Origin of the sequence: Bradyrhizobium macuxiense (genome assembly GCF_007993935.1) — a bacterium.
GTDB classification, from domain to species: Bacteria; Pseudomonadota; Alphaproteobacteria; order Rhizobiales; family Xanthobacteraceae; genus Bradyrhizobium; species Bradyrhizobium macuxiense_A.
In genome coordinates, this window is the sequence record NZ_VITY01000019.1 from 1 (window position 1) to 113,864 (window position 113,864).

Consider the following 113,864-nt stretch of genomic DNA (forward strand, 5'->3'; position numbering starts at 1 on the left):
ATTGCCGTCGCTCGAAAGCTGCTCACCATCCTCAACGCGATGATGCGCGACCGAAAACCCTATCGGGCGGCTCCTTCAACATAACAGTTGCCGGCTTTCGCCGGGACGACGCGTGGAGAGGGTCTTGTCCCGCGCCAGCGCCGGTCATCGCCGCGCAGCAATCTCGCGCACCCGGTCTACGACCGAAACTGGCGGCGATAGAGTCCGGTCTCGCGGGACATCCTGTTGGACAGTTCCTGCGCGCGCGATGTTTCATCCGGCGTCATCGCGGCGGTCTGTGCGACCCAGTTTTCGCGCTTCACCGGGAAGCATTGCGCAACCGGCGTGCCCTTGGGCAAGACGCCGTTGAAATTGGTGTCGTGCCAGCGTGCCGGGAAATGAACCCAGCCGTCGCGAAACAGGTCGCAATCGACAAGGCCGGTCAGTGTGGTGAACGGCAGGTCGAACCGATTGACCGGATGCGTGAAGAACAGCGAATAGCCCGCCGGCGCCTCGATGGTCCACAGATTGACGAACTTGATGACGAAGCGGTCCGGCTCGAACAGCGGCGAGCCGGCCACCTGGCTTTCGTCGTGGAATCCGACCGGCGAGCGCGGGAATTCGAGCGCGCCCCCCGCCGGAAGGTCGTTGTCCCACGTCATCTCGCCATTCTCGACCTTGAGATCGCAGACCAGCGGCAGCAGGAAACCTGACGTCATCGCATCCACGAATGGCGGGCAGCGCTTGACGGTATCCTCCTCGCGATTGCTCATCGCATTGAAGGCTTGCGTCGGCATCGCCTTGAGCCATCCGGGAAGACCCATCGACGCCGGCACCGGCTCCGGAATCTTGCCCTCGAGCTCCGCCGGGCAGCGGAATCTGATGGTGATCGCTTCATTGTTGTTGGACACGGTTTTGGTCCCTGGTTCGTTCAATGTCGGCAGCGCCATCGCGCCAGTCGGTGCTGATCTAGCACGCGATGACGGGGCGGAGAAAGCAACCGCGCCCGTCGCGACGCGCCTCGCGGTCTGGAGCTATAAGTTGTTGTTATCATGACGGATAAGGTAAGTCCTCGATTCCCGGTGCGGCGCGCATTCCGATCCGGCTTTTCCGCGTTTTTCCGTTCGCCAGTGTGCAAGACTTTGCCGATAGGCATTGGCTTTCGAAGTCTGTCGAGCGCATCATGGCTGGTGTCGCTGACGACAGGATTTTCAGCAGGTAACGGAGGGACCAATGGCCGAATCGAAGGTTGAGACCGCCACCACTGCAGGCGCCGCGCCACCCTCCGGCGAGAGCAGCGGTCCCAGTCATCTCGCGGTCGCGACCGTCCGCACCGTGCCGATCGAGCAGGCGCAGTCCCGCAGCGAGCACGATTTGCTCGGCGAGGATGACGTGCCGGTCAACGCGCTGTGGGGGATTCATACCAAGCGCGCGGTGATGAACTTTCCGATCACCGGCGTGCCGGTCGGCCACTTTCCGCAGTTCGTCCGCGCACTGGCGCTGGTCAAGCAGGCTGCCGCGCGGGCCAACAAACGGCTCGGCTATCTCGCACCCGAGAAGGCGGATGCAATCGAGGCGGCCTGCGTCCAGGTTGCAACCGAGAAGGTCTATGCGGAATCCTTCGTGGTTGACGCGATCCAGGGCGGCGCCGGCACCTCGACCAACATGAACGCCAACGAGGTGATCGCCAATGTCGCGCTGCGGCTGATGGGCCGCAAGCCCGGCGACTATCACGTGCTGCATCCGAACGACGACGTCAACATGGCGCAGTCGACCAACGACGCCTATCCGACCGCGCTGCGGCTCGCGGTGATCTTCGCCACCCAGCCGCTGGTGCGCGCGCTGGACGATCTCGCCTACGCCTTGAAGGGCAAGGCGGTCGAGTTCGCCGACGTGTTGAAGATGGGGCGTACCCAGCTTCAGGATGCGGTGCCGATGACGCTCGGCCAGGAGTTCGATGCCTTTCACGTGACCGTAAAGGAGGACATCGCGCGGCTGAACGAGATCTCCGCGCTGTTCCGCGAGGTCAATCTCGGCGCCACCGCAATCGGGACCGGAATCAACGCGGACCCGCGCTATGCCGCGCTCGCCGTCGAGGAATTGTCGCGGCTTTCGGGGCAGCCGATGGTGCTGGCCTCGAACCTGATCGAGGCGACGTCCGATCTCGGCGCCTTTGTGCTGTTCTCCGGCGTGCTGAAGCGCGTCGCGGTCAAGCTGTCGAAGATCTGCAACGACCTGCGCCTGCTGTCGTCGGGGCCGCGTACCGGCATCGGCGAGATCAGGCTGCCTGCGGTGCAGGCCGGCTCGTCGATCATGCCCGGCAAGGTCAACCCGGTGATTCCGGAAGTCGTCAACCAGGTCGCCTTCCTCGTGATCGGGCACGATCTCACGGTGACGATGTGCGCCGAAGGCGGCCAGCTCCAGCTCAATGCGTTCGAGCCGACCATCGGCTATTGCGTGCTGAGCTCGCTGCGCATGCTGACGGCGGCGATCGATACGCTGACCAAGCGCTGCGTCGAAGGCATCGAGGCCGATCGTGAGCGCTGCCGCAGCCTGGTGCAGGGCTCGATCGGCCTGATTACGGCGCTGGCGCCGGCGCTCGGCTACGAGGCAAGCTCGCGTGTGGCGCGCCGCGCGCTGAAGGAGAACCGCTCGGTCGCCGACATCGTGCTGGAGGAGAAGCTGCTGACCGAGGAGCAGCTCAACCAGCTGCTCGAGCTCGAAGCCATGACCCGCCCGGCGCGCCGGCAGCCCGTGCCGAAGTTGAAGGACAGTTGAGAGCAAGCGTTACGGAGCGCAAGGCTGGACACACGAACCCGCCATTCGTCGTGCTCGGGCTTGTCGCGGGCGTCCACGCCTTCAATGTCGCCCGCGCAGAAGACGTGGATGGCCGGGCCAAGCCCGGCCATGACGGCAGGTGTGTTGACCGGCGACGGCTACAGCGTCTTGATGAACTCGATCAAGGCACGCCGCTCGTCTTCCTTCAGCTCCGGCCCGATCACACCGTTACGCTTGTCGTTCGAGAATTCGTGGCCGGCATTGCTGTTGCCGCGTTTGGTGGTATCGAGCGCGAAGACGTTCTTGATCTTGTCGTTCGACACATAGCCGAGATCCTTGGGATCATATTCTCGGCCGCCGAGATAAACGATCGGAGGACGTTCCTTCGCCGGCGACAGCAGCGCGTAGATGGTCGGGACCGAGCCGTTGTGCAGATAGGGCGGGGTCGCCCAGATGCCGTTGAGCGGCCGGACCTTGTAGGCAAGCGGCGCCTGGATATCGTTCGGCCGGTAGCCGTTGATGCGCTTGCGATCCTCGGCCGGGATCTTGTTCTGGTCGTACCAGTAGTCGACGGTCTTCTCGACCAGTTCGCCGAGCGCCGGCCCGAAGCCGCCGTCCTTGATGTTCAGATCGGCCGGCGTCTCGACGGTGCGGCTTGCAAGGCCTTCGGCCTGCGCGCTGTCGGTGCCGATATGGCTGATCGGGATCATCTCGACGTCGAGCAGCGGCTGGCCGGCGTCGTTCTTGATCCAGCGCTTCTTGTCCTTGAACAGCGCAAAGGCTTCGCCTGCGGGCAGCGCCTTGCTGTCGATCGCGGGGCCATGGCAGCCCTGGCAGTGCGTCTTGTAGAGCTCGCCGCCCTTCTTCGCGAGATCCATGTTGATCTGCCCCAGGATGTTCTCCGGCCATTTCGGCGATGCCAGGCCGCCAAAGCCCTTGTCTTCGCTGGGCGGCTCGCCGGCGATCATCCGCTCCATCTCATGCAGCACGTCGATCCGCGCGCTCGATTTGAACAGGCCCCTGGATTCATCGAGCAGATTGAGTTCGGCGCTGACGCCGAGCGCTTCGCCGGCATTGCGCACCATCGGCTGCATGATCGAGCCGTCATACTGCACCCAGCTGAACCAGGGCGCGTTCCAGATCCGTGGGAAATGCACCGGCGCCGAATGCGAGGCGTAGTTGTTGGGATTGTTCAGGTCGATCGAGAACACCTGGTTGCCGATCCGGTTCAGCGCGTCGAGCCGCGCATAGCCTTCCTCGACGCTGTTGGCGGCAACCTTGCCCTCCAGTGCGTTGATGTTTGCGTATTGCTTGAGCACGAGATCGAGCTGGCCGCGCAGCGCCATGCGCTCATCGAGGCTGGCCTCCTTGCCGAGGATCGCCTCGGCAAAGCGCGAGAAGCGGCCAGGCCAGAACCGGGTCAGCAGCAGCGAGACGCCGACGCTCTTCTGGAATTCGAACAGATTGGTGTTGGCCGGCCCGCCATCGATCACGATCTCGGTGCCGCGATAGCTGAAGCTGCCGGTGTGGCAGGCGGAGCAAGTCAGCCCGACCCCGTGCATGTCCACCTTCGTGTGCGGGTTGCGCCAGGGCGCGCCGTTGGCATCGGCCATCGGGCCGCTTGGCGCGAAGCCGATCGGCAGCGGATCGGGGCTGCCTGGGATCACGGTGTCGGGAATAAAGCCGAAGCGGCCGAGATAATTGGTCTCGCCGAGCTTCGGCGCCGCCGTGAACAGCGGCCACACCGTCGGTTGCTCCAGCGCCATGAACCATTCAAGGGGAATGCCGAAGGTCCGCGTGCCCTGGTCGGCGTGATAGAACCAGCGCAGCCGTTCGGCGCTGACATTCTGATCCAGCCATACGGTCTTTGCCGGCGGCTGGTAGTCGACGACCTTGACGCGGAAGCCGCTCGTCACCGTCTCGATATCGTCCTTGAAGTAGAGCACGCCGGCGACAATCAACAGTCCGATGAAAAAGATCGTCTTGCGAGGCATGCCCCGTCCCCCGATTCGCGGTACCCGCGCGTCATATTGCTGAGATGTTAAAAATCGCCGAAATAGGTTCGCGTTAAGCGTGTGTCGCGTCGTGCACTATCCTATAGCGGCGCTGCTTGGTCTACCAACGGAAATGTTGCAAAGGAAAATTTGATTGGCTGTGAGCCGGTTCACTTGCGGCGTGCTCTCCTCGGCGGCATTTGCGCGCGTCGGCGCCGGCGGCTAGAAATGCCGGAGCAACAATTCTTCGAGATGTCATCTTGAACGCGCCAGGCGCACAACCGCTCACGATCACGGTCTCGGACGACAGCGCGGTGTCCGCGCTGCTGCTGCGCCCGGAAAAGGCGCGCGCGGCCTATGTGTTCGCCCATGGCGCCGGCGCCGGCATGGCGCATCCGTCGATGGCCGTGATCTCAGAGGGGTTGGCGGCGCGCGGCATCGCGACGCTGCGCTATCAGTTTCCCTACATGGAGAAGGGCAGCAAGCGGCCTGATCCGCCCGCCGTCGCGCAGGCGACAGTGCGTGCCGCGGTTCGGGAAGCCGCACGCCGTTGCGGCGAACTGCCGCTGTTCGCCGGCGGCAAGTCGTTCGGCGGGCGCATGACGTCGCAGGCACAGGCCAAGGCGCCGCTCGAAGGCGTCCGCGGGTTGGTGTTCCTCGGCTTTCCGCTGCACCCCGCCGGCAAGCCGTCGCGCGAGCGGGCCAAGCATCTCGCCGAGGTCAAGGTGCCAATGCTGTTCCTGCAGGGCACGCGCGACGCGCTGGCCGAGCTCGATCTGCTCGAGCCTGTGGTGAAGGAGTTGGGCAGCCGGGCGACCCTGCATCTCGTGCAGGAGGCCGACCATTCCTTCCACGTCCTCAAGCGCTCCGGCCGCGACGACCGCGAGGTGATGGCCGAGGTGCTCGATTCGTTCGCGGCGTGGGTCGTGAAGCATTCGTAGATTTCTGTGGGCCGGATGAAGCCAACGGGTCGCGCGAACGCGCGCCCGATGACAGGCTCCGCGCAATCCTGGGTGTGGTTCCTTTCCATGTGTACCACTGTCCCCGGATTACGCTGCGCTTCATCCGGGCTACGAATCTCGAGCCATCAGCTCCAAAGTAGCGACTTGGTCATTGCGAGGAGCGAAGCGACGATGCAATCCACTTCTCCGCAAGCGGCGGTATGGATTGCTTCGCGGAGCCTGTCATCCGGCGGCGCTTTGCGCCGACCGGGTGGCTCGCAATGACGATGGAGCCGTCACGACGCCGCGCCGCCATAGATGCGGTCGCGCAGGCGGCGCATGCCGGACAGCCAGCGCTCGCGATTGGTGGCCTTGCGCTGCATGTATTCCTGCACCTGGGGATGCGAGAGAATCAAAAAGCGCTCCTCCGCCATCGCCTCGATCACCATCCGCGCCACCTCGCCCGGCTGCAGCACCCCGTCGACCCGCGCCGCGCTCGGGCCCGGCGTCGTCATCCCGGTCTGCACCGATTGCGGACAAAGCACGGAGACGCGAATGCCGCGATCGCCATACCGGATGGCGAGATGTTCGGCGAGCGCGACCGCGGCGTTCTTGGTCACGCCGTAGGGCATCGAGTTCAGCGAGGCGAGCAGCCCCGCGGCCGATGCTGTGTTGAGCAAATAGCCGGAACCGCGTGCGAGCATGCCGGGCACCAGCGCGCGCGCGGCGAAGACGTGGCTCATCACATGCACGCGCCAACTCACGTCCCAGTCGGCATCGGATGCGGTTTCCTGTCCCTTGCGCGACAGCCCGGCATTGGAGAAGAACACGTCGACCGGGCCATATTTGTCCTCGGCGGCGGCGATCAGCGCCTTGATGTCCTCTTCCAGCCCGACATCGGCGGTGACCGCGAGGGCGTCGATATCGCCGGCGACGCTGGCGAGCCGGTCGCGCGAGGTCTTGAGGTCGGCGACCACGACGCCGCGCGCGCCGGCCTCCGCATAGGCCCGCGCCACCGCTTCGCCGATCCCGCTGGCGCCGCCGGTGACGACGCAGACCTTGTCTTTCACGTGCATGGTTCGATGTCCCTGCTTGTTATCGTGCTGTCCGGATTGTCAGCCCTGATACAGCCCCTTGTCACGCGCCTTCTGGATTGCGAGCGCGGCCATCAAGTCGAGCATCGGGGTCGCGATGCCGGCTGTGCGGGCAAACGCCGCCGGTGCGCGCAACAGCACGTCGATCTCCATGGCGCGGCCGAGCTCATAATCCTGCAGGATCGACGGCTTGTGGTCCGGCGCGGGCCCTGAGCGGGTGACGCGCTTGACCTCGGGGATATAGCGTGTCGCCACCGCATTGGCCTCGTCGAGCAGGCGCGGGATCACGTCCTGCATGTCAGGATCGTCGCGGACGCCGCGTGCGGTCAGCCCGGTCAGCAGGCAGAACACCGACATCGACATGTTGGTCAATAGCTTCGACCAGATCGTCTCGCGGATCTCCTTGACCTCGGGCGACTCGATCGCGGCGTCATTGAGCGCCGCACGCAGCCGGGCGATGCGCTCGCTCTGCCGGTCGTCGCATTCGCCGATCAGCAGGCGGTTGCGATCCGGCGACAGATTCGCCACCACGCCGGGCGCGATCACCTGGTTGGAGGAGAAGATCACGCCGCCGATGATTCGTTGCTTCGGGATGGCGCCGTGCAAGCGCCCGCCGGGATCGAGGAAGCCGAGATCGGGAATCGCGGGATGCTGCGGCGGCAGGCCGAGATCGTACCACCAGGGAATGCCGTTCTGCGCGAACACGATTGCCGTCTCGCGCTGAAGCAGCGGCATCAGCCCGGCTGCGAGCGCACTGACGCCGGTGGCCTTCAACGTGCTGATGACGACGTCCTGCGGCCCCAGCTCGGCAGGATCGGCCGATGCCTTTACTTTCGCTGTGACGCTGGTGTCGCCGACCCTTAGCGTCAGTCCATTGGTCCTGACCGCGTCGAGATGCGGCCCGCGCATCACGCAGGACACATCGTGGCCGGCGCGTGCCAAGCGGACCGCGAAATGGCTGCCGACGGCGCCCGCGCCGAAAATGCAAATACGCATCAGTGGAACTGGTCCTTGCAACGTGCCGCGTCAGTTTCCACAAGCGCGGGGCATCGCGCAACCCGTCATGCGCGGGGCGCGGCCGCGCGCGCTCGAAAGTGATGGATCAAGGCAACTCCTGTCGCCATAGTGCGGGCAATAGCAATGCCGAACGAGGGAGATACGTCATGTCGGCCAGCCCAGTCCTGTGGAGCCTCGATGCGCGCGGGGTCGCGACCGTCACGCTGAACAGGCCCGAGGTCAACAATGCCTATGACGGCGCGCTGATTGCGGGCGTGCTGGCCGCGATCGACGATCTCTCGACCAAGCCGGTCCGTGTCGTGGTGCTCAAGGGCAATGGCAAGCATTTCCAGGCCGGCGCCGATTTGAAATGGATCAACGGCGTGCGGCCGAAATCGTCGGAGGAGAACGAGGTGGCGTCGCGCGCCACCTTCGAGGCGGTGCAGCGCCTCAACACGCTGCCGGTGCCGACGGTGGCGCTGGTGCAGGGCGGCTGCTTCGGCGGCGGGACCGGCGTGATCTCGGCCTGCGATATCGTCATCGCGGCCGACAACGCGCTGTTCTCGATCACCGAGGTGCGTTGGGGCCTGACCGCTGCGATCATCATCCCGCAGCTCTGCGACGCCATCGGCGTGCGCCAGGTGCGGCGCTACGCGCTGACCGGCGAACGTTTCGGCGCGGAGGATGCGCGCCGTATCGGCCTCGTCCACGAGGTGGTGCCATTAGCCGATCTCGAAAGCGCCGGCGCCAAGGTCGTGGAGCAGCTGCTCGGCAATGCCCCGGATGCGCTGGCCGAGACCAAGAAGCTCGCGATGGAGAGCTCGTTCGGCGGCATGGCCGTCGACGATGCTGCCTACAAGCGCCTCGTCCATCTGCACTCGGCCAAGCGGCAGACTGCGGAAGCGGCTGAAGGGCTCGCGTCCTTTGCCGAGAAGCGCGCCGGTCGGTGGGGCGGCGGCAATTCGTAGGGCGGGTTAGCCGGCCACGTCCTCCGTAGCTCAACGAGCGAAGGCGGAAGGCGTAACCCGCCGCTGTTCTCGGCCACTCAGCTCAGCAGCCGTTGCAGATGCCGCGAATGCTGCGATAGACCTCTGCGTCGTCGCGGCGCATCTGTTCCAGGGACTCGAATGTCTTCGCTTCGCCTGACTGCGTGATCGTCGGCGCGGGCTTGCGCTTGGCCGCCAGTTCCTGCTCCTGGCGATGGTAGCAGGCCTCGCGCTCCGCCTTGGGCTCGATGAAGCGGCAGGTCTCGAGCGCCGCCGCTTGTGTCGCTGCGATGATGAGGCCAAGCGAAGCTGATAGCAGGAGTTTCAAGCGGGCGTTCCTTTCGCGTCCTTGTCTCAGGTCGGCGTGCGCCGGGCAAGGCTGCCGTCGCATCAAAGCGACTGCGACAGCGACTTTTTCAATGTCTTCAGCAGCGCCTGCACCGCGGCGGCATTGATGCGGCGTTCCGGAACGGCGGCCTTCACCCACAGTTCGGAGATCGGAAACTCGGCGAGGATCGGCTGCAGCGCGCCGTCGCGCAGCGCGTCCGCGACGAGATAATGCGAGAGCAGCGCAATGCCGTTGCCGGCGATCGCGCTTTGTGTCAGCACGCGGCCCTCGTTCGAGGAGAGAATCGGGCGGACCTGGACATTGATGCGGCCGCGCGGCCCCTCGAACGGCCATTCCGGCCCCGTGGGCAGGAAACTGAGGCAGCGATGATCGACCAGGTCGCGTGGATGCTTCGGCGTGCCGTGCTTTTTCAAATATGCCGATGAGGCGCACAACAGCCGCGGCAAGCGACACAGCGGCTCGTCGACGACGCCGCCGAAGGAATGCGGGAAGGCACCGATCGCGATGTCGAAGCCTTCGGTCACCGGATCGACCGGGCGGTCGATCATCACGATCTCGAGCTTCACGCTCGGATTGTGCCGCTGGAAGATGGTGAAGGCATCGGCGAGCCGTGCCACCGTCAGCGAGGTCGGCGCCTTGACGCGCAGATGATCGGTGAGATCGCGCTGCTTCTCGCCCATCCGCGACAGCAGATCGCCGACATCGGCAACCACGCCGCGGGCGCGGTGCACATATTGCTGCCCGGCCTCGGTCAGCCGCAATTGGCGGGTCGAACGGTGGAACAGCGCGGTGCCGATCCGCTCCTCGAGCTGGGTGACGCGCTTGGCGACGACCGATGTCGCGACGTTGAGCTTGCGCGCCGCGGCCGAGAAGCCGCCGGCATCGGCGGTGGCAAGGAAGGCTTCGAGGTTGACCAGCGTATCCATCTGCCTTCCCGGACTTTTCTCGATTCGCGAAAGCTGATTACATAATTTGGTGGATTGTACTGCAATTCGCATCAATTCATAGTTGGCCCAATCAACTTTGTTCAGGGCGGAAATGATGCGAGCGAGCACGATCGAAGAACCTGCGCGGCAGGTGCCGGTCTATGGCGAGTATGACGTGGTGGTGCTCGGCGGTGGACCGGCCGGCATCGCAGCCGCGGTCGGCGCGGCACGTGCGGGGCGGCGGACGCTGTTGATCGAGCGCTACGGATTTCTCGGCGGCATGGGCACCGCGGCCGGCGTGACCAATTTCTGCGGCCTGCACGCCAACATCTTCGGCGAGATGCATCGGGTGGTGCAAGGCATCGCCTCCGACCTGCTGGCGCGGATCGATCGGCTCGGCGGGCTGAACGCGCCGCATCTGATCCTCGGCAAGATCTTCGCGCAGGCCTATGACACCGCGGCCTACAAGATCGCCGCCGACGACCTGCTGGCGCATCACAAGGTCGATATCCTGTTCCACGCGCTCGGGGCCGGTGTCGTCATGGATGGCACGCATATCCGGGCGCTGATGGTGGAAACCAAGGCCGGCCGCCAGGCCGTGCGCGCCGGCATCTTCATCGACTGCTCCGGCGACGGCGACCTCGCGGTGTGGGCCGGCGCGCCCTATGAAGTCGGCGATAACGAAGGCGGCATGCTCTACCCCTCGATGATGTTCCGCCTCAACGGCATCGATCCGGCGAAGGCAGGCGATGCGTGGCGGACGATTCCGGAGCGGATGGCGCAGGCCGAGGCTGCCGGCACTCACAAATTCCCGCGCAAGTCCGCGATCGTACGGCCGCAGAAATCGCAGATCGAATGGCGGGTGAATTTCACGCAGGTGACGCGGAGCGACGGCGGCGCCATTTCCGGGATTGATCCCGACGACATGACGCGCGGCGAGATCGAGGGCCGTCGCCAGGCGGTCGAGGCGTTCAAGTTCCTGCGCACGGTGCCGGGCTTTGAAAACTCCTACATCGTTGATCTGCCGCCGCAGCTCGGCATTCGCGAGACGCGACGCGTGATCGGCGGCTACATGCTAACAGGCGAGGACGTGCTGGGCTGCGCCTCGTTCGAGGATTCGATCGGCGTCAATGGCTGGCCGATGGAAAAGCACGTGCCCGGCGATGTGACCTTCGAGTTTCCGCCGATCCCGGAGAGCCGCGGCTACAACGAGTTGCCGTATCGCATGCTGGTGCCTGATGGCGTCGACAATCTCCTCGTCGCCGGCCGTTGCGCCTCGATGACCCATGAGGGGCAATCGGCGGCGCGTGTTTCCGGTGCCTGTTTCGTGATGGGCGAGGCGGCGGGAACCGCGGCTGCGCTCGCACTTTCGGGCAACACGATTCCGCGCGACATTTCCGTCGAAAAGTTGCAACAACAGCTCGCGGCGCAGGGCGCGTTCATCGGGCGCGGCCAAGCCGTGCCTGAGGGGCTATAGGTGGAGACGGCAATGAAGGGTTGGGCGCGGCTCGCACTCGCGGGTCTCATGGTGTGGGCCGCGAGCGGCATCGCGCGGGCCGACGATCTCTTGAAGGCGAAGATCGGCGTGTTGCGGCTGTCGTCCTCGGCGCCGGTGTTCATCGCGCAGGACAAGGGCTACTTCCGCGACGCCGGCCTCGATGTCGAACTGAAGTTCTTTGATGCGGCGCAGCCGATCGCGGTCGCGACTACATCGGGCGATGTCGATTTCGGTATCACCGCCTTCACCGCGGGGCTCTACAACCTCGCCGGCAAGGGGACGCTGAAGGTGATAGGCGGCATGAGCCGCGAGAAGGCCGGCTATCCCTTGATCGGCTATTTCGCCAGCAACAACGCCTATGCCGCCGGGCTGAAGACGCCGAAGGATCTCGCCGGCAAGCGCGTCGCGGTGACCCAGGTCGGCTCCAGCTTCCATTATTCGCTCGGCCTGCTCGCCGACAAATACGGTTTCAAGCTGTCGGACGTGAAGATCGTGCCGCTGCAGTCACTGTCGAATGCGGCCGCGGCGCTGAAGGGGGAAACCGTCGACGCCGCGCTGCTGCCGGTCTCGACCGCGCGGACGCTGATGGATTCCAACGGCGCGAAATTCCTCGGCTGGGTCGGCGACGAGACGCCGTGGCAGCTCGGCGCCATCTTCGCGTCGCCGAAGACGCTGACCAACGCACAATTGGTGACCAGGCTGCTCACCGCGCTGACCCGCGCCGACCACGAATATCACGACGTGATCCTGACCGCGATCAAGGACGGCGTGGCGCCGATCAACGAGAAAACAAAACCGCTGCTCGAGATCATCGCCAAATACACCAACCTGCCGGTCGAGCAGGTGGTCGGCAATTGCGCCTATATCGACCCCGACGGCAAGCTCGACGTGAAGAACGTCGACAACCAGATCAAATGGCTGCAGGAGCAGGGTTTTGCCGACAAGGGCTTTGATGCGAATGCGATCATCGCCAAGGATTATGTGAAGGCGGATTGATGATGAGCCGCGCGCGCCACTCTATCCCCGTCACCCTGAGGAGCCGCGCAGCGGCGTCTCGAAGGGTCAACGGCCCGGATGCAGCTCGGCCGTTCACCCTTCGAGACGCGCGCGACTGCGCGCTCCTCAGGATGACGGGACTGGAAGCGGGGTCGCGGTGAGATGGACCTGATCGCCGACCATATCAGCCATCGCTTCGGCGCGCTCGACGTGCTCGATGATGTCTCCTTCACGGTCCGCGCCGGCGAGGTCGTCGCGATCGTCGGTCCGTCCGGTTGCGGTAAGAGCACGTTGCTATCCATTCTCGGAGGCCTGCTGCGGCCGAGCAAGGGCGCCGCCGAGCTGCGCGGCGCGCCGCCGGCCGGCAGCCTCAATCCGTTGACCTTCGTGTTCCAGGATTTTGCGTTGCTGCCGTGGAATACGGTCGAGGAGAACGTCGCGTTTCCGCTGCTGCACACGGGCCTCAGCGCCGGCGAGCGCCGCGCCGTGATCGACGACGCGCTGCGTCGCACGGGCTTAACGGATTTCCGCGCTGCTTACCCGAAGCAGCTCTCCGGCGGCATGCGCCAGCGCGTCGGCATCGCACGCGCACTCGCGGTTCGTCCGGCGATCCTGTTGATGGACGAGCCGCTGTCGGCACTGGACTCGCAGACCCGCGAGCTGCTGATGGAGGATTTCGTGGGCCTGCTCGCCGACGGCGCGATGGGCGCGGTCTATGTCACGCATAATCTCGAGGAAGCGGTGCGGCTCGCCGACCGCGTGGTTGTGCTGTCGCGCCGTCCTGGCCGCATCCGGGAAATCGTGACCATTCCGATGACGCGCGCCGAGCGTGGCACGGCGGATGCCCGCGGGCCGATGGCCGCGCTACAAGGTGAGTTGTGGTCGCTGATCCGGAAAGAGGCGATCGATGCCGAGCGCGAGGTCCAGCATGCTTGACCGCGCGCCGCCAGAGACGAAAGACCAATCGGCGGAAGCGACGCGGCCGGTCGCGTTTCGCGGCGCCGGCTTCACATCAGGCGGCAGCCGTTACTCCGGCTGGATCGCGCTCGCGCTGGTCATCGCGGTCTGGCAGCTCGCCGGCAGCGCGGGGTGGGTCAATCCGTTGTTCCTGCCGGCGCCGTCGGCGATCGCGGTCGCGATCGCTAAGCTCGCGACGTCGGGAGCGCTGTGGCAGCATCTGTCGTGGTCGATTATGCGGATCGGCACCGGCTGGATCATCGGCACGGCCGCCGGCGTCGTCGTCGGCTTTGCGATCGGGCTGTCGACCATGGCGCGCGGCGTCGGCATCACCTTCATCTCGGCGCTGTTCCCGATCCCGAAGATCGCGCTGCTGCCGCTGCTGATCCTGTGGCTCGGGATCGGCGAGGAGCCGAAGATCGCGACTATTGCGCTCGGCGTGTTCTTCTCGACCGCGATCTCGGTCTATAGCGGCGTCGATGCGGTGCCGCGCAACCTGATCCGGATGGCGCAGAGCTTCAACGTGCCGTTTCATGCCATCGTGCGCCGCGTGATCTGGCCGGGCGCGCTGCCCTCGATCCTCGCCGGCTTCCGCATCACCGCATCCGTCGCGCTGCTGCTCGTGGTCAGCGCCGAGATGATCGGCGCGCAATACGGCATCGGCGCCTTCGTGCTGCAGGCCGGCAATCTGATGCAGACCGACCAGCTGCTCGCCGGCGTCGTGATCCTGTCGCTGTTCGGGCTTGTGGTGGGGAAGCTGATCAATCTGCTGGAGACGCGGCTGCTGCACTGGCGGTGAAGGGCGGTGCCGTTCGCCACAACCACTGCTGTCGTCCCTGCGAAAGCAGGGACCCATAACCACAGGGCCTTGTTGTTAAGGAGGGCTGGGGCCCCAGCCGTCGCGCCACATACATTTGTGGTTATGGGTCCCGGCTTTCGCCGGGACGACGGCGACTACACGTTTCGGCTTACGCGTTCCCCCGATCCTCGCGAAACAGATCCAGCTTCTGCTGCACCGGGCGGTCGGAGAACGAGAACAGCACGGAGTCGGTATCAGCCTCGTGGGTGACCCAGTGCCAGCTCGGCACCACGAACAGGTCGCGCGGGCCCCATTCGAAGGTTTGGTCGCCGACCCTGGTGCGGCCCTTGCCCTCGATCGCAGCAAACACCGTGGCATCGGTTGAGCGATAGCGTGCGGTCTTGAAACCCTTCGGCAGCAGCTGGATGAAGGTGCCGATGGTCGGCATTGCGAAATCGCCGGTCTCGGGGTTGGAGAATTTCAGCTTGAGGCCGTGGCAGGCATCCCACTCGTCGCTGGCCTTGGCCTTCTCCAGCGCCTCGCGGGTGTATTCATAGGGATAGTTGAAGATCGGCGAGGTCTTCGAGGTCCGCTTCTGGTCGATCGGCAGCAGGTTGTGGCCGTAGCGCGCGAAGCTCGCGCCGGCGGGTTTCGAGATCGATTGCTGGTCTTCCTTGGCGCCTTCGGCAAACGAGCAATCGAAGAACTGCACCATCGGGATGTCGAGCCCGTCGAGCCAGAACATCGGCTCGTTGGTTTCGTTGGAATGGTCGTGCCAGGTCATCGACGGCGTGATGACGAAATCGCCCGGCGACATCGCGGTGCGCTCGCCGTCAACCGCGGTGAAGGCGCCCTTGCCCTCGAGCACGAAGCGCAGCGCCGATTGGGCGTGGCGATGGGCGGGGGCGATGTCGCCCGGAACCACCATCTGCACGCCGGCAAAGAGCGAGGTCGTGATCTTGGACTGGCCGCGCAGCCCGGGATTTTCCAGCACCAGCACGCGGCGCTCGGCTTCCTTGGCCGTGATCAGCTTGCCGGCCTCGTTCATGTAGTCGCGGATCTGGTCGAACTTCCATAGATGAGGGCGGCAGGCGCTTTTCGGCTCGGGCGTGATCAGATCGTTCATCACGTTCCACAGCGCCGAGAGGTTTTGGCCGTCGATCTTCTTGTAGAACGCCTCGCGCTCCGGGGTCTTCTGCACGGCTTCCATGGCAAGCCTCCCATCGTTCTTGTTTGGTGCAATTTAATTGACAGTATACTCACAATATGGCTAGCGTCAATCAACGAGACCAATGACGAAAATGCAAGGGAGGTTCCGATGAAGCTGCATGGCTATTTCCGGAGCAGCGCGTCCTATCGGGTTCGGATCGCCCTCAATCTGAAGGGGCTGACTTCAGAGCACCTGCCGCATCATCTGCGCAAGGGCGAGCAATGCGCGCCCGCCTATCTCGCGATCAATCCGCAGGGGCTGGTGCCGACGCTTGAGAGCGACGCCGGCGCGATCCTCACCCAGTCGCTCGCGATCATCGAATGGCTCGACGAGACCAATCCCAATCCGCCGCTGCTGCCGAACGACCCGCTGCGGCGCGCCAAGGTGCGGGCGTTCGCGCAGGCGATCGCCTGCGACACCCACCCGGTGCAGAATTTGAAAGTGCTGGCGCGGTTGCGCAAGCTCGGCCTGCCCGAAGAGCAGGTGACGGAGTGGGCGGCCTGGGCCAATCGCGAGGGCCTAGCGGCCTGCGAAACCCTGATCGCTGACGAGGCCGGGCCGTTCTGCTTCGGCGATGTGCCGACGCTCGCCGATCTTTGCCTGGTGCCGCAGCTCGCCAATGCGCGGCGGTTCGGGGTCGACGTCTCGGCCTATCCGCGCCTGCTCAAGGCCGAAGCGGCGGCGAAGCAAGTCAAGGCGTTCGCCGACGCCGCCCCGGACAAGCAGCCCGATGCCGAGTAGCAAGCCCACGCCCGTCACCATGGACGCGGTTTACACCGCGCCCGGCTATCTGTTTCGGCGGATGCAGCAGATCGCGGTCGCGCTGTTCATCGAGGAATGCAAGGCGTTCGATCTGACGCCGGTGCAATACGCCGCGCTGGTCACGATCTCGACCCATCCCGGGATCGACGCCACAAGGCTCTCGGCGGTGATCGCGTTCGACCGCTCCACGCTCGGCAATGTGATCGAGCGGCTGCAGGCCAAGGACTACATCGTGCGCAAGCCGGCGGCGGAGGACAAGCGCGTCAAGCTGCTCTACCTCACCAAGGCCGGCGCCGGCGTGCTGAACGAGATCATGCCCTCGGTCGACAAGGCGCAGGCGCGGATGCTGCAGCCGCTGAAGCCGGCCGACCGCAAGACGCTTCTCTCGCTCCTGACCCAACTTGTCGACCTCAACAACGAGGCCTCGCGGGTGCCTTTGCGCGCCGAGGACGCGCTCGAACATCTGGGGAGATCGGGCTGATGGCGGACGGCAAGCCGGTCCTGATCGCGGGCGGCGGCATCGGCGGCCTCGCCGTGGCGCTGGGCCTCGCCCAGAAAGGCATCCGCTCGATCCTGCTGGAGAAGGCGGCCACACTCGGCGAGATCGGCGCCGGCATCCAGCTCGGGCCGAACGCATTCCACGCCTTCGACTATCTCGGCGTCGGCGAGGCCGCGCGCAACATGGCGGTCTATATCGATCAGCTGCGGCTGATGGATGCGCTGACCGCCGATGAGATCACGCACATCGATCTCGGCGAGACGTTTCGCACGCGGTTCGGCAACCCCTATGCCGTGGTGCATCGCGGCGATTTGCATGGCGTGTTCCTGCGCGCCTGCCAGAATCATGAGCTGATCGAGCTGCGCGTATCGAGCGAAGTGACGGGCTACGAGCAGGATGGTTCGTCCGTGACCGCAAAGCTCGCCAGTGGCGAGCGCGTCACCGGGCGCCTCCTGATCGGCGCCGACGGGTTGTGGTCGAACATCCGCAAGCAGGTGACCGCGGATGGCGCGCCTCGCGTCTCCGGCCACACCACCTATCGCTCGGTGATTCCGACCGAGCAGATGCCGGAGGATCTGCGCTGGAACGCGGCGACGCTGTGGGCCGGCCCGAAATGCCACATCGTGCATTACCCGCTGTCGGGCTGGAAGGTGTTCAACCTCGTCGTCACCTATCACAATGATGCGCCGGAGCCGGTCGCCGGCAAGCCGGTCTCCGAGCAAGAGGTGATGAAGGGCTTCACCCACGTCCACGAGCGGGCGCAGAACATCATCCGCCACGGCACCAACTGGAAGCTCTGGGTGCTGTGCGACCGCGATCCCACCGAGCGCTGGATCGACGGCCGTGTGGTGCTGCTCGGCGACGCCGCGCATCCGATGCTGCAATATTTTGCGCAAGGCGCCTGCCAGGCGATGGAGGATGCGGTCTGCCTGTCGCACATGCTGGCCAGTCACGATGATCAGTCGGCGGCGCTCGATGCCTATCGCGCCCAGCGTTTCCCGCGCACCGCGAAGGTCCAGCTGATGTCGCGCGCCATCGGCGAGCACGTCTATCATCCCGCCGGCGACCACGCCCGCATCCGCAATGCGATCATGAGCGCGAAGTCGCAGAACGAATGGTGCGACGATATCTCGTGGCTGTATGGCGGCTCGGGGTTGAAGGCCTGATCCTGTCGCATGAATGGATGCGGAGAGAGCACCCGCGCGGCACCCCTCTCCCTAACCCTCCCCCGCAAGGGGGGAGGGAACCCTGCCGCCGGCGCGTCCCTTGCGTCGGTGCTGAATCGCATCGATCGCTGGCGGCAAATTATGCATCGGATGGGTAGGTGTGAGGTGAGCACGCTAGTCGGGCTCCCTCCCCCCTTGCGGGCAGGGCTATCGCATATGGCTGAGAACCTGCATGAGGAAGGTCTCGTCCCAACCTGCGCGTCTGATCTTGAGGTTGATGGACTTGCGGTCGGGGTGGGCTCGCAGGATGTTGAGGGCGAGGCGTCGAAGAATGGCGAGATTCTCCGGTGCGTCGTCCTTGCGGGCGCGGTTGCGATCCTCGGCAAAATGGACGTCGAGCACCCAATGCAGCCGGTTCTCAACGGCCCAGTGACTGCGGGTAACGTCGAGCAGCCGCTTGGCGGAGATATATCTGGACAGCAGATAGTAGCGTACGACCACCGGGTCGGCGCGCTGGTCACGCAGCCGCCTGCGCAAGGTGACGCGGCCCACGGCCGCTACGCCAGGGAAGCGTTCGGCCAGTGTGGTGTTGCGCATCACGGTGGCACGTCGTGCCTCGCTGCGATCATGAGCCGGGCGGTTGGTCTGCTGGACGGTGCTGCGCTGCCCCGATCGCGCAAACTGCTGCGTCACCGCCTTGAACAAGGGGCCGCGGTTCGCCTTGATCGTCAGAACATAATGTCCGCCCCGATCAAGTACTGGTGGCAATGCAGGGCATCGGCTGTCACCGTGCAGTCTTCGAGCGAGAGAAGATCCAGCACCTCCAAGGCACCCGCCGTCTCGTTGCGTCCCGGCGCTTTTTGTTGCGCCAAAGCCATGCGCGCTTCGACCGCGAAGACGTTGACAAGATGCAGTGGCGTTGCCCGTCCGCCGCGTTCGTAGGCGCGCCGCAGAGCCTTGCCATCGACCGCAATGACGCCGGTAAGCTTGAGTCCATTGGCCTTGGCGAACGCCGCCATGAAACGGCGGAAGGCGAGCTCAAAGGCCTGCGGTTTGAGCAGACGGAACACCCGGCTGAATGTATCGTGGCTGGGGATGCCGTGCTCCAACTTCAGGAAGAGGCGCAACAAGCCTTCCTTGGACTGTCCAAACTCCTCCATCTCGGCGCAGCTGCCGGCTCCGCACAGAACCGCCGCCAGCGCGATGAACAGAACTTCCAGCAGTTCGTGACTTGCATTGCCTGCGCGCGGGTCCGGCAAGCGCCCAAACGCTCTCCTGAACTTCTGCATCCGACTCCCTCCAGAATCCGGGAGTCGTCTTCAGAATCCTTCTTGCCCGCCAATGCAATAGCTAGCCAAAACCCATATGCGATTCCCCTGCCCTTGCGGGGGAGGGTGGGGAGAGGGTGGCCCCGGGCGAGACGGTTGAGACTTCGGCCCGAAAGCAGCTCGTGGCGCGTTATCCCCGCGCCGCCGCTACATCCGCATCACCGCCTGACGGTCGATCTTCCCCGTTCCGGTCTTCGGCAGCTCGTCGGTGAACTGCACCTCGCGCGGATATTTGTACGGCAAGAGCTTCGTCTTGACGTAATCCTGCAACCGCCGCGTTGCTTCGGCCGCGTCGAAGCCGCCTTTGTTCATCACCACGACGGCGCGCAGCGTCATGCGGCGGTCCGGCAGTTCGGCGGCGTAGACCGCGCATTCGCGGACGTCGGGGTGGTCGGCGAGGCAGAGCTCGACCTCCAGCGGATAGACCCACTGGCCGGAGATCTTGATCAGGTCGTCGGCCCGGCCACGGAAGAAGTGGAAGCCGTCGCTGTCGCGCATGAAGCGGTCGCCGGTGTAGATCCAGCCGTCCTCGCGCACGGTCTCGGCGGTCTTGTCCGGCCGGTTCCAGTACAGCGGTGTCGCGGAATCGCCGCGCACCCACAAAATGCCTTCCTCATTGTCGCCGACCTCGCGGCCGTCGCTGTCGCGCAGCATGATCTCGTAGCCGGGCACGCGCAGGCCCGCGGCGCCGAGCTTCTTCTGCTCCGCGCGGTTGCTGAGATAGACGTGCAGCACCTCGGTCGAGCCGAGCCCTTCGATGATCTCGAGCCCGGTCAGCCGCTTCCAGCCGTTGAACACATCGGCGGACAGCACCTCGGCGGCGGAGACCGCCATCCGCAGCGAGGAGAAGTCGGCAGCGTCGGCGCCTTCGGCCTTGGTCAGGGTGATGTAGAGCGTCGGCAGCCCGAAGAACACGGTCGGCCGGTACTGCCCGATCGCCGCGAAGATCGCGGCCGGCTTCGGCTGGCCCGGCAGCAGCAGCGTGGCGGCGCCGACCGAGAACGGAAACGTGATCGAATTGCCGAAGCCGTAGGCGAAGAAGATCTTCGGCACCGAGAAGCAGATGTCGCCGGGCGAAAGCCTCAAGACGTTGCGGGCAAAGGCGCGCTCGCTATAGGCCATGTCGTGCTGCAAATGCACGATGCCCTTGGGACGGCCGGTCGAGCCCGACGAATACATCCAGAACGCCATCTCGTTGCGGTGCGTGTCGGCCGCGTCGAGCTCGGTCGGAAACGCATGCAGCCAGTCGCTCGCCTCGCGCTTTTCCGCTACCGCGTGGTCGCCCGCGGGGCCGTTGACCACCACCAGCGTGCGCAGCGGCGTGTCCTTGCAGGCTTCGGCGTTGAAGCGCGAACAGAACTCCGCATCGGTGACGGCGACCTGCGCGCCGGCGTCGGACAAATAGAATTGCAGCAGCTCCGGCGTCGTCAGCGTGTTGATCAGGAGCGGCACGAATCCGGCGCGCACCGCGCCGAAGAACGCTGCCGGATAGGCCGGGGTGTCGTCGAGGAACAGGAGCACGCGGTCGCCGCGCTTAAGTCCAAGCGACTGGAAGGCGTGGCCCCAGCGTGCAGCGTCAGCGCAGAGCTCGCGATAGGTCCGCGTGCCGGCCGGGCCGGTCAGCGCCAGGCGCTCGGCATTCCCATTGCCGAGATTGTCGAACAGGATGCGGCTCGCATTGTAGCGCTCGGGGATCGTAAAGCCGATCTCGCGCGCACCGGGATTATCGGGCGGAACCTGGTCGGCGATCCCAGTCATGAGCGTCCCTTTGCGGCTTCGTAACGGGCCATGAAGGCGGGCGACATCGCGCGCAGCCGCGCGTCGTCGATCCGGCCGGAGCGGGTGATGTAGCTGTAGGCGAAATCCATCAGATCGTGCTTCATGTGCGCGGGGAAATGCTCGTACCAGTCGGCGCTGGTGCGCGCCGCGGTGACGAGCTTCTTCACGATCGGCTTGCGCTCGACCTCATAGCGGGCCAGCGCGGCGGCAATGCCGTTCTCGGTCTCCAGCGCCTTGGTCAGCGCGATCGCGTCCTCGATCGCCAGCCGCGTGCCCGAGCCGATCGAGAAATGCGCCGAATGCAGCGCATCGCCGATCAGCACCATGTTGCCGTGCGACCAGCGCTCGTTCCAGATCCACGGGAAATTGCGCCACACCGATTTGTTCGAGATCAGCCGGTGGCCGTCCAGCGTCGCGGCGAACACGTCCTCGCAGATCGCCTGCGACTCCTCGATGCTCTTGTCGGCGAAGCCGTAAGCCGCCCAGGTCGCCGCGTCGCACTCGACCAGGAAGGTGCTCATGTCCTTTGCATAGCGGTAGTGATGGGCATTGAAGCTGCCGCGGTCGGTCGCCACGAAGGTCTGCGACAGCGTCGCGAAGGGCTTGGTGGTGCCGTACCAGGCGAACTTGTTGGAGGACTGCGACACCGACGCGCCGAAAGCGGCCTCGTGGCCGCGGCGAACCATCGAGTTCAGTCCGTCGGCGGCGACGATCAGGTCGTAACCCCTGAGCTCATCGACCGATTGAACTGATGTGTCGAACCGCGGCGTGATGCCCGTGCTGCGCACGCGCTCCTGCAGGATCGTCAGCAGCGCCAGCCGGCCGATCGACGAGAAGCCGACGCCGTCGATCTCGACGCTCTCGCCGCGCAGATTGAGGGTGATGTTCTTCCAGCTCTCCATCCGCGGGGTGATGGCGTCGACCGTCTCGGGGTCGTCGGCGCGCAGGAAGTCCAGCGCCTGCTCGGAGAACACCACGCCGAAGCCCCAGGTGGCGCCGGCGGCGTTCTGCTCGAACAGATCGATCTCGGCGTCGGGATGACGCTTCTTCCACAGATAGGCGAAATAGAGCCCGCCGGGCCCTCCGCCAATCACGGCGATCCGCAACGTCTGCCTCCCAGATTGACAGTGTACTTACAATTTGGGTCCAGACTAATCGCCCTCTGGCGGGAACGCCAGAGGGAAAATGCGCGCGGTGGCCAAAGCGCGATGGGTTAAACCCTCATCGCGCTCTAGATTCCTGTTCGGCATGAACTTTTCGGAAAGCCGCTTCGCACTTTTCCGGATCATGCTTATCCGCGTGGAGCCGAAAAGTTCAGTAGCAGCGGCGGACCTTGACCCCGTCGACCCATACCCAGCGGCAGCCGGCGACGACGGGCTTGCGGACGACGACCGCGCCGCGTGTGCTGGCGCATCCGGCACGATACGGGCCGCGCCCGCACACCACGGCGTTGGCGTCGGAGGACTCGAAGGTCATGGTCGCGGCAAAGGACAGCAGGGCCGCAGCGATCAGCAATAATGAGCGCATGATATTCCCTCTCCCGGAGTGAGGTATGGTTGGCCTTTGGATGACAACAAGGTGCTGCGGCTTCGTGCCCGGCACTCGCCGGGCACATGTCGCCTCCGCTTGTGCGGTTATTTCTTTTCCGCTTCCGCCAGCACCTTCTTGCAGGCGGGCGTCAGCTTGTCGCTTTCCTTGGCGAGACAGGCGATGATGCGCCCGCCGCCGGGCGTCACGCTTTTGCAGAACTTCTGGTAGTCGCCCATGCAGGCGTCGCGTTGCGCCGTCGTGAGCTCCTGGGCGTAGACGGCGGACGTGCCGCACAGCAAGGCGGCGGTCAGGACAATACGCAGCATTGATCGCTTCCTTTGGTCAGTCGCGTGACAGCAGGATTACCGCGCCGCGAACGGCGCCAGTACCTCGCGGCATGCCGGCGAGAGCGAGCCGGCATTGGTCGCCAGACATTGCACAATCCGTCCGCCGCCGGGCTGGACACCGCCGCAAACCGAGCGGACGTCGGCGCCGCAGGCCGAGCGCAGCACGAACAGCTCTTCGCGCGGTCGCAGCGGCCGCAACATGATCACCGCCGGCGCGGCCGCCGGTGCCGCCGCCGTCGCCGCGCCCTCGGCCGGTGCGGCGCCACCGCCGCCCGCGGCAGCGACCGCCTTCTCGCAGGCCGGCGACAGCTTCGCCTTGTTCTTTTCGAGGCACTGCAGCGCCGGTGCGCCGCCGGTCGGCACGCCCGCGCAGACCTTGGGATAATCGGAGCGGCATGCGCTGCGGATCGCCGAGATCTGCGCGCTGGACGGCGCCCCGGCCGTCTTCGGCGCCGCGGCCTCCGCAGCGGGCTTGGCGGTCGCCGCCGCGGGAGCAGCGTCGGTCTTGGCTGCCGCCGGCGCCGCGGCCGGCGCCTCCACGGCCTTCACGGCGCTGGCGCAGCCGGGGCCGAGGCTTGCCATGTTCTTCTGCAAGCACTGCAGCGACGCTTCGCCGCCGGGCGGAACGCTGGAGCAATGCGCGATGTAGTCGTTGCGGCATTGCGACTTGATGGCGTCGCGCTGCGCCTGGGTCGGCGCCTGCGACAAGGCCGGCGCGGTGCTCACGAATGCCGCGAGCGCGAGCCATGCGGAAAGCTTCGTTGCACGTGTCAACGCATTGATCATTTGAATAAATCCTCTCGTCGCGCCGGAAGCTACCGGCTCAACTGAACTGCGTTCTGAAAATTCTTGCTGTGACAACCTTCGCGAGCGGCATCATTTTCGCTTTCGAGTTCCGCTGCAAGCGGATTGTTGCTATGGAAGACGCAGGTTGATTTTTTTGCCGCCTACCACGTTTGAGTTAAGTCATTTGAACTGAGGCTCGGAAATGAGGCACGCGCGCGCGTCGGCACATTTCGATCGGAGCAATTTTTTGCGGCTGCGAAATGCGCCGCTGACGCGCATCATCTGCGTCGTATCGGCCTCCGTCAGTTTAAGTGCCTGCGAGCAAAACAGTTTTGTTGCGCCGCCACCACCGAAGGTCGAGGTCGCGCCGCCGGTGCAGCGCGCCATCACGCGCTATCTGGACGCCACCGGAAATACCGCGCCGATCCAGACCGTCGATCTGGTCGCGCGCGTGCAGGGCTTTCTGCAGTCGATCAACTATCAGGATGGCTCCTTCGTGAAGCAGGGGACCACTCTGTTCACGATCGAGCCGGAGACCTACAAGCTGAAGCTGGAGCAGGCGCAGGCCGCCGAGGTCGGCGCGCAGGCGACGGTGAAGCAGGCTGACCAGGACTTCAAGCGGCAGCAGGATCTGGTGCAGCGCCAGGCGGTGTCGCAGGCGACGCTGGAAACCTCGACATCGACGCGGGACAACGCCCAGGCCAATCTGCAGCAGGCTCAGGTCAACACCAAGATCGCCGCGGTCAATTACGGCTACACCAACGTGGCCGCACCGTTCGATGGCATCGTCAGCACCCATCTTGTCTCGGTCGGCGAACTGGTCGGCGTGGCTTCGCCCACCCAGCTTGCCACCATCGTGCAGCTCGACCCGATCTATGTGAATTTCAACGTCAATGAGCAGGACGTGCAGCGGGTCCGGGACGAGGCGCGCCGCCGTGGCATGACCGCGAACGACCTCAAGTCGTTGCCGGTCGAGGTCGGCCTGCAGACCGAGACCGGCTATCCGCACAAAGGCAATCTCGATTATGCGTCTCCGACGCTCAACCAGTCGACCGGAACACTGGCGGTTCGTGGCTTGATACCCAATCCCGATCGCGTCCTGTTGCCCGGCTTCTACGTTCGCGTTCGCGTGCCCTTCACCAAGCAGGACGTCGCGCTGCTGGTGCCAGACGTTGCGATCGGCAGCGACCAGAGCGGCCGCTACGTGCTGGTCGTCAATGCCGACAATTTGGTCGAGCAGCGCAAGGTGACGACCGGTCAGCTCGACGAGGGGCTGCGCGTCATCGAGAGCGGACTGAAGGCCGACGACCGCGTCGTAACCGCCGGGCTGCTGCGTGCGATCCCCGGCCAGAAGGTCGATCCGCAGATGCAGAAGGGCGACGCGACGCCGGCACCGGCCAAGTGAGGGGCGCGCTATGATCTCGAAATTCTTCATCGAGCGGCCGGTCCTTTCCAACGTCATCGCGATCCTGATGATCCTGATCGGCGGCGTGGCGCTGTACAATCTCGCGGTCGCGCAATATCCCGACGTCGTACCACCGACGGTGCAGGTGACGACGCGCTATCCCGGTGCATCCGCCAAGACGGTGGTCGACACCGTGGCGCTGCCGATCGAGCAGCAGGTCAACGGCGTCGAGGACATGCTGTACATGCAGTCCTACAGCGGCGCCGACGGCACCTACACGCTGACGGTGACCTTCAAGATCGGCACCGATCTGAACTTCGCGCAGGTGCTGGTACAGAACCGCGTCTCCTCGGCGCTGGCGCAGCTGCCGACCTCTGTGCAGAACCAGGGCGTCACGGTGCAGAAGAAGTCGACTTCGATCCTGCTGTTCGTGACGCTGACCTCGCCGAACAAGACCTATGACAGCCTGTTCCTGTCGAACTATGCCACCATCAACATCCGCGACGAGCTGTCCCGCCTGCCGGGGGTCGGCAACGTCACGGTGTTCGGCGCCGGGCAGTATTCGATGCGGGTCTGGCTCGATCCGAACAAGCTGCAGGCGCGCGGGCTGGTGCCGCAGGACGTCATCCAGGCGATCCAGCAGCAGAGCCTGCAGGTCACTGCCGGTCAGGTCGGCGCGCCGCCGACGCCGGCCGGGCAGGCGTTCCAGTACACGCTCAACGTCAACGGCCGGCTCGACGACAAGAGTCAGTTCGAGGACATCATCGTCAAATCAGGCACTGTCGGCGACGTCACCCGGGTCCGCGACGTCGGCTCGGTCGAACTCGGCGCGCAGACCTACAGCCAGATCTTCTCGCTGAACCAGAAGCCGGCGACCGGCATCGGTGTATTCCAGTCGCCCGGCGCCAATGCGCTGCAGGTCGAGAAGGCGGTCGAGAAGAAGATGGCGGAGCTGGCAAAGCAGTTCCCGCAGGACATCAAATACGACACGCCGTTCGACACCACCAAGTTCGTCAACGCCTCGATCGAGGAGGTCTACAAGACCCTGATCGAGGCCGGCCTCCTGGTGCTGGTCGTGATCCTGGTCTTCCTGCAGGACTGGCGGGCGATGCTGGTGCCGGCAACCACGGTGCCGGTCACCATCATCGGCGCGTTCGCGGGCATGGCCGCGCTCGGCTTCACCATCAACCTGTCGACGCTGTTTGCGATCGTGCTGGCGATCGGCATCGTGGTCGACGACGCCATCGTCGTGGTCGAGGGCGCGGCGCACAATATCGAGCGCGGCATGAACGGTCACGACGCCGCGATCAAGGCGATGGACGAATTGTTCGCGCCGATCGTCGGCATCACGCTGGTCTTGATCTCGGTGTTCCTGCCCGCGGCGTTCCTGCCCGGGCTGACCGGGCGGATGTATGCGCAATTCGCGCTTGTCATCGCCGCGACCGCGCTGCTCAGCGCGATCAATGCCGCGACCCTGAAGCCGACGCAATGCGCGCTATGGCTGCGTCCACCGGCGCCGCCCCAACAGCGCAACTTCTTCTATCGCGGCTTCAATGCGGTCTATGACCGGCTGGAGCGCGGCTATACCCGCATCGTGAGCGGCATTGCCGGGCACGCCAAGACCTCGGTCGCGGTCGCCCTTGTCATCATCGGGCTCGCCGGCTACGGGCTGTCGCGGGTGCCGACCGGCTTCATTCCGATCGAGGATCAAGGCTATCTGCTCGCCGCGGTGCAATTGCCCGATGGCGCAGCCCTCGATCGCACCCAGCACGTGCTGGACGAGGTCACCCAGATTGCCAGCAAGACGCCCGGCGTCGAGCAGGTGGTCAGCATCGCCGGCATCTCGGCGCTCGACAACTCCTCGAGCCTCGCCAATGCCGGCGTCGCCTACCTGATCCTGAAGGATTGGGGCGCGCGGGGGCCGGGTGAGGACCTGCGCTCGCTGGTCTACGGGCTCAACGACAAGCTCGCGGCGATCCAGGAGGCGCGCATCCTGGTGATCCCGCCGCCGCCGATCCAGGGCATCGGCAACGCCGCCGGCTTTGCCATGCAGGTCGAACTGCGCGACGGCAACGCCGATTACGGCAAGCTGCAGGCGATTACCGGGGCGATCGTGGCCAACGCCCAGACCCAGAGCGCGCTGCAGCGGGTGCAGTCGTCGTTCCGCTCGATGGTGCCGCAATTCGACGTCGAGGTCGACCGCATCAAGACGCAGACCCTCCACGTCACCCCCGACCAGATCTTCGCGGCGCTGTCGTCCTATGTGGGCGCGAGCTACGTCAACCAGTTCACCAAGTTCGGCCGCACCTTCCAGGTCTACACCCAGGCCGAGGCACAGTATCGCTTGTCGCTGCGCGACATCGAAAACATGATGGTGCGCAACAGCAACGGAGACATGATCCCGCTCGGCACGGTGGCCAAAATCACGCCGTCGGTCGGCCCGTCGCTGATCAGCCTCTACAACCTCTATCCGTCCGCTTCCATCATCGGCCTGCCGGCGCAGGGCTACTCGTCCGGCCAGTCGATGACGCTGATGGAGGAGATCGCGGCAAAGACGCTGCCGGCGGGCGCGGGTTTTGCGTGGACGGCGATGTCGTATCAGGAGAAGGAGGTCGGCAGCCAGATCTACTATGTGTTCGCGCTGGCGCTGCTCTTGGTCTACCTCGTGCTCGCCGGGCAATATGAGAGCTGGTATGCGCCGATCTCGGTGATCCTGGCCGTGCCGCTATCGCTGCTCGGTCCGACGCTGGTGCTGTTGAGCCTGCGGATCGAGAACAACCTCTACACCCAGATCGGCACCATCCTGCTGATCGCGCTGTCGGCCAAGAACGCGATCCTGATCGTCGAGGTCGCGCTCGAGCATCACATCCGGGACGGCAAGCCGGTGCTGGAGTCGGCGATCGACGCGGCGCGCGCCCGGTTCCGGCCGATCCTGATGACGTCGTTTGCGTTCATCCTCGGCGTGCTGCCGCTGGTGCTGGCGACCGGCGCCGGCGCCAACGCCCGCAAGTCGATCGGCATCACCGTGTTCTCCGGCATGATCGCCTCGACCTGCCTCGCGGTGCTGTTCGTGCCGGCGTTCTTCGTCGTGGTGCAGAACTTCGAGAACTGGCGCAAGGCGAAGAAGGGCAAGGCGGCCGGGCCACGAGCCGCCCCGCAGGCGTCAAGCACGGTGCATTAGGCTCCACGCACCCAAACTCTATCCCCGTCACCCTGACGAGGCCGCGAAGCGGCCGTCTCGAAGGGTCGACGGCCCGGCTTTCTCCACGCCGCTCAGCCGGGCCGTGCATCCTTCGAGACGCGCAAGAGCGCGCACCTCAGGATGACGGAGTTTGTAACAGTCGCGTAGGACGGGTTAGCCGAAGGCGTAACCCGCCATCTTCTCCGCGGCGCGAAGTCGGTGGGTTACGCTGCGCTAACCCACCCTACGCACCGTGCTTCCCGCCTACACCTTCACCATGCGCTTGCCGCGGTTCTCGCCGGCCAGGAGCCCGATCAGCGCCTGCGGGGTGTTCTCGATGCCGTCGATGACGTCTTCCTGGACCTTGAGCTTGCCCGAGGAGACCCAGGACTGCAGGTCGGCGAGCGCGGCGTCGCGCTGGTCCATGTAGTCCATCACGATGAAGCCCTGCATGACGAGCCGCTTCACCACGATCAGGCCGGGCACGCCGCGCGGGCCGTGCGCCGAGGGGACGCCGTCATACTGCGAGATCGCGCCGCAACAGGCGATCCGGCCGCGGTTGTTCATCTGCGCCAGGCAGGCCTCCAGGATGTCGCCGCCGACATTGTCGAAATAGACGTCGATGCCCTTCGGCGCCGCTGCACGCAGCGCCTTGTAGGTGGCGCCGTCCTTGTAGTCGACGGCGGCGTCGAAGCCGAGCTCCGACGTCAGCCAGTGGCACTTGTCCTTGCCGCCGGCGATGCCGACCACCCGGCAGCCCTTGATCTTGGCGATCTGGCCGACGATCGAGCCGACCGAGCCGGCGGCCGCCGACACCACCACGGTCTCACCCTCCTTGGGTTTGCCGACATGGAGCAGGCCGAAATAGGCGGTCAGGCCGGCGACGCCATAGACGCTGAGCAGATGCGTCATCGGCTCGAGCTTCGGCATCTTCGCCAGGTGCTTGGCGGGTACGGCGGCGTAATCCTGCCAGCCGGTGTCGCCGAACACGATATCGCCCGGCTTCAGGCCGGGGTCATTCGACGACACCACCTCGGCGATGCTGCCGCCGGCCATCACGGTGTTGGCTTCGACCGCAGCGCGGTAGGTGGCGCCGTGCATCCAGGCGCGGTTGGCGGCGTCGAGCGAGATGTAGCGCGTCCGCACCAGCGCCTCGCCGTCCTTCGGCGCGGGGACCGTGCCCTTGGTCAGGCGAAAATGCTCGGAGCCAAGCTTGCCGGTCGGCTTTTCAACAAGCAGGATCTGGCGATTGACGGTGTCGTTCATTGTGGTGTCTCCCCCTCGCGTTGGTCGTTTCGCATGCAGTTTGACTGCGACGCGCGCAGCTTAGTGCACAGATTGTGCGCTGCATGAACGCTAGTCCCCACGCTGGCATTCCACAACGGGAACAGATTGGCAAAGTCCCGCTGGACGCGAAGCGTGTTGCGTAGCTGCGTAAATCTGCCACACTTGCCTTTCGCCGGGAACTTACGGGGGTAAGAGAATGTCGAACAGGTTTACGCAGTACATCCTGATTGCGATGGTCCTTGGCATCGCAATGGGGACGATCGTCTTCAACTATCTGCCTGACAGCCGCGCCGAGATCGCAGCCGACGTCAACCTGATCGCGATGCTGTTCCTGCGCCTGATCAAGATGATCATCGCGCCGCTGGTGTTTGCGACCCTCGTCGGCGGCATCGCCCATATGGGAAGCGGCGCCAAGCTCGGGCGCATCTTCGCCAAGACCATGGGCTGGTTCGTCTCCGCCTCCTTCGTTTCGCTGCTGCTCGGCCTCGTGATGGTCAACCTGCTGCAGCCCGGCGCCAATTTCCCCGGCACGCTGCCCGACAAGGCGCAGTCCACCGGCCTGCCGGTCTCGGCCTTCTCGATCGAAAAGTTCCTGACCCATCTGATCCCGACCTCGATCGCGGATGCAATGGCGCAGAACGAGATCCTGCAGATCGTGGTGTTCGCGGTGTTCTTCGCGGTCGCGCTCGGCGCCATGCCTGAGCGGGCCAAGCCGATCATGAGCCTGATCGACGACCTCGCGCACATCATGCTCAAGGTCACCGGCTACGTGATGCTGTTCGCGCCGATCGCGGTGTGGGCCGCGATCATGGCGACCGTCTCGAAGAACGGCCTCGGCGTGCTCTGGAAGCTGATCGTCTTCATGGGCGGGTTCTATCTGTCGCTGCTGATCCTGTGGGGCATCCTGGTCGCGGTCGGCTTCGTCGTGATCGGGCCACGCTACAGCCATCTGCTGCGGCTGATCCGCGAGCCCTTGATGATCGCGTTCTCGACCGCCTCCTCGGAGGCGGCCTACCCGAAGACGCTGGAGGGGCTGAACCGGTTCGGCGCCTCCTCGCGGATCTCGGCGTTCGTGCTGCCGCTCGGCTATTCCTTCAACCTCGACGGCACCATGATGTACTGCACCTTCGCGAGCATCTTCATCGCGCAGACCTACCACATCGAGATGTCGCTCGGCACGCAGCTCGCGATGCTGGCAACGCTGATGATCACCTCGAAGGGCGTCGCCGGCGTGCCGCGCGCCTCGCTGGTGGTGATCGCCTCGACGCTGTCGCAGTTCGGCATCCCCGAGGCCGGGTTGTTGATGATCATGGGCATCGACACCTTCCTCGACATGGGCCGCAGCGCCACCAACGTGATCGGCAACTCGCTGGCCACATCAGTGGTCGCGAAGTGGGAGGGCGAGCTGAAGGCCGAGCACGAGCTCGGGCCCGACGATGCGGTGCCGCAGGATGCGGTGCCTGGTGCCGTCATGGCCGGCCATTGACGGGAGGGATGCATGCATCGCGCCCGCTGGAGGCCGATCCGGGCTGAGGGGCCTCACCTGTCGACATGCCTGCTGTCGGCATGTCTGCTGTCGGCATGTCTGCTGGTGGCAAGCCTGCTCGGCGGACCGGCCACCGCTCAGCCGGCGGGCGAGGGGCTCAGCCCCACGCTCGCCAACATCAAGGCCACGCACATGGTGCGGATCGGCTATCGCGAGAGCTCGCCGCCGTTCTCGTTCCTCGACCACTCCAACCGGCCGATCGGCTACAGCCTCGAGCTGTGCGATGCGATCGTCGACGAGATCGGGGCCGAGGTCGACGACGCCGACCTCAAGATCGATTACGTCAAGGTCACCTCCGACGACCGCATTCCGGCGATCGTCGACAAGAAGATCGATCTCGAATGCGGATCGACCACGGCGAACTCGGAGCGCGGCAAGCAGGTCGCATTCTCGCCGCTGATGTTCGTGGCCGGCACCAAGCTGATGGTGCCGAAGGCTTCCAGCGTCAACCAGGTCGCCGACCTGAAGGGCAAGACCGTGGTGGTCACCAAGGGCACCACCAACGAGCAGGCGATGCACAATGTCGACGCCAAGCAGCAGCTCGGCCTCAACATCGTCACCGCCCCTGATCACGAGCAGTCCTACCAGATGCTGGTGGACGGCAAGGCGGATGCGTTCGCGACCGACGACATCCTGCTCTACGGCCTGATCGCGCGGCACAAGTCGCAGGACAAATTCCGCGTCACCGGCGACTATCTGTCCTACGATCCCTACGGCATCATGTACCGCAAGGGCGAGCCGCAGATGAAGGACGTGGTCGAGCGCGCGTTCCGCAAGCTCGCCTCGAATCGCGACATCGTCCCGCTCTACAACAAATGGTTCGTCGCCCGTCTGCCGACCGGCGAGAAGCTCAACGTCGCGCTGTCACCGCAGCTCGAAGAAGCCTTCAAGGCGCTCGACGATTCGGCTGGTGGTGCGAACTAGAGCGCGATGAATTTAGATCGAGTGGGTTTGGCTGCGTGCTCGCTTTACCTCTCCCCATTGGGGAGAGGTCGATTTGCGAAGCAAATCGGGTGAGGGGCCGCAGCCCTAACGAGGGACCGTAACCCCTCACCCGGCGGTACGCGCCGACCTCTCCCAAGGGAGAGGTGAAACTCCGCTGCCGATCCGGTTCAACCTAATCTCATCACGCTTTAGGCTCGAACTTCGGCTTCTCCCCAAGTGGGAGAGGTCGAAAGTACGGTGCGGCTTCGCTCATCGCCAATGGCGATACCGCAGGTCCAGGCACTGCCGCACCCAGTATCCATTCACATGGATCAACTGGCATGGGCTCGGCGGCGGTTCCTTGATGATTGGATATCCGTGGATGTCGATGTTCGTCGGGGCGGTGACGCCGCGCCAGAACACGGCGTGGGCGGCCGGTGGATTGAAAGCGGCGGCGAACGCCGTGGCTGCGATGAAGCTCAAAAGGAGTTTGCGCATAATTTGTATCCGGATCGATTAATCCGCATCAGCGTACTCCCTTGAGCCGGAGGAGCAAGCCGCTGAATGGATCAAAATGGCGGAGTGAATTTTGCCGCAAGCTGCGTCGCCGCACGCGCGTAGCCGCCGTGGACCGCCATGCAGGCGAGGGCAACGATGCCGACCGCCGCCAGAACAACCATGACCTGGAAGAGCGCGCGTCCAAGGATCGCTCCCATCAAGACTCCATCGATCCGGCGGGGATCTTGCTTCGAGTTTCCACGCGCCGCGATCTCTGGAGCATCATCGGCAAACGAGATTGTGCTGTTGAAGTCTGCGAGCTCGTCGCTTCGCCGGCTAATGTCGCTTCGCGACAAGCCGATCGACCTGCTGCTTCAGTGCCGCTTCCATTTCAGAAATGATGTCGTCCGGCAGGCGTACGCCAACCGGATCAGCGGTCCTTTGCTCCATCGTCTGACGCCGCACGACGCGGGCATGACGTTCGAGGGCATGATCTTCGACCAGTCGTCGGGAGGACGGATAGCCTGGCGCCCCAGCCGTCGCGTCGGCCCTGGAAGGTTCGTCAAAGTCCTGATCCGGCTGTCCGGCGTTCTTCATGCGTTTTGCCTCCTGGCACGACTTCCTTTCCTCGAGCCCGAGCCATTCGGCTCGCCGCACATCAATGACGCCGAAACCTCGAAAGTTGTTCCGGACGGAACTTGCAAACATCCCACGGAACAGTCAGCCATCGAGTCTGGAACCAGAACCATACGCGTTCTCAATGATTAACTTTGGTTGATGACTGTGGTCGATCGTTGGAGGTTGCCATGGGTTACGCGAGGCTAGTTCGGCAGACCGCAATCGTGGTCGAAGACGATACAATCCAGCGCGACATGATTGCGCTGTTGCTGGAAGAAGGTCACTTCGACGTCATCCAATGCGAAGACGCAGAGACGGCGGCACTGGCCATCAAGATGCGTCACCCGTCGCTGGTGGTCACCGACGTCAAGCTCACGGGCAAAATGAGCGGCATCGAGCTTGCACGTTTGGCCCTCGATTGCGATCCGGGCGTGCGCGTTATGGTGATCTCGGGCCTGCCCTTGGTCGGCGCTCTGCCTGACGGCGTCAAGTTCTTTCCGAAGCCGGTTTATCCACCGGCGCTGCTGCGTGAGCTCGCGCTGTAGTTCTTGCCGGCTGGATGTTGGCTCATGCAGGACGATCCCGAGATCGATTGGCACCGCGAGCAGATCAAGAAGAACCGTGAGCTGATCGCGGAATTGGAATCCGGAAATACGGCGGGGGCTGACGTGTTTCCGGAGACGCAAGCCGAGATCGACCGTCTCACGGCACAGATCGAGCAGTCCGAATTGATCGTCGCCGCCCATGAAAAGGAACACCCGCGAGACTGATGGGGGGCTCGAGGGGGGCGTGGCACGTAGCTTACGCGAACACGGCGTCCAGCGCGGCGGAATACGCCGCCTCGACCAGCGCCGGCTGCTGGCGGCCCAGTGCTTCCATCTTCACGCCTGAATTCACCTCAAGGACGTTCCACGCACCGTCGGCGCGCACGACGTCGATGGAAGCGAAGCGGATGCCGACGGCCTGCGCGGCCTTGATCGCGAGCGCGATGCAGGCGTCGCGTGTCGCAGCATCCGAGAGCAGCACCGGCTCGGCGCCGGCATCGAGGTTGTGCCGCCAGTTGAGCAGCAGCCGTTCGCCGGCCGGCGGAATGGCGTCGAGCGCTGCGGTGTCGAAATCCTCAGTCAGGGTCTTGAGCTGTTCGGCCGTCGCGGTCGCCTGCGCCAGCGCGCGGAGTGACTGGATGCCGTCGCCGACCACCATTGGGCGCGTCTTGCCGTAGACGATCAGCGCGCGTGCATCGAGCAGCACCACGCGCACCTCGTCCTCGATCGCGACATAGGGCGAGATCGCAAGGCTCGGATGCGCGGCAAGGATGCGCGCCACCGCAGTCTCCAGCTGCATGCGCGTCGTGACGCGGAAGACGAGCTCGCCGGATGTCCCCTCATTGGGTTTGATGACGAGCCCATGCGGATGCGCGTCGAGCAGACGCTGCATCGCATCCAGCGAGTCCGATCCCGGGATGTGCTTGCTGAGCTTGTCGCCGAGAAACAGCGTATGCGGAATGGCTGATACGCCGGCCGATGCCAACACTTCGGCGCAGGCCGATTTGTCGTTGGCGACCTGATGCGCAACCGCGCTGTTCAGCCCGATGTCGTAGCCGATCGCGAGCCGCCGCTCGCTGCCCCTGGTCATGATGACCAGCCAGCCGCCTGACCGCACCTCGACCGCAATCGAGCGCGCCAGACAATATTTTTTGATGGTTTCCAGGAAGATTCGCTGGCTGATCAGGACCACGAGATCATTTTCCCTTCGTCGTGGTTTTCGTAGCAATTAATTGCCAGATCGGTGCTGATCTCAGCAAGTAAATTACGTGCAGCACCGCGTGTTAACGATGTCGTGGCTGAACCTCTGCGCGAAATCGAACGACTGCCATTCTGAGATCGCAATTGCACGCCAGTTGATCTTGACTATCTCACGCATTGGCGCAATGGACACGCGAGATCTTCAGTGATTTCGGCCACTTCTGCGCCGTCGCGAACAGTCTAGAAATCAAACCATTCTAAATCTGGTCAGTCGAGAAAACGAAAACACATGAGCGCGTTCTATCGAGAGAAAGTTCTTTCCGTCCAGCACTGGACCGATACGCTTTTCAGCTTCCGGGCGACCCGCGATTCCGGTTTCCGCTTCCAGAATGGGCAGTTTGCCATGATCGGCCTCGAGGTCGACGGCCGGCCTCTGCTGCGCGCCTATTCGATGGCGAGCGCCAATCACGAGGAAGAGCTCGAGTTCTTCTCGATCAAGGTGCAGGACGGCCCGCTGACCTCCAAACTGCAGAAGATCCGCGAGGGTGACACCATCCTGGTCGGCCGCAAGGCGACCGGTACGCTGATCACCGACAATCTGATTCCCGGCAAGCGGCTGATGCTGCTGTCGACCGGCACCGGCCTTGCGCCGTTCGCGAGCCTGATCAAGGACCCTGAGGTTTATGATCGCTACGACCAGATCCTGCTGGTGCATGGCTGCCGCCAGGTCTCCGAACTCGCCTATGGCGAGGAGCTGGTCGCCAAGCTGCGCGACGACGAGCTGTTCGGACCGCTGCTGTCCGAGAAGCTGTCGTACTATCCGACCGTGACGCGCGAGCCGTTCCGCAACCGCGGCCGCATCACCGACCTGATCACCTCGAACCAGCTGTTCACCGATCTGCATCAGGGCCCGCTCGACATCGAGACCGACCGCATCATGATGTGCGGCAGCCCGGCGATGCTGGAAGAGCTCAAGCAGCTGTTCGAGACCCGCGGCTTCAAGGAAGGCAGCGGCAACACCCCCGGTCACTTCGTGATCGAGAAGGCGTTCGTCGAGCGCTGAGACTGTCGGGCCTTTAAGACTGACGGCCTTTAAGATCGTCGTCCTGGCGAAGGCCAGGACCCATTACCATCGCTGCTGATTTGACGAAGGCTGGGGCCCCATCGGGCTCCAGCCTTTTGCATTTGGGGTTATGGGTCCTGGCCTTCGCCAGGACGACACCTGTGTATGTGGCGCCGTCCGATGCCCCGCTGCTATAACTCTCCGCAACGCCGCGCAGCCCTTTCCGAACGCGGCGACCGGGGAGCCGCACCTTGTCCATCACCGATCCGGATGCACCGAAGACCGCCTTTGTGTTCGCCGGCGGCGGCAGCTTTGGCGCGATCCAGGTCGGCATGCTGCAGGCGCTCGCCGCGCATGGCGTGGTCGCCGACATGGTGGTCGGCTCCAGCGTCGGCGCATTGAATGGCGCGTTCTATGCCGGCGACCCGTCGGTCTCGGGGGTGGCGCGGCTGGCCGAGATCTGGCGCGGCCTGAACCGGCAGGACGTGTTTCCGGTGACCTGGCGGACGCTGGTGAGCTTCCTGTGGCGGCGCGACTTCCTGATCCCGCATGACGGCGTCCGCAAGCTGATCGACGACTACATCCCGTTCCGCAATCTCGAGGACGCGCGGATGCCGATCTATATCGTCACGACCGACATCATCAGCGGTGACAGCGTCGTGCTGTCGGAAGGCTCCGCCGCGGAGGCGATCGTGGCCTCGACCGCGATCCCCGGCGCGTTCACGCCGGTGCATTACCGCGATCATTTCCTCGCCGACGGCGCGATCTCCAGCAACACGCCGGTTCGCGTCGCCGTGAAGCATGGGGCAAAACGCCTGATCGTGCTGCCGACCGGACATGCCTGCGCCAACCAGGCGCCGCCGGTCGGCGCGCTCGCCAATGCGCTGCATGCGCTGACGCTGCTGATCGCGCGGCAGCTCGTCAACGAGCTCGAGAATATCGGCCCCGATGTCGAGTATTTCGTGGTGCCGCCGCTCTGCCCGCTGGTCGGCTCGCCCTACGATTTCTCCCGAACGTCAGATCACATCGCACGCGCCCTCGACACCACCAATGCGTGGCTTGCCAGCGATGGCCTCAAGCCGGGGCATATCCCGCACGAATTGCAGCCGCACGACCATTGAAGGGGCTCTTACCTCGCCCCGCTTGCGGGGAGAGGTCGGATCGCAGCAGCGCTAGCGGAATGCGATCCGGGTGAGGGGGACTCTCCGCGAACGCAACTGCTACCGTGTGTGCGGAGGCGGCCCCTCACCCCAACCCTCCAAGAGCGAGCTGCGCTCGTCTCGACCCCGCGAAGAGCGGGGTGAGGGAGCAACAAGTGACCTTCGCGCGTCTTCGTTGCACTGCAGCAGCGAGACCGCGGCTCGTGCACCCGCCCATCCGGGCGGTTGTCACATCTGTGACTGCTCGGCCGTATAACCGTAGTGCACTTGTTCCGCGAGTTGGATTAGGCTCAACGCCGACAGGGTATTCCAGGCAGACCGGAGGATTCCATGGACACGCTTCTGCTTCCGTTCTCGCCGCGTTTCATCCTGCTGACGATCTGCGCCGTCGTCACCGCGCTCCTGCTGCTGGTTGGAATTTTCGACCACAAGGTCTTCAAGATCATCCTGATCCCGCTGGTCATCTTCGGCGCGCTGACGCTGCTCGGCATCCGCGACTTTACCCAGAAGAACCATGCGGTGCTGCGCAACTACCCGATCTCGGCGCATGTCCGCTTCCTGCTCGAGGAAATCCGCCCGGAGATGCGGCAGTATTTCTTCGAGAGCGAGAAGGACGGCATGCCGTTCTCGCGCGACACCCGCGCGGTGGTCTATCAGCGCGCCAAGATGGTGCTGGACAAGCGGCCGTTCGGCACCCAGGAGGACGTCTATCGCGAGGGCTACGAGTGGATGCATCATTCGGTGGCGCCGAAGCCGCGTGCCGACGAGAAATTTCGCATCACGATCGGCGGGCCCGATTGCACCAAGCCGTATTCGGCCTCGGTCTTCAACATCTCGGCGATGAGCTTTGGCGCGCTCAGCCCGAACGCGGTGCGGGCGCTGAATGCCGGCGCCAAGAAGGGCGGCTTCGCCCACGACACCGGCGAGGGCGGCGTCAGCCCCTATCACCGCGAGATGGGCGGCGACATCATCTGGGAGGTCGGCTCCGGCTATTTCGGCTGCCGCAACCGTGACGGCACCTTCAATCCGGAGCTCTTTGCAAGCGTCGCGGGCGACGACCAGATCAAGATGGTCGAGCTCAAGATCAGCCAGGGCGCCAAGCCCGGCCATGGCGGCGTGCTGCCGGCCGCGAAGGTCTCCGAGGAGATCTCCAAGATCCGCGGCGTGCCGATGGGCGAGGACTGCATTTCTCCCGCCTATCACAAGGCGTTCTCGACGCCGATCCAGATGATGGAATTCGTCGCCCAGATGCGCAAGCTGTCCGGCGGCAAGCCGGCCGGCTTCAAGATGTGCATCGGCCATCCCTGGGAGTTCCTGGCGATCTGCAAGGCGATGAAGGAGAGCGGGCTCTATCCCGACTTCATCGTGGTCGACGGCAATGAAGGCGGCACCGGCGCCGCGCCGCTCGAGTTCATGGACCATCTGGGCATGCCGATGCGCGAGGGCGTCAATTTCGTCCACAACGCGCTGATCGGCATCGGTGCGCGCGATCGCATCAAGATCGGCGCTTCGGGCAAGATCGCCACCGCCTTCGATATGGCGCGCGCGATGGCGATCGGCGCCGACTGGTGCAATTCGGCCCGCGGCTTCATGTTCGCGCTCGGCTGCATCCAGTCGCTGAGCTGCCACACCGACCGCTGCCCGACCGGCGTCACCTCGCAGGACCCGATCCGCAACCGCGCGCTCTATGTGCCGGACAAGATCGAGCGGGTGTACAACTACCACCACTCGACCCTGCACGCGCTGACCGAGCTGCTCGCCGCCGCCGGACTCGAGCACACCAAGGAGCTGCGCCCGATCCACTTCTCGCAGCGGAGCTCGACCACCGACGTCCGCACCTTCGCGCAGCTCTATCCGACGCTGCGCCCGGGCGAACTGCTCGAAGGCACCCAGGACTCCCGCTTCCGCGACGCCTGGGCGATGGCGCGCGCGGATTCGTTCCAGCCGGCCGGGTAGTCGGGGCCATCAATCCGTAGCCCGGATGGAGCGGAGCGAAATCCGGGGCCACAGGATTCGTTGGTGACCGTCCCGGATTACGCTTCGCTTCATCCGGGCTACGCTTGCTATGTACTGCTGGGCGCGCCGAACCATTTGGTCAGCGCTTCCGTGAGGCCGGTGCGGGTCCGGTCTCCGACCCATGCCACGTAGCCGTCGGGCCGGATCAGCACCGCGGCAGGTGTCGGAACCGGGCCGAGCGCTGGAAGCTCGAAGGCGCCGGCATCATCGGCGTCGACCAGCTGAACCCGGTCGGTCCATCCCGCGATGTCGATGCTGCCGGGCTCGCCGAAATTCAGCAGCACCGGCCGCGCCTGGTGCAGCAGCGCGAAGACCCGGCGCGGGCCGCCGGCGGTGACGAGGTCGAGATCGGGCATACGGCGTCCGAGCAACGGATGGCCACAGCCGAAATCGTAATGAAGATCGAGGCCCGACATCATCGCGACAAATCGCCGGCGCGGCTCATCCATGCGCAGCAGATCGGAGACGATTTCGTTCAGCGCCTTGCTGCGCGCATCGGTGCGGTTGAGCGCGACATGCGCCATGGTGTTGCGCAGCACGCGGGCCGCGACCGGATGCCGTTCGGCCTGATAGCTGTCGAGCAGGCCGTCCGGCGAGATCAGCTTGACCACCTGGGCGAGCTTCCAGCCCAGATTCACCGCGTCCTGCACGCCGATATTGAGGCCCTGTCCGCCCATCGGCGGATGCACATGGGCGGCATCGCCGGCCAGCAGCACGCGCTGGCTGCGATAGGTCACCGCCTGCCGGGTCATGTCGGTGAAGCGCGAGATCCAGGCCGGGCTGTGGATGCCGAAATCGGTGCCGTACGCGGCGGCCAGCGTCTCGCTGACGTCGCGCAGGGTCGGCGCTCTGTCGGTGCCGAGCTGCCGCTCGGTCAGCACGACCCGCACCCGGCCGCTGTCTTCCACCTTGCCGATCGCATAGGTGCCGGTGTCGTCCTGGCGAAAGCCCCATTGCGGTTCGCTGGACATCTCGGCCTCGGCGATCAGCCAGCTCCTGGTCGGATCCCATCCGGTGAATTCGATGCCGGCCGCTTTGCGCACGATGCTCCGGCCGCCGTCGCAGCCGACCAGATACTGCGCCCGGAGCCGGCCGTCCGACAGTTCGACGTCGACGCCGGCCTCGTCCTGAGTAAAGCCGGTCACCTCGCGCGCGCGATAGATCGGCACCGCGAGCTCGCCCACCCATTCGCCGAGAATGCGCTCGGTATGGGTCTGGAACAGCCCGAGCGTGAAATTGCGCCGGGTCGGAAAGTCGGTGATATCAAGCGGAACCAGATGCGAGTGGAACAGCACCGCGGGATGGCGCGTCCCCTGCGCGACGAAGCGGTCGCCGATGCCGCGCTGATCGAGCACCTCCATGGTGCGGGCATGCAGGCCGCCCGCCCGCGAGCCGATCAGGTCCGCCCTCGCGCGCCGCTCGACGACGGCGACATCGACGCCGGCCAGCGCCAGCTCGCCCGCCAGCATCAGCCCGGTCGGACCTCCGCCGGCAATCACCACAGCATGTTCCCGCATCCCGCACTCCTCCGTTCGATTGGGCGCGCGTTCTACGGGATGTCCCCGGGCTTGCGGCAAGCCCGGGGGGTCTACATATATCTGAGTGGGGAGAGGGCGTTTGCTGCCCAACCAATTCAGCCGTCATTGCGAGGAGCGAAGCGACGAAGCAATCCATGCTTCGGCATACGCGGCGCTATGGATTGCTTCGCTTCGCTCGCAATGACGGGGAGGCGGTGCCTGTCAGTTTCGTAGCCCGGATGGAGCGAAGCGCAATCCGGGACAGTTTACCGACGAGAAAGCGGCCCCCGGATTTCGCTGCGCTCCATCCGGGCTACAGCAGCTGCGTCAGGATCAAAACTCGCCGTGGATGCGGCCGGAGAAGATGTGCACCGGGCCGCGGTCGGCGTTGTAGGCGGGGTTGGTGATGAACTGATAGTCCGCGGTCAGCGTCAGGTTCTTGTTCACCTGGTAGGCGTAATACGTCTCGAAGATCCGCTCCGGACTGTAGTTCAGCGCGCCGTCGCCGATCAGAAGACCGAGGCCGCCGGCGGCGAGATAGTCGCGATGCGCCGATGACAGCCCGTTGACCGCGCCGCCGATGCCGATCGTGTCATTGGCCCGGCCCCATCGGCTGCCCTTGATCGACAGGCCGCCGGAGACGCTGCGATCGACATCGGTGAACGACAGGATCTCGTTGCGGCCGTCGTTCCAGCTCAGGCGGCCGAACAGCCCGACATCGGTTACGATCTGCTGCTCGCCGTTGAGGTAGAAGCCGTATTTGGTGTTGTCCTTGCGGATGCCGGCCATCACGCCGTTGATGTCGAACGCCGGGTTGGCGTCCTCGATCGCCAGCGCCTGGCGATAATTGCCGGTGTTGCCGCGATTGCCGAACACGCCGACGCGCAGCTTGCCGGGCTGATCGAAGATCGAATAGCGCCCCTCGAACTCGACCACCGCACCGCCATTGTTGGGATTGGAGATCAAGACGTCGCTGTTCGGTGCATTGGGCACCTGGAATACGCCGGCGCGCACCGCCCAATCCTTGCGGTTGAGCTCGACCACGGCGCCGCGGGTGTAGCCGGGCAGGTCCGCCGGGAAGTCGTAGGCGGCCGACGCCCACATCGCCCAGTTCATGAAGTCGGCGCGCGGGTCCTTGGCGTAGGAATTGCCGTCGAAGAAATCGCCCACCGCAAAGCGGCCGACCACGATCGTGAGGCGGTCGATGTCGCGCTTGCCGGCGATCTGGTTGGGACCGTCGGGAACGTCCTCCTGCTCGCCGCCGAAGCCGAAGGTCTGCTTGAAGTAATAGCGCTGTGGCCGGATCTTCGGATACTGCGCGCCGGCCTTCTGCGCTTCGCCGTTCGAGAAGCCGGCAAGGCCGAGCGTGCCGTTGAGGCCAAAACCCTGCGCCGTCTCCGGATTGAAGTAGAACTCGCCGCCTTCCCACAGCCGCACGCCGAGAAACGCCGTCGTGGTCCAGGTTTGCTGCGCCTGTCCCACGCCCGGAAGACTGTTGGTGCCGGAATAGGGCGCGCGAAACGAGGGATAACCCTGACCGAGCAGCGTCGTCTGTGCGTGCACGCTCCAGTCGCTGGATTCCGGCAGCGCGGTGCGCGTCGGCGTCGCCGACCATGGCGAGTCGCCGAGCTGGTAGTTCAGGCCGAATTTCAGCAAGTGAATGCGCGGGTCGATGCTGACGCCGGGCATGCCGAAATCATTGAGGCCGAGCCTGCGGCGCGACAGGTCGATGTACTCGTATTCGAGCTTCGCGGTCCAGTTGCCGCTCAACGCAAATTCGGCGCCGGCGCCGGCCGTCCAGCCGGTCTGGTACTGGCCGGGCTCCGAGATCACGTTGCCGCCGCCATCATTGACCCTGACCTGGCTGTGTCCCCAGGCGAAGCCGCCGGTCACATAAGGCATCCAGGTGCCGAAGCTGTAGCCGGCGCGGCCGCGCACCGTGCCGACATAATCGATCGATGCGTTGAAGGGGCCCAGCGGGCGGCGCACCGGATCGGTCGGGCCGGTGAAGGTCGCGTCCGCCTCGACGCCGAGCACGAAGCGGTTGGCGAATTCCTTGTTGTAGCCGACCTGGAAGCCGCCGATCCCGCCGGTGATCGTCGGCGGAAACACCACGCCCTGCTCCAGGATCGGATTGGTGCCCGGACCGAGCGTGCCGTCGCCATAGCCGACATGGGCGCCGACATAGAAGCCGGTCCAGCTGTAGACCGCCTTGGCGGCGGGAGATTTGAGCGGCAGATCGGCCGCGGCGGCCGGCGTGCCGAATGCGGCCGCGCCGAGCGCTGCGCCGGCGGCGATCCGAATCCGGAAGAGGTGGACGCAGGTCATGACGCGGCTTTCCGCGAACGGTTGGCGGTTTCGCCCGGCATTGCAGATTTGGCGGCCACTTGCCACCCGAGATTTGAAGTCATCGCCCGCCGTCCCCGGTCCGATCCGTGTCGTCCCATCCAAAGCCAGATCAGCACCTGGCATTTCCCATTCCTTATTGCAAGTCATTCGCAATAGCAACTGGGGTGCACCGGATACCCCTTCGATTTGCACGCCACTATGACAGTCGCGCAACAGCCGGCGGCAGCAACCCTCGCTGGCTGCGATCGACCCCCGCCCGTGGCAAATCGGCCGCGTCCCGGCCCTTCAATCGACGCCACCATCGTCTTCGTCCCTTGTCTTGATGAATGCCGGTTGGAATGCCCTGCCGAGCACGATCCTGGCGCCGGCTCGTTCCACACGTCGCGTCACCGACAGCGCCGTCCTTAAGCCGGCGCCTGAAATCATGCGTCGCCGATGGAGCGCGGTTGCGCCGCGCAGGATGGCGCTCGCCAGCCTGAACAACACGATCGCGCCCCATCGCTGGCCGCGGCCAAGCGTGGTCACGCCCCGACCGTGGCGAGCTGGACGATCCGCAGCAGCACGAGGCGCGCATTTTCAAGTCATTGACGACGGTCATGACTCATTCCTTCTCAGTTGCGTGGCTTGGCGTTTCGGCGGGTCGGGAAACGGATGATGTTGGCCGCATCGGGCGCCGGCCGTGGCGTTGCCGCGGGCCGGCGCCTCGTTGTCGTGGTGCCGGTATCGAAAACGAGCACGATGCCGAGTGCTGCGAGGTGGCCCACGAGGCCGGCGCTTTCGCCGATGATGCCGGCAAGGCTTCGCATCACCGGGCCGAGCGGACCTTGGGCGAAGCGCCTCTGCCGGCGCGACTGTTCTGTTGCGATATGTCTTGCGGTCTCTGTCATGCTTGCTCCGATCGTCTCCTCGCCGCCCGTTGGGCACGGCACGAGGGACGCGGAGCAGCTAGGCGCGCGCGCAACCTCCGCTGCCGTGAGCAGCGGCTATTCCAAACGTGATGTCGTTCCCCGGAGGGAGCCCCGTTGCCGCGCCGCGATGGCGCGCAACGGGACAACTAGGTCCTTCGTCCATGTCGGTCCTTCAGGCGGTTGCGGTCAGCTTTGCGGCGAAACGCGCGATTGTTGCGCGCGGGCCGGAATGCCGGTCCGCGCGCCGCTGTCGGTCGAGATCATTCGTGGATGATCCGAGGGTGGTTTCGACGATCCACCGGCACTCCAGCCGGCCGTCGATCAGGATCCAATGGCAGGCCGGGGTTGGACGCCGGCGGTCCGCCGGGCGGCGAAAACCCGGCTGGTTGTCATTGGAATAGCTGGCCGCCCGCGGCGGGATCTGCCGCGGCTCGACAACGCGCCGCGGGCTTGCCTGCCGGAATTTTGCGAGCTTTTCGAACATCGCTCACCTCCACTTCCGCTGTCGCGCGGCAGGCCGGTGAGGAGGCGGCGGTCAGCTAAGGCGCGACCACCCATCCACGCAGGCGATATCTGCGCGATCAGTCTTGCTGTGTTGCGGCGTCAACAGTCCCGTCGTGGGTCTACTGTCGCCTGAGTTGCTACTGCCCATGTGCCTTCTGTGCTGGCTCGTGGTCCGGTTGATGTCCGGGGCAGAACCCCGGTGCGGAACGCATGTTCTGACGCTCGGGCACTACGCCCGTCACAATGGCCTGTCAACCCGATTCTGCTATCCTCCGGGGAGGATCATGACTATCCTCCCGGGAGGATAGGAGAACCATATGCCCGACGACCATCCGCATGTTGCGATCGCGCGGCGCCTGAAGCGCGCCAACGGCCATCTCGAGACCATCGTCGAGATGATCGAGCAGGGTCGGCCCTGTGCGCAGATCGCCCAGCAATTGCAGGCGGTGGAGAGCGCGATCGAGAGCGCCAAGAAGGCGCTGATCCACGATCACATCGGCCACAGCCTGGAGGAGACGCTGAAGGCGTCGGGTCCGAAGGGCCGCAACATGCTGCGCGACTTCAGGCTGATCGCGAAATATCTGTGACGCAAGGTCGCATGAGGCGGACTGACAAGGGTTGACCCGCCCGGGGGATCGCCGGACGGGTCGTGTGCGACACGGGGTGGATGAGGACCCGTGCCGAACGCAGGATCCGCAGCCTAGAGCCTATTCGGCTCTAGATTCCTGTTTGACGTGTTTTCTTCACGCGAACCGGTACCCACTTCGCTCGAAAACACTATGCAAACCTGTCGATCAGTAGCAGGAGCGCACGCGGCCGATGTAATTGCCGTAGGCGTCGAACTGGCGCACCCAGACGCAGCGCCGATAGCCGTTGTCGTAGTAGCCGTCATTGGCCGCGATCGCGCTGCCGACGATGGCGGCGCCGACGAGGCCCGCGCCAACGCCCCAGCCCCAGCCATACGGCTTGGCTTCGGCCTGCGAGGTGGTGGACGCGATGGTGCCGGTCACGGCGAGCGCGGTGAGGGCGAGGGCGGCAAACTTGGTCTTGATCGACATGGGATACTCCATCCTGTTTGAGCGCGGCGCCGGTGTGGTCCGCATGCCCGTTGGACGGAGGCTTTCCGGTTCCGGTTCGAAGCCCGGCCGGGAAATATGGTTTCGTGGATTGTTTCGTCGCCCCTGCCGGGATGAAGCAAGACTCCGTCAGTTGCCCCCGAATACGCCCGGATCGAACCTGTCGACATCGGCAAGCAGCTCGCAGAACGCACGCGCGCCGTGCTCGATCACCTTCTCACCCTTGTCGGCCGTGGCCTTGGTCGCATCGCCGATGGCGCCGCTTGGATGAAGATCCTGTGCCTGCCAGGCGAACGGCGCCGGCCGCTGCGTCGACAGCAAGCGATGATCCTTCTCGATCTGAATGCTCGCTGGCTTGAAGTCCGCGATCGCATCCTTCCGCACATGCTGCGGATATTTCGCCAGCATGATCGAGGTCTCGACCGCGCCGCCATGGATGCCGTGGTGCAATTCGTCTGCCTCGAACAGCCCGTCGGGCGTGCCGAAGCGCGACCAGCTCGTGGTCACCACCAGCATGTGATGTTGCGCGCGCAGATCCTGCGCGACGAGCTGCATCGCGGCGGAGTTGCCGCCATGGCTGGTCACGATCACGAGCTTCCTGACGCCGGCGCGCGCCACGCTCTCGCCGAGCGCCATCCAGCTCTTCAGCGCCACGTCGGTCGGCAGCGTCAGCGTGCCCGGATAATCGATGTGCTCGGTGGAGATGCCGACCGGCTGCAAGGGCAGGAAGGTTGCCGGGATGGTGGCCGGCAGCAGCGCCTGCACCCGCGCCAGATACGCCTCGCCAATCATGACGTCGGTTCCAAGCGGCAGATGCGGTCCGTGCTGCTCGGTCGCGGCCAAAGGCAGCACCGCGATCCAGCGCGCGGCCGCGCCCTTGGCGATATCGGGCCAGTGCATGGCGGTCCAGTCACGGGGCGGAAGCGTCGAGGTCATCAAGCCGGTCGTTTCAATACAAGCGTTTCATGGGGTGGATTTGCAGGCCAGTTTGTTTAACATCGGTGGGGCGTTCGCGTCTCCGGGCGCGGGCCACGTCTTCCCGCCTTCCATCATGGGCCATAATGATCGACGGAGTCCAACCATGATCCCGGCCTTTTTGCTGCGAGCGTTAACCACCGCCCTGCTGGCCGCCACCCTCGGCGTTTCCGCAGGCCTCGTCCCGGCGCGGGCGCAGAGCTCGGACAAGACTTTGGACAAGGTCTCGTTCGGCACCAATTGGGTCGCCGAGGGCGAGCATGGCGGGTTCTTCCAGGCGCTCGCCGACGGCACCTACAAGAAGTACGGCCTCGACGTCACCATCGTGCCCGGCGGTCCCAACGAGAACAACCGCATGCTCCTGATCGCGGGCAAGCTCGACTTCTTCATGAGCGCGAACTCGCTGCAGACCTTCGACGCCGTCACCAACAACGTGCCGCTGGTCGCCGTCGCGACCATGTTCCAGAAGGACCCGCAGGTCTTCCTGACCCATCCGGAGGTCAAGGTCAGCAAGATCGAGGATCTGAGGCCGCTCACGCTGCTGATCTCGAAGGAGGGCATCACCAGCTATTTCCAGTGGCTGAAATCCGAATACGGCTTCGACGAGAACAAGGTGAAGCCCTACACCTTCAACCCGCAGCCTTTCATCGTGAACAAGCAGACCGCGATGCAGGGTTATGTCACCTCCGAGCCCTTTGCGGTCGAGAAAGCCGCCGGCTTCAAGCCGAACGTGCTGCTGCTCGCCGATTACGGCTTCAACTCCTATTCGACCTTGATCGAGACCCGCCGCGACCTGGTCGACAAGAAGCCGGACCTGGTGCAGCGCTTCGTCGATGCCTCGATCGTTGGCTGGTACCATTACGTCTACGGCGACAATTCGGCCGGCAATGCGATGATCAAGAAGCTCAATCCCGACATGAACGACGAGCTGCTGGCCTATTGTGTTGCCAAGATGCGTGAGTACGGCATCGTCGATTCCGGCGACTCCATCAAGAACGGCATCGGCGCCATGACCGATGAGCGGATGGCGAGCTTCTTCGACAAGATGGTGCGCGCCGGCGTGGTCAAGAGCACCATCGACTATCACCAGGGCTATACGCTGCGCTTCGTCAACAAGGCGGTCGGCGTCGAGCTCCGGCCGAAGAACTGACGGCTGCGGACGCGATGAAATCTGACCCGGATATCGCGGCATCGGCGGTCCACCTCTCCCCCTGTGGGAGAGGTCGGATCGCATCGTCAGATGCGATCCGGGTGAGGGGTGACGCTCTCTCGTGGGACCTGCGCCCCCTCACCCGGCGCTTCGCGCCGACCTCTCCCCGGTGGGGAGAGGTGTTCCCCGCGGCGCGATCGCGCTCAGCCATATCCAACCGCAGATGGTAGAGAGCACGGTGCCGGAAGCCGATGCCAGCAGCTCCGCCGTGCGCCTGCGCGGCGTCACCAAGACCTATGATAGCGGTGTGATGGCGCTCGGGCCGCTCGACCTCGATGTCAAACGCGGCGAGTTCGTCTCGCTGCTCGGGCCGTCCGGTTGCGGCAAATCCACCGCGCTGCGAATTATCGCAGGCCTCGCCGCACCGAGCATAGGCACGGTCGAGCTCGCGCATCACGACACCGAACGGCGCGGCAGCCACAGGATCGGCTTCGTGTTCCAGGAGCCGACCCTGATGCCGTGGGCCACCGTGCGCGACAATGTCCGTCTGCCGCTGAAGCTGGCCCGTGCGCCGGTGGCTGACGCCGAAATGCGCATCGGTGCTGCGCTCGATCAGGTCGGGCTTGCGGAGTTCGCGAGGGCCTATCCGCGCGAATTGTCTGGCGGCATGAAGATGCGGGTGTCGCTGGCGCGCGCGCTGGTGACCGATCCAGACATCCTGCTGATGGACGAGCCGTTCGCGGCGCTCGACGAGATCACGCGCTTTCGCCTTAACAACGATCTCTTGTCGCTGTGGCGTGACTTGCACAAGACCGTCATCTTCGTGACGCACTCGGTGTTCGAGTCGGTCTATCTCTCGGAGCGCGTGATCGTGATGACGGCGCGGCCGGGCCGGATCGGCGCGGAGTTTCGCATTACATCGACCGAGCCGCGCGGCGAGGAGTTCCGCACCTCGGCCGAATACGCCGCGTTCTGCCGCGAGGTCTCCCGTGCGCTGGCGCCATCCTATGCAGGGCAGGCGGGCGCATGAAGTCTCCGCAGGACCTCATCCGCTTTCTGCTTCCCGTCGCGGTGTTTGCCGCGGGGCTCCTGCTCTGGGAAGCGATCGTCCGCGCCTATGGCATCCAGCCCTATGTGCTGCCGAGCCCGCTCTTGGTGCTGAAGACGCTGGTTGCGGACTGGCCGATCCTGTCGCAATCGCTCGGCGTCACGCTGCTGACCACGCTCGAAGGTTTCGTTGCAGCCGCGGTCGGCGGCGTCGTGCTGGCGCTGTTGTTCAACCAGTCGAAATGGCTGGAATATTCTCTGTTTCCCTATGCCGTGGTGCTGCAGGTCACGCCCGTGATCGCGATCGCGCCGCTGCTCCTGATCTATCTGCAACAACAAACCGCGGTGATCGTCTGCGCCTGGATCGTGGCGTTCTTTCCGGTGCTGTCGAACACCACGCTCGGGCTCAGCTCGGTCGATCGCAACCTCGCCGGATTGTTTCAACTTTATGGCGCGTCAAGGCTGCAGACGCTGCTGTTCCTGAAGCTGCCCGCGGCGCTGCCCTATATCCTCGGTGGTCTGCGCATCGCCGGGGGCCTGTCGCTGATCGGCGCCGTGGTCGCGGAGATCGCGGCGGGCAGCGCCGGCGCCGGCTCGGGCCTCGCGTTCCGGATCGCTGAATCCGGTTATCGGCTGAATATTCCCCGCATGTTCGCAGCACTTCTGCTGCTATCGCTGGCCGGGATTGTCATCTATGGGGTGCTGGCGCTAGTTTCGCACCTGTTGTTGCGGCGTTGGCATGAGAGCGCGTTAGGAAAGGACAGTTGATGGCCCCGATTTCTTCCGAAAAGATCGATCTGCTGATTTATGGACCGATCCGGCCAATCCTCGAAAACGGCTTTTCCGATCAATACGTGCTGCACAAGGCCGAGAGCCGCGGCGACCTCGAACGGCTGACGCCGGACACGATGAATAAGATCCGCGGCATCGCCGTCACCTATCACACGATGGCGACCGACAAGACCGCGATGGCGCTGTTTCCCAAGCTCGAGATCGTCGGCAGCTTCGGCGTCGGCTACGACCATGTCGATTCCGCCTATGCGCGCGATCACAATATCGTGGTCACCAACACGCCCGATGTGCTGACCGAGGAGGTCGCCGACGTTGCGATGGGGCTGTTGATCGCGACGCTGCGCGAATTCGTCAAGGCCGATCGCTATGTGCGCTCCGGCCTGTGGCAGACCCAGAATTATCCGCTCAGCGTCGGCTCGCTGCGCGACCGCAAGATCGGCATCGTCGGCATGGGCCGGATCGGCCAGGCGATCGGGCGGCGTCTCGAAGCCTCGCGGGTGCAGGTCGCCTATCACTCGCGCAATCCGTCAAAGGATGTCTCTTACAAGCATTATCCCGACCTGATCGAGATGGCGAAGGCGGTCGACACCCTGATCGTCATCGTGCCGGGCGGCGCCTCGACGGCGAAGATGATCAATGCCGACGTGCTGAAGGCGCTCGGCCCGCGCGGCGTGCTGATCAATGTCGCGCGCGGCTCGGTGGTCGACGAGCCGGCGCTGGTCGCCGCGCTGAAATCCGGCACCATCCTCGCCGCCGGCCTCGACGTGTTCGCGGCCGAGCCGAACGTGCCGGATGAGCTGAAGGCGATGCAGAACGTCGTGCTGCTGCCGCATATCGGTTCGGCCTCGGTGGTGACGCGCAACGCGATGGACCAGCTCGTGGTCGACAACATCACGAACTGGTTCGCCGGCAAGCCGCCGTTGACGCCGGTTGCCGAGACACCCGTCAAGGATCGCTGATGGCATTGTCCCGCTTCAACGTCGTGCTGCTCGCGCTGCTGGCCGCATCCGGTCCGGCCGCCGCGCAGGATGTCACGACGTTGAAGAAGGACATGATCGGGCAGTGGGAGCTCGCCACCACCGAGCGCAGCAAGACCTGCGTCGTGACCTTGAAGAGCGATGCGACGCCGCAAGGCTTCAAGCTCGAGCTCGAGCCGGCCTGCGCTGCCGCGCTGCCGTTCACCAAGGACATCACCGGCTGGAGCATCAAGGGTCTCGGCGACATCGTGCGGCTGCACAACGCCGCCGGCGAGGCCGTGATTGATTTCACCGAGGTCGAGACCGGCATCTTCGAGGGCATGCGCACCAACGAGGGCGTCTACATCCTGCAGAACCTCGCGGCTGCCCGCTCGCTCGCCAAATCGATGGACCAGATGATCGGCGACTGGTCGATGGTCCGCGGCAACGGCCAGGCGATCTGCGCCCTGGTGCTGACCAACACCGACGCCGGCAACGACAATTTCCAGGTGTTCATGAAAGGCAAATGCGATCCCGCAGTCGCGGCTTTCAACCCGACGACGTGGCGGCTCGACCACGGCCAGATGATCCTGATGTCGGCCAAGGGCGAGACCTGGCAATTCGAGGCCGACGACAACGCCCAGTGGCGCCGCGTCCCCGACAGCGCCGACCCGCTGATCATGCTGCGGGAGCAGTAGGGGCTGCTTACATATCCGGAGCGACATGGCGGGTCCGCTGGCCGGGCCACAAAACCACTGTCGTCCCTGCGAAAGCAGGGACCCATAGCCACGATGCAAGTTGGCTTGCACAGCTTTGGCCACGGCTCGCTTCAGTAACTCGGCCCTGTGGTTATGGGTCCCTGCTTTCGCAGGGACGACGATCGGGGAAGGAGCCGTCTTGGCTCTCGATCTGCACGCTCGCTCTTGCCGGCGAAGGGAAGCTTACACAATTTCGGAATATTGGAAATATGTCCCTGATTTGCCCGACGTGTCAAGGCGCCCGTGTCGGACGCCGGCAGCCCGCCGGCTCCTTTGCATGGGGTTGTTTTCGATATTTTTGGCCCCACGCATCCGCGGCGGCTGCAAAGGGGAACAGGGCGCGCCGCCGATGCGTTCGCAGTGTGCCCTGTTCCGTCGTCCAGCCCGAAAATAATTCCCCACCCCATGTCGATCCGGTTCGTGCCGGATCGTCGTCACCAATAGCGAGCAGGTCTTGCGGCGGTGATCGTCGCTTCTCGCCCAACAGGAGTTTTCCGATGCGTTTCATGTATATCGTCACCTCCCCGCAGCCCCCCGGGCCGCCGACGCCGGCCCTGATGGAGGCGATGGGCAAGCTCGCCGAGCGCGAGATCAAGGCCGGCCGCATGATCGACACCGGCGGGCTGCTGCCGGTCGCGACGGGTGCCCAGGTCCGCATCACCGACGGCAAGCTCAACGTCATCGACGGGCCGTTCGTCGAGGCCAAGGAGATGATCGGCGGTTACGCGATCTTCGAGCTGCGCAACAAGGAAGAGGCGGTGGCCGCCGCCGTCGAATTCATGCAACTGCACAAGGAGCATATGCCGGGCTGGGAAGGGACCTGCGAGGTGCGCCACCTCGCGACCCCAGGCGTTGACGTCGCCTGCCAGGCCGATGTGTCCGCCATCGCTTGATGCGTAGCGGACAGGGCGCTTTCAAGCGAAGCGGCCTCCGGTTCGCGTGAAGACAACGCGTCCAGGCCACAATGCAGGTCGGCGGTGATGACGGCCGCCGACATCCAGGCCACCATCCTTGCGGTGTGGCGCATCGAGCAGCCGCGGCTGATCACCAGCCTGTCGCGGATGCTGCGCGACGTGCCGCTCGCCGAGGATCTGACCCAGGAAGCGCTGGTCGCCGCGCTTGAGCACTGGCCGGCCGACGGCGTGCCCGAAAAGCCCGGCGCCTGGCTGATGGCGACCGCCAAACGGCGTGCGCTCGATCACTTCAGGCGCAACAGCATGCTGATCGGCAAGCACGGCATGCTGGCGCATGATCTGGCGCGGGAGCAGGAGACCATGCCCGATTTCGAATCCGCGCTCGACGACGATATCGGCGACGAGTTGCTGCGGCTGATCTTCACCGCCTGCCATCCGCTGCTGTCGCGCGAGGCGCGCGCCGCGCTGGCGCTGCGGATGATCTGCGGCCTCACCACCGAGGAGATCGCCCGCGCCTTCCTGCAGGCGGAAGCGACCATCGCCCAGCGCATCGTGCGCGCCAAGCGCACGCTGTCGGAATCCGGCCTCGCCTATGAGACGCCGCGCGGCGCGGCGCTGTCCGAGCGGCTCGCCTCGGTGCTCGAGGTTACTTATTTGATCTTCAACGAGGGCTATACCGCTGCGCGCGGCGACGAATGGCTGCGGCCGCAGCTCTGCGACGAGGCGCTGCGGATCGGCCGCGTGCTGACCTCGATCGCGCCGTCGGAGCCGGAGGCGCACGGATTGCTGGCGCTGATGGAGTTCAACGCCTCGCGGATGGCGGCGCGCACCGATGCGGCCGGCGAGCCGATCCTCTTGATGGACCAGAACCGCGCGCTGTGGGATCGCCTGCAGATCCGCCGCGGGCAGCTGGCGCTGGCGCGCGCCCGCGAGCTCGGCGGCGCCGGCGGCTTCTACGCCCTGCAGGCTGCGATCGCCGCCTGCCACGCCGAGGCCGATGCGCCCGGCGCGACCGACTGGCGCCGCATCGCCGCGCTGTACGGCGATCTCGCCGCGCTGCTCGACTCGCCCATCATCGAGCTCAACCGCGCGGTTGCGATCGGCATGGCGGAAGGGCCGCAGGCCGCGCTTGCGATCGTCGACGGTCTCGCCGATGAGCCGGCGCTGAAATCCTATCACCTGCTGCCGAGCGTGCGCGGCGATCTGCTGCATCGCCTAAGCCGCTTCGCGGAGGCGCACACGGCGTTCGAGACCGCCGCCGCATTGGCCGGCAACGCGCGCGAGCGTGAGTTTCTCAAGCGCCGCGCCGCCGCCGCTGCACGTGCGGCGCAGGACCACGGGCGGCGCTGACGGCTTCGCGATCCCTGACGCAGGCCTTGAGCTCAGGCCCATCGATCGCGTAGCCCGCGCTTCACCACCAACCCGACCGACACCACTGCTGCCGTGCAGCGCTGGGTTAAGCGTTAGGTCCAACCGGCGCGGCCTTGCCGCGCAGCCCCCACAGCAGCAGGACCGATGCCGCGATGATCGCAAGGCCGATCGAGATGAATCCCGCGGTCACCAGCGTCTCCTGCCACGGCGCGGCACCGCGTCCGGCCGCGGTGACCGGCGAGAGCGCGCCGGTCCCGAGCACGGCGGCGAGCGTCGTCACGGCCCAGTTGCCATAGGTCCCGCAGAGCAGCGCCCAGTAGGCGAAAGCGCGCGGACCGGACGCCAGCCTGACCTCGCTCCAGATTGCCCCGACCGCGAGCAGGAAGGTGCCGTTCATCACGCCTTCGAGATGCGCCGTGAGCGCCATCCGCACATTGGTGAAGTGCTGCTCGGCAAGGCCGGTCAACAGCCCGATCAGGAACAAGGCCATGCCGTGAAACAGCAGCCGCCGCCGATAATCCATTCCCGCCCCCCTCAAATGATCGCCCGGTCAATGGCCGATCATAGCAGACAAGTACGAGGACGCCCGTCAGTGACCTGGGGTCGCGGTGGCGGGTCTTGCAATGAGCCGGGTGTGCAGCGCCGCGGGGGCGGCCGGCTCACGGCGGAAGCGGACCGGGGTTGCCCCAGAACCAGATGGACCACGGCCTGCCGCAAAAGCCCGGCGGTTGTTGCCGGCGGCAACCTATGACACCATCCCGATTCCGGTTTGTTTTTGACTTTTGGAAGCCTATGCCGCGTCGCAAATATGCCTGGGAGAACCTTACGGACGAGCAGTTGCTCCAGCAGCGCCTCTGCAATCTGAGGGTTGCAGTCGAAGGCACCTGGATCGCGGATTGTGTCAGCACGCTCTACGAGGAGCTCGAAGAGCGCGGCATCCGGTTGCGGCCGCACACCTGGATATCGAGCGAATGGTTCAGCCCGGCGGATGTGCCCGGCATCGCGATTCCGTTTTATCTGGCCCATCCCCGCCTGATGAAGCTCGAGAAGAAGATGATGCTCGACGTCGAGGGCGCCTCGTGGTCCGAATGCATGGCCATTCTCCGCCACGAGGCGGGCCACGCCGTGCAGCACGGCTACCAGCTGCAACGGCGCCGGCGCTGGCAGCAGCTGTTCGGTCCGTCGTCGCAGCACTACCCGCGCTACTATCGGCCCAATCCGGCCAGCCGCAATTATGTCCAGCATCTTCGGCTCTGGTACGCACAGAGCCATCCTGACGAGGATTTCGCCGAGACCTTCGCGGTGTGGCTGCGGCCGCGCTCGAACTGGCGGACGCGGTATGCCGGCTGGCCGGCGCTGAAGAAGCTCGAATATGTCGACGAGCTGATGGGCGAGATCGCCGGCAAGCGGCCGCTGCTTGCGACGCGCGAGCGCGTCGATCCGCTGCGTGAGCTCAAGCAGACGCTCGGCGAGCACTACAAGAAGAAGCAGGCGTTCTATGCGTTCACGCCGCCGAAGACCTATGACCGCGATCTGTCCAAGCTGTTCTCCGCCGATCCGCGGCATCAACGGTATCAGCCAGCTGCGGTGTTCATCAGGCGGCATCGTGCTCATATCAGGCAGCTGGTCGCGCGCTGGACCGGCGAGAACCAGCTGACGCTCGATGCCGTGCTCGACGACATGATATCGCGCTGCCGCGAGCTTAATCTGCGTGCCGTCGGCCCCGAGCAGAAGCTCGTGACCAACTTCATCATCCTGCTGACCGCCAAGACCATGCACGCGCTGTTCGGCCCATCGCGCCGTAAATGGATCGCGCTATGAAACACCTTCGCATCCTGGTGCTCATGCATCCCGACTGTGTGCCTCCCGAGAGCAGCGATGGATACTCCGCGCGGGAGATCAATGAGTGGAAGACCGAATACGACGTCGTGAGCACGCTGCGCGCGGCCGGCCATGAGGTTCGTCCGCTCGGCGTGCAGGAAGAAATCAAGCCGGTACGCGACGAGATCGAAGGCTTCAAGCCGCACATCGTGTTCACGTTGCTGGAGGAGTTTCACTACGACGTCGTGTATGACCAGCACATCGCGAGCTATCTCGAGCTGATGAAGATCCCGTACACCGGGTGCAACCCGCGCGGCCTGATCCTGGCGCGCGGCAAGGATTTGTCCAAGACGCTGGTGCATCATCGCCGGGTCCCGGTGCCGGCCTTCGCCGTGTTCCCGATGCGCCGCAAGGTCAAGCGCCCGCCGCGTCTCGAGCTGCCGCTGATCGTCAAGAGCCTGAGCAGCGACGGATCGCTCGGCATCTCGCAGGCGTCGATCGTCGATACCGACGAGAAACTCGCGGAGCGCGTCGCCTTCATCCATGAGCGGATCGGAACGGCCGCGATCGCCGAGCAGTTCATCGAGGGCCGCGAGCTCTACGTCGGCGTGCTCGGCAACAACCGGCTGCGGGTGCTGCCGGTGTGGGAATTGAAATTCGGCAGCATGGGCGGCCCCGGCGCGCGGCATATCGCGACCGAAAAGGCCAAGCACGATACCAGCTATCAGGAGCGCATCGGGATTGCGGATGGCCCGGCCGACGACCTCACGCCGGAACTATCCGCCCACATTCAGCGGCTGGCGAAACGCATCTACCGGACCCTGGGACTCGACGGCTACGCGCGCATCGACTTCCGCCTGTCCACCAATGGCGTGCCGTATTTCATCGAAGCCAATCCCAATCCCGAGATCGCCAAGAGCCAGGAGTTCGCGACGGCCGCCGGGCATGATGGGCTCGATTACCCGGGTCTGTTGAACCGGATCGTGACGCTCGGAATCAGCCGCGCCAAGGCCGGCGTATCCCTGGGCTGACCGAGCTTCAGAGACTGCGCTGCATGGTGTGGCGCCGCGCGTCCCTGGCGAGGAACATCGCAAACGTTTCCCTAACACGCGCCGCCGGTGTCGCTTCGGTCGCGGCCATGGAAACCGCGGCCGCGGTCGAACGAAACGCATCCGGTTCCGGCCACCGCCGTGCGATGATGTCGTTTACCGGAACCGCCAACAGGATACTGTCGCTGCGGCAGGTATCGTAGACGTACAAACCGGCAAGAAAAATCGATACGGCAACAAGGATCGTCCTGAAAATCGGCATTGTGTTTGCGCCTCTTGATTGAGGCGAACAATGCCCGGCGACGGTGAACCGCGCGTTTAGCTGTCGGCTCGATCGGCCAGTACGGTTCCCGCTTGGTGAACGCGATGCATAAACCGTTCGCTTACCAACGCCTTCAAGGTTGCGGCAACCAGCTTTCCTCACCAGCCCGCAAGGAGTCTCTGGCATCAAGGGATCAAGAAAAAGACTGAGGAGGCCACTATGTTCGTCGCCATTCGAGTCATGATCCTGATCGCCAGTGCCTATGCCGGCTCGGCCGTCGCAGAGATGCAGTTCGCGCCGCTGCCGAACCTTGCGGCGTCGTCCGCGCCGTAGGATTGGCGAGCGACGCTTCTTTCACCGCGCCATCTTGACGCCGGGTGGGCGTCATCAGCGCGCGGCTGCGGCAACTCCGATTGCGCGGGCTGCATTTTCCGTCATCCGGGTCGCCGTCAGTCGCAGGAAATACAGCGACAGTCCTGGATTGCGTTCGCACAGTTTCCTCAGCGCACCGTCGCTGATCCACAGCAGATCCACGTCGGTCGCGGCGAGCGCCGTCTGGGTGCGGCGCCGTTCGAGGGAGAACAGTCCGATCTCTCCGAACAATTCGCCCGCCGATACCCCGCGATCGATTTCGGGAAACCTGACATCGCCCGATACGACCATGTACAGCAGATCGGCATCGTCACCTTTGTTGAAGATCGTCTCTCCCGCCTTGACGTGCTTCGGCCGCATGAACGGTTGCAGCCAGCTCGGGGAAAGATCAGTCGATGCGGCGAGCTTCGCCTTGCGAAGCAGCCGGACCATCTGGAACAGCAGCAGCACGTTGAGCGGCAACAGAATGACGTGCAGGGCGAGCACCGGGTAGATCCGGGCGCCCAGGCCGTAGCTGATGAATGCCAGATTGCTGCATATGGCCACAGAGCGCAGGCTCAACATGGTGCTCATGCAGAACGTCAGCAATACGAGAGCCGACGCCAGGTAACCCAAGCCATCGATCAATGTCATGACAGCGCCCACTTAAAAATGAATTGCAAGAAACGCGATCTGAAAACGATCGGTAACGTATACCAGAGCTCTCATTTTCTTGGGGGAAATGAGTCTGGCCGGCGTGTCACGCGGAGCGTGACGCATCGCGGTGCGTTTGGAGGCGGATCGCCTCCGGCGCCTTCTGTTGCCCGACGCAGTGCAGCGAAACACATGTTGGAACTTCGCGGCCTTCTGTGGCTTGACGGAAGGGTGGCCATGTTGGGATGCGCGATGTTCCGACGTTTTGCCTTAGCAGGTTTTGCCGCTGCCCTCTTGTTCTTGTCGACCACGCCCGTGGTTGCAGCAGGTCTCGATGCCGCCTCGATCAATGACGCCGCGGCGCCGCCGACAAGATTGCCGGACCGTCAACAGCTCAGCCCTTCCATTGCCAGGCTCGAGATCCTGCTCGATCGCGCGCATTTCTCCCCCGGGGAGATCGACGGCAAGTTCGGGGAGAACGCGCAGAAGGCGCTCGCGGCATTCGCCGAGGCCAATGGATTGTCCTTCGACAAGGCGGTGACGGCGGATCTCTGGACCAGGCTCGTCGCCGCCAGCGAAGGCGCCGCGGTCGTCACCTATACGATTGTCGATGCCGACGTGAAAGGTCCGTTCCTGAACAAGGTCCCCGTGAAGATGGAGAGCATGAAGGACCTGCCGGCGCTGAACTACACCAGCCCGCGCGAAGCGCTGGCCGAGAAATTCCACATGAGCGAGGCGTTGCTGCAGGCACTCAATCCAGGCCAGAAGTTCGATAAGCCCGGTGACAGCATTGCGGTTGCGAACGTGCTCGACACCGAAAAGCCGGCGCCGGTCGCGCGTATCGAGGTCGACAAGACGAGGCAGACGTTGCGGACCTTCGATGCCGCGGGGAAGCTCATCGCCTTCTATCCCGCGACGGTCGGCAGCACGGAGAAGCCGACGCCGAGCGGCACGCTGAAGGTGACGGCGATCAACAAGAATCCGACCTATCACTACAATCCAAAATACAAGTTCAAGGGCGTCAAATCGAAGAGGCCGTTCACGATCAAGCCCGGCCCGAACAACCCGGTCGGCGTGGTGTGGATCAACCTCTCGGGGGAGGGTTACGGAATCCACGGCACCGGCAATCCCGGCAAGATCTCCAAGGCCGAATCCCATGGCTGCGTCCGGCTCACGAACTGGGACGCGCTCAGGGTCGCGGCCGGTGTCGCCAAGGGCACGCCGGTTGCGTTCGTGGAGAGCTCGCGATAGCGCGACGAGCGCAGGACCTGACGCCGGTATCGCCGGTTGCCAACGTCGTCCCGTGTCATTGCCGCGTCGCGGAACGATGTCGACCGCGCGATGCGCGTCCGTGCCTTTGAAGCCATGCGGAAGACGCAACCGGCCGCGCGCACGCCAACCGTCCCGCATGGTTGCCATGGGCCGCTCTCCGGCTGATGATGCGCAAAACGGATCAAAGCCGATCGAGAGGAAGCGAATGCGTGGGCGTCGTGTGCTGATGGAATCGTTCGTGTCGCACGGCGTGCGCCATATATTCGGCAATCCCGGCACGACAGAAACGCCACTGCTCGACAGTTTGCCGGCATTTCCGCAACTCGAATACATCATGGCGCTGCACGAAGGTGTCGCGGTCAGCGCGGCCGGTTTCTACTCGCAGGCGTCGGGGCGCGTCACCGTTGCCAATCTGCACGTCGCGCCCGGCCTCGGCAACGGCATCGGTTCGCTCTACGGCGCGCTGAAGGCAAACTCGCCCGTGGTGGTGACGGCCGGCCAGCAGGATACGCGGATGCGGCTCAACAATCCGTTGCTCGGCCATGATCTCGTCGCGATGGCCGCGCCCGTGACGAAGTGGAGCGTGCAGATCGAGCGCGCCGACGAGATCGCCCCGATCATGCGACGCGCGTTCAAGGTGGCGACCGATGCGCCGCAAGGCCCCGTGTTCGTCTCGCTGCCGATCGACGTCCTGGAGCAGGAAACCGCGGTCGATGCGTCGACGCCGGATCATTTGTGGCGATCGACGCGTCCCGATCCGGCAGGGATCGAGGCGCTGGTCGCGCTGCTGCTGAAGTCGAAAAATCCGGCCATCATCGCCGGCGACGACGTCGCGCGGTCGGGCGGCGAGCAGGCGCTGGTGGCGCTCACGGAAGCGCTCGGCGCCACCGTGTGGTTCGAGGGATTGCGGCATCACGCGTCGTTCCCGACCAGCCATCCGAGTTATCGTCAGGCGCTCCCGGGCGATGCCCGGCAGGTGCGGAAGGCGCTCGGCGATACCGATCTCGTGCTGCTGATCGGCGGTCCGTTCTTCGAGGACATCTGGTTTGCGCCGGGCGGCCACATTCCCGACGGCGCATGCTTGTCGCAGATCGAGGCCTCGGCCGAGCGTCTCGCGCTCAACAACCGGCTCGATGCCGGCGTCGTCGGCGACATCGCCGTCAGCCTCGCCGCACTGACGGACGCGTTACGGGCAAAGGCGGGTGCGGAGTTCAGGCAGGCCGCGCAGCACCGCAACGCCGCGCTGGCCGAACTAAAAGCGAAGGAGAAAGAAGCCTATCGCGCCCGTATCGAGAAAAGCTGGAACCGGGAGCCGAGTTCGATGCCGCGCGTCACCGCAGAGCTGCGTCGCGGCCTGCCCGATGATGTCGTGATCGTCGATGAAAGCATCACGGCGAGCCTCGATCTCGCGCGCGCCTTCGATTATCGCGGCTTCGGCGATTATTTCGGCGGCCGTGGCGGCGGCATCGGGCAGGGCCTTGCCGGCGCGATCGGCGTCAAGGTCGCAATGCCGGACCGTCCGGTTGTCGCCGTCTCGGGCGACGGCTCGGCGATGTACGCGATCCAGGCGCTGTGGACTGCCGCGCACCACAAGCTTGCGATCGTGTTCGTGGTGCTCGCCAACCGCGAGTACCGCATCCTGAAGCACAATGTGGATGTCTGGCGTCAGAATTTCGAAGCCGGCACCCAGCATCCCTATCAGAATATGGATATCACCGGCCCCGTGCTCGACTTCGTGCATCTCGCAGCGGGCATGGGCGTCGAGGCGGTCAGGGTTGAGAAGGCCGACGACATCGCCGGTGCAGTTGCAAAGGCCGTGGCGGCTCAACGGCCGTATCTCGTCGAGATCGCAATTGAAGGCAAGCGCTGACCGCGCTGAAGGAGTTTCCCATGGCAGGCATTCTGGACGGCAAGGCTGCGTTGGTGACCGGCGGCGGCTCCGGCATCGGCCGGGCAACCGCGATTGCCATGGCGCGCGAAGGGGCGCGCGTGGCGGTGTCCGACCTCTCAAAGGATGGCATCGAGGAGACGGTCGCCCTGATCAACGCCGCGGGCGGCCAGTCGATCGCGATCCAGGGCGATGTCACCGACGAGGCAGATGTCGCGAACATGGTGGCCCGCACGGTTTCGGCGTTCGGGCGCATCGATTGCGCGTTCAACAATGCCGGCGTCGCCGGGCGTTCCGTCGGCCCGCCCGGCCAACGCATTCACGAGCTCACGCAGCCGTCGGTGGCGAAGATGTTCGCGGTCAATCTGATGGGCGTGTTCCTGTGCCTGAAATACGAGGTCGCACAGATGCTCAAGCAGGGCGGTGGCGGCGCCATCGTCAACACCGCCTCGATCGCCGGGCTGGTCGGCCTCGCCACGTCGGCGCACTATGTCGCGACCAAGCACGGTGTCGTCGGGCTGACCAAGTCTGCTGCGATCGAATATGCCCAGGACGGCATCCGCGTGAATTGCGTCAATCCCGGATACATCAAGACGCCGATGACCAAGGAAACGATGGACGAACGTTACGACGAGATCATCGCCAAGGTGCCGGTCCGTCGCCTGGGTGTGCCGGAGGAAATCGCCGAAGCGGTGGTCTGGATGTGCTCGGACAAGGCGTCCTTCATGACTGGCGCGTCGCATGTGGTGGACGGCGGCTACAGCGCCGCCTGATCGCCTGGAGAACTCTGAGCCGTCAGGGCGTGACCGCGGATGTATGACTAACAGCAGGCCACAAACTCGATGTCGTCCCGGGCAAGCGAAGCGCGACCCGGGATCCATAACCACGAAAGCCAACTGGTTTGCGCGCTGGAGCCACAGCGCGTTTCAACAACTCAAACTTGTGGTTATGGGTCCCTGCTCCCGTGCGCAATTGCGCACTAGGCAGGGGACGACACGGGGTAAGAGCCGTGGACTCACACACTGGATCGCCCGGTCGAGCCGGGCGATGACACTGAGCAAGCTGTTTGACAGGTCGAATCAGAAGCCGCGCATCGAGGCGGACCTCATTGGTCCACCTTCGGCGTCTTGGCCGAAAAGTCGAGCCCGAGTCGGAGGGCGCGTTCCTCGCGCTCTTCGGTCAAGAACCTCAGCTCCCGTTCCAGCGACCGCGCAACCTCGTCCTGGGTTTGCTGGGAATGGCGGCGGGAGCCGCCTTGCGGTTTGGCCGGTTGGGCAGTCACGGGAGAACCCTTGTCATCACAGTGTCACAGGCGCAGGCATGCCACGGCTGGAGTCGCGGCGACAATCAAAAAGAATTCAGCGGGCGTCGTTTGGAAGGTTTGTTGTGCATCTGACTCTAATTTGAGCAGGAAATTCTCCACAGCATCCCCAGCCCCGACTCAAGCCTCGACTCAGGCCCTGGCCCTGATAGAGCCGAATACGGTCGGGCTTGCGGTCTCATCAATTCGGATGAGAGAGCCCGGTTCCCACGAAATCATTTCCGGAATCGCATGAAGACGTCCTGAAACCGACAAGGTCTAACCTTAGTAGCGTTGTGAAGAGCGGGTGCCTGGTGAGACGCTGACGACTGCGGTCGTGAGATTCACGACGGAGGTCGTGAGGTCAGGCGGTCCTGCCGAGACGTTGGGGTGATCCCGGAAATGAAGAAGCCGAATGCTGTGCCATATGTCTGGGCGGCCGCGTTGATCGCGGTCGTGATCTGGGGCGTGAGCGGCACCCCGCAGATGGCACACACCTCCGCCAATACGCATCTCGCACGGGCGCGCTAGCGCGTTTTCGGAACCGGGGTCGCGTCAGGAGAACGCTCCCGAAACGGAAGCCTAGAGCTTCGGCCGCAGCGAGCGCTGCATATCCATCGTGTAGGTGTAGCGCCCTTCGGGGTGCGTGGTGATGGTGACCTCGAACAGTTCCTCGCGCAGCCCGTAGTAGCGGCGGACCACGGTGAGTGCCGGCGATCCGGTCTTGACGCCGAGTGCCTTGGCGATCGGCGCCGGCATCCCCCGCACGAAGATCTCCATCTGCGCACGCTCGGTGACCTGGCCGTACATCTTGGCGATCTGCTCATGCACCGGGGTGCGGCCGTGGTCGCTGCGGGTCACGACATCGGCGAACCGGCGCAGCACGTAGATCTCGGTCCAGCCGAGCGGGGCGGCGAACTGGTCGGAGCGGCGCACCGCCTCGATCAGGAACCAGCTCTTGCCGGGCTCGCATTTCAGCAGCGCGGCCAGCTTGCGGTCGGCGACGATGTCGCTGCTGGCAACCACGTCGCGGTAGGTCTCGTTGGAATAGCGCAGCCATTCGCCGAGCGACTTGACGCTGTGGGTGAACAGCACCGGCGGCTCGGAGGCGATCACCACCGAGCCGAGGCCGGCGCGGCGCACGATCAGGCCCTGGTCGATCAGGATGCGCAGCGCCTCGCGCACGGTCTGGCGGCTCGCCTGATAGCTCGCCATCAGCTCGGTCTCGGTCGGCAGCAGATTGCCGACCGCGTAGGTGCCGAGACGGATGTCCTTCTGCAGCCCGGTGGCGATGTCGCGATAGCGGGATGATCTCGCCCGGTCCGGTTGTTCAGACATGGCAGATCACTGGTATGCCATATGGCAGGCGACCGGATGTCCCGACTGCATCGACTGCAGCGCGGCCTCGAACGCGGCGAGCGTCGCGAGCACGTCGGCTTCCGGCACCGGGAATGGCTGCTTGCGTTCGACCGCGTCGGCAAAGGCCGCGAGTTCCGCGGTGAGCGTGTTGACCGCCGGATAGCGCGTCGTTGCAGGCGCGCCGCCGGATGTCCGTAGCACCATCGTCCCCTCGTCGAGCACCTCTGCGGATCCCTTCGTCCCGAACATATGCACGCGCCAATAGAACGGTGTTGCGCGGATCGTCGCAAGGGTTGCACTCACGCCATTCACAAATTCAATCGCTAAAGTTGCAGTGTCGAGCGGCGGTGGTCCCGCCGCGCGTTCACTCAACCGGGCATAAACTTGTCGGGCAGGACCAAGCAGGCTGACGAAGCCGTCGAGCACATGCAGGCCCGCACCGGTCAGCCCGCCGCCGGGCGACTCCTCGGGCGACAGCCGCCAGCCCTGCGTGATGGCCTGCGAGTTCTCGTTGCTGTTGTGGCCCTCGACATGCAGGATGGTTCCGAGCTCGCCACTGGCTGCGATCGCACGGAGTGCCTGCATCGACGGCCAGAACCTTCGGTTATGCCCGACTGCGAGCGTCACGCCGGCATTGCGGCAGGCCGCGAACATCTCGGCCGCATCGCCGTGCCGCAGCGCCAGCGGCTTCTCGCAAAACACCTGCTTACCGGCCCTCGCGGCCGCGATCACCTGGCGCTTGTGCAGCGAATGCGGCGTCGCCAGCAGCACAGCGTCGATCGTGGGATCGGCGAGCACATCGTCCAGGCTCGCGGCGAGGGACAGGTCATGTGCCGCGCAGAAGCCCGCGGCGCCGCCGGTGTCTGGTTCCACCGCGCGCGTGATCCTCAGCCGCGGCTCGCCCTGCGCAGCCTCGACCAGTGCGCGGCCCCAGCGGCCGAGGCCCGCGATCGCACAATTGATCATGAATGGTCCTCATCCCGGCGGCGTCCGGCCCGGATCGCCTCGATGATCGCAGCGCTGTCGCTGTCCGGGCCCTCGAGCGCAATCGCTCTGCGCAGCAGCTCGGTCTGCACCGAAGTCAGCGGCAAGGGCAGGCCGTGCCGGCCGGCCTCTTGCAGGATCAGCTCGGCGTCCTTCAAGGTCTGCGCGATATGCGATTGCGGCGAGAAATCCCGCGCCAGCATCTTCGGTCCCTTGCTGTCCATCACGGCGGAATATGCCGCCGATTGCCGCGCGGTCGCAAGGAAGGCCCCGCCGTCGAGGCCGAGCGCCTCGGCAAATGCGATGCCCTCGGCCAAGGCGGCGCGGTTGTTCTGCAGGATCAGGTTGATGGCGAGCTTGGTGCGGCTGGCATTGCCGATCGCGCCGACATTGATCCGCTGCGGGCAGAGGATGTCGAGCGTCGCCGCGGCGGCTGCGATGATGTCGGGATCGCCGGCGACCAGCGCGGTGGCGGTGCCGGCGCGGACCTCGGCGCTGGTGCCCGAGATCGGCGCTTCGATGAAGGCAAGGCGCGACCGCGCCGCGAATTCGGCGATCGCCGTGATCTCGCCCGGCGCGCAGGTGGTGGTGCAGATCACGAGCGGCGGCAGCGTCGCGTTCGCAAGGTCCGGCAGCAGGCCCTTGACCTCAGCGGCGTCGTACACGGCGATGACGATGACCCGGCATCGCGCCGCGACGTCGGCGGCGAAGGCCGCGAACTCGGCGCCGCTGGCCCTCAAGCCGTCCGTCTTCGCCGCATCGACGTCGAAACCGATTACGCCGACGCCGGCGTCGATCAGCCGCGCCGAAAGCGCCGATCCCATCAGCCCCAGGCCGATCATGCCTACAGGTGTCTCGCGAGCCATGATGCGCCGCCGCATCGCGCTATTGCGGCTGGATGCCGGCCGCTTTCACCTCCGCCGACCAGCGCACCACCTCGCTCTTGACGAAGGCGCCGAACTCGGCGGGCGCCAGCGGCGCCACCATCACGCCGACATCGGCGAGCTTCTTCCTGGTCTCCGGCATCGCGAGGTACTTCGCACACTCGGCGTAGAGCTTGTTGACCACCGGTTCCGGCGTGCCGGCCGGCGCGAACAGCCCGTACCAGATGGTTGCCTCGAAGCCCGGCATCGCTTCGGAAAGCGCGGGCAGTCCCGGCGTCAGCTCGTTGCGGGCCGCCGACGTCACCGCGATCCCGCGCAAGGTGCCGCCCTGCATTTGCGGGATCGCGACCGAGAAATCGCCGAAGGTCAGGTCGATCACCCCGGCCATCACGTCGGTCATCGCCTGCGGCACGCCGCGATAGGACGCTGCGATCAGCGACAGGCCGCCGCGCGACTGCAATTGGGCGATCGAGATCTGCGATGCGCCGGAGCCGTAGCCCGCGGTCAGATTGGGATTGGCCCTGGCGTAGCTGAGGAACTGCGGCAGGTCCTTGGCCGCAAGCTTCGGGTTGACCAGCAGCACCATCGCCGTGGTGGTGGTGCGGATCACGGGCGCAAAATCCTTCACCGGATCGTAGGGCAGGCTCTTCAGCGTCGCGACATTGCTGGCATGGGTGGTGTTGGTGCCCATCAAGAGCGTGTAGCCGTCGGGCGCGCTGCGGGCGACTTCCTGGGCGCCGATGCTGCCAAGTGCGCCGGCGCGATTCTCGATCAGCACGGTCTGGCCGAACGCGTCCTGCAGATGCTGGCCGACCAGCCGCGCGACATTGTCGGGGCCGGCGCCGGCCGGGAAGGGCACGATGATCTTGAGCGGCCGTTGCGGGAAATCGTCCGCCGCATGCGCCGGGAGGGCCGAAAGCGCGGAAAGGAGCAGGACGGCAAGCAGCCCAAGCCGTGACGTCATCCCGATCCCCTCCTGGTTCGTTTTGATAAAATTTATACGGATAAATACGTCGGGAATGCAAGCGCGAGGCCTAACCAAATATTGAGGCGTGCCATATTTATCCGTATAAATAGCCCACATAGGGGAGCCAGACGACGATGGTGGACATCAGCGATCTCCATGCACGCGGGCTGCGCCGGCGCCAGAAGATGTTCGGCGAGGTCGATGTCGCCAAGCGGATGGCGGCCGCGGGCGATTTCGGCACGCCGCTGCAGAACATCATCAACGCCTACGTCTATGGCGACGTCTGGGAGCGCAACGGGCTGTCCGACCAGATCCGCAGCCTCGTGATGCTCGGCATCACCGCGGCGAGCAGCAAGCCTGCCGAGTTCCGCGTGCATGCCAAGGGCGCGCTGGCCAATGGCTGCACCGCCGCCCAGGTGCAGGACGTGCTGCTGCTGGTCGCGATGTATTGCGGCATTCCGGCCGCGATCGAGACCAGCAAGATCGCAGCCGAGGTGTTCGGCGAGGCGCCGCCTGAGGGGTAGGGCAGCGGCCGGCGCCGTGATAGGGACGTTGCCGACTGCGACCGGCAACAGGATCTGCCCATGCCTGCCTTCCCGATGTCCGCCTTCCCGACTTCCACCACCGTGCTCGATTCCGTGCTGTTTCGCGACGCCTTCGGCACAAGCGAGATGCGCGAGGTATTTTCCGACCTGCGGCTGATTGCGCGCTATGCCGAGGTCGAAGTCGCGCTGGCGAGGGCCGAAGCCCGCTGCGGCGTGATCCCGGCGCAAGCCGCGGAGGAGATCGCTGCGCGAACCGATGTCGCCGCGTTCGATTTCGATCTGCTCCGGCAGGAGACCGACGTGGTCGGCTACCCGATCCTGCCGCTGGTGCATCAGATGGCGAAGCAGTGCGGCGAGGCCGGCCGCTACGTCCATTGGGGCGCCACCACGCAGGACATCATGGACACCGCCGTGGTGCTGCAACTGCGCGACGGCCTCAAGATCGTCGAGGACGACATCAGCGCGCTGCGCGGCATCCTCGCCGGTCTCTCGAAAAAGTATCGCGACACGCCGATGGCCGGGCGCACCCATCTGCAGCAGGCTCTTCCGGTGACCTTCGGCTACAAGACCGCGATCTGGCTCGCAGCATTCGATCGCCACGCCGAACGGCTCGCGGAGCTGAAGCCGCGCGTGCTGGTCGGCCAGTTCGCAGGCGCCGCCGGCACGCTGGCCTCGCTGGGCGGCAAGGGCTTCGAGGTGCAGAAGGCGCTGTGCGAGGAGCTTCGCCTCGGCGTTCCCGTCTCCACCTGGCACGTCGCGCGCGACGGTCTGGCGGAAGCGGTGAATTTCCTCGCGCTGGTCACGGGCACGCTCGGCAAGATCGCGCTCGACATCATGATCATGGCGTCGACCGAGTTCGCCGAGGTCTATGAGCCGTTCGTGAAGGGACGCGGCGCGTCCTCGACCATGCCGCAGAAGCGCAATCCGATCTCGTCGGAGCTGATGCTCGCGGCCGCCAAAGCGGTGCGCCAGCATGCCGGCCTGATGCTGGATGCGATGGTGCAGGATTTCGAGCGCGCCACCGGGCCGTGGCACGCCGAATGGATGGCGATCCCGGAAAGTTTTGTGCTCACCGCCGGCGCGCTGCACCAGGCCAAATTCGCGCTCGGCGGCCTGATCGTTGACGAGAAGCGGATGGCCGACAATCTCGACATCAGCCGCGGGCTGATCGTCGCCGAAGCCGTGATGATGGGTCTTGCACCCGCGATCGGCCGGCAGGAGGCGCATGACGTGGTCTACGACGCCTGCCGCGCCGCCAACGACAAGGGCCTGACGCTGGCCGAGGCGCTGGCCGCCGATCAGCGCGTCGCGAGCCGGATCGACCGGGCGACGATCGACCGCCTCACCGCGCCGAAAAACTACCTTGGCCTCGCGCCCGAGATGGTCGACCGGGTGCTGGCCTCGGTGAAGCGGTAAAATTCGCGGCAATTGCTCGCCGTCGCGTGATCCTCTGCGGCGGGCAGGAACCTTGCGAATGCGGATCGAATTGGACTACGAATCCTGGAAAATCCCTCAAACGACACGACCGGACGCTTCATGACCGCACATCAACGCAACCTCTCCGCCTCGATCGATCCCGTGAAGCTCGATCGGCTCGCCGAAGTCGCAATCAAGGTCGGGCTGCAGCTGCAACCGGGGCAGGATCTCTTGCTGACGGCGCCCGCCGCGGCGATGCCGCTGGTGCGGCGCGTCGTGGAACATGCCTACAGAGCCGGCGCAGGTCTCGTGACCCCGTTCTTCTCGGATGAAGAGCTGACGCTGGCGCGCTACCGCTACGGCAATGATGCGAGCTTCGATCGTGCCGCGGGCTGGCTCTACGAGGGCATGGCGAAGGCGTTCGGCGCCAACACCGCGCGGCTCGCGATCGTCGGCGACAATCCGATGCTGCTGTCGGGCGAAGACCCGACCAAGGTCGCGCGCGCCAGCAAGGCCAATTCGATTGCCTACCAGCCGGCGCTGGAGAAGATCGTCAATTTCGACACCAACTGGAACATCATCGCCTATCCGAGCACGTCCTGGGCCAAGCAGGTGTTCCCCGATGATGCCGAGGACGTCGCGGTGGCAAAGCTCGCGGATGCGATCTTCTCTGCCTCTCGTGTCGATCAGGACGGCGCCCTCGCCAACTGGGAAAAGCACAACGCGAAACTGCGCGAGCGCACCGAATGGTTGAACGGCCAGCGCTTTCACGCGCTGAAATATTCCGGCCCCGGCATGGACCTTACGATCGGGCTTGCCGACGGCCATGAATGGGAAGGCGGCGCCTCGACCGCCAAGAACGGCATCGTCTGCAACGCCAACATCCCGACCGAGGAGGTCTTCACCACGCCGCACTGCCGCCGCGTCAGCGGCCATGTCGTCTCCTCCAAGCCGCTGTCCTATCAGGGCACGCTGATCGACAATATTTCGGTCAAGTTCGAGGAAGGCCGCATCGTCGAGGCCAAGGCCTCGCGCGGCGAGGAAGTGCTGAAGAAGGTGCTCGACACCGACGAGGGCGCACGCCGCCTCGGCGAAGTCGCGCTGGTGCCGCATTCCTCGCCGATCTCGAAGAGCGGCCTATTGTTCTTCAATACGCTGTTCGACGAGAACGCCGCCTCGCACATCGCGCTCGGCCAGTGCTACTCGAAATGCTTCGTCAACGGCGACAAGCTGACGCCGCAGCAGATCGCCGAGCAGGGCGGCAACAAGAGCCTGATCCACATCGACTGGATGATCGGCTCCGCCCACACCGACATCGATGGCATCCACGCCGACGGCCGCAGCGTGCCGGTGTTCCGCAAGGGCGAGTGGGCGTAACGGCTAACGCTCTTCACCTCGCCCCGCGTGCGGGGAGAGGTCGGATCGCATCGTCAGATGCGATCCGGGTGAGGGGGAGCCTCTGCAATCGCAGCTATCACCGAATACGCGGAGACGGCCCCTCACCCCAACCCTCTCCCCGTAAGAACGGGGCGAGGGAGCGCACTTCCGTCGCCCTCGTTATCGACCCAATCTCATCGCGCTCTTACTGAAACCGCCGCTCCCTCGCAGCGATCAGCTCGCCTCGCCTGGCGCTGAAGCGGCAGGTTTCGTGCTGGGGCTTGAAGCCGAGCCGGCGGTAGATCTTCAGCGCGGGAGCATTGCGGCTCGAGACGTTGAGCCAGCAGGGATGCTCGACCGACACGTCATGCGCGCTGAGCACGCGGTAGACCAGGAGCTGGCCGAGCCCGCGTCCCTGCCGCGCCGGGTCGACGGCGACCGACTCGATCCACATCGAGTTCCGCTCCGGCTCGGTCAGGCAGAAGCCTGACATCTGTCCGTCTTCCGACGCGATCCAGACTTCGGTCTCGGTCAGGACCTGCGCCATCTCCTCCCGCGAGTACAGGCGGAAGGCGGCGTCCGAGGCATAGGCGGCATTGTGGATGCGTGCGACCTCGGCCGCGCAGGCGGTCACGTCGCTGACCTGCTCAATGGTGGCGCGGGCGGCCGCGAGGGTGCGCGCCGGCTGCAACGGCTCGACGCATTTCATCCCGATTTCGGACTCGAGATGAACAAAGCCGAAGGCCGCCACGAACGCCATTCCTGCCGGCCAGTCGCTGCTCGCCAGCGTCTGCACGGTGAGATCCGCGTCGGTGTCGATCGCAAGCACGTCGTCGAATAGCGCGAGGCCGATGCGGCGGCGCCGCAACTCGGGCGCCACGACGATCTTGAGGAACCGGGAATGGTGCGCACCCTGGTCGCGCAACGAGGATTCGGCGAGGCCGACGAGCCGGCCATTCTGCTCGGCGACACGAAAGTCGCGGCCGCCACGGTTCTGCGGCAGCTTCAGGAACTGGTCCCATTGCGGCAGCGTAACAGGGCCCAGCCGCGGTTCCACCGCAGCTGCCTTTGCGTAAAGTTCGACCACCGCTTCTGCATCAGCTTCTCGAAGCGGCCGGATGGTGATGCCGTCATCCATGAGTCGGAAGCTTACCCGATATCGAGCCGATAGACATCCTTTGCCGTCTTCAAGAACAACGCCGTCTTCTCGGCTTCGCTATATTGTGATGCAAGCCGTTTAAAGGTGTTGAAGATCACCTGATAGCTGCACTGTCCCTTGTCAGGTGGGAAGTTGCTTTCGAACATGCAACGGTTCGGCCCGAACGCCTCGATGCATGTCTCTACATAGGGCCGCCAGGCGGCGGCGAGTTCCTCCGACGCGGGCGGCCTCGGGCGGAGGTGGAAGTCATAGCCGAGCAGGCACATCGCCAGCCCGCCGAGCTTGACCACGACGTTCGGGCATCTGGCGATCTCCTGGATCGACGCCTTCCAGACCGGAAAAGTCTCCTCGCGCCTGCCGGCGAAGCGGCCGGTGCCGACCGGGCCGCCGCAATGGTCGAGCACGATTTTGGTGTCGGGAAAGGCGCGGGCGAGATCGGTCAGCTCGCCGATCTGCGGATGGAACAACCAGGCGTCGAAGCTGAGGCCGAGCGGCGCCAGGCACGCGAACCCCCTACGAAAGGTGGAATCGAGCAGAATGCCCTTCGGCCGGTTGGCATACATGTGGGCAACGTTCGGGTCCTCGTCCCAGGCCGAGGAGTGGCGGATGCCGCGGAACCGGCCGTTGCCGGCCGCAATCTCCGCCTCCAGCACCGCCTTGGCCTGGTCGCCGATCAGAAGGTTAACGTGGCTGACGATGCCGGCGCAGATCGCGGCCTTGCCATAGCCGCCGCTCGCCGCCATCGCGGCGACGCCGTTGGCGAACTCGACCTCGCCGACCGGGCGGAACGCCTCCGGCCCGTCGGCGCGATACATCGACCGGCAGTCGACATAGACGGTCGCCACGATGTTGTGGCCGGAGGCGATGTCGTCGCGCATCTCCTCGATCAGATAGCGCAGGCCGCCGCGATCCCAGAGATGGTGGTGCGGGTCGACGATCGGCCTGTCGGGATCGATGATCTCCTCGGTGTATTGGGCGAGCCAGTCTTCGCGCGGATTGGCATAAAGCCCGCTGGCTGAGGCGGGCAGAGTGCTGGCCATGGATGGTGCTCCCTGTTCTTGCTTCTTGTCGGCCGCCGATACGATGTCGGCTGCTGGAGGATAACGAGGGGAGCAAGCGTGCGTCAAACCGCTGTCTGCGAACACAACTACGCATCTTCGCATACCGTCAACTCGATCGCAGTGCCGATCGCGCACAGATCGTCGACCGGGCTGGCTTCGCGGGTGACGGCGACGCCAGCTCGGCGCGCCAGGTGATGATGACCGAGGCGATGACAAGAAACGCGCCGAGCAGCATCGTGACGGAAAATGGTTCGCCCAGCACCAGTGTCCCGAGCAGCACGGCGATGATCGGATTGACGAAAATGTAGGTCGAGACCATGAACGTCGACACATGGTCGAGCAGCCAGCGAAACGCCGTGAAACCGATGACGCTGCCGGCGATGGCGAGATAGATCACGGCTGCGAGCGAGGACGCCGAAACGCTTCGCGGCGAGAAGCCATCCAACTCGCCGGACCCAAGACTGATCGCAAGCAGGACGGCGCCGCCGATCGACAGCTGCAAGCCGGACGACAATATTGGCGAGTCATGATCCGATGTCCGGCGCGACAGCACCGTGCCCACCGCCCAAGAGAACGCCGCGCCGAGCAGCAGCAGGATGGGAATGACGTTGAAGTGACCTTGTCCCGCGGACTGCCAGGCCACGATTGCCACGCCGGCAAGGCCGGGCAGCAACGCGGCCAGCGTCAACGCCTTGGGGCGCCGGCCCTGCGGAAACAGGAAATCAATAAGCAACACCCAGAACGGAATCGTGGCCAGCACGATTGCGGCGATGCCGGACGGGACCGATTGCTGGGCATGGGCGAGAACGCCGTGACAGCCGACGAAGAACAGCACGCCGCAGAGCGATGCAGTCAGCCAGTTCCGTCGCGGTACGTGCATGACTTCCGCCCCGTTGAGCGCGATCAGGATCACGCCGCCGCCGAGCGAACGAAGGCCCATCAGCAGGAACGGGGGTATCGTCTTCAGGCCGAGCGCGATCGCCAGATAGGTGGAACCCCAAAGCAGATAGATGGCGCCGAATGCGCCGACCATCAAAAGACGCTTGGACATGGCAGGCTCCGGGACTAGATTCTAACCGTTTAACAGGTTGTGAAATCCAACCAAGTAAAGGGTTATACGTTCCAGAGGAGCCGCCGGATCATGTCACGTGTTCCTTCGCCGGAAACGCTGGCTCGGGAAGAGCTCAGTATCCAGTTCGTGAATACCGTCGCATGGCGCCTGCGCGACCAGGCTGAGGATCGGATCGCCAGCCCTGATTCCGCGCTGAAATGGCTCGCCGACGCCGAACTGGCAGATCGCCGGATGGTCGCGCAACTCAGGGCGCGATGGAAATCCGCACCACGTGAGGCGGATGCGTTTCTGAATGCCGCGCACGGCCTGCGCGAGGCGCTGTACAGGATTTTTGTCGCCCGCATCGAAGGCGGCCGGATCGATCCGGCCGCGTTGGCCGATCTCAACCGATGGCTCGGAAGTGCATCAGGCAGTGTCGCGCTCGGACCTGTCGGCGACACCCTGCGCTGGCTGCCGACAGCCGAGAAAGTTGCCCCCGAGGCGCTGCTCAAGCCGATCGCATGGTCGGCCGCGAGCCTTCTCACCGGGCCCCGTGCGCGGAGGGTGAAGCAGTGTCAGGATGAGCGGGGCTGCGGCTGGTTGTTCGTCGACGAAAGCCGCACCCAGAACCGGCGATGGTGCTCGATGGGTGATTGCGGCAATCTCGCCAAATCGCGTCGGCACTACCAGCGCACGCAGGTGGCGGCCGAATGATGGCGTGGAGCTTTACACGCCGTCGAGGATGATCACGGTCGGCGTCGCCGGCAGCGTGTCGCGCGAAATCCTTAAAGTTCGCTCGCCGCCGCGGCGATCGATCTCGAACTGCTGGCCGATCAGGCGCATGAACTCGTCGAGCGGGGTCGCGAAACGGTGCATCGGCAGCACCACCGAGGCGCGCAAGCGTTTGGTGATCTCGGAGATGCCGTCGAGCGACATCGTATAGGTGCCGTCGATCGGCACCATCACGATGTCGAGCCGGCCGATCGCGGCGAACTGGCTGTCGTCGAGCCTGACGTGGAGGTGGCCGAGATGGCCGATGCAGAGGCCGGCGACCTCGAAGATGAAGATCGAATTGCCGTCCTTGATCATCTCGCCGCCGGAGTCTTCGCCCCAGTAGCGGCGGATATCCGTGGTGACGTTGCGGATATAGACGTCGCCGATCCGCTCCGCGTAATGCGCGGCCTGGCCGTTCTCGCCCCAGCCATGCAGCACATGCGGAATCCGGGGATCTGGAAACAGCGTGTAATGCGTCGCGTGGGCCCGGTTCATCGTTGCGACGTCGGGCAATCGCCCGGTCTGATAGACGCCGTTGTAGTCGGTCGCGATCCGGATGCCGCCGGGCGTGTCGATGTAATAGGTCGAGTGACCGGCATAGGTGATCGCGACCTCATCCACTTTGGCCGCGACGCGCCGGTAGCTCACCGGGGTGGCGCGCGGCGGCGCATGGGCCATCGCCAGGCACTCGCTGCGTTGAGCGTCCTGTGCGACGGCGTGACTGGTCAGCGTTCCCAGCAAGACGAGCGCGGCGAGCAATCTCAGCATGAGCTGTTCCGTCTGCGGCAATATCCGCCGGAGTCAGACTAGCGCGCAATCGGCGTGCCGTCATGATGAGGCCGGCGCATCGCTCCACGGCGCTGGCTGCAATACGATCCGGGCGATTATTCAGCAGGCAAGCGCTATCATGCCGCACAGATCACAGCGATCAGGGAGTTCTGCGTGACCGATAATACCCCCGCGCCGCGCGCATCATCGACCAAGCGGCTCGAGCCGTTGCGCCATGTCGACGCAGGCGTGCTCGACATCGCCTATTACGAGGCAGGCCCGGCCGACGGACCGGCCGTGCTGCTGATGCACGGCTTCCCCTACGACATCCACGCCTATGTGGACGTCGCGCCCAAGCTGGCGGCGCAGGGCTGCCGGGTCATCGTGCCCTATCTGCGCGGCTACGGGCCAACGGTCTTCCGCGACAAGGCGACGCCGCGTTCGGGCGAGCAGGCGGCGATCGCGGCCGACATGATGGCGCTGTTGGATGCGCTCGGCATCAAGCGCGCGGTGTTCGCCGGCTATGATTGGGGCGGTCGTGCCGCTTCGATCGGCGCGGCGCTATGGCCGGAACGGTGCATTGGCCTCGTCTGCACCAACGGCTACATGATCCAGGACATCGCGCACGCCATGGTGCCGGCTCGGCCGGAGCGCGAGGTGCCGCTCTGGTATCAGTATTACTTCCAGCTCGAGCGGGGACGCGCCGGGCTTGCCGCCGACCGGCGCGGCATCGCGCGGATCCTGTGGTCGCAATGGTCGCCCACCTGGGCGTTCGATGAGGCCTGCTTCGAGCGCACCGCCGCCGCATTCGACAATCCCGATTATGTCGATGTGGTGATCCACAGTTATCGCCATCGCTACGGCGTCGTCGAAGGGGACCCGCAATACGCGGACATACAGCGGCGGCTCGACGCATTGCCGGTGATTGCGGTCCCCACCATCACGCTCGACGGCGCCGATGACGGGGTGACGGCTGCCACCGACGGCAGTGCCAGCGCCGCCAGGTACACCGCCCGCCGCGCCTATCGTGTGATCCCGCGCGCCGGTCACAACCTGCCGCAGGAGCAGCCGGAAGCCTTCGCCGCCGCGGTGATGGAGGTGATGAAGGCGTAACGCGGTGTCAGGCCTGGCGTATCAGACTTGGCATGTCAGGCTTGGCGCGGGCTGATCTTCCAGGCGATGGCGAGCGTCAGCAGCGTGAGAATGCCGCTGACCAGCGCCGCCACCGGGATTGTCAGGGCCAGCGCCGCGGTTGCGGCCCAGCCGATCGAGGAGAAGGCTTCCGCGAAGGTAGCGATGCGGGAGGAGGTCTGGCGCCGGCGGAACTGGCTGCGCTTGGCCTGCGCGCGGAACCAGAGCTGGACCGCGGCGGCGGATGCGGTCGCGATGATGATCGCGATCGCCGTCACCGCGGCCTGCTGCGGCGAGGCGAATGTGAGTGCCAGCACCAGCGGCGCGAACACGGTGGCGATGGCAATCAGGACGACCTCGATCTTGGCGCGCGTCACGCGTGATGGCGGCAGCGGTGCGGTCGCGACCAGATCGGGCGCGTCCTCGCCCGAGATGGTCAGCCATGCGAGCCCGCCGGCGAGCTGGCCCGCGGCCATGACGATGACAGGCGTAATCAGCACGATCGCGGTCGACGTGCCGGAGAAGCTTCGCCACAGCATCAGCGCCGGCGGCAACAGATAGAGCATCTGCATCAGGCTCTGCGACAGCAGCCACGGATCGCGGCGCAACAGCAGGAATTCCTTGCGGCGCAGCGCCTGCTGCCGCGAGCCGGACCGGAATGCGCGGGCCCGTCCTTGCGTGACCGCCGCCGGATTGGCGGCAACGCTTGCAACCGTGTCGGCAAATCGCGGCGCGAACACCGCCATCACGACGCCAAGCAGCACGAGGCTTGCCGCGAGCAGCAGCATCATGATCTCGACATCGCCGAGCGATGCGCGCGCCGGCCACCACAGCGGGCTGTCGGGCGCGGGAGCAATTCGGGCCGCGGTATCCGAGGTCAGAAAGGCAAAGCGCGACAGCGTGCCGTAGGACAGCACGGCGACGACCTGCAGGGCGATGACGAAGCCGGCGCCGATGACGGCGGAGACGATCTGCGCCACCAGCCGCGTCCGGCTCGGCCCGATCACGCGAAACAGGAACGCGGTGACGGCGATCGCCGCGGCAGCCGCCGACAGCCCGATCGCAAGCACGACGCCGAAACCGGCGAGCCAGCGCGCGCCGCCGAGATACACCAGTACGTCGATGAACGGCGTCGACAGCAAGAGCGCCATGCTGCTCACCGTCAGCGCGATCGCGGCGATCCGGATCGAGAAGATGTTGGTGAGCTTGGCCGGCGACGACATGATCAAATCGAGATCGGCGCGGGCATAGAACACGCGCGTCACCGACTCGATCGCCTGCGAGAGCATCAGCGCCCAGGACAGGAAGATCGTCGCGGTCAGCACGATCAGCGAGGACGGATCGAGCGGAAACCGCAAGTCGACATAGCGGGCGACCACGGCATAGGCCGGCAGATGCAAGATCGCCGCGAAGACCAACAGGCCGATGACGGCGCGATTGCGCCGGCGCCGGCCGCCGGTCATCATCGCCAGCCATTCCCGCCATGCCAGGCGGAATTCGTGGCGGACGAACCAGGTGAGATGGGCGGTCGAGCTCACGCGGCCGCCGCTTCGGTGTCGACCAGCGCGATGAACATGTCCTCGAGGGTGGTGTCGTTGCGGCCGTTCTGCTCGCGCAGCTCGTTGAGCGTGCCCTCGGCGATCAGCCTGCCGGACGCGATCACGCCGATCCGGTCGGCCATGCGCTCGGCGACCTCGAGAATATGCGTGGTCATGATCACGGTGCAGCCGGTGCGGACGCGCTCCTGCAACAGCCCCTTGACGTGACGCGCCGACAGCGCGTCGAGGCCGGTCAGCGGTTCGTCGAGAATGATCAGGCGCGGATCGTGTACCAGCGCGCCGGCGAGCGCCACCTTCTGGCGCATGCCCTTGGAGAAACCCTCGCAGCGCTCATTGAGATGCGGCTCGAGCCCGAGCGAGATCAGGAGATTGCGGGCCGACTTCTCCGATGCGCGGGGATCGATGCCCCACAGGCCGGCGACGAATTCGAGATATTCCAGCGGCGTCAGCTTGTCGTAGATCATCGGCTCGTCGGACACCCAGGCCATGATCTGCTTGGCGGCGACCGGATCGGCCAGCGCATCGATGCCGAGGATCGACACCGAGCCGGCATCGGGCCGCAACAGCCCGGCCACCATGCGCAGCGTCGTGGTCTTGCCGGCGCCGTTCGGACCGAGCAGCGCATAGAACTCGCCGACCCGGATGGTGAGATCGAGCGCGTCGACCGCCGGGCGGTCAAAACGCTTGGTTAACCCTCGCAGGGCCAGTGCGGACAGTTGCGACGTCATGATGTGGTGGCGATCCGGGAGTTCGCTCGTCGGTTGCGTGACCTTGGACAAAAACCGTTTCGGTGCAGTGAATCGCACGGGGCAAATCGAACGCGATATCCGTATTAGTCCGTGCTGCGGCATATCTCCGTAAATGTGATGATACAGCCGGATCAGCGGTTTGTTGACAGGGATCGGGCGTTTTGGCTCAATCCGGGCGGACATAGGCGGCTTTCAGCGCTTCCGACACAAGGGCGTGAAGGCGGGATGCAACGAGCGATCGACAAGAATCGCCGGGCATCGGGGAGGGAACGATGCTGGACTTCGTTCAGCAGCTCGTCAGCGGCATCGCGCTCGGCTGCGTTTACGGCCTGATCGCGCTCGGCTTCGTGCTGGTCTACAAGGCAACCGAGGTCGTCAATTTCGCGCAAGGCGATTTGATGATGCTGGGCGGCTTTTTCGCCTTCACATTCATTGGCATGCTCGGGCTGAATTACTGGGTCGGCTTCGCCGGCGCGGTGATTTGCATGGCGCTGTTCGGCATGCTGGCCGAGCGGGTCGTGGTACGGCCGATCCTCGGCTATCCGCAGTTCTCCATCATCATGGCGACGATCGGGCTCGGCTATTTCCTGCGCTCGGTCGCCGGCATGATCTGGGGCACCGACGATTTCAAGATCGAGACGCCGTTCAGCCAGGGCGTGCTGCGGATCGGCAGCCTGGTGCTCGCCTATGACAAGTTGTCGGTGATCGCGGCGACCATCATCCTATGCGCGCTGCTCTACCTGTTCTTCAACCGCACCACGCTCGGCACCGCGATGCGCGCCAGCTCCGAGAACATGCTGGCTGCCTATTACATGGGCATCCCGGTCAAGCGCGTGGTCTCGATCGTCTGGGCGATCTCGGCCGCGGTGGCGACCTGCGCCGGCGTACTGCTGGCTCCGATCACCTTCATCCATTCCAATGTCGGCCTGGTGCTGGGGCTGAAGGCGTTTCCGGCCGCCGTGCTCGGTGGCTTCGGCTCGATCCCCGGCGCGGTGGTCGGCGGCGTCCTGATCGGCGTGATCGAGAGCATGGCCGGCTTCTATCTGCCGCAGGGATGGAAGGACGTCGCGCCCTACATCGTGCTGCTCGCCGTGCTGCTGCTCAAGCCCGAGGGCCTGTTCGGCCTTCACGTCCGTAAAAAGGTCTGAGGAGCGACGCATGCGGTTTCTCTTCAAGACCGATTATGAAGACGACATCAGGCTGTTTCCGCATTCCGGCTACGTCTATTCCTACGGCCTGCTGCTCGCGGTGCTGCTGATCGCGCCCTACGTGCTGTCAAGCTACCTGATGAGCCAGCTCGTCTTCGTCTGCATCTATGCAACCGTCGGCGTCGGGCTGATGATCCTGACCGGCTTCACCGGACAGGCCTCGCTCGGCCATGCCGCGTTTCTGGCGATCGGCGCCTACACCGCGGCCTATCTGCAGCAATTCAACGTACCGTTTCCGGTCTACTTCCTCGCCGCGGGGCTGTTGACCGGCGTGGTCGGCGCGCTGGTCGGATTTCCGGCGCTGCGGCTGCAGGGCATTTATCTCGTGATCGCGACGATCTCGTTTGCCTTCATCGTCGAGGAGATCATGGCGCGCTGGGAGAGCGTGACCAACGGCAACGAGGGCATGCGGGTCAAGGCCATGCAACTGCTCGGTACCACGGTGTCGCGCGATGGCCCGACGTTCTATTATCTCTGTCTTGCGGTGCTGGTGCTGACCATCGTCGGCACGCTCAACCTGCTGCGCTCACCGACCGGACGCGCCTTTGTCGCGATCCGAGACAGCGAGACAGCGGCGCGCAGCATGGGTATCAATGTCGCGCTCTACAAGGTGAAGTCGTTCGCGATCTCGGCTGGTATCACCGGCTTTGCGGGCGTGCTGTTCGCGCACAAGCTCTCATTCATCTCGCCGGAGATGTTCACGCTGCAGCTCTCGATCGAGTTCATCATCGTGATCCTGATCGGCGGCACGTTCAGCCTGCACGGCGCGGTGCTGGGCGCGATCTTCCTGGTCATGATCGATCCGTTCCTGACCTACCTGAAGGACGACATGCCCGGCGTGATCGCAGGCGCCGCGGCAACGCTCGGCGCCGGCACCGAGCGCGCCGGCCACATCCAGGATGCGGTCGCGGCCTTTGCCTCCGCCAACGGGCTGAAGGGCGCGATCTACGGCGTCATCATCGTGGTGTTCGTGCTCTTTGAACCTCTGGGACTCTATGGCCGCTGGCTCAAGATCAAGCTCTTCTTCCAGCTGTTCCCGCTCTACAAGCGCGCGACCTTCAAGCGGCAGAAGATCTACGTGAAATCGGAGCGGAACAGATGAGCTATTTCCGCGCCGAGAACCTGTCGCTGCATTTCGGTGGCCTCAAAGCGGTCGATGCCGTCAGCTTCGCGGTCGAGAAGGGCGAGATCCTCTCGATCATCGGGCCGAACGGCGCCGGCAAGAGCTCGATCTTCAACCTGATCTCGCGGATCTATCCGCCGACCTCGGGCAGGATCTTCTTCGAGGACCAGGACATCACCCAGCAGCCGGCCTACGACATCGCCAAGCTCGGCATCGCGCGCACCTTTCAGAACATCGAGCTGTTCGAGAATGCGACCGTGCTGAGCAACCTGCTGGTCGGTCGCCACCGCCATTCCACCACCCGGCTCTGGCAGGAGCTGCTGTTCCTACCGAGCGTGCGCGCCGGCGAGAAGGCGCATCGCCGTCGGGTCGAGCAGGTGATCGAATTTCTCGATCTCGAGCCCTACCGCGACAAGCTGATCTCGGGCCTGCCTTACGGGGTGCGCAAGGTGATCGAGCTGGCGCGGGCGCTGTGCTCGGAGCCGAAGCTGATCCTGCTCGACGAGCCGTCGTCCGGCCTCAATGTCGAGGAGACCGACGACATGTCGTTCTGGATCCGCGACATGAAGAGCGAGCTCGGCATCACCGTCCTGATGGTCGAGCATGACATGACGCTGGTCAACCGCGTCTCCGACCGCGTGATCGCGCTGAACTACGGCCGCGTGCTGGCGATGGGCTCGCCGTCCGAGGTGCAGCACCATCCCGACGTCGTCGCAGCCTATCTCGGCGCATGAGGATGATGCCATGAGCACATCGGACATCATCCTCAAGCTTTCCAACATCGAGAGCTATTACGGGCCGATCATGGCGATCCGCGGCATCAGCCTCGAGGTGCCGCGCGGCCAGATCGTGACGCTGCTCGGCGCCAACGGCGCCGGCAAGACCACGGTGCTGAAGACGATCTCCGGAATCCTCGATCCGCAGAAGGGCTCGATCGAATTCCTCGGCAAGCCGATCCAGCGCATGGAGGCCGACCGGATCGTGCGGCTCGGCCTCAGCCATGTGCCGGAAGGACGCGAAGTGTTTCCGTTCCTGTCGGTGCGCGAGAACCTGATGATGGGCGCCTATCTGCGCAAGGACCGCGACGGTGTGGCGCAGGACCTCGAGCGCGTCTACGGCTATTTTCCCCGGCTGAAGGAGCGGCTCGGCCAGCCGGCCGGACAGCTTTCGGGCGGCGAGCAGCAGATGCTGGCGATCGGGCGCGCGCTGATGAACCGGCCGACGCTGCTGCTGCTGGACGAGCCGTCGCTTGGGCTGTCGCCGATCCTGGTGAAGGAGATCTTCACCATCATCCGCCGCGTCAATGAGGAGCAGGGCATGTCGATCCTGCTGGTCGAGCAGAATGCCAAGATCGCGCTGGAGACGGCGCATTACGGCTATGTGCTGGAGATCGGCCGCGTCGTCATGAACGACACCTGTGAGCGGCTGCTCAATTCACCCGATATCCAGGAGTTCTATCTCGGCGCCAAGGAAGCCGGCGCGCGGGGTGAGCGGCGCTGGAAGAAAAAGAAGACCTGGCGTTAGGGAAGACTTGGCGCTGACTAAAGTTGGTTTGGCACTGAGAGCGAGTTGGAGCTAGATTTCGGGCCTGTTTCGCCAACAAGACCGGCACCCGAGCCGGCGCGCGAAGCAGGCGGCAGAGGAGGGAGCGCGCATGGCAGGACCAGCGGTGCTGACGGTCGCCGACACGATCGCGAGGAGCTTTCTGCTCGCGGTGCAAACGCGTGGCGACAGGCCCGCGATCCGCGAGAAGAAGTTCGGCATCTGGCAACCGACCAGCTGGCGCGAATGGCTGCAGATCTCCAAGGACATCGCCTTCGCCCTGCATGCGATCGGCTTCCGCCCCGGCGACGTCGCCTCGATTATCGCCAACGCGGTGCCGGAATGGGTCTATGCCGACATGGGCATCCTGTGCGCCGGCGGCGTGTCCTCCGGCATCTATCCGACCGATTCGGCGGCGCAGGTCGAATACCTCGTCAACGATTCCCGCACCCGGGTGATCTTCGTCGAGGACGAGGAGCAGCTCGACAAGGTGCTGACCTGCCGGTCGCGCTGTCCGACCTTGGAAAAGGTCGTCGTGTTCGACATGGAGGGGCTCAGCGGCTTCTCCGATCCGATGGTGCTGTCGCTCGCCGAATTCACCGCGCTCGGCCGCAATCATGCGCAGGGTAACGATGCCCTGTGGGATGAAATGACCGGCAGCCGCACCGCCTCCGATCTCGCGATCCTGGTCTATACGTCGGGCACCACGGGCCCGCCCAAGGGCGCGATGCACTCCAACCGCAGCGTGACGCACCAGATGCGCCACGCCAACGATCTCTACCCCTCGACCGACAGCGAGGAGCGGCTGGTGTTCCTGCCGCTCTGCCACGTCGCCGAGCGGGTCGGCGGCTACTACATCTCGCTCGCGCTGGGCTCGGTGATGAATTTTGCCGAGAGCCCGGAGACGGTGCCGGACAATCTGCGCGAGGTGCAGCCGACCGCGTTCCTCGCAGTGCCGCGGATCTGGGAGAAGTTCTATTCCGGCATCACCATCGCGCTGAAGGATGCGACCCCGTTCCAGAACTGGATGTATGCCCGCGCGCTCGCAATCGGCAACCGGATGACCGAGTGCCGGCTGGAGGGCGAGACGCCGCCGCTGTCGCTGCGGCTAGCCAACCACGCGGCCTACTGGCTGGTGTTCCGCAACATCCGCCGCATGCTCGGGCTCGACCGTTGTCGGATCGCATTGACCGGCGCGGCGCCGATCTCGCCGGATCTGATCCGCTGGTATCTCGCGCTCGGCATCGACATGCGCGAGGTCTACGGCCAGACCGAGAATTGCGGTGTCGCGACCATGATGCCGGCGGACCGCATCAAGCTCGGCTCGGTCGGCAAGGCCGCGCCCTGGGGCGAGGTGATGATCTGCCCGAAGGGCGAGATCCTGATCAAGGGCGACTTCCTGTTCATGGGCTATCTCAACCAGCCGGAGAAGACCGCCGAGACGATCGACGCGAAGGGCTGGCTGCACACCGGCGACGTCGGCGCGATCGACAATGAAGGCTATGTCAAGATCACCGACCGGATGAAGGACATCATCATCACCTCAGGCGGCAAGAACATCACGCCGTCGGAGATCGAGAACCAGCTCAAATTCTCGCCCTATGTTTCCGATGCGGTCGTGATCGGCGACAAGCGGCCGTACCTCACCTGCCTGATCATGATCGATCAGGAGAATGTCGAGAAGTACGCCCAGGACCAGGACATCCCCTTCACCAACTATGCGAGCCTGTGCCGTGCCCGCGAGATCCAGGACCTGATTCAGCGCGAGGTCGAGGCGGTCAACGCCAAGTTCGCGCGCGTCGAAACCATCAAGAAATTCTATTTGATCGAACGCCAGCTCACGCCCGAGGACGAGGAGCTGACGCCGACCATGAAGCTGAAGCGCAGTTTCGTGAACAAGCGCTACGCGGCCGAGATCGACGCCATGTATGGCGAACGGGCGGTGGCTTAGAGCATGATCCGGAAAAGTGTGAAGCGGTTTTCCGAATAGATCATGCTCAGGGAGAGAGCCGACAAGAGATTGGCGAAGGAGCGAGCAGGCCCGACCCTTCGCTCAACATGGGCCATGTTAAGGAGGAGACTGCAATGTCGAAATCGCTGAAGGCGCTGGGCCTTGCGGTGAGCGCGCTGGCGCTGACCTGTCTGCCGGCCGCAGCCCAGACCAAGGTCACCAATGAAGGCATCTCGCCGACCGAGATCGTGATCGGAACGCATCAGGATTTGTCCGGCCCGATCAAGGTCTGGGGCGTTCCGGTGTCGAACGGCATGAAGATGGCGGTTGAGGAGATCAATGCCAGCGGCGGCATCAACGGCCGCAAGATCAAGATGATCCTGGAGGACAATGGCTACGACCCGAAGAAGGCCGTGCTGGCCTCGCAGAAGATGGTCGAGCGCGACAAGGTCTTCGCGATGATCGGTCCGATGGGCTCGCCGACCGTGCTCGCTGCGCAGGACATCCTGTTCGACGCCGGCGTGCTGCAGCTGTTCCCGCTGACCGCGGCCGAATTCACCTTCAAGTTCGATCCCGCCAAGCCGCAGGAGCGGCTGAAGTTCAACAACCTGTTGCCCTATGTCGAGAGCACGCGCGCCGCGCTCAAATACATGATGGACTGGAAGAACTTCAAGAAGCCCTGCATCATGCACCAGGACGACGAGTACGGTAAGAACGTGCTCGATGGCTTCAATCAGCAGCTCGCTGCGATGAAGGTGCAGCCCGCCTCGATCACGAGCTACAAGCGCGGCGCCTCCGATTTCTCGGCGCAGGTCGCCAAGATGAAGGCGGACGGCTGCGATCTCGTCGTGCTCGGCACCGTGATCCGCGAGACCATCGGCGCGATGAACGAAGCCAGGAAGCTCGGCTGGGATGTGACCTTCCTCGGCGCCACGCCGACCAACGTGCTCGAGGTGCCGGCGCTCGGCAAGGAAGCCGTCGAGGGCCTCTATGCAGCGTCAGGCTTCGAGATTCCGTACGAAGACACAGCCAAGGGCAAGGTGAAGGACTGGCTGGTCAACTACAAGAAGATGTTCAACTCTGATGCCAACACCCAGGCGATCATCGGCTACAACGCGGTGATGACGTTTGCCTTCTACGCCCAGAAGGCGGGCAAGGATCTCACCGGCCAGAAGATGCTCGATGCGCTGGAGTCAGGCGACAAGTTCCTCGATATCTTCAGCTCGCCGCCGACCAAGTTCTCCAAGACGGATCATCTCGCCAACACCATCACCCAGGTGCAGCAGGTCAAGGGCGGTCGCTGGGTTCTGGTGAAGGACAATCTGATGTTCTGAGGTCTTGGCTCAGACCTCAGCCACCGTCATTGCGAGCGCAGCGAAGCAATCCATAGTCCCACAAGCGGAAGCATGGATTGCTTCGTCGCTTCGCTCCTCGCAATGACGGTCGGTGGTATCTGTGGCTCGCGCCGCAGACGGCGGACCAATGTCTCTTAATGCACCCGCGCGGCCGGCCGCCACGCGGCCTCGCTGACGCGCGGCGCATCGACATAACGGCTGACGCCGTTCTGGTCGATCACGAAGGTCGGCCGGAAACTCCTGATGTCGGCGTCCTCGATCATCGCCATGCGGCGGTTGTCGAGTGTCAGCCAGTGGCCGTCGAGCCGCGCCGCGACCACCGCATGGTCCTCGCCGGCCAGCAGGTCGTGCATGACCACGATACGTAAATCCTCCGGCGCGACGCCGGCCTTGGCGAGTGCCACGAACTTGGCGATCGCATAGTCCTCGCAATCGCCGCTGCCGCGCGCGAAGGTGGCGAGCGGCGTGGCCCAGACGTCGGGCTCGCCGTAAGTCGCAAGATCGCTGCCCGGGCGGATCGCCAGATTGATGGCGCGGTTGATCTCGCCGAGCCGGGCGCGGCCGTTGCGCGCGCGACCGGCATCGACGATTGCCAGGAATCGCAGCGCCTCGGGCGACGCACACCCCGCGCGGTCGCTCTCGCAGGCTGCGAGTTGCATCAATTCGTCGGCAAGCTGGCGCTGCACGCCGAGCCATTTGTCGTGCAGGCCGCCACTCGTGAGCAGGCTGGTCGCGAGGCCGAACGGTTCGGTTGACTGTCTGAGCAGGGTCGCCGGGCCGGGCGACAGCAGCGAGGCGGCATTAAGCTCGGCAATTGGCGCCGCCAGAACCAGGCCGAAGCCCAACATGACGGAGCGCAGCGCAAACGAGCGAAGCGAGAATCCCATGTGACACCCCCTGTCCGCTCATCGGCGGGTGGACACTACACCGCACACGCGACCGGATCGTTTCATGCCGCGAGCATGACCAGCGATCCCTTCGAATCGACTTAAGATGTGGGGAAACCGGGCCGGACGCTAAAGGGCGCGTGGTCCGGGTCCCGAAAACTTTACCGGTTTGTGAAACGAACCGGCGAACCTTTTTCCACCGCGAAACGCCTCATCCTTGCCTACTGGTTAACCCAGCCAGTCCGCGCACGGGATAGCTGCGATTGTAAGCCAAGTCACAGCATTAGCCGGAAAAATCGGGTCAAATGCCCTCTCGGGGCTGCGGGGAAATAAAGGCAAGTACAGAAATGCCAGTCAATACCACGAATACGTGGCTCACTACCCATCTTGGCTCAAATCCCATCTCATGGTACCGTCAGGTAAGTTCGGAATACACGACTCATGTGAGAGTGAGCCAAGTCACACCCGCTCAAACGGCGCGACCAGAGCACCTTGCGAAAGCAAAGGATGGTTTCGCCAAGCTTTATCCGATGATATGCAGGCGTAATCATTCGGATATTTTACCAATATTAACCCTCGTGCGGTGATCCGCAGTGAACTTTGTCGGGAAATTCGACGGCCATTTGCCGAGCGCGGACGCTTATGCCCGCGGATCGGTATACGTCGAAAGCGTTACCTCGAATGCTCCGCCTAGCGCGATCACGGTCGACGACGGGCAATTGCTGTTCACCGGCGACTTCAAACGGACCGGGCTCGATCTCGTCATCTCGAAGGACGATCGGGAGCTCGTCCTGCACGACTATTTCAAGGGCGAGAAACGCGCGGCGCTGGCGTCGCCTGATGGCGCCCATCTCACCGGCGAGCTCGTCAACGCCCTCACCGGCTACACCCAATATGCGCAGGCGGGCGGCGCGGCCGAGCCGGCCAAGGTCATCGGCCATGTCACCAAGCTGACGGGCAGCGCCACCGCCGTCCGCAACGGCGTCGCTGTTGTCCTGAACCAGGGTGACAACGTCAACAAGGGCGACGTGGTCCAGTCGGGCAGCGACTCGACGCTCGGCATCACCTTCATCGACGGCACGGTGTTCGGTCTCGGACCGAACGCCAAGATGGTGCTGAACGAGATGATCTACGACCCGAACGGGTCGAGCAATTCGTCGTTGATGAGCCTCGTCTCGGGCACCATCTCGTTCGTCGCCGGCGCCACCGCCAAGCATGGCGACATGAAGGTCGACACGCCGGTCGCGACCATGGGCATCCGCGGCACCGCTGTACTGGTCGAGATCGATTTCGACGTGCAGGGCTCGGGCGGCGTGCCGCCGGCCAAATTCCAGGTGCTGGTCGAGCCCGACGGCAGCACCGGCTCCTACATCCTGTTCGACAAGACGACGCTCAATCCGATCGCAACCGTCGATCAGGCCGGCACCCAGACCATCGTCAACGGCCAGGGCAGCGTCAGCTTCGTGTCGTCGGCGCAATTGTCGACCGATGCGCAGAAGCTGATCTCCGACGTCTTCGCGCTGAAGTTCACCGACAACAACAATCCCAACACCAAGCTCACGACGAACTTCACGGACAGCGTCGTCCCGGTCACGACCAGCCTCAAATTCGCGACCGGCGACGTGATCCTGCCGACAAGCTTCCTGCTGGCCCTGACCGGCAATGCCGGGCCACAGGCCCCTTCCGCGAAGCCCGACCACGCTCCCGGTGCGCCGCATGTCGTGACCCAGAATGCTTCGTTCACCGAACTGGCCGGGCTGACCCATAGCGCGCTGCCCGACACGGTGACCGGCCAGATCACCTGGACGGACGTCAATCTCGGCGACAAGCCCAGCGCGGTGGTCAGCTTCAGCACGTTCAGCTTCCACGACGCCAGCGGCAAGGACGTGACCTCGCAGCTGACGGCAGTGGAACAGGCGGCCATCAAGGCGGTCGAGGTCCCGTTGCTGCTCGAGTCCGATCCGAATAACACCAACGTCGGTTCGGCGACCTGGACCTACAGCCTTGCCGACGGCGCCTTCGACTTCCTGGCCGCCGGCGAAACGCTGACGCTGACCTATGTTGCGCGTGTCGATAACAATTATGCGCCGAGCAACGAGACCGCGTTCAAGACCTTCACGATCACGATCACCGGCACCAACGACACGCCGGTCGTGACGTCCGCGGCGCAGGCCGGTTCGATCACCGAGCTGCCATGGACGACGAATTCGGCCGCGCCGGATACCACGCACGGCACGGTCACGTTCACCGATGCGGATCTGACCGACACGCACACGGTCACCATCACCGGCGTCACCGCGGAGGGCTACACCGGCGGACTGACCAACCACGCCACCGTGTTGAGCTGGCTGTCGCTCGGCGCGCTCACCGATTCGACCGATGGCGTGACGGGATCGCGTTCCTGGACGTTCTCGGCGGCCGACAAGAGTTTCGATTATCTCGCCGTGGGCGAGACGCTGACGCTGACCTACACGATCCAGATCAACGACCAGCATGGCGGCGTCGTCACGGTCCCGGTCACGATCACGATCGTCGGCACGGATGACATGCCGGTGATCACGTCGCCGACCCAGGCCGCCGCCATCACCGAAGTCCCGGAGACGACCGGCTCGGTGAACCACGATACCGCGTCAGGCACGGTGACCTTCACCGACGTCGATCTCAGCGACACCCACAGCGTCACCGTGGCCGGCGTCACCGAAACAGGCGTCACCACGGGGCTGCCTGATCAGGCGACCATCCTGAGTTGGCTGTCGCTCGGCGCGCTGTCGGATTCGACCGGCGGCGTGGCCGGATCCAATGTCTGGACGTTCTCGGCTGCGGACAAGAGTTTCGATTATCTCGCCGCGGGCGAGACGCTGACGCTGACCTATACGATCCAGGTCGACGACCATCATGGCGGCGTCGTCACCCAGCCCGTCACGATCACCATCACGGGCACCAACGACGTCCCGACATTCACCGCCGAGCCCCAGACCACCACCATCGCCGAGCAACCCGACACGACGGGTTCATCCAAGCCGGACGTGGCCCAGGGCGTGGTGGGCTTTGCCGACGTCGATCTCAGCGACACCCACACCGTGTCCATCACAGGTGTGACCGAGTCCGGGACGACCACGGGCCTGCCCGAGAACGAGTCCACGATCCTGAACTGGCTCTCGCTGGGGACGCTGACGGATTCGACCGGCCACGTGACCGGGTCGCAGGCCTGGACCTTCTCGGCCGCGGACCAGAATTTCGACTACCTCGCCGCCGGCGAGACGCTGACGCTGACCTACACGATCCAGGTCGACGATCATCACGGCGGTGTGGTCAGCCAGCCGGTGACGATCACGGTCACCGGCAGCAATGATGTGCCGACGGTCACGTCGGAGGCGCAGACGGCTACCATCGCCGAGCAGCCCGACACCACGGGTTCGTCCAAGCCGGACAGCGCATCGGGCACTGTGACCTTCACCGATGTGGACCTCAGCGACACCCACACGATGACCATCACCGGCGTCGCCGAAGCCGGAGCGACCGCGGGCCTGCCCGAGGACCAGTCCACCATCCTGAACTGGCTGTCGCTGGGGACGCTGACGGATTCGACCGGCGGGCTGACCGGATCGCAGGCCTGGACCTTCTCGGCCGCAGACCAGAATTTCGACTATCTCGCCCTCGGCGAGACGCTGACGCTGACCTACACGATCCAGCTCGACGATCATCATGGCGGCGTGGCCAACACGCCGGTGACGATCACGATCCACGGCGCCAACGACGCGCCGACGCTCGCCGACGTCAATGCCGGCACGCTCACCGACACCGCCGCCTATGACACGTTCAGCCCGCTGACCGGCACGCTGCACGGCCATGACGTCGACGACGGGGAGACGGCAACGCTGACCTATGCCGCCCTCAATTCCGACCACGCGGCGGTCACGCAGATCTCGGGTCTCTACGGCCTGCTGACTGTCAACCCGGACGGCACCTACAGCTATGTTCCCGACGCTGCCGCGATCAACGCGCTGGCCAAGGGGACGTACGCGGACACGTTCACCGTCGAGACGATCGATGCGCATGGCGCTGTCGGAACGGCGACGCTGACGGTCGACGTCATCGGCGCCAACGACACCCCGACGCTGGCCTTCCACCCGACCTATCTCAATTTCGACGGCAGCACGACGGCTGTCGGCGCGGTCGCGACGACGCATGTCGGCAACGGCTCGGACGGCGTCACGCTTGCCGGTTGGGTGGATTGGAACGGCAACGGCAATGCCGGCGATTCCCAGCTTCTGTTCTACAACGGAAGCACGTCCGACGCCGGGCTCGGCGTTAACGGCGTGGTCACCGCCGACGGCCTGCTGGACCTGCAGATTCAAAACGGCGGCATCGCAGGCATCGATACCGGAATCACCATAGCGCGCGGCGCGTGGCACCATATCGCGCTGACCCACGTCAACGGCGACCTCACGCTCTATGTCGACGGTACCGCCGAATTCACCACCCACGCGAACGTCAACAGCGTTCCGGGTTCTCATACCGACTTCACCTTGATCGGCGGCGTCTCCTCGGAGAACGGCAGCAGCTTTGCGGCGGAGGGTTTCACAGGTGCCATCGCCGATGTGAGCGTGTGGAATTCGGCGCTGACGCCGTCGCAGATCCAGGCACTCGAATCCACGATGCTGTCGGGCAATGAGAGCGGCCTTGCGGCGTATTTCCCGCTGAACGATGGCAGCGGCACCAATGCAGCCGACCTGGTCGGCAGCGCCGGCAATCTGACGGTTCATGGCAATCCCGCCTGGGTGGTGAACGGCGACGCCAGCTGGCCCGCCACCGGTCTTTCCACCGCGGCAGGCACGGCGCTTTCGATCACAGGTCTGAATGTCTCCGATGTCGATGCCGGCAGCACCGAGCAGGTGACGCTGAATGTCGGCCACGGCGCGCTCGCGCTCGCAAACGCTGCCGGAGTCGTGGTCTCTGCAAACGGCGCCGACGGCACGCTGACGTTCAACGGCACGGTGGCCGCGGTTGACGCGGCGTTGGCGGGCGGGGTGGTCTACACGCCGTCGTCGGGCTACCACGGCGCCGATTCCCTGCACGTTTCGGCGACCGATCAGGGCGCGTTGACCGCCACGATGGATCTCGCGATCAATGTGACCCCGACGTCGCCGCTGGAGATTCATACCGACAATCTGGTCGTGACCGGCAATGGATCGGGTGGAGAGACCATCTCCGGCCTGACGGTGACCGACGCGGGCGCCGGCGCCGACGAGACCTTCACGCTGACGGCCCAGACCGCTGGCTCGGGCAGCAGCACGGTGACGCCGCTGTCCGCGGGCGGGTATCTGACCCAGGTCAACGGTGTTCTTGCTTCCGGCCTCAGCTACAGCGATGGCGGAGAGCCTCTAGCGACCGACGTCGTGACCGTCTCTGTCGCCGACGCCCAGGGCGCGAGCGATACGGTCAACCTGATCTTCAACGTCCAGCAAAATCCGACCGCGCCGGTGACCCTGACGAGCACTGTCGGAAAGGACGTGCTGTTCGGGACGGCGGGTTATCAGGACCAGTTTGTGTTCGCGCCGAACTTCAACCACGACACGATCCTGAACTTCAAGCCTGGCCTCGACCACATCGACCTCACCGCGGTGGTGTCGACCAGTAGCGTCGATACCTGGATCAGCCAGCACGTTGCGCAGTCGCCGACCAATGCGGCCGATACGCTGATCACGATCGACAGCGCCGACACCATTACGCTTCGCAACATCAGTCCCGCGGCGCTCGGCCACAACGATTTCCTGCTTCACGTGACGTGACGGCTATCCGGCCGAGCCACCATTGGCGGCGCGCCCGGCCGGCTCATTGCGCACCGCGCATGCCTGCTCCATTGGAACAACCCTCCGCGCGTGATATCCAGACGGCATGAAACGGCTGAAGGCGATACGGAGGTGGTTCGCACGGCGCTTCGGTTATGCGCGGCTGGCCTGCGTGGTGCTGTTGGTCGGCTTTGCCGCGCTGCGGGCCGTGGATCCGGCTCCGGTGCAGGAGCTGCGCGTCAGGACGTTCGACACCTTCCAGGTGCTCGAACCACGCCAGAAGACCGCGCGGCCCGTCACCATCGTCGATATCGACGAGAAGAGCCTCGCCGATCCCCGGCTCGGGCAGTGGCCGTGGCCGCGGACACGGCTCGCCGATATCGTCATCAATCTCACCCGGCTCGGCGCCGTGGTGATCGCGTTCGACGCGGTGTTCTCGGAGCCGGACCGTCTTAATCCCGATATCGCGGCCGATACGTTCAGCAGCCTCGACGAGGAGATGCGTGCGAGGCTGCGGCAACTGCCGAGCAATGACAGCATTTTCGCCGACGCCATCAAGAACTCGCGCGTGGTGCTCGGCGAATCCGGCGGTCCCAATGTCCGCGCCGACCTCAACGAAAAGCTGCCGGTCACCGGGCTTGCGATGCTCGGCGAGGAGCCGCAGCAGTTCATGTTCCAGTTTCCGGGTTTGTTGCGCAACGTCCCGGTGCTCGAGGAAGCCGCCGCCGGGCGAGGCCTGTTCACGATCAGGCCGGAACGCGATGGCATCGTCAGGCGGGTGCCGATGATGATGGTCGCGCAGGGCGTCACCATGCCGTCGCTGACGTTCGAAATGCTGCGGGTGGCGAGCGGCTCCGGCACCATCCTGATCAAGGCCGACAAGGGCGGCATCCAGAGCCTCGGCATCAAGGGCTTTGCGATCCCGACCGACCAATACGCCCAGCTCTGGATCCATTACGCCCGCCGCGACCCTTCGATCTATGTCTCGGCCGTCGATGTGCTGGATGGCCGGGTCCCGCCTGATCGGATCGCCGGCAAGCTGGTCCTGATCGGCACCTCCTCGGTCGGGTTGAACGACATCAAGACCACGCCGGTGACGCCGGCCATGCCCGGGGTCGAGGTTCATGCCCAGGTGCTGGAGAGCGCGCTGACCGGCGACGTCGTTGCGCAGCCGAGTTACGGGATCGGCATCGAATTCCTCGCCGCGATGATCATGGGGCTCCTGGTCATCGCCTTCGCGCCGAAGTTCGGTCCGATCACGCTGGTCATTGTCGGCGGCATGTTCGCCTCGGTGCTGACCGGCACGTCCTGGTATTTCTATTCCCAGCACCGGCTCCTGATCGATTTCACCTATCCGCTGATGTCGACCACGGCGATCTATCTCACGCTGATCTTCTCGGCTTTCGTGCGCGAGCAGCAGCAGCGCCGGCAGATCAGGTCGCAATTCGTGCAGTACATGTCGCCCGCCCTGGTCGAGCAGCTGGCGCAGTCGCCAGAGCGGCTCGTGCTCGGCGGCGAGGAGCGCGAGATGACCATCATGTTCTCGGACATGCGCGGCTTCACCTCGATCTCGGAAACCTACAAGCGCGATCCGCAGGGCCTCACGGCGCTGATGAACCGCTTCCTCACGCCGCTTTCCAACGCGATCCTCGCCCGCAAGGGCACGATCGACAAATATATGGGCGACGCCATCATGGCGTTCTGGAATGCGCCGCTCGACGACAAGCAGCATCAGCTTAACGCCTGCGACGCCGCGCTCGACATGCTGGAGCGCGTCGACGACCTCAACCGTGCGCGCGAGCAGGAGGCCAAGGACGGCGGCCATGTCTATGTGCCGCTCAACATCGGTGTCGGTCTCAACACCGGCACCTGCGTGGTCGGCAATATGGGCTCCGACGTGCGCTTCGACTATTCGGTGTTCGGCGACAGCGTCAATCTAGCCTCGCGGCTGGAGGGCCAATCCAAGGAGTACGGCTTCCCGATCATCGTGGGATCGAAGACCGCGCTTGCCGTGAAGGAGAAGTTCGCGATCCTCGAGCTCGACTTCATCATGGTCAAGGGCAAGAAGGAGCCCGAGGTGATCTATGCGATTGCCGGCCGCGAGGACGTCGCCGGGTCCGGCCGCTTCCAGCGGTTGCGCAACCTGACCATCGAGATGCTGGCCTGTTACCGCAGCCGTGACTGGGATGGCGCACTCGCTGCGATCGAGCGCGGCCGCAAGACCGACGAGGCGCAGACGCTGCAGTATCTCTACCGCCTCTATGAGGCGCGCATCCGCGCCTTCCAGAAGGAGCCGCCGCCGGACGATTGGGACGGCGCCTTCGCTTTGACGACGAAATAGGCGCCGCACATTCGTCGTCGTCCCGGCGAAGGCGACATAGACGCCACAAACTTGGTGTCGTCCCGGCGCAGGCCGGGACCCATACGCCGCGGCCGGCGTGATGGGCAAGCGGCTAGACGGCTTTCCAACAACACCTGGTCGTGGTTATGGGTCCCGGCCTTCGCCGGGACGACGGCGGAGAGGTTTACGCGGCGACGACCAGCAACTTACTCTACCCCGATCTGCGTCAGATCCTGAAACCAGTGCTGCGCCTGCACGAAGGTCTTCACTTTCGGCGACAGCGCATGCGGATTGGTGTCGTGCACCACCCAGACCAGCGCGGCATCGTCGACGATCAGCGCGTGGGCTTGCGCCAGCAGCGCATCCTGTTTGGCGCTGTCGAAGGTCTGCTTGGCCTCGTCGATCAGTGCGTCGACCTTCGGATTCTTGTAGCCGCCCCAGTTGACGCCCGTCGGCGCCACCTGGCCGGAATGGAAGAACCGCACGATGGCGTAGAGCGGGTCCGACGTGACATAGGCGATGTTGTTGGCGGTGATGCCGGCGTTCATCTCGTCGGCCGCGCCCTTGCGCCAATGCGAATACAGCGTCTCGAGCTCGACGACCTTGAAGTCGATATCGATGCCGATCTCCTTGAAGCTCTGCTGCAGGAATTCGTTCATCGGCAGCGACAGCATCTGCCCGGTGCCGCCCTGGGCGATGATGAAGGTCGTCTTCAGCGGCTTGTCCTTGGAATAGCCGGCTTCCTCCACCAGCTTTTTCGCGGCCGCGAGGTCGTATTTCAGCTCGAGGGTCGGCTTGCCGAACCACGGGCTCGACGGGTCGACCTGGCCCTTGGCCGGCTTCGCCAAACCATTCATGAGGCCGACCACCGCGTCGCGGTCGATCGCAAGGTTGAGCGCTTTGCGCAACCGGATATCGGTCCATGGCGAACCCGGCAGCACGCTTAGGTGATAATTCCAGACATGCGGCGTCACGTTGTCGACGATCCTCATGCCGGCGGCCTTGAGCTGCGGCACGGCGTCGGGCGCCGGCGTTTCGATCAAATCGACCTGCCCGGCGAGCAATGCGTTGGTGCGGGTCAGCGCCTCCGGCATCGGGATCAGGATCAGCTTGTCGGCCTTTGCGAGCCGCTTCTTGTCCCAATAGTCCGGGTTCTTGGTCAGTTCGGCGAGTTCGCGCGGCACCAGCTTGGTCAGCTTGAACGGACCGGTGCCGGAGGGCCGGCTGGCGAACTTGTCCCAGTCCTTGCCGAGGTTGTCATATTGCGCGGGGCTCGAGACCAGGAACCAGAGCATCTGGTAGGGGAAGAAGGAATCGATCGTCTTGGTCGTGATCTCGACGGTGAAGTCGTCGATCTTGGCGTAGCTCGCGACCGAGGGCAGGCGGGTCTTCACCTGCGCGCTCTGCCGCTTGTCGAATTGCGGCGCCTTGTCGTTCAGCACCTTGTCGAGATTCCAGATCACGGCGTCGGCGTTGAAGTCGCTGCCGTCGTGGAATTTCACACCTTTGCGCAGCGTGAAGCGCCACTTGGTCTTGTCGCTGTCGTCGACCTTCCATTCGGTCGCAAGCCCCGGCACCAGTTTGCCCGGCCGGTCGGCAACGTCCATCTCCCAGGCGACCAGCGGATCGTAGATCGTGTAGGCCGTGAACTGATAGGCGCCGGCGCCGCGATCGGGCTGGCCTGTCGTCAGCGGAATGTCGGCCATCGAAATGCCGTAGCGCACAATGGACTCTGCTCGCGCCGACATGGCGGGCCAGCCCGCAGTCACGGCAAGCGCCATTGCCGCCATCAGGATCGAATTGCGCGTGCGCATATGAAGGCTCCGTTGGTGGGAAGTCGGGGCCAAATCAAGCAAGCATGATGCCAGAATAGGCAGCTTCGCGCCGCTGCGGTGCGAAGTGGGAAGAAATGACGCGCCCAACGGTATTTTGCTGAAGAACTATTCCCCTTGGCACAGGCATTGCATACGCTTGCCCAAGAAATAATCACCAAAAACGTCACCAGACTTCGAAGGGGTTGCTCAGATGCGTAACAGGAAGACCAATGCGACGGCGATCATGCTGGCGCTTGCGATGGCCACTTGTGTGCCGGCGATCGCCGGCGCCGAGACCGTGCTGCGCATTGGCATGACGGCTGCCGATATTCCGCGCACGCTCGGGCAGCCCGACCAGGGATTCGAGGGCAATCGCTTCACCGGGCTCACGATGTACGACGCGCTGACGATGTGGGACCTGTCCTCGTCGGACAAGGCGAGCACAATGATCCCGGGCCTGGCCACCGAGTGGAAGGTCGACGATTCCGACAAGACCAAGTGGATATTCAAGCTGCGTCCCGGCGTCAGCTTTCACGACGGCTCGCCGTTCAACGCCGATGCGGTGGTCTGGAACGTCGACAAGGTGCTGAAGCAGGACGCGCCGCAACATGACGCGAGCCAGGTCGGCGTCACCGCCTCGCGGATGCCGACCTTGGTCTCGGCGCGCAAGATCGACGACATGACGGTGGAATTGACCACCAAGGAGCCCGACAGCTTCCTGCCGATCAACCTCACCAATCTGTTCATCGCAAGCCCGGCCAAGTGGCAGCAATTCTACGACAAGGCCGAGGGCGCCGATGCCAAGGCGAAGTCGCAGGCCGCATGGGCCGCGTTCGCCAAGGACGCGTCGGGCACCGGCCCCTGGAAGATGTCGAGCTTCACCCCGCGCGAGCGGCTCGAGCTGGTGAAGAACGACAAGTACTGGGACAAGGCGCGGGTGCCGAAGACCGACAAGATGGTGCTGCTGCCGATGCCGGAAGCCAATGCGCGCACCGCGGCGCTGCTGTCCGGCCAGGTCAACTGGATCGAGGCGCCGGCGCCGGACGCGCTGCCCGAGATCAAGCAGCGTGGCTTCAATCTCTATTCCAACGAGGAGCCGCATGTCTGGCCGTGGCAGTTCTCCCGCGTCGAGGGCTCGCCGTGGAATGACATCCGCGTCCGCAAGGCCGCCAATCTCTGCATCGATCGCGAAGGACTGCGCGACGGCCTGCTCGCGGGACTGATGGTGCCGGCGACCGGCACGTTCGAGCCCGGACATCCCTGGCGCGGCAACCCGACGTTCCAGATCAAGTACGACAAGCCGGCCGCGCAGAAGTTGATGCAGGAGGCAGGTTTCGGTCCGAACAAGAAGCTGACGGTCAAGATCCAGACCTCGGCGTCCGGCTCGGGCCAGATGCTGCCGCTGCCGATGAACGAGTATCTGCAACAGGCGTTGGCCGAGTGCTACTTCGATGTGCAGCTCGACGTCATCGAGTGGAACACGCTGTTCACCAACTGGCGGCGCGGTACCAAGGATCCGTCGGCCAACGGCTCGAACGCGATCAACGTCACCTATGCGGCGATGGATCCGTTCTTCGCGCTGGTGCGCTTCCTGCAATCGGGCATGGCGCCGCCGGTCTCCAACAATTGGGGCTTCAACAACAATCCGAAGTTCGACGAGCTCGTGAAGAAGGCCCGCCAGACCTTTGAGCCCGCCGCCCGCGACGCGGCGCTCGCCGAGCTGCATGCGGCCTCGGTCGACGATGTGGCCTTCCTGTATGTCGCCCACGACGTCGCGCCGCGCGCGATGAGCCCGAAGATCAAGGGCTTCGTGCAGCCGAAGAGCTGGTTCGTCGACTTCTCGCCGGTCACGGTCGCGCCGTGAGCAGCAGCTCGGTACGCTATCTCGTTCCCTCCCCCCTTGTGGGGGAAGGTTAGGGAGGGGGGTAGCCACACCCACCGACCTCGCGGCCAGCCCCTTCCCCAACCCCTCCCCACAAGGGGGAGGGGAGCCCTCGCATCTCGTTACGCTCAAAAGCGTCAGGTAGTCTCGTGCTCGCCTATACGTCCAGACGGATCGTCTACGTCATTCCGATCGTGCTCAGCGTCGCGCTGGTGTGCTTCCTGCTGGTGCACATCACGCCCGGCGATCCCCTGGTCGCGGTGCTGCCGGCCGATGCCTCGCAGGAGCTCGCCGCGCAACTGCGCACCGCCTATGGCTTCGATCGTCCATTGCCCGTGCAATTCGGTCTGTGGCTATGGCGCGCGATCCATGGCGATCTCGGCAATTCGATCGCGACTGGGCGGCCCGTCCTGTCGGAGGTGATGCGCGCCGTCGGAAACACCGTGATGCTGGCGATCGCGGCTGCGATGATCGGCTTTACGCTCGGCCTGCTGTTCGGGCTGATCGCCGGCTATTTCCGCGACACCTGGGTCGACAAGGTCGCGACATCAATTGCCATCGCCGGCGTCTCGCTGCCGCATTACTGGCTCGGCATGGTGTTGGTCATCATCTTCTCGGTGCAGCTCAACTGGCTGCCCGCGGTCGGCGCAGGCCCCGGCGGCTCCGGCGCCTGGGCGTGGGACTGGGAGCACCTGCGCTATCTGGTGCTGCCGGCGATCACCACGTCGGTGATCCCGATGGGTATCGTCACCCGCACCGTGCGTGCGCTGACCGGCGATATCCTGAGCCAGGATTTCGTCGAGGCGCTGCGCGCCAAGGGCCTGCGCGAGACCGAGGTGTTTCGTCACGTTATCAAGAACGCGGCGCCGACCGCGCTCGCGGTGATGGGATTGCAGCTTGGCTATATGCTCGGCGGCTCGATCCTGATCGAGACGGTGTTCTCCTGGCCCGGGTCGGGCCTGTTGCTCAACTCGGCGATCTTCCAGCGCGACCTGCCGCTGCTGCAGGGCACGATCCTGGTGCTGGCGCTGTTCTTCGTGCTGCTCAATCTGCTGGTCGACATCGCGCAGGCCGCGATCGATCCGCGCATCAAGCGGAGCTGAGCATGATCCGGAAAAGTGGGGACCGGTTTTCCGCTAAGATCATGCTCCAACTAAGAGCCTTCCCATGAGTGCGATGTCAGATACCGCATTGCAGGCCTCACCGGCGGGCAAGGCGCGCGGCTATTGGGCGACGGTTGCGCGCCGCATTCGGCGCGACAAGGTCAGCATGGCCTGCGCCATCATCCTGCTGTTGATCTTCGCATCGGCGCTGCTGGCGCCGTGGCTGCATCTCGCCGATCCCTATCAGGGCTCGATGATCCGCCGTCTCCGCCATATCGGCACGCCGGGCTATCCGCTCGGCACCGACGAGCTCGGCCGCGACATGCTGGCGCGCCTGATCTATGGCGGACGGCTCTCGCTGGTCATCGGCATCCTGCCGGTGATCTTCGCCTTCGTGATCGGCACCTCGCTCGGCCTCGTCGCCGGCTATGTCGGCGGCAAGCTCAACACCGCGATCATGCGCACGGTCGATGTGTTCTACGCCTTTCCGTCGGTGCTGCTGGCGATCGCGATCTCGGGCGCGCTCGGCGCCGGCATCACCAACTCGATCGTGTCGCTGACCATCGTGTTCGTGCCGCAGATCACCCGGGTCGCCGAAAGCGTCACCACGGGCGTCCGCAACATGGATTTCGTCGAGGCGGCGCGCGCCTCCGGCGCCGGTCCGTTCACGATCATGCGCGTGCACATGCTCGGCAATGTGCTCGGCCCGATCTTCGTCTATGCCACCGGCCTGATCTCGGTGTCGATGATCCTCGCCGCCGGCCTTTCCTTCCTCGGGCTCGGCACCAAGCCGCCGGAGCCGGAATGGGGCTTGATGCTGAACACGCTGCGCACCGCGATCTATGTCAACCCATGGGTCGCGGCGCTGCCGGGCGCCATGATCTTCGCGGTCTCGATCTGCTTCAACCTGCTCAGCGACGGCATGCGCAGCGCCATGGACATCAGGAACTAGTGCGATGACCATACTCGCAACCTCTCCCCGCAACGACGGTTCACCTCTCCCCTTGTGGGAGAGGTCAGATCGCATCATTAGATGCGATCTGGGTGAGGGGTTACGCCCTCTCGTGAGACCTAAGGCCCTCACCCGGCGCTACGCGCCGACCTCTCCCCGGTGGGGAGAGGTAATCCCCGCGTGCTCGACATGATCGATACAACAACTCCAATCGACATGCTGGAGCCGGTCGCCGACATCGGCGGTGCCGCGCAGCCGCTATTGCAGGTCAAGGGGCTGACAAAGCACTTCCCGGTGCGCGGCGGGCTGTTTAGCCCGAGCAAGACCGTGCGTGCCGTCGACGACGTCAGCTTTGCGGTGATGAAGGGCGAGACCGTCGGCATCGTCGGCGAATCCGGCTGTGGCAAGTCGACCACCGCGCGGTTGTTGATGCATCTGATGAGCCGCGATGCCGGCGACATCATCTATGACGGAAGGCAGGTCGGTCCGTCGCTCTCGTTGCGCGATTTGCGGCGCGGCGTGCAGATGGTGTTCCAGGACAGCTACGCCTCGCTCAATCCTCGCCTCACCATCGAGGAGTCCATCGCCTTCGGACCGAAAGTCCACGGCATGGCCGATGACACGGCACGGACGCTGGCGCGCGAGCTACTCGGCAAGGTCGGCCTGCGGCCGGAGATTTTCGCCAACCGCTATCCGCATGAAGTGTCCGGCGGCCAGCGCCAGCGCGTCAACATCGCCCGCGCGCTCGCGCTGTCACCGCGGCTCGTGATCCTCGATGAGGCGGTCTCCGCGCTCGACAAGTCGGTCGAGGCGCAGGTGCTCAATCTGCTCGCCGATTTGAAACGCGAATTCGGCCTGACCTATCTCTTCATCAGCCACGATCTCAATGTCGTGCGCTATATCTCCGACCGCGTCCTGGTGTTGTATCTCGGCGAAGTCGTCGAGCTCGGTCCGGTCGATGCGGTCTGGGACGCGCCGGCGCATCCCTATACCCGCGCGCTGCTGGCAGCGATGCCGTCATCCGATCCCGACAGGCGCACCGAAGTGCCGCCGATCTCGGGCGATCCGCCCAATCCGATCGATCCGCCGTCGGGCTGCCGGTTTCACACCCGTTGTCCGTTTGCGGAGCCGCTCTGCGCAAACGACACGCCAAAACTCAGCGATCTCGATACAATGGGTCATCAAGCGGCGTGCTTCATGGCCATTCCCGGCTCGGGGCACAGCCGCGCGCCGGCAAAAGCAAAAGGAGAAAACGCGGCATGACCAGACCCACTGCCAAGGACGTCAAGGTGATCGCGCACGTCGCCGACGTGCCCGCTGACGACGACACCGCCACCCGCATCGCCAATTCGATCGGACCTGCATTCGACGGCTTCGCGCCGATCTCCGGCACGCTGCCCTTCGATCTCGAACCCGCGAGCTTCCTGCTGGCGCAGATCGCAAAGGTGTCGAAATGAGCTCCGATCCGGCCCTGATGACGCTGACCGCGGTCGCCAAGGCGATTGCCGACAAGAAGGTCTCCTCGCATGAGGTGACGCGCGCCGTGCTGCACCGGATTGCCGAGTGGCAGCCGCGGCTCAATGCCTATATGGCGGTCGAATCCGAACAGGCGCTTGCCGCCGCAACCGAGGCTGATGCCGCGCTCGCCAAGGGCAGTAGCCGCGGCGCGCTGCACGGCGTGCCGCTGGCGCACAAGGACATGTATTACGAGGCCGGCAAGGTCGTGACCTGCGGCTCGCTGATCCGCCGCGACTTCGTGCCGAAGACGACAGCGACGGCATTGCAGCGGCTGAAGGATGCCGGACAGGTCCGGCTCGGCTCGCTGCAGATGGTCGAGTTCGCCTACGGGCCGACCGGCCACAACGTGCACTACGGCGCGGTGCGCAATCCCTGGAACACCGAGCACATCACTGGCGGCTCGTCGTCGGGCTCGGGCTCGGCAGTCGCCGCGCGACTCACCTTCGCCGCGCTCGGCTCCGACACCGGCGGTTCGGTGCGCATGCCCGCGCATTTCTGCGGCGTCACCGGCTTGAAGACGACCGTCGGCCGCGTCAGCCGCGCCGGCGCGATGCCGCTGTCGCAGTCGCTCGATACCGTCGGTCCGCTGGCGCAGACCGCGGAGGACTGCGCGTTGCTGCTCGGCCTGATGGCCGGCGCCGATCCCGAGGATATGACCGCGTCGACCCAGCCGGTGCCGGACTACATGGCTGCGACCAGGCAGTCGCTGAAGGGTCTCAAGATCGGCGTCCCGACCGCGTTCTATGTCGACGACCTCGATCCTGAGGTGGCGCGCATCCTCGATGAGACGGTGGCGACGCTGAAGAAGGAAGGCGCCGAGATTGTCAAGGTCGAGCTATCAGATCAGCGCCAGCTCAGCGCCGCGTCGCAACTGGTGCTCGCGGTCGAGGCCGCGGCGCTCCACAAGCGTTGGATGATCGAGCGGCCGCAGGATTACGGCGCGCAGGTCCTGATGCGGTTGGAGAATGGCCTGACCATTCCGGCGGTCACCTATCTCGAAGCGATGCGCTGGCGCGGCCCTGCGCTCGCCGCGCACAACGCGGCGGTCAGCGGTGTCGATGCCGTGATCGCGCCGTCGGCCCCGGTGCCGGCGCCGACCATCGCCGAGAGCGATGTCGGCAACGGTCCGGGCGCGGAAGCGGTGATCCAGCGGCTGACCCGGTTCACCCGGCCGGTCAACTATCTCGGCCTGCCGTCGCTCTCGATCCCGAGCGGGTTCACGAAGACAGGTCTGCCGGTCGGCATGCAGCTGATCGGCCGCTCCTTCGAGGAAGCCACCTTGCTCCGGATCGGCGCCGGCTTCCAGCGCGCGACCGATTTCCACGCCAGGGTGCCCAAGCTCGCATGACCAACCTCGTCGAGATCAACAACCTCAACATCCGCTTCACCGGCGATCGCACGGTCCATGCCGTGAACGATCTCAGCCTGTCGCTCGGCGAAGGCGAGGTGTTGGGGCTGCTCGGCGAGTCCGGCTCGGGCAAGAGCGTGACCTTGCGCGCGCTGATGCGGCTGCTGCCGCGGAAACGCACGCAGATATCCGGCAGCGCGAAAGTGCTGGGCCGGGAGGTGCTGGCGATGGACGACGAGGCGCTGTCCGCATTCCGCGGCCAGACCGTCTCGATGATCTTCCAGGAGCCGGCGCTGGCGCTCGATCCGGTCTACACCATCGGCCGCCAGATCGCCGAGACGGTGATGCGTCACGAGGGCAAGAGCGAGCGCGAGGCCACGGCCCGCGCGCTTGAGATGCTCGAAGTGGTGCGGATCCCGTCGGCGAAGCGGCGCTTAGAGTCCTATCCACACGAGATGTCGGGCGGCATGCGCCAGCGTGCGATGATCGCGCTGGCGCTGGCCTGCAAGCCGAGGATCCTGCTCGCGGACGAGCCGACCACGGCGCTCGATGCCACCGTGCAGATCCAGATCCTGTTGCTGCTGCGTGAATTGCAGCGCGAGTTCGGCATGTCCGTCATCTTCGTCACCCATGACATCGGCGTTGCGATCGAGATCTGCGACCGGGTCGCGGTGATGTATGCCGGCCAGATCGTGGAGCAGGGCGCCTTGCGCGATATCGTGCGCACACCGGTGCATCCTTATGCGAAGGGCTTGCTGGCCTCGACCATTCACGGCGCGATGCGCGGCCAGCGGCTCGAAACCATCCCGGGCACGCCGCCCTCGCTCGACCACGCGCCGGCCAGTTGCTCCTTTGCACCACGCTGCAAGTTCGCCGAGCCGCGTTGCAGCGAGAGCCTGCCGCCCAACGTGCAAGTCGCGCCCGGCCACCAGGCACGCTGCGTCCTGGCAGAGCCCGTGCCCGCTACGGTCTAGCTCGCGCGCGCCACCGCATCAGCGATCCAGCGCCGCACCGCCGTAATGCGGCGGTCGCGGGCCTGCTCGGTGCGGGAGACCAGGTAGATCGTCTCGTGCTGCGCTGGCTCGAATGCAAACGGCGCCACCAGCTTCTTGCCGAAGCCCGGCCGCGCCCTGATCAGCGGCGCCATGGCGAGCGCGACGCCGAGCCCGTGCTCGGCCGCCTCCAGCATCGCCGGCACGCTGTCGAGCCACAGATGCCCGCGCGGGGCGAGGTGCGGCAGCCCGGCCTCCTTCAGCCAGGCCGGCCACGCCCGCGGTTGCGTCGTGACGTGGATCAGCACCTCGCGCGACAGGTCTGCGGGCGTCCGAAGCCCTGCCTTGACCAGCGCCGGCGTGCAGACCGGCAATCCCCTGACCTGGACCAGCGGTTCGACCTTGAGCCCGGCGGCATGTTCCCGTCCGTAGCGGACGGCGACGTCGACGCGGGAGCTGTTGAAGTCGGCATATTGATGGGTGGCCTCGATCCGCAGCGTCAGTTGCGGATAGCGACGCTTGAACTCCGGCAGCGCCGGCAGCAGCACCGCGCTGGTGAAGAACGGCAGCGAGCTGATCCACAGTTCCCCGCCGGTCTCGCCGCGTTGCCGCAGCATGTCGCGGCTCGCCTCGTCCAGCGTCGCCAGCGCCGCCGACACTTTTGCAAGGTAGCGTTCGCCGTCCGCGGTCAGCCGCACCGAGCGCGCGCCGCGGACAAACAGCCTGGTGCCGAACTGCTGCTCCAGCCCGCGGATCTGGTGGCTGATCGCCGACGGGCTCAGCGACAGGTCGCGGGCGGCGCGGCGGAAGCTGAGCTGCGTGGCGGCGCGCTCGAAGGCGAGCAGCGCCGCAAGCGGCGGGATGACCCGCGGATCGGGGGCATCCAATAGGTGAATCCTATTCACCTCGAGTGATGAATGGCCTTTTGTCATGGCCGCTATTCTTGGATCAGATTGGCCGAACGCTCAATCCTGCTCACCTCAGGGACTGCTCGCCTTGGCCATCTTCGAACCTACAGCCACGCCGCATCACTGGAAGCCCGCCGCGCTGGCGGCCGGGCCGTTCGCTGGCCTCCAGGGCGGCGCGGTCGCGAGCCTCCTGACCGCCGAGGTCGAGGCCATGGCCAATGCGCGCAATTGGGGCACCGCGATCTCGGCGTCGGCCTGGTTCCTGCGGCCGACGCCGATGGCGGAATTGCGCACGCAAATGGCCGTGGTGACCGAAGGCGGCCGGGTCAGCGTTGTCGACAACACACTCTGGCCGGCCAGCGAGGCGCAGCCCTGCGCGACGGTGCGGGTGACCTTGTCGCGCGAACGTGCGGTCGAGGTCCCCGGCTTCCATCGCGACGCAGCCGACCCGATTGATCCCATGCGCTGTCCGTTGCGCAGCCCGCACGCCGTCCATGGCCGCAGCTGGTTCATGGACGCGATGGAGGCCCGGGCCGGCGGCGACATCGTCTGGTTTCGCATGCATCATGACGTGATTGCGGATGCCGGCCCGCTGGCGCGGGTGCTCGGTCCGGCCGACTGGACCCACGGCATCGCGCGCCCGGTGCAGAACGTGGTGGCCGATCCCAATCCGAACCTCGCGGTGCAGCTGTTCAGGCCGCCGCGAGGCGCGTGGATCGGCGTTCGCGCCGAGGCGCGCTGGCGCCCGGAGGCCGGGCTTGGCGTCGGCAGCGGCGTCTTGCTCGATGTCGATGGCGAGATCGGCCGGGTCTCGATGTCGGTCATTCTCGTGCCCTTTCCGGGAAGCGTCCCCGGCTCAGGCCAAGGTTCCGCGGCCGGTTAACCCTAATTATTCCGTCAACTGTCTGTGGGTTCACAAAAATAGCTGGCGAACCGTGCTCTGCTCGGCGCGACTTGAAATGGACGGTGGTCGCAAACGTCTATACAACGTGGTGATCACGTAGCTCTTTTGTTTTGCAGAGATCGGTTTTTATGGCAGTCGCGCCCGCTGTCCGGCGTTCCGAACTGGCTGAGGCGCTGCGCGCATGCCGCAGTGCCTTTATCGGCGTCGGCCTCATCAGTTGCATGATCAACCTGCTTTATTTGACAGGTTCGATGTTCATGCTGCAGGTCTATGACCGCGTGCTGCCGAGCCGCAGCGTTCCGACCCTGGTCGGTCTCGTCGTCATCGCGGCCGTGCTCTACATCGCCCAGGGCGTGCTCGATCTGCTGCGCGGACGAATCCTCGGCCGCGTCGGCACCTCGCTCGACGAGGCGCTCAATGCGCGGGTGTTCGATACCATCGTGCGGCTGCCGCTGATGGCGGGCAATCGCAGCGAGGGCCTGCAGCCGCTGCGCGACCTTGACAATGTGCGCTCCTTCCTCGGCAGCATGGGCCCCGGCGCGTTCTTCGACCTGCCCTGGCTGCCGTTCTATATGCTGATCTGCTTCGCGTTCCACTGGTTGCTTGGCGTCACGGCGCTGGTCGGTGCCATCATCCTGGTGACGCTGACCTTGATCACCGAATACATGTCGCGCACGCCGGCCAGGGAAGCGATGTCGCTCGCGGCGCGGCGCAACGATCTCGCCGCCTCCAGCCGCCGCAATGCCGAAGTGCTGGTGGCGATGGGCATGGCCGGGCGCATGAACAAGCGCTGGAACGAGGCCAACGAGGAGTATCTGTCCGGCAACCAGCGCGCCAGCGACGTCACCGGCGGGCTCGGTGCGGTCGCCAAGGTGCTGCGCATGATGCTGCAGTCGGCCGTGCTCGCGGTCGGCGCCTATCTCGTGATCCATCAGGAGGCCACCGGCGGCATCATCATCGCCGGCTCGATCCTGAGCGCGCGGGCGCTGGCGCCGGTCGATCTTGCGATCGCGCATTGGAAGAGCTTCGTCGCCGCGCGGCAGAGCTGGCACCGCCTCAACCGCCTGCTGCAGCAGATTCCGGCACGGCCGGAGCAGACGCTGCTGCAGGCGCCGGAGAAGAAGCTCACGGTCGAGGCGGTGACCATGGTCGCGCCGGGCGACCAGCGCCCCATCGTGCAGGACGTCAGCTTCGCCGTCGAAGCCGGCAGCGGCGTCGGCGTGATCGGCCCGAGCGGGTCCGGCAAGTCGTCGCTGATCCGGGCGCTGGTCGGCGTCTGGGTGCCGGCGCGCGGCAAGGTGCGGCTCGACGGCGCCGCGCTCGATCAATGGTCGTCGGACGAGCTCGGCCGCCATGTCGGCTATCTGCCGCAGGATGTTGAACTGTTCGCCGGCACGGTCGCGCAGAACATCTGCCGGTTCGATCCCGAGGCCAAGTCCGATGGCATCATCGCGGCGGCCAAGGAAGCCGGCGTGCATGAGATGATCATCAAGATGCGCGAGGGCTACGACACCCAGGTCGGCGAGCAGGGCGCCGCGCTCTCCGCCGGCCAGGCCCAGCGCGTGGCGCTGGCGCGTGCGCTCTACGGCAGTCCGTTCCTGATCGTGCTGGACGAGCCGAACTCCAACCTCGACAGCGAAGGCGACGAAGCGCTGACCCGCGCGGTGCGCAGCGCCCGCGAGCGCGGCGCCGTCGTCATCGTGGTCGCGCACCGGCCGATCGGCATCGAGGGCGTCGACCAGTTGCTGGTGCTGAAGGACGGCCGCATGCAGACCTTCGGGCCGAAGGAAACCGTGCTGGCGCAGGTGCTGCAGCGCGCCGCGCCGCCGGTGCCCACGCCGATCAAGATCGTCGCCGATGCGGGGGCGGCCAAGTCATGAGCGGCCGCCTGACCGATCAACCGCGCAACGCGCATGCTTCGATCAGGAAGCACCTCGTGGTCGGCCTCGCCGTGGTTCTGGTGCTGGGCGGCGGCGTCGGCGGCTGGGCGGCGACGGTGCCGATCTCGGGTGCGCTGATCGCGCCGGGCTCGGTGGTGGTCGATACCAACGTCAAGAAGGTGCAGCATCCGACCGGCGGCGTCGTCGGCGAAATCCTGGCGCGCGACGGCGACACGGTCAAGGCGGGCGATGTCGTGGTGCGTCTCGACGAGACCGTCGTGAAGGCGAGCCTTGCGATCGTGGTCAAGACCCTGAACGGTCTCTATGCGCGCGCGGCCCGGCTCCAGGCCGAGCAGCAAGGCCTCGACAAGATCGCGTTTCCGCCGCAGCTCACTGAACAGGCCAAAGATCCCGACGTTCGGGATATCATGGCGAGCGAAACCAAGCTGTTCGAGGTGCGGGTCAACGGCCGCGCCGGCCAGAAGGCGCAGCTGCGCGAGCGCGTCACCCAGCTCAACGAGGAAATCGCCGGCCTGCAGGCGCAGGAAACCGCCAAGGACAAGGAGATCGCGCTGGTGCAGCAGGAGCTGGTCGGCGTCCGCCAGCTCTATGAGCAGCATCTGGTGCAACTGACCCGCCTGACGACACTGGAGCGGGACGCGGCGCGGCTCTCCGGCGAGCGCGCGCAGTACATTGCGTCGCGCGCCCAGGCCAAGGGCAAGATCACCGAGACCGAGCTGCAGATCATCCAGGTCGACAAGGACATGCTCTCGGAGGTCTCGAAGGACCTGCGCGAGGCCAACGACAAGATCGGCGAGTTCGTCGAGCGTAAGGTGACCGCCGAAGACCAGCTCCGTCGCATCGACATCCGCGCGCCGCAGGATGGCGTCGTGCTGCAATCCACCGTCCACACCGTCGGCGGCGTCATCACCGCGGGCGACGCCATCATGATGATCGTGCCGAGGGCCGACGACCTGTCGGTCGAGGCCAAGGTCAATCCGCAGGACATCGACAAGCTTCAGGTCGGACAGAAGACCGTGCTACGGCTCTCCGCCTTCAACCAGCGCACCACGCCGGAGCTGAACGGTGTCGTTACCCGCGTCTCCGCCGACACCACAACTGACCAGCGTACCGGGCAGAGCTACTACACGATCCGCGTCTCGATGCCGCCGGAGGAGGTCAAGCGCCTCGGCAGCGAGGTCAAGATCATCCCCGGCATGCCGGTGGAAGCCTTCGTCCAGACCGGCGACCGCACCATGCTGTCGTATCTGATGAAGCCGCTGAGCGACCAGTTCATGCGCTCGTTCCGCGAGAAGTGAGTTCGCGCGACGGTTCGCGTAGCCCGGATGAAGCGCAGCGAAATCCGGGAGCGGTGGTGCAGCGGATGAAGTTGTCCCGGATTACGCTTCGCTTTATCCGGGCTACGCCGTCTTCGCTGGAGTGCGATCTCCCTCCACCAAGTCGTCCCTGCGAAAGCAGGGACCCATAACCACCATTGGAGGTTGTAAGCGACGGCTGTGGCTCCAGCGTCGTTCAAGAGGCGAGATTCGTGGTTATGGGTCGCGCTTCGCTTGCCCGGGACGACGCCAGAAACTATCGCGCTAGATTCGTCAACAACAGCTCCAGCGCCGCCTTCGCGAACGCCTGCATGTTGGCCTGCCGGTCACCGCTTCCGGTCTCCAGCGTGATCACCTGCTGCTTGGGACCTGCGACCGCCATGCAGCTGTGGCCAGCGGCGTCGCCGTAGCGGTTGCCGGTCGGGCCGGCGGCGCCGGTCTCCGACAATCCCCAGTCGGTCGAGAGGCGCTCGCGGATCTGGCGCGCCAGCAGCTGCGCATAGGGTTCCGACGACGAGCGAAGCCCGCGCATTGCGTCGTCCGGAATATCCATCAACACGCGCCGCGCATCGCGGGTGTAGATCACGCCGCCGCCGAGGAAGTAGGCCGACGCGCCCGGTACTGCGAGCAGCGATGCCGAGATCAGCCCGCCGGTGGACGATTCCGCGACCGCAATCGTCTGCTTGTTCGCGATCAGTTTGGCGGCGACCTGTTCGGCGATGGATGTGAGTGCGTTCATCGGCGCTCTTTCTCGTTGCGTGCCATGAAATTCCTGTAGGGCGTTCTGCCTTCCTAGCACACCACATCGGTCCCTGCCGAGTTGCGGATCGCGGTACGGCCTGCTTGAATATCGGACAATATCAAGCTGCGCCTCACAAGGTGTTGTGAGCCTGCGCGGAGGAAACTCGCCGAGGAAACACGCTGAGGGAACAACATGACGTCGCCGATCGCGGGCGGCGTGGATTGCGATCTGCATCCCGCCGTGCCTCACCTCACCAGCCTGCTGCCATACATGAACGACTACTGGCGCGACCAGGTGACGACGCGCGGCATGACCGACCTGATCTCACAATCCTATCCGACCAATTCACCGATCTCATCGCGGCCGGACTGGCGCCCCGCGCAGGGCAAGCCGGGCTCGAGTCTCGCCGACATGCAGCGCCAGGCGCTCGATAAATTCGGCTCCGCGTACGGCATCTGCAACCCGCTCTATGGCGTGCAGATGGTGTTCTCCGAGGACATGGCCGATGCGTTTTGCCGCGCGCTGAACGACTGGCTGGTCAAGGAATGGCTCGACAAGGACGATCGCCTGCGCGGCTCGATCGTGATCCCCGTGCAGAGCATCGAGAAGGCGGTCGCCGAGATCGAGCGCTGTGCGCAGGACAAGCGCTTCGTGCAGGTGCTGATGTTGGTCATGGGCGACATGCCGCTCGGCAAGCGTCACTACTGGCCGATTTACGCCGCCGCCGAGCGGCTCGGCCTGCCGATCGGCATCCATGCCGGCAGCGCCTATCACAACCCGCCGACCTCGGTCGGCTGGGGCTCCTACCACATCGAGGACTATGTCGCGCAGGCGCAGGCCTTCCAGACCCAGCTCACCAGCCTGATCGTCGAGGGCGTGTTCGCGCGGCATCCGGCCCTGAAAATGGTGATGCTGGAGTCCGGCTTCACCTGGCTGCCGCCGTTCCTGTGGCGGCTGCACAAGTTCTGGCGCGGCGTGCGCATGGAAACGCCGTGGGTCGACCGCGCGCCGCTGGAGATTGTGCGCAGCAACATCCGCTTCTCGTTGCAGCCGGTCGATGCGCCGCCGGAACCTGACACCTTGAACCGGCTGTTCGACCATATGCAGTCGGACGAATTGATCCTATTCTCATCAGACTATCCGCACTGGCAGTTCGACGGCGACGAGGTGCTGCCGCAGGGGTTGTCGCCGGATCTGGTACGCAAGATCATGATCGACAACCCGCATGCGACCTATCCGCGCCTCGAGGTGGGGCATGATCCCGAAAAGTGGTCCCCGGTTTTCGGACAAGATCATGCCCAGAACTAAAGAGGAGACGACGCGATGAATGTGCAGATTCGGGAGCGCCCGGACGCGGCATCGTCAACCGGTATCAAGACCGCGATCGCGGATTGCGACATCCATCCGGCGCGCGCGACCAAGGACGAGCTGTTCCCCTACCTTGAAAAGCGCTGGCACGCGCATCTCGAAACCTTCGGCATTCAGGCCTATCAGGGCATGATGGAAGGCCGGCCCTATCCGAAGGCGCAGCCCAACGCGTCGCGCCGCGATGCCTATCCGCCGGAAGGCGGCCCACAGGGCTCGTCGCTGTCCTTCATGCAGAAGCAGCATCTCGATCCCAACAATGTCGCGCTTGGCGTGCTCAACCCGCTCGCCACCGGACAGGGGCTGCGCAACCAGGATCTCGCCGGCGCGGTCTGCTCGGCGATCAACGACTGGCAGATCGAGAAGTGGACCAGCAAGGACTCCCGGCTGAAGGGCTCGGTCGTCGTCGCCAATGAGGATGGCGTGTCGGCCGCCGCGGAAATCCGCAAGCGGGCAGGGGACACGAATTTCGTTCAGGTGCTGCTGTTGAGCCGCAATGTCGAGCCGCTCGGCCAGCGCCGTTACTGGCCGATCTATGAGGCGGCCCAGGAGGTCGGCCTTCCGATCGGCGTGCATGCGTTCGGCTTCGGCGGCAACCCGATCACTGCCTCAGGCTGGCCGAGCCACTATATCGAGGAGATGGTCGGCCATTCGCAGTGCCAGCAGACCGCGCTGGCGAGCCTCGTGCTCGAGGGTGTGTTCGAGCGCTTCCCGAAACTGAAGATGGTGATGGTCGAAGCCGGCTTCGGCTGGGCGCCGTCGCTGGCCTGGCGCCTCGACAAGGTGTTTGCGCGGCTGCACAGCGAGGTGCCGCATTTGAAGCGCAAGCCGTCGGAATATATCCGCGATCACATCTGGTGGACGACGCAGCCGATGGAGGATCCGGAGAGCCGCGACCACCTGTTCCAGACCATCGAGTGGATCGGCTGGGACAAGCTGTTGTTCGCGACCGACTATCCGCATTGGGATTACGACGAGCCGTCGCGCGTGCTGCCGGCCGGCGTCAGCGACGCCAACCGCCAGGCGTTCTATCTCGACAATGCGAAGCAGCTGTACGGTATCGCATGATCCGAAAAAGTGGGAACCGGTTTTTCGAATCAGATCATGCGTGAGATCAACTAATGGCAAGGCACGTGATCGCTCCCGTGGACGAGTTGCCGCCGGGTTCGCGAAAATTCCTCGAGATCGACGGGCGGCCGATCGCCGTCTTCAACGTCAAGGGCGAGTTCTTCGGCCTGTTGAATCGCTGCCCGCATCAGGGCGCGGCGCTGTGCGAGGGACCGCTGATCGGGCTGGCGTCGTCGTCCGATCCCGGCGAGATCGAATACACCAAGCTCGGCGAGATCCTGCGCTGTCCCTGGCACGGCTGGGAGTTCGATATCCGCACCGGCCAGTCCTATTGCGATCCGCGCCGCTTCCGCGTGCGCGCCTATCCCGTCAGTGTCGAGCCGGGCACCAATGTGGTGAAGGGACCGTATGTCGCCGAGACCATCAAGGTCGCGGTGGAGAGCGACTACGTGGTGGTGGATCTGTAGCCGCGATCGTCCCGGAATCCAGTTCACCGGAGATGTCAATCGGTGAGCGTGATGCGAAGCATTCTGTTGCGCGCGTTTGGCCGCCCGCGGGGCCTGCTGGGCAGGCTGGGCGGTGTCATCATGGCGCGCACCAATGCCGATTGCGGCGCGTGGGTGACGGATCTTCTCGAGGTCGAATCGGACGACCGCGTGCTGGAAGTGGGGTTCGGCCCCGGCGTCGTCATTCAACGCTTGTCGAGTTTGGTGCCGGCCGGCTCGGTTGCGGGCATCGATGCGTCACCGGAGATGGTCGGGCAGGCTCGCGCACGGAACACGACCGCGGTCGGGGATGGCCGTATCGATCTGAGGCTGGGCTCGGTGGAGCACTTGCCGTTCGACGACGGCAGTTTTGACAAGGCGCTGGCGATCAATTCGATGCAGGTCTGGCCGGACGCTGTCGCCGGACTGCGAGAGATCCGGCGCGTGATGAAGCCGGGCGGCAGGATCGCGCTCGGCTTCACGTCTCATTCCGGACAGCCCAGGGAAGGAGTGGTGGAGAAGATCGTGGCCGCTGGTTTCACGGCGGCTCGCCTGATGGACGGAGACGAGCGCTTCTGTGCGCTGGCGACAAAGGCTTCGTAGGGTGGGTTAGCCGACTACGTCCGCCGTAGCTCAACGAGCGGAGGCGGAAGGCGTAACCCACCGTCTTTGTGCGGAAAACAAAGGTGGTGGGTTACGCTTCGCTAACCCACCCTACGTTCACTCCATTCACTCCGCCATCATCTGCCGCTCCCGCGCGTAGCGCACCAGTGCGACGAAGCGGTAGATGCCGTGCACGAATTTTCCGTAGGGCATCGTGATGAACAGCGCGAACACCACGCCAAGATGCAGCGCCAGCAGCGGGCCCATCGCGGCGCTCTCGCGCCACAGCAGCAAGGCAAGGCCGGTGATGCTGGTCAGGAACAGCATCAGGATGAACGCGGTGTCCATGCCCATGGACTGCTCGTCGACCAGCACGCGGTCGCGCTTCCATTTCTCCGACAAGAGCCCGATCGGGCCGACCACGAGGCCGATGCCGCCGAGCGTGCCGAGCACGACCGGCAGGTCCCACCACGCATAGGGCGCCTCGCGCGCCAGGAGGTAGTGATAGAGCGTCCCGACGCAGGTCGCGGCGAAGCACAGCAGGAAGCCATAGAAGGTGAAGTGGTGATACAGCTTGCGCCGGTCTGTCGGGTGGTCGTCTTCGTTGAAGCAGCCGACGCCGCCGCCGTCGAGATAACGCAGCTCGCCGGCGTCACGGACCGCCTGCAGCAGCGATTTCGCATTCGTCGTCCTGCCGACCGGTTCGCCGATATCGCGCCAGAACGCCCACACACCCATCGCGAGCGCGAGGATCGCGTAGAGCAGGGCGGCGCCGAACAGCAGCGCCATCGCATTGTGCGGCATCAGTTTGTAGAACGCGCCCGGGCCGGTGTGGCTGCCGGTGAGCACGCCGCGGTCGTTGAGCGCGGCGAAGCCGAAGATGAAGGCGGCAACGCTCAGCGCCGCGATCAGGCTGATGACGA

The 113,864-nt window shown here is 64.9% G+C and carries 101 protein-coding genes and 1 pseudogene (1 of these 102 running past the window's edge); 61 read left to right on the forward strand and 41 right to left on the reverse strand.

Going from position 1 to position 113,864, the window contains the following annotated elements; all coding sequences use genetic code 11:
- Positions 1–176: 176 nt before the first annotated feature.
- Positions 177–890, reverse strand: a complete 714-nt coding sequence (locus FBZ93_RS35600) for a hypothetical protein (RefSeq protein WP_146992074.1) — start codon at positions 888–890, stop codon at positions 177–179.
- Between the two features lie 322 nt (positions 891–1,212).
- On the opposite strand from FBZ93_RS35600, the gene FBZ93_RS35605 reads away from it, so the two are divergent.
- On the forward strand, positions 1,213–2,757 hold the full coding sequence (locus FBZ93_RS35605) for an aspartate ammonia-lyase (RefSeq protein ID WP_146992075.1): 1,545 nt from the start codon (positions 1,213–1,215) through the stop codon (positions 2,755–2,757).
- A gap of 158 nt (positions 2,758–2,915) precedes the next feature.
- Here the strand turns inward: FBZ93_RS35605 and FBZ93_RS35610 are convergent, their stop codons facing one another.
- Positions 2,916–4,751 carry a c-type cytochrome gene (locus FBZ93_RS35610; protein ID WP_146992076.1) on the reverse strand — a complete coding sequence of 612 codons (1,836 nt, stop codon included), beginning with the start codon at positions 4,749–4,751 and terminating at the stop codon, positions 2,916–2,918.
- A gap of 260 nt (positions 4,752–5,011) precedes the next feature.
- On the opposite strand from FBZ93_RS35610, the gene FBZ93_RS35615 reads away from it, so the two are divergent.
- A complete protein-coding gene (locus tag FBZ93_RS35615) occupies positions 5,012–5,692 on the forward strand; it encodes an alpha/beta hydrolase family protein (protein ID WP_146992077.1) in 681 nt (226 codons plus the stop codon).
- A gap of 296 nt (positions 5,693–5,988) precedes the next feature.
- Here the strand turns inward: FBZ93_RS35615 and FBZ93_RS35620 are convergent, their stop codons facing one another.
- Positions 5,989–6,768 carry an SDR family oxidoreductase gene (locus FBZ93_RS35620; RefSeq protein ID WP_146992078.1) on the reverse strand — a complete coding sequence of 260 codons (780 nt, stop codon included), beginning with the start codon at positions 6,766–6,768 and terminating at the stop codon, positions 5,989–5,991.
- A 39-nt stretch (positions 6,769–6,807) separates the two neighbouring features.
- Positions 6,808–7,782, reverse strand: coding sequence for a ketopantoate reductase family protein (locus FBZ93_RS35625; RefSeq protein ID WP_146992079.1), 975 nt, complete (start codon positions 7,780–7,782; stop codon positions 6,808–6,810).
- A 167-nt stretch (positions 7,783–7,949) separates the two neighbouring features.
- Between FBZ93_RS35625 and FBZ93_RS35630 the strand changes: the two genes are divergently transcribed.
- Positions 7,950–8,750 carry an enoyl-CoA hydratase-related protein gene (locus FBZ93_RS35630; protein WP_146992080.1) on the forward strand — a complete coding sequence of 267 codons (801 nt, stop codon included), beginning with the start codon at positions 7,950–7,952 and terminating at the stop codon, positions 8,748–8,750.
- 82 nt (positions 8,751–8,832) lie between these two features.
- Here FBZ93_RS35630 and FBZ93_RS35635 read toward each other — a convergent pair whose 3' ends face one another.
- Positions 8,833–9,096 (reverse strand): hypothetical protein, encoded by a 264-nt coding sequence (locus tag FBZ93_RS35635; RefSeq protein ID WP_246667786.1) that lies wholly within the window; start codon positions 9,094–9,096, stop codon positions 8,833–8,835.
- A 62-nt stretch (positions 9,097–9,158) separates the two neighbouring features.
- Positions 9,159–10,043 carry a LysR family transcriptional regulator gene (locus tag FBZ93_RS35640; protein WP_146992215.1) on the reverse strand — a complete coding sequence of 295 codons (885 nt, stop codon included), beginning with the start codon at positions 10,041–10,043 and terminating at the stop codon, positions 9,159–9,161.
- 115 nt (positions 10,044–10,158) lie between these two features.
- Here FBZ93_RS35640 and FBZ93_RS35645 point away from each other — a divergent pair, with 115 nt between their 5' ends.
- From FBZ93_RS35645 to FBZ93_RS35660, 4 genes are all read left to right on the forward strand, one after another.
- The gene (locus FBZ93_RS35645) at positions 10,159–11,520 is read left to right on the forward strand and encodes an FAD-dependent oxidoreductase (RefSeq protein WP_146992081.1); all 1,362 of its coding nucleotides are present in this window, start codon (positions 10,159–10,161) and stop codon (positions 11,518–11,520) included.
- A gap of 12 nt (positions 11,521–11,532) precedes the next feature.
- Entirely contained in the window at positions 11,533–12,537 is a 1,005-nt protein-coding gene (locus FBZ93_RS35650) for an ABC transporter substrate-binding protein (RefSeq protein WP_146992082.1), read from the forward strand.
- Positions 12,538–12,699: 162 nt separating this feature from the next.
- On the forward strand, positions 12,700–13,473 hold the full coding sequence (locus FBZ93_RS35655; RefSeq protein ID WP_146992083.1) for an ABC transporter ATP-binding protein: 774 nt from the start codon (positions 12,700–12,702) through the stop codon (positions 13,471–13,473).
- Entirely contained in the window at positions 13,466–14,293 is an 828-nt protein-coding gene (locus tag FBZ93_RS35660; protein ID WP_167529368.1) for an ABC transporter permease, read from the forward strand. Before FBZ93_RS35655 ends, FBZ93_RS35660 begins: the two co-directional genes overlap by 8 nt.
- A gap of 169 nt (positions 14,294–14,462) precedes the next feature.
- Here FBZ93_RS35660 and gtdA read toward each other — a convergent pair whose 3' ends face one another.
- The gene (gtdA, locus tag FBZ93_RS35665; protein WP_146992085.1) at positions 14,463–15,503 is read right to left on the reverse strand and encodes a gentisate 1,2-dioxygenase; all 1,041 of its coding nucleotides are present in this window, start codon (positions 15,501–15,503) and stop codon (positions 14,463–14,465) included.
- A 108-nt stretch (positions 15,504–15,611) separates the two neighbouring features.
- Here gtdA and maiA point away from each other — a divergent pair, with 108 nt between their 5' ends.
- Genes maiA through FBZ93_RS35680 form a run of 3 tightly spaced genes read left to right on the forward strand, consistent with a single transcriptional unit; the run spans position 15,612 to position 17,930 of the window.
- A complete protein-coding gene (gene maiA / locus FBZ93_RS35670) occupies positions 15,612–16,244 on the forward strand; it encodes a maleylacetoacetate isomerase (protein ID WP_146992086.1) in 633 nt (210 codons plus the stop codon).
- Positions 16,234–16,746, forward strand: coding sequence for a MarR family winged helix-turn-helix transcriptional regulator (locus FBZ93_RS35675; RefSeq protein WP_146992087.1), 513 nt, complete (start codon positions 16,234–16,236; stop codon positions 16,744–16,746). The genes maiA and FBZ93_RS35675 overlap by 11 nt, the downstream gene beginning before the upstream one ends.
- Positions 16,746–17,930 carry a 3-hydroxybenzoate 6-monooxygenase gene (locus FBZ93_RS35680; RefSeq protein WP_146992088.1) on the forward strand — a complete coding sequence of 395 codons (1,185 nt, stop codon included), beginning with the start codon at positions 16,746–16,748 and terminating at the stop codon, positions 17,928–17,930. Before FBZ93_RS35675 ends, FBZ93_RS35680 begins: the two co-directional genes overlap by 1 nt.
- Before the next feature lie 207 nt (positions 17,931–18,137).
- Here FBZ93_RS35680 and FBZ93_RS35690 read toward each other — a convergent pair.
- The 6 genes and pseudogenes from FBZ93_RS35690 to FBZ93_RS35715 all read right to left on the reverse strand — a co-directional run bounded on the left by FBZ93_RS35690 (position 18,138) and on the right by FBZ93_RS35715 (position 23,700).
- A pseudogene (locus FBZ93_RS35690) lies at positions 18,138–19,219 on the reverse strand (ISAs1 family transposase).
- Positions 19,220–19,405: 186 nt separating this feature from the next.
- Positions 19,406–21,016 (reverse strand): benzoate-CoA ligase family protein, encoded by a 1,611-nt coding sequence (locus FBZ93_RS35695; protein WP_146992089.1) that lies wholly within the window; start codon positions 21,014–21,016, stop codon positions 19,406–19,408.
- Complete coding sequence (locus tag FBZ93_RS35700) at positions 21,013–22,143, reverse strand: FAD-dependent monooxygenase (RefSeq protein WP_146992090.1); 1,131 nt, start codon at positions 22,141–22,143, stop codon at positions 21,013–21,015. The genes FBZ93_RS35695 and FBZ93_RS35700 overlap by 4 nt, the downstream gene beginning before the upstream one ends.
- 208 nt (positions 22,144–22,351) lie before the next feature.
- Positions 22,352–22,564 carry a hypothetical protein gene (locus FBZ93_RS35705; RefSeq protein WP_146992091.1) on the reverse strand — a complete coding sequence of 71 codons (213 nt, stop codon included), beginning with the start codon at positions 22,562–22,564 and terminating at the stop codon, positions 22,352–22,354.
- 107 nt (positions 22,565–22,671) lie between these two features.
- Complete coding sequence (locus FBZ93_RS35710; protein WP_146992092.1) at positions 22,672–22,893, reverse strand: cysteine rich repeat-containing protein; 222 nt, start codon at positions 22,891–22,893, stop codon at positions 22,672–22,674.
- Between the two features lie 36 nt (positions 22,894–22,929).
- Positions 22,930–23,700 carry a cysteine rich repeat-containing protein gene (locus FBZ93_RS35715; RefSeq protein ID WP_146992093.1) on the reverse strand — a complete coding sequence of 257 codons (771 nt, stop codon included), beginning with the start codon at positions 23,698–23,700 and terminating at the stop codon, positions 22,930–22,932.
- Between the two features lie 247 nt (positions 23,701–23,947).
- On the opposite strand from FBZ93_RS35715, the gene FBZ93_RS35720 reads away from it, so the two are divergent.
- Both FBZ93_RS35720 and FBZ93_RS35725 read left to right on the forward strand, forming a co-directional pair.
- Positions 23,948–25,105, forward strand: coding sequence for an efflux RND transporter periplasmic adaptor subunit (locus FBZ93_RS35720; protein ID WP_146992094.1), 1,158 nt, complete (start codon positions 23,948–23,950; stop codon positions 25,103–25,105).
- Positions 25,106–25,115: 10 nt separating this feature from the next.
- A complete protein-coding gene (locus FBZ93_RS35725) occupies positions 25,116–28,286 on the forward strand; it encodes an efflux RND transporter permease subunit (RefSeq protein ID WP_146992095.1) in 3,171 nt (1,056 codons plus the stop codon).
- 264 nt (positions 28,287–28,550) lie between these two features.
- On the opposite strand, the gene FBZ93_RS35730 is transcribed toward FBZ93_RS35725, so the two are convergent.
- On the reverse strand, positions 28,551–29,552 hold the full coding sequence (locus FBZ93_RS35730; protein WP_146992096.1) for an NADP-dependent oxidoreductase: 1,002 nt from the start codon (positions 29,550–29,552) through the stop codon (positions 28,551–28,553).
- A 217-nt stretch (positions 29,553–29,769) separates the two neighbouring features.
- On the opposite strand from FBZ93_RS35730, the gene FBZ93_RS35735 reads away from it, so the two are divergent.
- The 3 genes from FBZ93_RS35735 (at position 29,770) to FBZ93_RS41150 (ending at position 32,563) form a co-directional block, all read left to right on the forward strand.
- Entirely contained in the window at positions 29,770–31,059 is a 1,290-nt protein-coding gene (locus FBZ93_RS35735) for a dicarboxylate/amino acid:cation symporter (protein ID WP_146992097.1), read from the forward strand.
- A gap of 12 nt (positions 31,060–31,071) precedes the next feature.
- Positions 31,072–32,043 carry an amino acid ABC transporter substrate-binding protein gene (locus FBZ93_RS35740; RefSeq protein WP_146992098.1) on the forward strand — a complete coding sequence of 324 codons (972 nt, stop codon included), beginning with the start codon at positions 31,072–31,074 and terminating at the stop codon, positions 32,041–32,043.
- A 382-nt stretch (positions 32,044–32,425) separates the two neighbouring features.
- Positions 32,426–32,563, forward strand: coding sequence for a hypothetical protein (locus FBZ93_RS41150; protein WP_208764105.1), 138 nt, complete (start codon positions 32,426–32,428; stop codon positions 32,561–32,563).
- A 49-nt stretch (positions 32,564–32,612) separates the two neighbouring features.
- Here FBZ93_RS41150 and FBZ93_RS40910 read toward each other — a convergent pair whose 3' ends face one another.
- Positions 32,613–32,759, reverse strand: coding sequence for a hypothetical protein (locus tag FBZ93_RS40910; RefSeq protein WP_167529369.1), 147 nt, complete (start codon positions 32,757–32,759; stop codon positions 32,613–32,615).
- A gap of 118 nt (positions 32,760–32,877) precedes the next feature.
- A complete protein-coding gene (locus tag FBZ93_RS35755; protein WP_146992101.1) occupies positions 32,878–33,138 on the reverse strand; it encodes a hypothetical protein in 261 nt (86 codons plus the stop codon).
- Positions 33,139–33,347: 209 nt separating this feature from the next.
- Here FBZ93_RS35755 and FBZ93_RS35760 point away from each other — a divergent pair, with 209 nt between their 5' ends.
- Complete coding sequence (locus FBZ93_RS35760) at positions 33,348–33,704, forward strand: response regulator (protein ID WP_167529370.1); 357 nt, start codon at positions 33,348–33,350, stop codon at positions 33,702–33,704.
- A gap of 24 nt (positions 33,705–33,728) precedes the next feature.
- Positions 33,729–33,929, forward strand: coding sequence for a hypothetical protein (locus FBZ93_RS35765; protein ID WP_146992102.1), 201 nt, complete (start codon positions 33,729–33,731; stop codon positions 33,927–33,929).
- 31 nt (positions 33,930–33,960) lie between these two features.
- Here FBZ93_RS35765 and FBZ93_RS35770 read toward each other — a convergent pair whose 3' ends face one another.
- On the reverse strand, positions 33,961–34,896 hold the full coding sequence (locus FBZ93_RS35770) for an ATP-grasp domain-containing protein (RefSeq protein WP_146992103.1): 936 nt from the start codon (positions 34,894–34,896) through the stop codon (positions 33,961–33,963).
- Between the two features lie 297 nt (positions 34,897–35,193).
- Between FBZ93_RS35770 and FBZ93_RS35775 the strand changes: the two genes are divergently transcribed.
- From FBZ93_RS35775 to FBZ93_RS35785, 3 genes are all read left to right on the forward strand, one after another.
- Entirely contained in the window at positions 35,194–35,967 is a 774-nt protein-coding gene (locus FBZ93_RS35775) for a ferredoxin--NADP reductase (protein WP_024581583.1), read from the forward strand.
- A 251-nt stretch (positions 35,968–36,218) separates the two neighbouring features.
- Complete coding sequence (locus tag FBZ93_RS35780; RefSeq protein ID WP_146992104.1) at positions 36,219–37,088, forward strand: patatin-like phospholipase family protein; 870 nt, start codon at positions 36,219–36,221, stop codon at positions 37,086–37,088.
- 369 nt (positions 37,089–37,457) lie between these two features.
- Positions 37,458–39,083: an FMN-binding glutamate synthase family protein gene (locus FBZ93_RS35785; protein WP_146992105.1), complete on the forward strand. Its 1,626-nt coding sequence runs from the start codon at positions 37,458–37,460 to the stop codon at positions 39,081–39,083.
- A gap of 107 nt (positions 39,084–39,190) precedes the next feature.
- On the opposite strand, the gene FBZ93_RS35790 is transcribed toward FBZ93_RS35785, so the two are convergent.
- From FBZ93_RS35790 to FBZ93_RS35810, 4 genes are all read right to left on the reverse strand, one after another.
- On the reverse strand, positions 39,191–40,660 hold the full coding sequence (locus tag FBZ93_RS35790) for an FAD-dependent monooxygenase (RefSeq protein ID WP_146992106.1): 1,470 nt from the start codon (positions 40,658–40,660) through the stop codon (positions 39,191–39,193).
- A 333-nt stretch (positions 40,661–40,993) separates the two neighbouring features.
- Positions 40,994–42,988 carry a carbohydrate porin gene (locus FBZ93_RS35795; protein WP_146992107.1) on the reverse strand — a complete coding sequence of 665 codons (1,995 nt, stop codon included), beginning with the start codon at positions 42,986–42,988 and terminating at the stop codon, positions 40,994–40,996.
- Positions 42,989–43,620: 632 nt separating this feature from the next.
- Positions 43,621–43,896 carry a hypothetical protein gene (locus tag FBZ93_RS35805; protein ID WP_146992109.1) on the reverse strand — a complete coding sequence of 92 codons (276 nt, stop codon included), beginning with the start codon at positions 43,894–43,896 and terminating at the stop codon, positions 43,621–43,623.
- Positions 43,897–44,089: 193 nt separating this feature from the next.
- A complete protein-coding gene (locus tag FBZ93_RS35810; RefSeq protein ID WP_146992110.1) occupies positions 44,090–44,401 on the reverse strand; it encodes a hypothetical protein in 312 nt (103 codons plus the stop codon).
- A 337-nt stretch (positions 44,402–44,738) separates the two neighbouring features.
- On the opposite strand from FBZ93_RS35810, the gene FBZ93_RS35815 reads away from it, so the two are divergent.
- Positions 44,739–45,008: a metal-sensing transcriptional repressor gene (locus FBZ93_RS35815; protein WP_146992111.1), complete on the forward strand. Its 270-nt coding sequence runs from the start codon at positions 44,739–44,741 to the stop codon at positions 45,006–45,008.
- Positions 45,009–45,215: 207 nt separating this feature from the next.
- Here the strand turns inward: FBZ93_RS35815 and FBZ93_RS35820 are convergent, their stop codons facing one another.
- Positions 45,216–45,479 carry a hypothetical protein gene (locus FBZ93_RS35820; RefSeq protein ID WP_146992112.1) on the reverse strand — a complete coding sequence of 88 codons (264 nt, stop codon included), beginning with the start codon at positions 45,477–45,479 and terminating at the stop codon, positions 45,216–45,218.
- 147 nt (positions 45,480–45,626) lie between these two features.
- Complete coding sequence (locus tag FBZ93_RS35825) at positions 45,627–46,433, reverse strand: creatininase family protein (RefSeq protein WP_146992113.1); 807 nt, start codon at positions 46,431–46,433, stop codon at positions 45,627–45,629.
- Between the two features lie 145 nt (positions 46,434–46,578).
- Here FBZ93_RS35825 and FBZ93_RS35830 point away from each other — a divergent pair, with 145 nt between their 5' ends.
- From FBZ93_RS35830 to FBZ93_RS35860, 7 genes are all read left to right on the forward strand, one after another.
- Positions 46,579–47,622 carry an ABC transporter substrate-binding protein gene (locus tag FBZ93_RS35830; RefSeq protein WP_146992114.1) on the forward strand — a complete coding sequence of 348 codons (1,044 nt, stop codon included), beginning with the start codon at positions 46,579–46,581 and terminating at the stop codon, positions 47,620–47,622.
- Positions 47,623–47,845: 223 nt separating this feature from the next.
- The gene (locus FBZ93_RS35835) at positions 47,846–48,652 is read left to right on the forward strand and encodes an ABC transporter ATP-binding protein (protein WP_146992115.1); all 807 of its coding nucleotides are present in this window, start codon (positions 47,846–47,848) and stop codon (positions 48,650–48,652) included.
- Positions 48,649–49,437, forward strand: coding sequence for an ABC transporter permease (locus FBZ93_RS35840; protein WP_146992116.1), 789 nt, complete (start codon positions 48,649–48,651; stop codon positions 49,435–49,437). The genes FBZ93_RS35835 and FBZ93_RS35840 overlap by 4 nt, the downstream gene beginning before the upstream one ends.
- Positions 49,437–50,420: a 2-hydroxyacid dehydrogenase gene (locus tag FBZ93_RS35845; protein ID WP_146992117.1), complete on the forward strand. Its 984-nt coding sequence runs from the start codon at positions 49,437–49,439 to the stop codon at positions 50,418–50,420. The genes FBZ93_RS35840 and FBZ93_RS35845 overlap by 1 nt, the downstream gene beginning before the upstream one ends.
- Entirely contained in the window at positions 50,420–51,115 is a 696-nt protein-coding gene (locus FBZ93_RS35850; protein WP_146992118.1) for an AprI/Inh family metalloprotease inhibitor, read from the forward strand. The genes FBZ93_RS35845 and FBZ93_RS35850 overlap by 1 nt, the downstream gene beginning before the upstream one ends.
- Positions 51,116–51,672: 557 nt before the next feature.
- Entirely contained in the window at positions 51,673–52,068 is a 396-nt protein-coding gene (locus tag FBZ93_RS35855) for a YciI family protein (protein WP_146992119.1), read from the forward strand.
- A gap of 87 nt (positions 52,069–52,155) precedes the next feature.
- Positions 52,156–53,439, forward strand: a complete 1,284-nt coding sequence (locus FBZ93_RS35860) for an RNA polymerase sigma factor (protein WP_146992120.1) — start codon at positions 52,156–52,158, stop codon at positions 53,437–53,439.
- Between the two features lie 106 nt (positions 53,440–53,545).
- On the opposite strand, the gene FBZ93_RS35865 is transcribed toward FBZ93_RS35860, so the two are convergent.
- Entirely contained in the window at positions 53,546–53,983 is a 438-nt protein-coding gene (locus FBZ93_RS35865) for a hydrogenase (RefSeq protein ID WP_146992121.1), read from the reverse strand.
- Between the two features lie 269 nt (positions 53,984–54,252).
- Here FBZ93_RS35865 and FBZ93_RS35870 point away from each other — a divergent pair, with 269 nt between their 5' ends.
- On the forward strand, positions 54,253–55,281 hold the full coding sequence (locus FBZ93_RS35870; RefSeq protein WP_146992122.1) for a putative zinc-binding metallopeptidase: 1,029 nt from the start codon (positions 54,253–54,255) through the stop codon (positions 55,279–55,281).
- Entirely contained in the window at positions 55,278–56,312 is a 1,035-nt protein-coding gene (locus tag FBZ93_RS35875) for a D-alanine--D-alanine ligase family protein (protein ID WP_167529371.1), read from the forward strand. Before FBZ93_RS35870 ends, FBZ93_RS35875 begins: the two co-directional genes overlap by 4 nt.
- Before the next feature lie 7 nt (positions 56,313–56,319).
- On the opposite strand, the gene FBZ93_RS35880 is transcribed toward FBZ93_RS35875, so the two are convergent.
- Positions 56,320–56,592 (reverse strand): hypothetical protein, encoded by a 273-nt coding sequence (locus FBZ93_RS35880; RefSeq protein WP_146992124.1) that lies wholly within the window; start codon positions 56,590–56,592, stop codon positions 56,320–56,322.
- 387 nt (positions 56,593–56,979) lie between these two features.
- Positions 56,980–57,597 carry a Crp/Fnr family transcriptional regulator gene (locus FBZ93_RS35885; protein ID WP_146992125.1) on the reverse strand — a complete coding sequence of 206 codons (618 nt, stop codon included), beginning with the start codon at positions 57,595–57,597 and terminating at the stop codon, positions 56,980–56,982.
- Positions 57,598–57,849: 252 nt separating this feature from the next.
- Between FBZ93_RS35885 and FBZ93_RS35890 the strand changes: the two genes are divergently transcribed.
- From FBZ93_RS35890 to FBZ93_RS41800, 4 genes are all read left to right on the forward strand, one after another.
- Entirely contained in the window at positions 57,850–58,848 is a 999-nt protein-coding gene (locus FBZ93_RS35890; protein WP_167529372.1) for a L,D-transpeptidase family protein, read from the forward strand.
- Between the two features lie 226 nt (positions 58,849–59,074).
- The gene (locus FBZ93_RS35895) at positions 59,075–60,739 is read left to right on the forward strand and encodes a thiamine pyrophosphate-binding protein (RefSeq protein ID WP_146992126.1); all 1,665 of its coding nucleotides are present in this window, start codon (positions 59,075–59,077) and stop codon (positions 60,737–60,739) included.
- Positions 60,740–60,759: 20 nt separating this feature from the next.
- Positions 60,760–61,530: an SDR family NAD(P)-dependent oxidoreductase gene (locus FBZ93_RS35900; RefSeq protein WP_146992127.1), complete on the forward strand. Its 771-nt coding sequence runs from the start codon at positions 60,760–60,762 to the stop codon at positions 61,528–61,530.
- Positions 61,531–62,459: 929 nt separating this feature from the next.
- Positions 62,460–62,588, forward strand: a complete 129-nt coding sequence (locus FBZ93_RS41800) for a hypothetical protein (RefSeq protein ID WP_274617391.1) — start codon at positions 62,460–62,462, stop codon at positions 62,586–62,588.
- Between the two features lie 51 nt (positions 62,589–62,639).
- On the opposite strand, the gene FBZ93_RS35905 is transcribed toward FBZ93_RS41800, so the two are convergent.
- The 4 genes from FBZ93_RS35905 to FBZ93_RS35920 are packed head-to-tail and all read right to left on the reverse strand — an operon-like array spanning position 62,640 to position 66,248.
- Positions 62,640–63,395 carry a GntR family transcriptional regulator gene (locus tag FBZ93_RS35905; protein ID WP_050423036.1) on the reverse strand — a complete coding sequence of 252 codons (756 nt, stop codon included), beginning with the start codon at positions 63,393–63,395 and terminating at the stop codon, positions 62,640–62,642.
- 6 nt (positions 63,396–63,401) lie between these two features.
- Positions 63,402–64,382, reverse strand: a complete 981-nt coding sequence (locus FBZ93_RS35910) for a Gfo/Idh/MocA family protein (RefSeq protein WP_146992128.1) — start codon at positions 64,380–64,382, stop codon at positions 63,402–63,404.
- A complete protein-coding gene (locus FBZ93_RS35915) occupies positions 64,379–65,266 on the reverse strand; it encodes an NAD(P)-dependent oxidoreductase (RefSeq protein WP_167529373.1) in 888 nt (295 codons plus the stop codon). The genes FBZ93_RS35910 and FBZ93_RS35915 overlap by 4 nt, the downstream gene beginning before the upstream one ends.
- A 19-nt stretch (positions 65,267–65,285) precedes the next feature.
- On the reverse strand, positions 65,286–66,248 hold the full coding sequence (locus FBZ93_RS35920) for a Bug family tripartite tricarboxylate transporter substrate binding protein (RefSeq protein ID WP_146992130.1): 963 nt from the start codon (positions 66,246–66,248) through the stop codon (positions 65,286–65,288).
- A 137-nt stretch (positions 66,249–66,385) separates the two neighbouring features.
- Here FBZ93_RS35920 and FBZ93_RS35925 point away from each other — a divergent pair, with 137 nt between their 5' ends.
- From FBZ93_RS35925 to FBZ93_RS35935, 3 genes are all read left to right on the forward strand, one after another.
- Complete coding sequence (locus FBZ93_RS35925) at positions 66,386–66,775, forward strand: carboxymuconolactone decarboxylase family protein (RefSeq protein WP_146992131.1); 390 nt, start codon at positions 66,386–66,388, stop codon at positions 66,773–66,775.
- Between the two features lie 75 nt (positions 66,776–66,850).
- The gene (locus FBZ93_RS35930) at positions 66,851–68,212 is read left to right on the forward strand and encodes a class-II fumarase/aspartase family protein (protein ID WP_146992218.1); all 1,362 of its coding nucleotides are present in this window, start codon (positions 66,851–66,853) and stop codon (positions 68,210–68,212) included.
- Between the two features lie 120 nt (positions 68,213–68,332).
- Positions 68,333–69,589: an aminopeptidase gene (locus tag FBZ93_RS35935; protein WP_146992132.1), complete on the forward strand. Its 1,257-nt coding sequence runs from the start codon at positions 68,333–68,335 to the stop codon at positions 69,587–69,589.
- 205 nt (positions 69,590–69,794) lie between these two features.
- Here the strand turns inward: FBZ93_RS35935 and FBZ93_RS35940 are convergent, their stop codons facing one another.
- The 3 genes from FBZ93_RS35940 to FBZ93_RS35950 form a co-directional block, all read right to left on the reverse strand.
- Entirely contained in the window at positions 69,795–70,727 is a 933-nt protein-coding gene (locus tag FBZ93_RS35940; protein ID WP_146992133.1) for a GNAT family N-acetyltransferase, read from the reverse strand.
- Between the two features lie 11 nt (positions 70,728–70,738).
- Positions 70,739–71,788, reverse strand: coding sequence for an amidohydrolase family protein (locus tag FBZ93_RS35945; RefSeq protein WP_146992134.1), 1,050 nt, complete (start codon positions 71,786–71,788; stop codon positions 70,739–70,741).
- 127 nt (positions 71,789–71,915) lie between these two features.
- Positions 71,916–72,860 (reverse strand): EamA family transporter, encoded by a 945-nt coding sequence (locus FBZ93_RS35950; RefSeq protein ID WP_146992135.1) that lies wholly within the window; start codon positions 72,858–72,860, stop codon positions 71,916–71,918.
- Positions 72,861–72,950: 90 nt separating this feature from the next.
- Between FBZ93_RS35950 and FBZ93_RS35955 the strand changes: the two genes are divergently transcribed.
- Positions 72,951–73,574: a CGNR zinc finger domain-containing protein gene (locus FBZ93_RS35955; protein ID WP_146992136.1), complete on the forward strand. Its 624-nt coding sequence runs from the start codon at positions 72,951–72,953 to the stop codon at positions 73,572–73,574.
- A gap of 12 nt (positions 73,575–73,586) precedes the next feature.
- Here FBZ93_RS35955 and FBZ93_RS35960 read toward each other — a convergent pair whose 3' ends face one another.
- Positions 73,587–74,402 carry an MBL fold metallo-hydrolase gene (locus tag FBZ93_RS35960; RefSeq protein WP_146992137.1) on the reverse strand — a complete coding sequence of 272 codons (816 nt, stop codon included), beginning with the start codon at positions 74,400–74,402 and terminating at the stop codon, positions 73,587–73,589.
- 174 nt (positions 74,403–74,576) lie between these two features.
- On the opposite strand from FBZ93_RS35960, the gene FBZ93_RS35965 reads away from it, so the two are divergent.
- Positions 74,577–75,515 carry an alpha/beta fold hydrolase gene (locus FBZ93_RS35965; RefSeq protein ID WP_167529374.1) on the forward strand — a complete coding sequence of 313 codons (939 nt, stop codon included), beginning with the start codon at positions 74,577–74,579 and terminating at the stop codon, positions 75,513–75,515.
- Positions 75,516–75,550: 35 nt separating this feature from the next.
- Here the strand turns inward: FBZ93_RS35965 and FBZ93_RS35970 are convergent, their stop codons facing one another.
- Positions 75,551–77,071, reverse strand: coding sequence for a permease (locus FBZ93_RS35970; RefSeq protein ID WP_146992138.1), 1,521 nt, complete (start codon positions 77,069–77,071; stop codon positions 75,551–75,553).
- Complete coding sequence (locus FBZ93_RS35975; protein WP_146992139.1) at positions 77,068–77,820, reverse strand: ABC transporter ATP-binding protein; 753 nt, start codon at positions 77,818–77,820, stop codon at positions 77,068–77,070. Before FBZ93_RS35975 ends, FBZ93_RS35970 begins: the two co-directional genes overlap by 4 nt.
- 293 nt (positions 77,821–78,113) lie before the next feature.
- On the opposite strand from FBZ93_RS35975, the gene FBZ93_RS35980 reads away from it, so the two are divergent.
- The 6 genes from FBZ93_RS35980 (at position 78,114) to FBZ93_RS36005 (ending at position 84,999) form a co-directional block, all read left to right on the forward strand.
- Positions 78,114–78,989, forward strand: a complete 876-nt coding sequence (locus FBZ93_RS35980; protein ID WP_050423026.1) for a branched-chain amino acid ABC transporter permease — start codon at positions 78,114–78,116, stop codon at positions 78,987–78,989.
- A gap of 10 nt (positions 78,990–78,999) precedes the next feature.
- Positions 79,000–80,151 carry a branched-chain amino acid ABC transporter permease gene (locus tag FBZ93_RS35985; RefSeq protein ID WP_146992140.1) on the forward strand — a complete coding sequence of 384 codons (1,152 nt, stop codon included), beginning with the start codon at positions 79,000–79,002 and terminating at the stop codon, positions 80,149–80,151.
- Positions 80,148–80,906 carry an ABC transporter ATP-binding protein gene (locus FBZ93_RS35990; protein WP_021080284.1) on the forward strand — a complete coding sequence of 253 codons (759 nt, stop codon included), beginning with the start codon at positions 80,148–80,150 and terminating at the stop codon, positions 80,904–80,906. Before FBZ93_RS35985 ends, FBZ93_RS35990 begins: the two co-directional genes overlap by 4 nt.
- A 10-nt stretch (positions 80,907–80,916) precedes the next feature.
- Entirely contained in the window at positions 80,917–81,696 is a 780-nt protein-coding gene (locus FBZ93_RS35995; protein WP_050423023.1) for an ABC transporter ATP-binding protein, read from the forward strand.
- A 130-nt stretch (positions 81,697–81,826) separates the two neighbouring features.
- On the forward strand, positions 81,827–83,665 hold the full coding sequence (locus FBZ93_RS36000; protein WP_146992141.1) for an AMP-dependent synthetase/ligase: 1,839 nt from the start codon (positions 81,827–81,829) through the stop codon (positions 83,663–83,665).
- A 134-nt stretch (positions 83,666–83,799) separates the two neighbouring features.
- Positions 83,800–84,999 (forward strand): ABC transporter substrate-binding protein, encoded by a 1,200-nt coding sequence (locus FBZ93_RS36005; protein ID WP_050423022.1) that lies wholly within the window; start codon positions 83,800–83,802, stop codon positions 84,997–84,999.
- Between the two features lie 155 nt (positions 85,000–85,154).
- Here the strand turns inward: FBZ93_RS36005 and FBZ93_RS36010 are convergent, their stop codons facing one another.
- Positions 85,155–85,907, reverse strand: a complete 753-nt coding sequence (locus FBZ93_RS36010; RefSeq protein ID WP_146992142.1) for a transglutaminase-like cysteine peptidase — start codon at positions 85,905–85,907, stop codon at positions 85,155–85,157.
- A gap of 593 nt (positions 85,908–86,500) precedes the next feature.
- Here FBZ93_RS36010 and FBZ93_RS36015 point away from each other — a divergent pair.
- Positions 86,501–91,699, forward strand: a complete 5,199-nt coding sequence (locus tag FBZ93_RS36015) for a VCBS domain-containing protein (RefSeq protein WP_167529375.1) — start codon at positions 86,501–86,503, stop codon at positions 91,697–91,699.
- A gap of 106 nt (positions 91,700–91,805) precedes the next feature.
- Entirely contained in the window at positions 91,806–94,040 is a 2,235-nt protein-coding gene (locus tag FBZ93_RS36020; protein WP_146992143.1) for a CHASE2 domain-containing protein, read from the forward strand.
- Positions 94,041–94,246: 206 nt separating this feature from the next.
- Here the strand turns inward: FBZ93_RS36020 and FBZ93_RS36025 are convergent, their stop codons facing one another.
- Positions 94,247–95,854: an ABC transporter substrate-binding protein gene (locus FBZ93_RS36025; protein WP_146992144.1), complete on the reverse strand. Its 1,608-nt coding sequence runs from the start codon at positions 95,852–95,854 to the stop codon at positions 94,247–94,249.
- 244 nt (positions 95,855–96,098) lie between these two features.
- On the opposite strand from FBZ93_RS36025, the gene FBZ93_RS36030 reads away from it, so the two are divergent.
- The 7 genes from FBZ93_RS36030 (at position 96,099) to FBZ93_RS36060 (ending at position 103,631) form a co-directional block, all read left to right on the forward strand.
- Positions 96,099–97,718, forward strand: a complete 1,620-nt coding sequence (locus FBZ93_RS36030) for an ABC transporter substrate-binding protein (RefSeq protein WP_246667788.1) — start codon at positions 96,099–96,101, stop codon at positions 97,716–97,718.
- 167 nt (positions 97,719–97,885) lie between these two features.
- Entirely contained in the window at positions 97,886–98,839 is a 954-nt protein-coding gene (locus tag FBZ93_RS36035) for an ABC transporter permease (RefSeq protein WP_146992146.1), read from the forward strand.
- A gap of 64 nt (positions 98,840–98,903) precedes the next feature.
- Complete coding sequence (locus FBZ93_RS36040) at positions 98,904–99,791, forward strand: ABC transporter permease (RefSeq protein ID WP_146992147.1); 888 nt, start codon at positions 98,904–98,906, stop codon at positions 99,789–99,791.
- A 189-nt stretch (positions 99,792–99,980) separates the two neighbouring features.
- Positions 99,981–101,054 (forward strand): ABC transporter ATP-binding protein, encoded by a 1,074-nt coding sequence (locus FBZ93_RS36045; protein WP_167529376.1) that lies wholly within the window; start codon positions 99,981–99,983, stop codon positions 101,052–101,054.
- Positions 101,051–101,248, forward strand: a complete 198-nt coding sequence (locus FBZ93_RS36050) for a hypothetical protein (RefSeq protein ID WP_146992148.1) — start codon at positions 101,051–101,053, stop codon at positions 101,246–101,248. The genes FBZ93_RS36045 and FBZ93_RS36050 overlap by 4 nt, the downstream gene beginning before the upstream one ends.
- Positions 101,245–102,657 (forward strand): amidase, encoded by a 1,413-nt coding sequence (locus FBZ93_RS36055; protein WP_146992149.1) that lies wholly within the window; start codon positions 101,245–101,247, stop codon positions 102,655–102,657. Before FBZ93_RS36050 ends, FBZ93_RS36055 begins: the two co-directional genes overlap by 4 nt.
- Entirely contained in the window at positions 102,654–103,631 is a 978-nt protein-coding gene (locus tag FBZ93_RS36060; RefSeq protein WP_146992150.1) for an ABC transporter ATP-binding protein, read from the forward strand. Before FBZ93_RS36055 ends, FBZ93_RS36060 begins: the two co-directional genes overlap by 4 nt.
- On the opposite strand, the gene FBZ93_RS36065 is transcribed toward FBZ93_RS36060, so the two are convergent.
- A complete protein-coding gene (locus FBZ93_RS36065; protein WP_146992151.1) occupies positions 103,628–104,536 on the reverse strand; it encodes a LysR substrate-binding domain-containing protein in 909 nt (302 codons plus the stop codon). The two genes, FBZ93_RS36060 and FBZ93_RS36065, sit on opposite strands and share 4 nt — an antisense overlap.
- Before the next feature lie 109 nt (positions 104,537–104,645).
- Here FBZ93_RS36065 and FBZ93_RS36070 point away from each other — a divergent pair, with 109 nt between their 5' ends.
- The 3 genes from FBZ93_RS36070 (at position 104,646) to FBZ93_RS36080 (ending at position 108,660) form a co-directional block, all read left to right on the forward strand.
- A complete protein-coding gene (locus tag FBZ93_RS36070; RefSeq protein WP_146992152.1) occupies positions 104,646–105,440 on the forward strand; it encodes an acyl-CoA thioesterase domain-containing protein in 795 nt (264 codons plus the stop codon).
- Positions 105,441–105,589: 149 nt separating this feature from the next.
- Complete coding sequence (locus FBZ93_RS36075) at positions 105,590–107,341, forward strand: type I secretion system permease/ATPase (protein ID WP_146992153.1); 1,752 nt, start codon at positions 105,590–105,592, stop codon at positions 107,339–107,341.
- Positions 107,338–108,660, forward strand: a complete 1,323-nt coding sequence (locus FBZ93_RS36080; RefSeq protein WP_146992154.1) for an HlyD family type I secretion periplasmic adaptor subunit — start codon at positions 107,338–107,340, stop codon at positions 108,658–108,660. The genes FBZ93_RS36075 and FBZ93_RS36080 overlap by 4 nt, the downstream gene beginning before the upstream one ends.
- Before the next feature lie 274 nt (positions 108,661–108,934).
- Here the strand turns inward: FBZ93_RS36080 and FBZ93_RS36085 are convergent, their stop codons facing one another.
- Positions 108,935–109,417 carry a CinA family protein gene (locus FBZ93_RS36085; protein ID WP_146992155.1) on the reverse strand — a complete coding sequence of 161 codons (483 nt, stop codon included), beginning with the start codon at positions 109,415–109,417 and terminating at the stop codon, positions 108,935–108,937.
- 195 nt (positions 109,418–109,612) lie between these two features.
- On the opposite strand from FBZ93_RS36085, the gene FBZ93_RS36090 reads away from it, so the two are divergent.
- From FBZ93_RS36090 to FBZ93_RS36105, 4 genes are read left to right on the forward strand one after another with little or no spacing between them, the layout of a single operon-like run.
- A complete protein-coding gene (locus FBZ93_RS36090; protein ID WP_146992156.1) occupies positions 109,613–110,728 on the forward strand; it encodes an amidohydrolase family protein in 1,116 nt (371 codons plus the stop codon).
- Between the two features lie 15 nt (positions 110,729–110,743).
- Entirely contained in the window at positions 110,744–111,853 is a 1,110-nt protein-coding gene (locus FBZ93_RS36095; protein WP_146992157.1) for an amidohydrolase family protein, read from the forward strand.
- 53 nt (positions 111,854–111,906) lie between these two features.
- Positions 111,907–112,320, forward strand: a complete 414-nt coding sequence (locus FBZ93_RS36100) for a Rieske (2Fe-2S) protein (RefSeq protein ID WP_016846808.1) — start codon at positions 111,907–111,909, stop codon at positions 112,318–112,320.
- 51 nt (positions 112,321–112,371) lie between these two features.
- A complete protein-coding gene (locus tag FBZ93_RS36105; RefSeq protein WP_146992158.1) occupies positions 112,372–112,941 on the forward strand; it encodes a class I SAM-dependent methyltransferase in 570 nt (189 codons plus the stop codon).
- Positions 112,942–113,067: 126 nt separating this feature from the next.
- Here FBZ93_RS36105 and tcuB read toward each other — a convergent pair whose 3' ends face one another.
- Positions 113,068–113,864, reverse strand: the 3' portion of a protein-coding gene (gene tcuB, locus FBZ93_RS36110; RefSeq protein WP_146992159.1) for a tricarballylate utilization 4Fe-4S protein TcuB. The gene runs 307 nt beyond the window's last position; the window shows 797 of its 1,104 coding nt (coding positions 308–1,104); the start codon falls outside the window, past its right edge; it ends in the stop codon at positions 113,068–113,070.

Bases quoted from the DNA above. Each gene is read 5' to 3' on its own strand.
- FBZ93_RS35605 (WP_146992075.1), top strand. From the start codon at position 1,213: ATGGCCGAATCGAAGGTTGAGACCGCCACCACTGCAGGCGCCGCGCCA.
- FBZ93_RS35610 (WP_146992076.1), bottom strand. From the start codon at position 4,751: ATGCCTCGCAAGACGATCTTTTTCATCGGACTGTTGATTGTCGCCGGC.
- FBZ93_RS35620 (WP_146992078.1), bottom strand. From the start codon at position 6,768: ATGCACGTGAAAGACAAGGTCTGCGTCGTCACCGGCGGCGCCAGCGGG.
- FBZ93_RS35625 (WP_146992079.1), bottom strand. From the start codon at position 7,782: ATGCGTATTTGCATTTTCGGCGCGGGCGCCGTCGGCAGCCATTTCGCG.
- FBZ93_RS35630 (WP_146992080.1), top strand. From the start codon at position 7,950: ATGTCGGCCAGCCCAGTCCTGTGGAGCCTCGATGCGCGCGGGGTCGCG.
- FBZ93_RS35640 (WP_146992215.1), bottom strand. From the start codon at position 10,043: ATGGATACGCTGGTCAACCTCGAAGCCTTCCTTGCCACCGCCGATGCC.
- FBZ93_RS35645 (WP_146992081.1), top strand. From the start codon at position 10,159: ATGCGAGCGAGCACGATCGAAGAACCTGCGCGGCAGGTGCCGGTCTAT.
- FBZ93_RS35650 (WP_146992082.1), top strand. From the start codon at position 11,533: ATGAAGGGTTGGGCGCGGCTCGCACTCGCGGGTCTCATGGTGTGGGCC.
- FBZ93_RS35655 (WP_146992083.1), top strand. From the start codon at position 12,700: ATGGACCTGATCGCCGACCATATCAGCCATCGCTTCGGCGCGCTCGAC.
- FBZ93_RS35660 (WP_167529368.1), top strand. From the start codon at position 13,466: ATGCTTGACCGCGCGCCGCCAGAGACGAAAGACCAATCGGCGGAAGCG.
- gtdA (WP_146992085.1), bottom strand. From the start codon at position 15,503: ATGGAAGCCGTGCAGAAGACCCCGGAGCGCGAGGCGTTCTACAAGAAG.
- maiA (WP_146992086.1), top strand. From the start codon at position 15,612: ATGAAGCTGCATGGCTATTTCCGGAGCAGCGCGTCCTATCGGGTTCGG.
- FBZ93_RS35675 (WP_146992087.1), top strand. From the start codon at position 16,234: ATGCCGAGTAGCAAGCCCACGCCCGTCACCATGGACGCGGTTTACACC.
- FBZ93_RS35680 (WP_146992088.1), top strand. From the start codon at position 16,746: ATGGCGGACGGCAAGCCGGTCCTGATCGCGGGCGGCGGCATCGGCGGC.
- FBZ93_RS35695 (WP_146992089.1), bottom strand. From the start codon at position 21,016: ATGACTGGGATCGCCGACCAGGTTCCGCCCGATAATCCCGGTGCGCGC.
- FBZ93_RS35705 (WP_146992091.1), bottom strand. From the start codon at position 22,564: ATGCGCTCATTATTGCTGATCGCTGCGGCCCTGCTGTCCTTTGCCGCG.
- FBZ93_RS35710 (WP_146992092.1), bottom strand. From the start codon at position 22,893: ATGCTGCGTATTGTCCTGACCGCCGCCTTGCTGTGCGGCACGTCCGCC.
- FBZ93_RS35715 (WP_146992093.1), bottom strand. From the start codon at position 23,700: ATGATCAATGCGTTGACACGTGCAACGAAGCTTTCCGCATGGCTCGCG.
- FBZ93_RS35725 (WP_146992095.1), top strand. From the start codon at position 25,116: ATGATCTCGAAATTCTTCATCGAGCGGCCGGTCCTTTCCAACGTCATC.
- FBZ93_RS35730 (WP_146992096.1), bottom strand. From the start codon at position 29,552: ATGAACGACACCGTCAATCGCCAGATCCTGCTTGTTGAAAAGCCGACC.
- FBZ93_RS35735 (WP_146992097.1), top strand. From the start codon at position 29,770: ATGTCGAACAGGTTTACGCAGTACATCCTGATTGCGATGGTCCTTGGC.
- FBZ93_RS35740 (WP_146992098.1), top strand. From the start codon at position 31,072: ATGCATCGCGCCCGCTGGAGGCCGATCCGGGCTGAGGGGCCTCACCTG.
- FBZ93_RS41150 (WP_208764105.1), top strand. From the start codon at position 32,426: ATGTCGATGTTCGTCGGGGCGGTGACGCCGCGCCAGAACACGGCGTGG.
- FBZ93_RS40910 (WP_167529369.1), bottom strand. From the start codon at position 32,759: ATGGGAGCGATCCTTGGACGCGCGCTCTTCCAGGTCATGGTTGTTCTG.
- FBZ93_RS35755 (WP_146992101.1), bottom strand. From the start codon at position 33,138: ATGAAGAACGCCGGACAGCCGGATCAGGACTTTGACGAACCTTCCAGG.
- FBZ93_RS35760 (WP_167529370.1), top strand. From the start codon at position 33,348: ATGGGTTACGCGAGGCTAGTTCGGCAGACCGCAATCGTGGTCGAAGAC.
- FBZ93_RS35765 (WP_146992102.1), top strand. From the start codon at position 33,729: ATGCAGGACGATCCCGAGATCGATTGGCACCGCGAGCAGATCAAGAAG.
- FBZ93_RS35775 (WP_024581583.1), top strand. From the start codon at position 35,194: ATGAGCGCGTTCTATCGAGAGAAAGTTCTTTCCGTCCAGCACTGGACC.
- FBZ93_RS35785 (WP_146992105.1), top strand. From the start codon at position 37,458: ATGGACACGCTTCTGCTTCCGTTCTCGCCGCGTTTCATCCTGCTGACG.
- FBZ93_RS35790 (WP_146992106.1), bottom strand. From the start codon at position 40,660: ATGCGGGAACATGCTGTGGTGATTGCCGGCGGAGGTCCGACCGGGCTG.
- FBZ93_RS35795 (WP_146992107.1), bottom strand. From the start codon at position 42,988: ATGACCTGCGTCCACCTCTTCCGGATTCGGATCGCCGCCGGCGCAGCG.
- FBZ93_RS35805 (WP_146992109.1), bottom strand. From the start codon at position 43,896: ATGACAGAGACCGCAAGACATATCGCAACAGAACAGTCGCGCCGGCAG.
- FBZ93_RS35810 (WP_146992110.1), bottom strand. From the start codon at position 44,401: ATGTTCGAAAAGCTCGCAAAATTCCGGCAGGCAAGCCCGCGGCGCGTT.
- FBZ93_RS35815 (WP_146992111.1), top strand. From the start codon at position 44,739: ATGCCCGACGACCATCCGCATGTTGCGATCGCGCGGCGCCTGAAGCGC.
- FBZ93_RS35820 (WP_146992112.1), bottom strand. From the start codon at position 45,479: ATGTCGATCAAGACCAAGTTTGCCGCCCTCGCCCTCACCGCGCTCGCC.
- FBZ93_RS35825 (WP_146992113.1), bottom strand. From the start codon at position 46,433: ATGACCTCGACGCTTCCGCCCCGTGACTGGACCGCCATGCACTGGCCC.
- FBZ93_RS35830 (WP_146992114.1), top strand. From the start codon at position 46,579: ATGATCCCGGCCTTTTTGCTGCGAGCGTTAACCACCGCCCTGCTGGCC.
- FBZ93_RS35835 (WP_146992115.1), top strand. From the start codon at position 47,846: ATGGTAGAGAGCACGGTGCCGGAAGCCGATGCCAGCAGCTCCGCCGTG.
- FBZ93_RS35840 (WP_146992116.1), top strand. From the start codon at position 48,649: ATGAAGTCTCCGCAGGACCTCATCCGCTTTCTGCTTCCCGTCGCGGTG.
- FBZ93_RS35845 (WP_146992117.1), top strand. From the start codon at position 49,437: ATGGCCCCGATTTCTTCCGAAAAGATCGATCTGCTGATTTATGGACCG.
- FBZ93_RS35850 (WP_146992118.1), top strand. From the start codon at position 50,420: ATGGCATTGTCCCGCTTCAACGTCGTGCTGCTCGCGCTGCTGGCCGCA.
- FBZ93_RS35855 (WP_146992119.1), top strand. From the start codon at position 51,673: ATGCGTTTCATGTATATCGTCACCTCCCCGCAGCCCCCCGGGCCGCCG.
- FBZ93_RS35860 (WP_146992120.1), top strand. From the start codon at position 52,156: ATGACGGCCGCCGACATCCAGGCCACCATCCTTGCGGTGTGGCGCATC.
- FBZ93_RS35865 (WP_146992121.1), bottom strand. From the start codon at position 53,983: ATGGATTATCGGCGGCGGCTGCTGTTTCACGGCATGGCCTTGTTCCTG.
- FBZ93_RS35870 (WP_146992122.1), top strand. From the start codon at position 54,253: ATGCCGCGTCGCAAATATGCCTGGGAGAACCTTACGGACGAGCAGTTG.
- FBZ93_RS35875 (WP_167529371.1), top strand. From the start codon at position 55,278: ATGAAACACCTTCGCATCCTGGTGCTCATGCATCCCGACTGTGTGCCT.
- FBZ93_RS35880 (WP_146992124.1), bottom strand. From the start codon at position 56,592: ATGCCGATTTTCAGGACGATCCTTGTTGCCGTATCGATTTTTCTTGCC.
- FBZ93_RS35885 (WP_146992125.1), bottom strand. From the start codon at position 57,597: ATGACATTGATCGATGGCTTGGGTTACCTGGCGTCGGCTCTCGTATTG.
- FBZ93_RS35890 (WP_167529372.1), top strand. From the start codon at position 57,850: ATGTTCCGACGTTTTGCCTTAGCAGGTTTTGCCGCTGCCCTCTTGTTC.
- FBZ93_RS35895 (WP_146992126.1), top strand. From the start codon at position 59,075: ATGCGTGGGCGTCGTGTGCTGATGGAATCGTTCGTGTCGCACGGCGTG.
- FBZ93_RS35900 (WP_146992127.1), top strand. From the start codon at position 60,760: ATGGCAGGCATTCTGGACGGCAAGGCTGCGTTGGTGACCGGCGGCGGC.
- FBZ93_RS41800 (WP_274617391.1), top strand. From the start codon at position 62,460: ATGAAGAAGCCGAATGCTGTGCCATATGTCTGGGCGGCCGCGTTGATC.
- FBZ93_RS35905 (WP_050423036.1), bottom strand. From the start codon at position 63,395: ATGTCTGAACAACCGGACCGGGCGAGATCATCCCGCTATCGCGACATC.
- FBZ93_RS35910 (WP_146992128.1), bottom strand. From the start codon at position 64,382: ATGATCAATTGTGCGATCGCGGGCCTCGGCCGCTGGGGCCGCGCACTG.
- FBZ93_RS35915 (WP_167529373.1), bottom strand. From the start codon at position 65,266: ATGGCTCGCGAGACACCTGTAGGCATGATCGGCCTGGGGCTGATGGGA.
- FBZ93_RS35920 (WP_146992130.1), bottom strand. From the start codon at position 66,248: ATGACGTCACGGCTTGGGCTGCTTGCCGTCCTGCTCCTTTCCGCGCTT.
- FBZ93_RS35925 (WP_146992131.1), top strand. From the start codon at position 66,386: ATGGTGGACATCAGCGATCTCCATGCACGCGGGCTGCGCCGGCGCCAG.
- FBZ93_RS35930 (WP_146992218.1), top strand. From the start codon at position 66,851: ATGTCCGCCTTCCCGACTTCCACCACCGTGCTCGATTCCGTGCTGTTT.
- FBZ93_RS35935 (WP_146992132.1), top strand. From the start codon at position 68,333: ATGACCGCACATCAACGCAACCTCTCCGCCTCGATCGATCCCGTGAAG.
- FBZ93_RS35940 (WP_146992133.1), bottom strand. From the start codon at position 70,727: ATGGATGACGGCATCACCATCCGGCCGCTTCGAGAAGCTGATGCAGAA.
- FBZ93_RS35945 (WP_146992134.1), bottom strand. From the start codon at position 71,788: ATGGCCAGCACTCTGCCCGCCTCAGCCAGCGGGCTTTATGCCAATCCG.
- FBZ93_RS35950 (WP_146992135.1), bottom strand. From the start codon at position 72,860: ATGTCCAAGCGTCTTTTGATGGTCGGCGCATTCGGCGCCATCTATCTG.
- FBZ93_RS35955 (WP_146992136.1), top strand. From the start codon at position 72,951: ATGTCACGTGTTCCTTCGCCGGAAACGCTGGCTCGGGAAGAGCTCAGT.
- FBZ93_RS35960 (WP_146992137.1), bottom strand. From the start codon at position 74,402: ATGCTGAGATTGCTCGCCGCGCTCGTCTTGCTGGGAACGCTGACCAGT.
- FBZ93_RS35975 (WP_146992139.1), bottom strand. From the start codon at position 77,820: ATGACGTCGCAACTGTCCGCACTGGCCCTGCGAGGGTTAACCAAGCGT.
- FBZ93_RS35980 (WP_050423026.1), top strand. From the start codon at position 78,114: ATGCTGGACTTCGTTCAGCAGCTCGTCAGCGGCATCGCGCTCGGCTGC.
- FBZ93_RS35985 (WP_146992140.1), top strand. From the start codon at position 79,000: ATGCGGTTTCTCTTCAAGACCGATTATGAAGACGACATCAGGCTGTTT.
- FBZ93_RS35990 (WP_021080284.1), top strand. From the start codon at position 80,148: ATGAGCTATTTCCGCGCCGAGAACCTGTCGCTGCATTTCGGTGGCCTC.
- FBZ93_RS35995 (WP_050423023.1), top strand. From the start codon at position 80,917: ATGAGCACATCGGACATCATCCTCAAGCTTTCCAACATCGAGAGCTAT.
- FBZ93_RS36000 (WP_146992141.1), top strand. From the start codon at position 81,827: ATGGCAGGACCAGCGGTGCTGACGGTCGCCGACACGATCGCGAGGAGC.
- FBZ93_RS36005 (WP_050423022.1), top strand. From the start codon at position 83,800: ATGTCGAAATCGCTGAAGGCGCTGGGCCTTGCGGTGAGCGCGCTGGCG.
- FBZ93_RS36010 (WP_146992142.1), bottom strand. From the start codon at position 85,907: ATGGGATTCTCGCTTCGCTCGTTTGCGCTGCGCTCCGTCATGTTGGGC.
- FBZ93_RS36020 (WP_146992143.1), top strand. From the start codon at position 91,806: ATGAAACGGCTGAAGGCGATACGGAGGTGGTTCGCACGGCGCTTCGGT.
- FBZ93_RS36025 (WP_146992144.1), bottom strand. From the start codon at position 95,854: ATGCGCACGCGCAATTCGATCCTGATGGCGGCAATGGCGCTTGCCGTG.
- FBZ93_RS36030 (WP_246667788.1), top strand. From the start codon at position 96,099: ATGCTGGCGCTTGCGATGGCCACTTGTGTGCCGGCGATCGCCGGCGCC.
- FBZ93_RS36040 (WP_146992147.1), top strand. From the start codon at position 98,904: ATGAGTGCGATGTCAGATACCGCATTGCAGGCCTCACCGGCGGGCAAG.
- FBZ93_RS36045 (WP_167529376.1), top strand. From the start codon at position 99,981: ATGATCGATACAACAACTCCAATCGACATGCTGGAGCCGGTCGCCGAC.
- FBZ93_RS36050 (WP_146992148.1), top strand. From the start codon at position 101,051: ATGACCAGACCCACTGCCAAGGACGTCAAGGTGATCGCGCACGTCGCC.
- FBZ93_RS36055 (WP_146992149.1), top strand. From the start codon at position 101,245: ATGAGCTCCGATCCGGCCCTGATGACGCTGACCGCGGTCGCCAAGGCG.
- FBZ93_RS36060 (WP_146992150.1), top strand. From the start codon at position 102,654: ATGACCAACCTCGTCGAGATCAACAACCTCAACATCCGCTTCACCGGC.
- FBZ93_RS36075 (WP_146992153.1), top strand. From the start codon at position 105,590: ATGGCAGTCGCGCCCGCTGTCCGGCGTTCCGAACTGGCTGAGGCGCTG.
- FBZ93_RS36080 (WP_146992154.1), top strand. From the start codon at position 107,338: ATGAGCGGCCGCCTGACCGATCAACCGCGCAACGCGCATGCTTCGATC.
- FBZ93_RS36085 (WP_146992155.1), bottom strand. From the start codon at position 109,417: ATGAACGCACTCACATCCATCGCCGAACAGGTCGCCGCCAAACTGATC.
- FBZ93_RS36090 (WP_146992156.1), top strand. From the start codon at position 109,613: ATGACGTCGCCGATCGCGGGCGGCGTGGATTGCGATCTGCATCCCGCC.
- FBZ93_RS36095 (WP_146992157.1), top strand. From the start codon at position 110,744: ATGAATGTGCAGATTCGGGAGCGCCCGGACGCGGCATCGTCAACCGGT.
- FBZ93_RS36100 (WP_016846808.1), top strand. From the start codon at position 111,907: ATGGCAAGGCACGTGATCGCTCCCGTGGACGAGTTGCCGCCGGGTTCG.
- FBZ93_RS36105 (WP_146992158.1), top strand. From the start codon at position 112,372: ATGCGAAGCATTCTGTTGCGCGCGTTTGGCCGCCCGCGGGGCCTGCTG.